The sequence below is a fragment of the Cupriavidus sp. UYPR2.512 genome, assembly GCF_000379565.1.
In the GTDB taxonomy this organism is placed as follows: Bacteria; Pseudomonadota; Gammaproteobacteria; order Burkholderiales; family Burkholderiaceae; genus Cupriavidus.
The window spans coordinates 1-87,268 of the sequence record NZ_KB902998.1 but is presented as its reverse complement, the minus strand read 5'-3'; the positions used below and the strand labels follow the sequence as shown (position 1 = coordinate 87,268).

Sequence of the window (87,268 nt, the reverse complement as noted above, 5' to 3'; positions counted from 1 at the left end):
GCTTGATCCTATAACCAGTGTGTTTTGCCTGGTGAGTGATTCGCCTGTGCCCTCGGTTGGCACAATACGCACAACCAAGACTACATCCCTATTCGTGACGCTGGCTTCAATCCCCAGCGTCACAACCCCTCATGCCTGGTGACCATAGCGAGCTGGAACCACCCCTTCCCATCCCGAACAGGTCCGTGAAACAGCTCCGCGCCGATGATAGTGCGGATTCCCGTGTGAAAGTAGGTCATCGCCAGGCTCTTATTCCCAAAACCCCTCGACAGCGTGTGCTGCGAGGGGTTTTGTCTTTGGCGGATCGAAAAAACACTTCCGCATCCGCTGTTCCCTCGTGCCGCCGGCACATGACACCGACGGCATACCGGGCTTCCTGCTTAGTCTGCTTCGATCTGCATCGACTTCAGCAGCGGTTGCCATTTGTCGCTTTCAGCCTTTAGCAGCGTGCGCAGGCCTTCCGGCGTCTGCTTGTCGACCGGCACGATTTCCGCGCCCAGGCCATCGAGCTTCTTGATCACCACGGGATCTTGCAGCCCCTTCTGCAGGGCCTTGGTTAGCCGTGCCACGGTAGCGGGCGGCGTGCCCTTGGGCGCGTAGATGCCGTGCCAGACCTTGACGTCAAAGCCCTTGAGGCCGCCTTCCTGCAGCGTTGGCGCACTGGGCAGCGCCTTGATCCGCGCCGGCGTGGTCACGCCGAACAGGCGCACGCGGTCGGCCTGGATATGCGGCAGCGTGGCCGTGGTCTGGTCGCACAGCAGATCGACCTGGCCGCCCAGCAGCGCGGTCAGCGCGGGGCCGGCGCCCTGGTAAGGGATCGCATTGAGCTTCACGTGGACCGATTGCTCGAACAGCACGCCACATAGCTGCGATACGGCGCCCAGTCCGGCATTGGCCAGCGACACCTTGTCCTTGTTCTGCATCACGTAGCGGATCAGTTCCGGCACGGTCTTGGCTGGCAGGTCCTTGCGGCCCATCAGGGTCATCGGCACATCCGCCACCTGGCCGACATACTCGAAATCCTTCAGCGGCGCGTAGGACAGCTTCTTGTACAGTGCCGGCGCGGTCGCCATGCCGTTATGGTGGATCAGCAGCGTATAGCCGTCCGCCTGTGCGCGGGCGACAACGGCGGCAGCCACGGTGCCGCCGGCGCCGGTGCGGTTTTCCACCACCACGCTCTGGCCGAGGTCCTGGGACATCGCTTGCGCCAGTGTGCGTGCCACGACATCGGTCGGTCCGCCGGCGGAGTAGGGGACGACCAGCGTGATCGGCTTGCCGGGGTAGGCGTCAGCCGCCGCCGCGCCGCTTGTGCCAGCCAGCGCCGAGGCCATCACCATCACGCCCGCCAGCCATCGTGGTCCGGCGTGCAAATACTTTGCATCCTTCATTGCTGTCTCCAGATTGGTGCCGCACCGTGAGTCCGGGGCGGCTTGTCGGGGTTGCGCGGCTAGCATGGGGGCATGCCGCGGCGACCACAATCTGGTTCTCGTGAAGGGTGCCTAATCCATCGTGAAAGCTCAGGCCACTTCGGCCACGCGAACCTCCACCAGCAGCTTCTTCAGCTCCGGCACGCACGAGCCGCAGTTGCCGCCGGCCTTGACGCAGGCGGTGATCTCCGCGGGCGTCTTCAGGTCGTGCTTGCGCACGGCGTCGCAGATGGTGTTGCGGCCAACGCCAAAGCACGAGCACACCGTCGGGCCGGTGTCGGCACCTTTCTCCATCGGCTGGCCGAGCAGCAGGCCGATGCGGTCGGGGTCTTCCAGCCGCTCGCGCCCAAACAGGCCGGAAAGCCACGGGCGCGACGGCAACTCGGGCCGCGTCGACATATAGACGCAGGCTTCGAGCCGGTCATTGACGACGTAGCCCGCGTGGTAAACGCCGGCGGTACGGTCCTCGTACTCCAGCCAGTCGGCATCCGGGTCGGTCACGCCGAGCAACTCGCGGGCCCAGCTGGCGCGGTCGGCGATCGCCTCGCGGCCGGCAAATTCATAGCGCTGGAACTGCCGTCCCTGCACCCGCGTCCAGTAGGTCAGGGCCTCGGCCGGCAGCTCGCTGCGGCTCAGCACGAAGCCATGCCAGCTGACACCGAACGGTTCCACCCGCACTGGTGTGTGCTTGAATTCAGGCTCGCCGGAGACCGGATCCACCACCGGATTGACCAGCGCGCCGACGCGCGCATCCGAGCTGAACTGGCCATTCCAGTGGATCGGCACGAACACGCTGCCGCGCGGGATGCCGCCGCCATGGTGCACGCGCGCCACCATCGCGCCCCAGCGCGTGCTGACGCGCGCCAGCTTGCCCTCGCTGACGCCGCACAGCAGCGCGTCCTGCGGATGCATGTCGACGAAGGGCTCGGGCAGGTGGTCGGCCAGCTTGGCCGACTTGCCGGTGCGCGTCATGGTGTGCCAGTGGTCGCGCACGCGGCCGGTGTTGAGGATCAGCGGGAAATCGTCGTCGGGCGCGTGGGCCGGCGCGCGCGGCGGCGTGGCGACGAAGCGGGCCAGGCCGTCGGCATGGGCGTAGCGCCCGTCGGCAAACAGGCGTTGCGTGCCGGCGCCGGCCGGTGCGCCTGCGGGCAGCGGCCATTGCACTGGCTCGAGCGCGTCATAGTGTGCCTGGTCTAGGCCGACCAGCCCGCCGATGTCGAACACGCGCGGTGCGGCATCGTTGCGCCAGGCGCTCAGGCGCGCGTGCTCGTCGAAAATTTCATGCACGCCCGCATAGTCGAAGCCGTCAAAGCCCATGCGGCGCGCAACGTCGCACAGGATCCGCCAGTCGGCGCGCGCCTCGCCGGGCGCGGGCAGGAAGGCGCGCTGACGGGAAATGCGCCGTTCCGAGTTGGTAACGGTGCCGTCTTTCTCGCCCCAGCCGAGCGCCGGCAGCAGCACGTGCGCGGCGGCATTGGTGTCGGTGCGCTCAATGATGTCGCTGGTGACCACCAGTTCGCACTTGGCCAGTGCGCGGCGCACCTGGTCGGCGTCGGGCAGGCTCACCACCGGGTTGGTGGCGATCACCCAGACCGCCTTGACGCGGCCGGCTTCGATGGCCTCGAACAGATCCACCGCCTTCAGGCCCGGGCGGTCGGCCACCACCGGCGATTGCCAGAAGCTTTGCACGACGTCGCGATGCAGCGGGTTGGCCAGCTCCATGTGCGCAGCCAGCATGTTGGCCAGGCCGCCGACCTCGCGCCCGCCCATTGCATTGGGCTGGCCGGTGAGCGAAAACGGGCCCATGCCCGGGGCGCCGATGCGGCCGGTCAGCAAGTGGCAGTTGATGATGCTGTTGACCTTGTCGGTGCCGGCCGACGACTGGTTGACGCCTTGCGAGAAGGCCGTCACGGTCTTTTCGGTCTCCGCGAACAGCTGGTAGAACGCCAACACGTCCTGCACGTTCAGCTTGCAGGCGCGGGCCACGGCAACGGGATCGGCGCAGGCCGCATCCGCGGCCTGCAGGGCTAGGTCCAGCCCCGCGGTGCTGGCGGCGACGAAGGCGGCGTTGGTACGGCCTTCGCGCGCCAGGTAGCTCAGCAGGCCGTTGAACAGCCACACGTCGGTGCCCGGGCGGAGCGCCAGGTGCAGGTCGGCCAGTTCGCAGGTGGCGGTGCGGCGCGGGTCGATCGCCACGATTTTCATGTCGGGGCGCGCTTCCTTGGCCTGGGACAGGCGCTGGAACAGGATCGGATGGCACCACGCCGTATTGGAGCCCACCAGTACCACCAGGTCGGCCAGTTCCAGGTCTTCGTAGTTGCCGGGCACCAGGTCTTCGCCGAAGGCGCGCTTGTGGCCGGCCACGGCCGACGACATGCACAGGCGCGAGTTGGTGTCGATATTGGCGCTGCCGATGAAGCCCTTCATCAGCTTGTTGGCGATGTAGTAGTCCTCGGTCAGCAGCTGGCCCGAGACATAGAGCGCGACCGAATCCGGGCCGTGGCGGCGGACGATGTCCGAGAAGCCTTGCGCGACGGTGTCCAGCGCATGGTCCCAGGAGACTTGCTGCAGGGAGCCATCGGTGCCGCGCACCTTGGGGTGGAGCAGGCGGCCTTCCAGGTCCACGGTTTCACCCAGCGCCGAGCCTTTCACGCACAGCCGGCCGTGATTGGACGGGTGCTGGGCGTCGCCCGCGATCTCGACCTGGCCGTCGGCACGCACGGTGGCGCGCACGCCGCAGCCGACGCCGCAGTACGGGCAGGTGGTGGCGGTGGTGGTGGTCAGGGTGGCCGAGACCACCGGGATATCGGACAGGTTCACGCGTTCTCCAAGGGGGCGTTGTCTGGTGTTGCCACCTAGGCGGCGAGCGCTTCGCACTGCGCCTTGCCGAACAGCAGGCGCTGGCGCAGCGCTGCCACCGGCGTGCGTTGCTGGATCATGTCGAAGTACCAGGGGCCGTCCTGCACGTCGCCGTACAGCACCGCGCCGACCAGGCAGCCGTCCTGCAGCACCAGCCGCTTGTAGACGCCGCGGCGCGCATCGCGCAGCACCAGGTCTTCGCTGCCTTCGGCGCCGATGAAGTCGCCGGCGGAGTAGAGGTCCACGCCGGTCACTTTCAGTTTAGTCGCGGTGGCCTGCTGCACGTAGCGGCGATGGCCGGCGCCGGCGAGGTGCGCGGCGCACACGCGCGCCTGATCCCAGATCGGCGCCACCAGGCCGAAGGTGGCCTGGCGGTGCTGCACGCATTCCCCCACGGCGTAGATGCGTGGATCATAGGTCTGCAGCGTGTCGTCGACGACGATGGCGCGCTCGCAGTGCAGGCCGGCGCCGGCGGCCAGTTCGATATTGGGGCGCACGCCGGCGGTCATCACCACCAGGTCGGCGGGGATCTCGCTGCCGTCCTTGAAGCGCACGCCGGTGACGCGGTCTGTGCCGAGGAGATCCGCGGTCTGCGCGCCCAGCAGGAAGCGCAGGCCCTTGCGTTCGAGCGCGCTCTGGAGCAGCGTGGCAGCAGGCTTGTCGAGCTGGCGCTCCATCAGGCTGTCGGGCAGATGCACCACGGTCACGTCCATGCCCTGGCGCAGCAGCCCGTTGGCGGCCTCCAGGCCGAGCAGGCCGCCGCCGATCACCACCGCGTGGCGGTGGTTGCGCGCGGCTTGCTGCATGGTCTCGACGTCCTGGATGTCGCGAAAGGCGATCACGCCGTCGAGCTGGTGCCCCGGCACCGGCAAGATGAAGGGTTTGGAGCCGGTGGCCAGCAGCAGGCGGTCGTAGCGCACTTCGCGCCCCGAAGCCGAGCGCACAATGCGGCGCGGGCGGTCGATGGCAACCACCGGATCGCCGGCGAGCAGCTCGATGCCATGCTCGGCGTACCACTCGCGCGTGTTCAGCATGATGTCCTCCACTGTCTTCTCGCCGGCCAGCACCGGCGACAGCAGGATGCGGTTGTAGTTGCCGTGCGGCTCGGCCCCGAACACCGTGATGTCGTACAGGTCCGGGGCGAGCCTGAGCAGCTCCTCGACGGTGCGCATGCCGGCCATGCCGTTGCCGACGACGACCAGGCGCTGGCGGGCTTGCGGGTTGGCTGAGAACGTCATGCCAGCATCTCCGTTGGGGTGGCTTTTGGACAGGGGGAGCATCAGGATCGTGCGGCGGGTGTCAGGCGGCGAGCTCTTCCTCGGCCGCGCGCATGACCACGCCGGCGGCGATCCAGACCTTGCCGTCATAGACGCGTGCGGCGTAGGCATTGACGGACTGCCCGGGCGCTTCCAGGCACTCGCCGGTGCGCAGGTCGAAGTGATGCTTGTAGATCGGCGAAGCCACCACCAGGCGCTCGCCCAGGTTGCCGACCAGCCCGCGCGAGAGCACCGCGGCCTGCGAGTTGGGATCGAAGTTATCGATGGCGTAGACATCTTCGCCGCGGCCGATGCGGAACACGGCGACCTGCTTGTCGTCCACCAGTGCGCACACACCAGTATTGGGCACGATATCGCGCACGGTGCAGACGGCGGTCCAGGTTTCAGGATGGTGGGGATGGCTCATCACGTTCTCCTTGATTGCGGGCTACATCAGGCTGCTTTTGCGGGCACGGCCACCACGGGAATGTGGCTCAGGCGGGAGTGACGCAATTTCCGTTCCTCCGGCGTGGCGGGGCGGATCTGCCCCCGCTCTTCGATGAAGGCGACGTTGTCGTCGCGGCGGTCGCTGTTGACGAAGTGGCGGAAGCGCTTGCGCGTCTCGGGATCGGTCACGGCCTTCTTCCACTCGTCTTCGTAGGTGTCGACCACGTGCTGCATCTCGGCTTCCAGTTCGGCGGCGAGGCCCAGCTTGTCGTCCAGCACCACGGCCTTCAGGTAGTCCAGGCCGCCCTCCAGGTTGTCGCGCCAGACGCTGGTGCGCTGCAGGCGGTCGGCGGTGCGCACGTAGAACATCAGGAAGCGGTCGATGTAGCGCACCAGGGTGTCGTGATCGAGGTCGCTGGCCAGCAGCTCCGCATGGCGCGGCTTCATGCCGCCATTGCCGCAAACGTACAGGTTCCAGCCCTTGTCGGTGGCGATCACGCCAACGTCCTTGCCCTGCGCCTCGGCGCATTCGCGGGTGCAGCCGGACACGCCGAACTTGATCTTGTGCGGCGCGCGCAGGCCCTTGTAGCGGTTCTCCAGTTCGATGGCGAGGCCGACCGAATCGCCCACGCCATAGCGGCACCAGGTCGAGCCCACGCACGACTTCACCGTGCGCAGCGCCTTGCCATAGGCATGGCCCGATTCAAAACCCGCCGCGATCAGTTCTTCCCAGATGAAGGGCAGTTCCTCGGCGCGTGCGCCAAACAGGTCCACACGCTGGCCGCCGGTGATCTTGGTGTAGAGGCCGTATTTCTTGGCCACCTGGCCGACGGCGATCAGGCCTTCTGGCGTCACTTCACCGCCCGGCATGCGCGGCACCACCGAGTAGGTGCCGTCCTTCTGGATGTTGGCCAGGTAGTAGTCGTTGGAGTCCTGCAGGCTGGCGTGCTCTTCCTTGAGCACGAACTCGTTCCAGCACGAGGCCAGGATGCTGCCCACCGCGGGCTTGCAGATGTCGCAGCCCATGCCCTTGCCATGCGCTTCCAGCAGCGCATCGAAGGACTTGAACTTGCCCACGCGCACCAGGTGATACAGCTCCTGGCGCGAGTACGGGAAGTGCTCGCAGAGATGGTTGTTGACCGCCATGCCCTGCTTCTTCATCTCGGCCTTCATGATCTGCGTGACCAGCGGCACGCAGCCGCCGCAGGCGGTGCCGGCCTTGGTGCAGGTCTTGAGCGCGCCGATGCTGGTGGCGCCGTCGCACACCGCCGCGCAGATCTCGCTCTTGGAGACGTTGTTGCACGAGCAGATCTGGGCGGTGTCGGGCAGGGCGTCGGCGCCCAGCGCGGGCCTGGCCTTGCCGCTGCTGTCGGGCAGGATCAGGAACTCGGGGGACTCAGGCAATTCGATCTTGTTCAGCATCATCTGCAGCAGCGTGCCGTACTCGCTGGCGTCGCCGATCAGCACGCCGCCCAGCAGGTATTTGCCGCAGTCGGACACCACCAGCTTCTTGTAGACCTCCTTGCGGTCGTCGCAGAACTGGTAGAAGCGCGCGCCCGGCACGGTCCCATGCGGGTCGCCGATGCTGGCCACGTCCACGCCCATCAGCTTGAGCTTGGTGCTCATGTCGGCGCCGGCGAACTCGGCGGCTTCGCCCTGCAGGTGGCGCGCGGCGACGCGGGCCATGTCATAGCCCGGCGCCACCAGGCCGTAGATCTTGCCTTGCCATAGCGCGCATTCGCCGATGGCGTAGATGTCGGGGTCCGAGGTGAGGCACTGGTTGTCCACTACGATGCCGCCGCGCTCGCCCACCGCCAGGCCGCTGGTGCGCGCCAGTTCGTCGCGCGGGCGGATGCCGGCCGAGAACACGATCATGTCGGTGTCGAGGTGGGTGCCGTCGGCAAACACCATGCGGTGGGTGCCGTCTTCGCCATCGATGATTTCAACGGTGTTCTTGCCGGTGTGCGCGGTAACGCCCAGGCCTGCGATTTTCTGGCGCAGCATGCGGCCGCCGCCTTCGTCGACCTGCACCGCCATCAGGCGCGGCGCAAACTCCACCACGTGCGTCTGCAGGTCCATGTCGCGCAGTGCCTTGGCGCATTCCAGGCCCAGCAGGCCGCCGCCGATCACCACACCGGTCTTCGAGCGCGCGCCGCATTCGCGCATCGCTTCCAGGTCTTCGATGGTGCGGTAGACGAAGCAGTCCTTGCGGTCCTTGCCCGGCACCGGCGGCACGAAGGGGTAGGAGCCGGTGGCCAGGATCAGCTTGTCATAGGCCAGGGTCTCGCCGGTCGAAACCTTCACCGTGCGCGCGGCGCGGTCGATCTCGACGGCGCGGGCATTCAGGCGCAGCAGCATGTTGTTGTGCTGCTCGAAGAAGCCGGCGGGCACCAGCGACAGATCCTCGGCTGACTTGCCGGCGAAGAATTCGGACAGGTGCACGCGATCGTAGGCGGGACGCGGTTCTTCGCACAGCACGGTCACTTCCACGTTCTGCGCGCCGGCTTCCGCCAGGCATTCCAGGAACTTGTGACCCACCATGCCGTGGCCGACGATGATCAGTTTCATGATGCTTTCCTTGTCCGGTAGTCAGTCTTTGCTGCTTGTTGTGCTGTGGGGCGATGCTTCAAAATCAGTTGGCCAGCGCGCTGTCGTACAGCGCCTGCTCCTGGGCCTTGTGCTCGGCGCTGAAGCGGATGGCGATGGCGCACAGTGCGGCGATGGTGGCAAGCACGCCCAGCACCGTCAGCGTGTGCTGCAGGTCGCCCAGGCCCTTGAGCAGGAAGCCCGCGGCGACGGCGCCAACGTTGCCGCCCGCGCCGATGATCCCGGCCACGCCGCCCAGCGCCTTGCGGTCGATAAAGGGCACCAGGGCGTAGGTCGCGCCGCAGGCCATGTGGGTGAACAGGCCGAACAGCAGCATCGCGGCCACGGCCAGCGTCACGCTGCCGGCCTGCGCGAACCACAGCAGGCCCAGGCCTTCGCCCAGGATCAGCACGAACAGCAGCGTGGCGCGTGCATCCAGGCCGCGGCGGCGCGCCGCCTTGTCCGACAGCCAGCCACCCAGGGCGCGGGCAAACAGCGCCAGCAGGCCGAAGCTCGCGGCGGCCATGCCGGCGGCCTTCAGGCTCAGGCCGAAGCGGTCGACGTAATACGAGGCGGCGATGTTGTGGATGAAGATCTCCACGCCAAAGCAGGCGCCGTAGGTGATGAACAGCAACCACACGCGATAGTTGGCGCTGGCGGCGCGGAAGCTGGCCCAGCCGCCGCCCTTGCCACCGTCCTTGCCGGTGATGGCAATGCCGCGGGCGCGCAGGTCCGAATAGTTGCCTTCCGGGCAGTCCTGGGTGAAGCGCCAGTAGACGACGGCCATGATCAGCATCAGCACGCCCGGCACCAGCAGGGCGAAGCGCCAGCCGAGCGCGTGGTCGGCGCCGAGCATCAGCACGGCGGCCAGCAGCAGCGGCATGATGGCCTGCGCGGCGCCGCCGCCGGCGTTGCCCCAGCCGGCCGCGGCTGCGTTGGCGGTGCCGACCACGTTGGGCGCGAACATCACGGAGGTGTGGTACTGCGTGATCACAAAGCTCGCGCCGACTGCGCCGATCAGCAGGCGGAAGGTCAGGAAGGTCTCGTAGTTCTGTGCCAGCGCCACGCCCAGCACCGGCAGCGCGCCCAGCGCCAGCAGGCCGGTATAGGTCTTGCGCGGGCCGAAGCGGTCGCACATCGGGCCGATCACCAGGCGCACCAGGATGGTCACCGCCACCGCTGCGATATTGATGTTGGCGATCTGGCCCGGGGTCAGGCCGAACTCGCCCTTGAGCACCGGCATCAGCGGCGCGCAGGCAAACCACGCAAAGAAGCAGACGAAGAACGCCATCCAGGTCAGGTGGAAGGCGCGCATCTGCGGGGTCTTAAAGCTCAGCAGCTCGATGCGGGTGGCTTTGGCGGTCATCGTCCTTGGCTCCAAAAACAAATGGCGTCCCGCAAACCAGGCCGTTCAGGCCAGTTCAGGGGACGCCGTTGTCCTGACAGCCACTACATGGGATAGGGGCTGCGTATGTGGGGTGGGCCGGTCGTCGTTGACGGGCCCGTACCCTGTTACGCAAGGGGTGTGCCAGGCCGCTATGTGACGGTGAGTGGGGTTTGTTGCGCTGAGGTGTGGCGGAGTGATGCCGGGATGCGCTGTGGTGGGGCGGCCGCCGGGGCTGGCGGCACACTCATGGTGCAGTGCGGTGGGCTGTGCTGGTGCGATGCAGCACCGCGGTCGGTGCTACTGGTCCGAAGCCGGGGACTGGGCGTTGACGGGGACGATCCGCATATCGCGCGGCGATACTTCCGCGCCGTCCTCGTCGACCAGTGCCGCGCGCACCAGCTTGCCACTGGCGCGCGAGCGGATCTGCACCGGGCCTTCGCCAGTGGGCGCCATGTGGCAGTCGCCCCATTGCATCAGGCCGACCAGCACCGGCAGAAGCTCCACGGCGGCGCGGGTGGGGCGGTATTCGAAGCGCTCGCGCTCACCGGGCTCGCGGTAGCCGACCTTGCGCAGCAGGCCGGCGTCGGTCAGCGTCTTGAGGCGCGCGGACAGCACCGCGGGCGAGCATTCCAGCCGGCGCAGGAAGTCATCGAAGCGCGTCACGCCGTGGAAGACGTCGCGCAGGATCAGGATCGTCCACTTTTCGCCAATCAGCGACAGCGTGGCGGCAATCGAGCAGTGGCGGAGGTCGGACGCATTGAGGGTCATGATGGCTCCAAGCATAGCATGCTGACTTCATTTGCAAAAGTCAGGTTATCTCCTATACTCTGACTACGAATTTTGAATCCAGATGGTGCCGGGATGGATGATCAGAGCGAGGCCCGCACGGGCAAGGAGGAAAGCTGGACGGTGGGACGGGGCCTGCAGGTCACGCTGCGCCATACGCGGCCACAGGATGGCGGGGCGCTGCGCGCGCTGGTGGACGGCCTCTCGCGTGAAAGCCGCTACTTCCGCTTCCTGAGCGGCGGGCGCGTGGTGGACGAGACTGTCGAGGGCCTGGCCGCGCCCGGGCCGGGCGGCGTGGCGCTGGTGGTGGAGGCGCCCGACGAAGAGGGTGTATCAGCCATTGTCGCCAGCGCGGAATACGTGGTGTCCGGGCAGGTCGGGGAATTTGCCGTGGTGGTTGCCGACGGCTGGCAAGGGCAGGGACTGGGGCGGCGGCTGATCGCCAGGCTGTGCGAACTGGCGCGCGCGGCCGGCCTGCGCTCCCTGCGCGGCGACGTGCTCAGCGAGAACCGCCGCATGCTGGCCATCCTGCGCGGTTTCGGCTTCGCCAGCCGCCGCAATCCGCAGGACAGCTACCTGCATGAAGTCACGCTGGCGCTTGGCCAGCCGGCGCGCAGCGAACTGCGGCTGCCGGCGGACTGGTTCAGCGCGCCCTGATCCCAACCGTCAACTGGCGTCGCGCTTGCCGCGCGAGGTCATGGTGCAACCGACCGAGGCCGTGATGATGCTGGCGATCGCCAGCCATTGCAGCGCGCTCAGCTGTTCGTGCAGGAACGCCAGCCCGGCCAGCGCGCCCATCGCCGGCTCCATGCTCAGCAGGATGCCGAAGGTGCGCCGGTGCAGGCGCTTGAGCGCCACCATCTCCAGCGAATAGGGAATCGCGCTCGACAGGATGCCCACCGCCAGTCCGAACAGCAGCAGCGTCGGGCTGAACATCGCGGTGCCAGCATGCGCCAGCCCGAACGGCAGCACCACCAGCGCCGCCATGGTCAGCCCCAGCGAGGTGGCCTGCCCGCCGTGGGCGTTGCCCGCCATCTGCCCGAACACGATATACAGCGCCCAGCCCACGCCCGCGGCCAGCGCATAGCCGATGCCGACCGGATCGAGCGTGCCGGCGGCATCGCCCACCGGCAGCAACAGCAGCAGCCCGGCCACGGCAAAGGCTATCCACAGGAAATCGATCGCGCGCCGCGACGACAGCACCGCGACCGCCAGCGGCCCGGTGAACTCGATCGCGATCGCCAGCCCCAGCGGGATGGTGCGCAGCGACATGTAGAACAGCAGGTTGGTCGCGCCCAGCGCCGCGCCGTACAGCGCGATCGCGCGCGCGTTGGTTCGCGTCAGCGGGATGCGCCACGGGCGCCAGACGCACAGCAGGATCAGCGCGGAGAAGCTCACCCGCAGCGCCGTGGTGCCCTGCGCCCCGAGCGCCGAGAACAGGCTCTTGGCAAAAGAGGTGCCGATGCACAGCGAGGCCATCGAGCCGGTCAGGGCCAGCACGGCGATCAGGGTCGAGCGACGGTGGGCGGCGGTTTGCGGCAATTTGGGGATCCTGTTTTTTGGCGTGGCCTGTGCAATGCTGCCGCATCATGCGGCAAGCACGGCGCGGGCGCCATATACAGGTGCGGATCAGTGGCTCAGTACAGTTGGCCGTGCCCCAAGTACGCCCGCTGTTCAGTGGTCCCGTACCGCCGCCTTGCGCCGCTTGCCGGGTTTGCTGGCGCAGTCCGGGCAACGCCCCAGTAGCGTCAGCTCGTGGTGCTCCACTTCGAAACCCGGTGGCGTGATCTCTTCCAGATGCCCGGGGCACCCTTCCAGCGGGAAGACGCGGTCGCACGACAGGCACTGGAAATAGTGCCGGTGGGTCGCGGCACCCGGCACTTCCGACAATTCATAGCGGTCCGGCTGGCCCGGCAGTTCGACGGCATGCACCTGCTCGCCTTCTACCAGGGCGCGGATGTTGCGATAGACCGTGGCCAGTCCCAGTGAGGGCACCTGGTGCTGGGCCGCGGCCAGGATCTCGGCCGGGCTCAGGGGCCGGCCGGCTTCACGCAGCGCGTCGATGACGGCGCCGCGTTGACGGGTCATGCGTTCCATGCCTAAAATCTTAATGAGAAATTATTATCATTAGTGAGTCGCTGCGGTTTGCCAGTCGGATGGCCGCCGCCGCGACTCGTTTTTATTGGGGTGTTCCGTATGCTGCTTGCGCAGCTCAGCCGTGCCCGGCGCCGCGCGCCGTTTTCGTTCCTGCCTGTTGTGCCAGACCCGCGCCCGGTCCAGGCGCGTTCATTGCGGCCGGTGGCCGCCCTGATGCTGGCGATGTCCGGCCTGGCCGAGGCGGCGGATACCGCCGAGGCCTCCGATATTACGCTGCCGGCGGTGTCGGTGGTCGGCACGGCCTCCGCATCATACAACCCGCCCGACGCCTCCGGCGCGACCCGCACCGACACGCCGCTGCGCGAAATTCCACAGTCGGTGCGCGTGGTGCCGCGCGCCATGCTGGACGATATCGCCGCGACCCGTTTCGACCAGACCTTCGACTATGTCAGCGGCATTGCGCGCCAGAACAATTTCGGCGGCCTGTGGGACAACTTTGCCATGCGCGGCTTCACCGGCCATGAGAACACCGGCGCGGGCTACCTGGTCAACGGCTTTGCCGGCAACCGCGGCTATACCGCGCCGATGGATGCGGCCACGATCGAACGCGTGGAAGTGCTCAAGGGCCCGACGTCATCGCTGTACGGCACCAGCGAGCCGGGCGGCACCTTCAACGTGGTCACGCGCCAGCCGCAGTTCCGGCCCGCGCAGCGCTATGGCCTCGAGCTTGGCACGCGCGACGGCTATCGTGCCACGGCCGATGTCACCGGCCCGCTCGGCGAGAACGTGGCCGGCCGGCTGATCGCCGTGGCCGACCACCAGGGCAGCACGCGCGACTACATCAACAGCCAGCGCTACCTGGTGGCGCCGTCGTTCACCTGGACGCTGGGCAACGACACCGTGCTGCAGTACGCGGCCGAATTCCAGCGCTACACCACGCCGATGGACCGCGGCGTGGTGGCCGTCAACGGCCAGTTGGGCCGCATCCCGCGCTCGCGCTTCCTGGGCGAGCCCGGCGACGGCGACATGCGGCTGGACAGCCAGTCGCACCAGTTCAGCGTCGAACATCAGTTCAATCAGAACTGGAAGGGCAGGCTCGGCCTGTCGTATCGCGGCGGCGCGCTGACGGGGCACAGCAGCGAGGCGACTTCACTGGCCGCCGACGGCCGCACGCTCTGGCGCCAGCGCCGCTACCGCGACTTCCAGTCGGACGATGTCTCGCTGCAGGCCAGCGTGACCGGCAACTTCAGCACCGGCCCGGTCGGGCATGAACTGCTGATGGGGGTGGATGCCTACCGCTTCGGCAATACCATGGCGATCCTGCGCAAGAACCCCAGCGCCGCGGCGCCGTACGCGATCGACATCTACGACCCGGCCTATGGCCAGCCGGCGCCGCCGATGCCGTGGAACATGGACACATACGAGCGCCAGCGCAATATCGGCGCCTACGCGCAGGACCGGCTGAGCCTGGGCGAGCGCTGGCGCGTGCTGGCCGGCGTGCGCTTCGACGCCTTCGACCAGTCGCTGGACAACCACCTGCGCGGCACGCGCACCACGCAGCACCAGAATGCGGTGTCGCCGCGCGTGGGCGTGAGCTACCTGGCCAGCCAGAACGTGTCGCTGTTTGCCAATGCCAGCCAGTCATTCCGTCCCAATGGCGGCGCCGACGCCGCGGGGCAGCCGTTCGACCCCGAGCGCGGCCGCGCGGTGGAGGCCGGCATCAAGTTCGACAGCGAGGACCGCCGCACCGGCGCCACGCTGGCCATCTTTGAGATCCGCAAGCGCAATGTGCTGGCCACCGACCCGTCCGATCCATCCTTCTATATCGCCGCCGGCGAAGCGCGCAGCCGCGGCCTGGAGCTGGACGTGGCCGGGCACCTTGGCACGCACTGGCGGGTATCGGGCAGCTTTGCGCTGACCGACGCCGAGATCACGCAGGACACGCGACTTGCCGCCGGCACGCCGCTGTCCGATGTGCCGCGCACCAGTGGCAGTGTGCTGGCGGTGTATGAGGATGCCGCGCCGGTGGGCCAGCGCTATGGCGTCGGGGCCGGCCTGCGCTACGTGGGGCGGCGTCCGGGCGATGTGCAGGACAGCTTCTCGCTGCCGGCCTATGTGCTGGTGGACCTGCATGGCTACTGGCAATACAGCCGCAACGTGCGCGTGTCGCTCAACGTGGGCAACCTGTTCGACAAGACCTATTACGCCAGTTCGTACAGCAGCCTGTGGATTGCGCCGGGCGCGGGCCGCAGCGTGCGGCTGGGCGTGCAACTGAGCTATTGACGATGCTGCCAGCCAAGGTGCGCACTGCCGCGCCCCTGTCTTCTCCGACAGTCTTCCCTTCTGCCGCGGTCGCGCGGCCGGCCGGCGGCCGGCTGCTGTCCATCGACGCTCTGCGCGGACTGGTGATCCTGATCATGCTGCTGGACCACGTGCGGGACATGTTCTTCCTGCACGCCCAGGTGGCCGATCCCATGGATGTCGCCACGACCTCTCCGGCACTTTTCTTCAGCCGGCTCGCCGCGCATCTGTGCGCACCGGTTTTCATCTGGCTGGCCGGCGTATCGGCGTGGCTCTACGGTGCTGCCGGCCACGACCGGCGCGCCGTCAGCGGCTTCCTGCTCAGGCGCGGCGTGTTCCTGGTGCTGCTGGAGGTGACGCTGGTCGGCTTTGCCTGGACCGGGACCTTGCCGCCGCAGGTGATCTACCTGCAGGTGATCTGGGCCATCGGCCTGAGCATGATGGCGCTGGCGGCACTGGTGTGGCTGCCGCGGGCGGTGCTGATTGCCGCGGGCATTGCGCTGGTTGCCGGCCACAACCTGCTGAGCCCGCTGCATTTCCCGGTGGACAGCGCCTGGCACGTGCCCTGGGCCATCCTGCACGACCGCACCTGGATCGAGGTGGCTGACGGTTTCAGGGTGCGCACCTCATACCCGGTGTTGCCGTGGATCGGCGTGATCGCGCTGGGCTATGCGGCGGGGCCGTGGTTTGCCGCCACGGTGCCTGCCGCGGTACGGCAGCGGCGGCTGGCTGGATGCGGGCTGGCGGCGCTGGCAGGCTTTGCGGTGCTGCGCGCGCTGAACGGCTACGGGCAGGAGCAGAAATGGCTGGCGGGCAGCGATGCCTTGCATACCGCGATGAGCTTCCTCAACGTCACCAAATACCCGCCGTCGCTGCTGTTCCTGCTGCTGACACTGGGCGTGGGCTGGTTGCTGCTGGCGTGGCTGGAGCGAGCGCAGGGCAGCTGGATCGCGCGGCGCCTGGCCCTGTTCGGCGCCGTGCCGATGTTCTTCTACCTGCTGCACCTCCACGTGCTGCAGGGACTGTACCGGGCCTGCGTGCACCGCTGGGGCCTGAACCAGGGCAAGGTGTTCGGCCTCGACCACGTCTGGCAGCTGTGGCTGGGGGCGGCCGTGCTGGCCCTGGCGCTGTGGCCGGCGGTGCGCTGGTTCGCGGCGCTGAAGGTTAGGCGGCGGGACTGGCGCTGGCTGAAGTACTTCTGACCAGCGCTTGGGTCCTGCACGCCCCGGCTCAGCGCTGCGTAGCCGCGACGGGTGCCGGCTGTGCTGCCGCCGCGGATTGCGCCGGAGCCTGCGGTTGCGCTGCGGCCTGGGGCTGGGCTGCTGCCTGAGCCGGTGCCACGGCTTGAGGCTGTGCGGCGGCTTGAGGCTGCGCCACCGCTTGGGGCCGCGCGACGGCTTGAGGCTGCGCCACGGCCTGAGGTTGCGCCACGGCCGCCTGAGGTTGCGCCACGGCTTGAGGCCGTGCCGCCGCCTGGGGTTGTGCCGCGGCTTGTGGCCGCGCGGCGGGTGCCTGGCGTGCGCCGCCATTGGCCGCCGGGGCAGCCTCGGTCACCTCGCGCCAGCCGCCGCCCAGCGACTTGTACAGCGATACGCGGCTGGTCAGGCCGGCCAGCTTGTACGTGACCAGCGCCTGCTGCGCGGTATAGAGCTGGCGCTGCGCGTCGAACACGCCGAAGTAGTCGTCCACGCCGTTCTTGAAGCGCATTTCCGACAGCCGCCGGGTCTCGCTGCCTTCGCGCACCAGGGCTTCCTGTGCCTGCACCTGGCGCTCATAGGTGGCGCGTGCCGCCATGCTGTCGGCGACCTCGCGGAACGCGGTCTGGATTGTCTTCTCGTAGTTGGCGACGTTGATGTCCTTGCGCACGTTGGCCGCATCCAGCCCGGCGCGATTGCGCCCCGCGTCGAAGATCGGCACGGTCAGCTGCGGCGCGAACACCCACGCCATGCCGCCGGAGAACAGCCCAGCCAGGCTGCTGCTGGCCACACCCAGCGCGCCGGTCAGCGAGATGCGCGGGAAGAACGCCGCGCGCGCCGCGCCGATATTGGCGTTGGCCGCCTTGAGGCGGTGCTCGGCGTTGAGGATGTCGGGGCGGCGCACCAGCACGCTGGACGGCAGCCCTTCCGGGAACTCGCTCACCAGGGTGCGCGCGTCCAGCGGATCCTGCGCGGCCGCATTGGCGTTGGCAGTTGCCGCGCCGGCATCGGTCACGGATTTCGGCAACGGGCCGCCGATCAGCAAGGACAACGCGTTCTCATCCTGCGCCACCTGCCGCGTGTATTGCTCAACGCCCACCTGCGAGGTCTGCACCTGGGTTTGCGCGCGATGCTGGTCCAGCTGCGCCATCGCACCGACCTGGCGCCCGCGCCGCACCATCTCCGCCGCGTCCTGCTGCGTCTTCAGCGTGTCCTGCGACAGTTTCAGCAGCGCGCGGTCGGCCAGCAGCGTCAGGTAGGCGTTGGCCACCTCGGACACCAGGCTGATTTGGGCGCTGCGGCGCGCTTCTTCCGTGGCCATGTATTCCTCGAGCGCGGCATGCTTGAGGCTGCGCACCCGGCCGAAGAAATCAAGCTCGAACGCGGTGAAGCCGATGCCCGCGTTGTAGGTAGTGATCTGTGGCGACTGGCCCGCCGCGCGCAGCCGTTGCGGCAGCCGCTGCGAGACCATGCCGGCATTGCCGTCCACCGTGGGGAATTGCGCCGCGCGCTCGATCTGGTACAGCGCGCGCGCTTCGTCGATGGCAAGCGTGGCCATGCGCAGGTCGCGGTTGTTGGCCAGCGCCAGTTCGATCAGCTGCCGCAGTTGCGGGTCGACAAAAACATCGCGCCATCCCAGGTCCGCGGCCGAAGGGCCGGCGGGTTGGGCCGGCTGGCCCGGCTGTGCCGCACTGGCCTGCGGGGTGCGGTAGGCAGCGCCCTCCGGCCACGCCGACGGGACTGGCGCGTCTGGGCGCTGGTACTGCGGCTCGAGCGTGCAGGCCGCAAGGGCCAGCACGAGTGCGCCGGGGAGCAGCAGGCGCGGCGGGGACAAGGTACGGCGGCGTGGCAGGCTTCGCATGGATGGTTCCGGAGAGAGGTGATTGGTATCTGGCATGGTTCAGCCCAGCAGCGCGCGCCGCACAAAGCGCGACAGCGCCAGCTTGGGTTGCCCCTGCCGGGCGATGTTGTGTGCGGGATCGGTGAACAGCAGCCGGATCAGCGCGTGGCGTGCCGCCATGCCGGCGTTCAGGGCAATGCCCAGCAACTGGCCGTCGCGGCGCACCACGCGGCACGGGATCCAGCCGGTCTGCGCCAGCCATAGCGTGCCCTCGGTGCCGGCAGCGAAGGCCGGCGCCAGCGGCGTGGTGACGGCAACACCGTTGCAGGAAAGATCCCTGGTGGTCACGCGGTATTCCTTGTCATTCACGCGCAGCAGCGCTGCCGCGCGGTGCGGGAAGCGCTCTTCCTTGCGCGGGCGCGGCAGTTCCACGCAGACCAGCAGCGAGGCCAGGTACAGCATCAGCGCCACCCCGGTCCAGATCGTGTTGAAGGCGAGCCCTTGCGCATCGGGGTCCACCACCAGTGCGCGCCCCAGTCCCAGCGCGGAGAAGCCCAGCAACCCCGCGTACAGCGCAACGAACTTGCCGTGGATCACCAGCCTGGAGCGGTCCAGCCCCTTGTTCGTTACCTTGAACGGCCGCCCGAACGGCTTGAACATCGCGCTCACCAGCGATGCGGTGACGGCCAGAGCCGCCACGATCTGCGTGACTTCGGTGAAGATCGGCAGCGCGCGCTGGCCGGTGATCCAGATGCTGTACGCCCAGTACGCCACCAGCGCCGGCAGGCCGTAGGCGAGGAACTGCAGCGGCTCGCCGTACAGCGTGGAGACGCCGAAGTACCAGTACAGCAACGGCCCTGCCAGCAGCATCAGCGTGAACGGCCGCGACAGCCAGTGCAACAGGCCGTGCACGTAGTGCAGCCGCTGCATCCCGGTATAGCCGCGCCCGCGCAGCGGCCCGTCCGCGGTCAGCGCCACCTGGATCGTGCCCAACCCCCAGCGGCTGCGCTGGCTGATGTACTCGGGCAGGCCTTCGGCGGACAGCCCCACGCTCAGGCGCTCATTGAGCCAGCGCGTGACATAGCCGTGCGGCAGCAGCCGGTAGGTCAGGTGGATGTCCTCGGTCACCGTGCCGGTGGGGAAGCCGCCGATCAGGTCGATCAGGTCGCGCCGCACCACGAACGAGGTGCCGATGCAGAACGCCGCGCCCCAGGCGTCCTTGGCCGGCTGCATCACGTCGAAAAAGGCGCGTTGCTCATCGACCCAGCATTCGGTGGCGCGCAGGTTGTACTGGATCGGATCCGCGTTGTAATAGAACTGGGGCGTCTGCACTACGCCCACGCGCGCATCGCTGAACAGGCCCACAGTGCGCAGCAGGATATTGCGATGCGGCGCGAAGTCGGCGTCCAGCACCAGGATATAGGGCGCGCCGCCGGCCGCGGCGCTGTGGCGCAGGCCATTGTTGAGATTGCCGGCCTTGGCGTGGGCATTGTCCGGGCGCGTCACGTAGTGCGCGCCGACGCGCTCGCAGAACTCGCGCAGCCAGTCGCGGCGGGTATCGTCCAGCACCCAGACGCGGAAGTCGGGATAGTCGATCGCCAGCGCCGAGACAATGGTCTTCTCCAGGATGTCCAGGCCTTCGTTGTAGGTGGCGATGAAGATGTCCACCGGCGGCACCTGCTTCGCGCGGCGCAGCGCGGCCTCGCCCGCATCGGCGTCAGGCGTGTGGTTGCTGGTGCGCGCCAGCACCACGATCGACAGCAGCGTATAGGCCAGCGTCATGCATTCGAAGGCAAAGAACACATGAGCCCACACGCTGGTGAAGGTCATCTGCCAGTCCGGCAGCGTTTCGCGGATGCGCCACGTCAGGTACACCGCCAGCAGCAAGGCGGTGACGCCGCCGAACAGCACACGGTCCGCCGGCCGGTCATGCCGGCACAGCATCGAGAGCAGCACCATCGCCAGCAGCACGCCGCCGTTGATGACCAGCAGCGTCTGGTTTTCCAGAAACAGGGCGAACATCGTCACTCCTTGGCGGTGGTGTTGGCAGGGGCGGTTGCAGGTGCCGCGGCCGCAATGGCTGGCGGCGGACAGGACGTCTCCAGGCATCCGCCCGGACGGAAGGGGTTCCAGCGCGCCGCGGCCAGCACGGCCCATGCGGTGGCGCCCAGGTGGGGCAGGTGGAAGTAGTGGAAATCTTCCGTGGTCGAGGTGGGCCCGATCGACAGCCCGGTGCTGACGCGCGCCTCGGGTGTGGCGTAGAGCATCCCGGACGGCGCCCGCTGCGACAGCAGCAGCTGCCACAGTGGCTGCGCCTGTTGGGCCTGCCCGGCGGCCTGCAGCACCAGCGCGGCCTGCCCGGTGCCTTCGGTCCAGATGCCGTCGGGGCCGCCCTTGAAACCGTAGCCTGCGCCGGCGCGGTGCCTGGCCTCCACCCACGCCAGGTTGCGGCGCCAGTCCTGCGGCGGGTCCGGGATCGCGATCAGCGGCCACAGCACCGCATCCAGCGCGGACGGGCCGGCGTTTGGCGCGCGGCCATCGTCGCGCGTGCCGATGATGAAGCGGCCCTCGCGCGCCTGCCACATGGCGCCGACAAAGCCGCGCGAGCGGGCCGCGCCATCGCGCCAGCGCGGATCGTTGCGCTGGCTGGCGAGCCAGCTGAAGGCGGCATAGGTATCGACGTTATGCTCGGTGGATTTCCAGCCCTGGCGGGTCTGCTTCGGCTCGTGGCCGAAGAAGCCGCCGATATAGCCGGCGGGCGCGCCCGTGTCGGGCACGGTGGCATGCACCCAGCCCATCAGCGCGGCGGCGCCATCGAGGTAGCGCGCATCGCGCGTGGCGTCATGCACCGCCAGCAGCAGCAGCGCGGCCCAGGCCACGTTCCCGGTGGCGGTGCCGGCCTGGTAGGCATCTTCAAACCAGCGCTTGCTGGGCTCGTCCCACCAGCCTGGCAGCGGCACCGGGCCGGCCGGCAGCGGGCCGGCCCGGTAGGCGTTGCGCAGGCGCGCATCGCGGAAGTGGCGGTCCTGGCGGGTCGCCTGCAGCACGGCGTCGGCAATGCGGCGCGCTTCGGCGGGACGCTTGCAGGCAACCAGCGCGATGCCGGCCAGCGCATTGTCGTAGACGAAGGCGGCGTTGCGCAGCGCCGGGGCCAGCGGCTCGCCGCCCGGCGCGGGTTCATAGCTGGCGAGGAAGACGGGGCCGCTGCCGCTTTCACGGCTGACGCGCTCGGCCAGCGTCTTGCAGCCGTCGGCCAGCAGCGTCTGCTGGGCTGGCTCGGCAGCGCGCCCCGCGCATGGCGCCAGCGCGAGCACGGCGGGAAGCAGCGCGCCGGCAACCAGGCGGGGCAGGCGTGCAGTCGGGATCGGCAGTCGCATCCGGGTCTCCTTTGCCTGCGTCGGCGGTTATATCAGCGATGCCCGCAGCTGGCCCAGCCAGCTCTGGTTCAGCGTCACGCGCGCCCAGCGGCCCATGCCGCAATGGCCGGACTGGCTTGGCCCTGCAGCGGCACGTGTTGCTGTCCCTGAGGCAGCAGCCTTGCCCGGCACGTTGTCCAGCGGGCGGTCGAGCTTGGCGATCACATAGATCTCGTTCTTCTCGATCGGCGGGAATGGCACGAAGTAACGCGCCTGGTCGCCGTCCGGCGCGCGCGGCAGCACCTCCGCCACCGATGCCGGCAACGCCGTGGGCACGCCGTCGACATGCACGTTCAGCCGTGCACCGGGCAGCAGGTTGTCGCTGAGGCTGCGCGGGAACACCGCCACCACGCGCGTCTGCGCGCAGTTGCTGGCGCGCGCCAGGGTGGCGCCGGCGGCCACGCGCATGCCGGGCTGCGCGATCAGGTCTTCGATGGTGCCGGGTTCGGTCGAGCGGGTCTCCAGGTTGGAGAGCCGGTCGAGGCGTTCCTGTTCCGTGGCGATCATCGCGTCGACCGACTTGCCATAGGCCTCGAGTTGTTCCAGCTCTGCCGTCAGCTGTGCCGATTCCGCGCTAAGTACCTGGCGCCGCTGGGCCAGCGTGGCGCTGGGGCCGTCGGTGGACGAGGCATAGACCTTGTTGCGCGCGGCCTCGCTCACGCCGACGGCGTTATCCAGCTCGGCCTTGGCCGCCGCCTTGGCATTGGAAAGCATCGACAGCTGGTAGCGCGAGGCATTGGTGTAGGCCTCGCTGACCGCCCCGGCCCACTGCATGCTCTGGTTGCGGTTGACCACTTCCTGCTGCTGGTCTTCCTGTGCCTTGGCCGATGCCAGGCGCGCCTCCAGCGCGCGTACGCGCGCCCCGTGCTCGCGTTGCGCAGCGCTGTTGTAGCGCTGCAGGTCCTGCTCGGTGGCGGCCATAAGCCGGCGGTTGCTTTCCAGCCGGGCCTTGGCGGAGTCATAGCGCTGCTGGTTGTCGAGCTTCTTGCCGGTCAGGTCGACCAGCAGCGAACGGTCGATGTTCGGGTTCTGCACGATCATCAGCGCCTGGTTGGCCGAGAACGGCTGGTCCGCGGCCACCATCTGCTTCATCACGATGCCTTCCACGGGAGACGTCACCAGGCTGACCGGGCTGTTCACCACGGCCCGCTCCGACGAGCGCGTAAACACATTTGGAAACATGATTGTCAGCACGGCCCAGATGATGAACAGCACCACCCCGTAGCCCGCCATGCGCGGCACGATATGCCACAGCGGCACGGGAACGGGTTGCGGGCGTTGCACCAGGCCGTCGCCATGGGGCAGGCGCAGCGGAGCCGGTGTCAGCGGGTGTTGTCTGGGTGGCGGATTGTTGCGCTGGTCGCCCATGGTGGTGTTCTCCGGCAAGCAAAGTCAAAAAGCGTCCCCGCCGGCATGCACAGGTGCAGGCCGGGCGAGCGAAATTCCAGGCAAGCGGGCAGCGTCGCGCAAGGGCTGTCGCGCGGTGCCCGGCTTGCATGTCCCCAATTCAGTTTGTTGTCTGCAGCACGCGCGATGTGGCCAGGCCGTATCGGCGCACCTTGCAATCGGGCCGACAAGCGGCCCGTGGATCAGCCCGGCTTCATCCGGGCAGAGTTGAACAATGGCCAGTTAATGACCAAGAAGTGGCAGCCCGCTGACGCAAAGATTCATGCACTCAGGCCGCCGCGTGTGAGTTATAGGCTAGTCAGTTGCCCCGTCCCTTGCTGTAAAAATGTGTAAGGGGAGGCTGTAGCACTGCTTAATACGGCAGTAACATGGCATGCCGTGCACGACGAATGCGGCACACAATGATGAGGTTTTGATAGCGCTGGCGAGGGTGTTGAATCTGGCAGCGATGGCAGCTGACGCGCGCTGCGGTCACGCGGCTAATCGTCGGCAGCGAGCGGCGGCGCGATGTGCTCCAGCGGCCGGCGTTCGGCGTCGATGCCGAAGCGCAATGCCAGCAGCCCGGCGACGATCACCAGCACCGCGCCGAAGCCGTAGCCTGCCGCCACGGCTTCGCGGCTGCCGCTTTCAATCAGCGCGCCCAGCAGCACCGGCGCGATAAAGCCGCCGGTGCCAGTGCCCACGGCATAGAACACCGAGATCGCCAGCGCGCGCATTTCCAGCGGGAATACTTCGCTGGCGGTCAGGTAGGCGGAGCTGGCCGCGGCCGAGGCCAGGAAGAACACCGCCGACCAGCACAGCGCCTGGGCGCGCGCATCGAGCCAGCCTTCAACGAAGGCCCAGCCGGTCAGTGCCAGGCCGATGCCGGACAGCACGTAGGTGGCGGCAATCATGCGCCGGCGCCCGATGTGGTCGAACAGCGGGCCAAGCAGCAGCGGCCCCAGGGCGTTGCCCAGTGCAAAGGGAAAGATATACAGCGCCACGCGCGCTTCCGGCACGGCATAGAAGCGCGTCAGCACCAGCGCATAGGTGAAGAAGATCGCGTTGTAGAAGAAGGCCTGCGCCACCATCAGCGCCAGCGTGATCACGCTGCGGCGGCGAAAGCGCCGCAACAGCAGGTGCATGACTTCGCCCACGCCCGGCGCGGCGCGCCGGCGCATGGCCATCGCGACGCAATCGGGTGCCACCGGCGGCAGCGGGCCGTGGCGGGCGCGCACCTCGGCCTCGATCGCGGCGATCACGCGCTCGGCCTCTTCCAGGCGGCCGTGGGTGGCAAGCCAGCGCGGGCTCTCCGGCACATGCCTGCGCACCAGAACGATTGCCACGGCCAGCACCGCACCCAGCGCGAAGCAGACCCGCCAGCCCCAGACGGGGCCGAACACGCGCGCATCGAGCAGCACCAGGCTCAGCCCGGCGCCCAGCGCCGCGCCCAGCCAGAAGCTGCCGTTGATGGCCAGGTTGACACGCCCGCGCACGCGCGCCGGGATCAGTTCGTCGATGGCGGAATTGATGGCGGCATATTCGCCGCCGATGCCAAGGCCGGTGAAGAAGCGGCAGGCCGCAAAGAAGGCAAAGCCGGGTGAGAACGCAGTTGCCAGCGTCGCCACCATGTAGACCGCGAGCGTGGCCAGGAACAGCCGCTTGCGCCCGAGGCGGTCGGCCATGCGCCCGAACACCAGCGCCCCCAGCACCGCGCCGGCGATATACAGCGACCCCGACCAGCCCACCTGCGTCGCGGTCAGACCCAGCGTATCGGGGCGCTCCAGCACGGCGCCGACCGAGCCCACCAGCGTGACTTCCAGGCCATCGAGCACCCAGGCAATGCCCAGCGCAATCGCCACGCGCCAGTGCCAGCGCGACCAAGGCAGGCGGTCCAGCCGCCCGGGAATGTCGGTGCGGAATGCGGTGTCGACGGGCAGGCTGGCGAGGGCGGTATCAGTTGGCATCGCCAACCAGTATAGGCAACGGGGGCAAACGGGTGCCGGCGCGCTCAGCGGTACAGCACCGTGGGCAGCCAGAGGCCGATGCCGGGGAAGACGTAGAGCAGCACCAGCGCGATCAGCTGGATGCCCATGAACGGCAGCATGCCCAGGAAGATCTGGTTCAGCGTGACATGCGGCGGCGCCACGCCCTTCAGGTAGAACGCGGCCATTGCCACCGGCGGCGACAGGAAGGCGGTCTGCAGGTTCAGCGCCACCAGCAGCCCGAAGAACAGCGGGTCAATGCCGAAGTTGTCCAGCAACGGGATAAAGATCGGCATGAAGATGATGATGATCTCGGTCCATTCCAGCGGCCAGCCCAGCAGGAAGATGATGACCTGCGCCAGGATCATGAACTGCACCGCCGACAGGTTCAGCGACAGCACCCATTGCTCGACCAGCGCCTGCCCGCCCAGCAGCGCGAACGCTGCCGAGAAGATCGACGAGCCCACAAACAGCCAGCACACCATGGCGCTGGTCTTGGCCGTCAGCAGCACTGATTCCTTGACCACGCGGAAGTTCAGCTGCCGGTATGCGGCGGCCAGCAGCGCGCCGCCGAGCGAGCCGACTGCTGCGGCCTCGGTGGGCGTGGCCAGCCCGAACACGATCGAGCCCAGCACCGCCACGATCAGCAGCGCCAGCGGGAAGAACGACGCCAGCAGCATCTTGAAGATTTCCAGCCGCGCGAAGCTGAAGCGCCAGTAGAAGTACACCAGCACCGCCGCCACCGCCGCCAGCGCGATCCAGAACCAGCGGGGTGCAGATATCGCAGCCGCCGGCGGCGCTGGCTGCGCCCCGGCTTGCGCTGCGGTGGTGGGTGCAGGGGTGGCAGCGGCGGGGGCGGCGGGGGCGGCCGGTGCGGCGGGCGCAGCGGATTCTTCCACCGGCGGCGCCTGCAGGTCGTCGAGTGCTGCGCTGCTTTCCTCGGCGCCACCCAGGGACAGCGGTGCTTCCACAGCGACGCCGGCAGCGGGCGCGGTGACCGCGCCGTACAGCGTGCCCATCACCACCACCACGGCGAGCGCCGGCAGCAGGACGATGGCCAGCTGGCGCACGAATTCGCCGCTCGGCAGGTCGGCATTGCGCGGTCCCTTGAGCGCGCGCACCATGCCGGCGCCCAGCGCAGGCAAGGCATGGGTGGCGCCGCCCGCGTGCAGCTTGCTGGCCAGCGGCGGCAGCTGCACCACCCGCTCGGCTTCCGGCAGCGGCGGCGCGAGCGCAGGCTTGAGCTTGGCCAGGATCAGGATGTAGAGGATATAGAGCCCGGTCAGCATCAGGCCCGGGAAGAACGCGCCCGCATAGAGCTGCACCACCGACACGCCCGCGGTGGCGCCGTAGACGATCAGCAGCACCGACGGCGGGATCAGGATGCCCAGGCATCCGCCCGCGGTGACCGCGCCGGCCGACAGTGACGTGCTGTAGCCCGCGCGCAGCATGGCGGGGAAGGCCAGCAGCCCCATCAGCGTGACCACGGCGCCGACGATGCCGGTGGCGGTCGCGAAGATCGCGCAGGTCACCAGCGTGGCGACCGCGAGCGAGCCGGGAATCCACGCCAGTGCAAGGTGCAGGCTGCGGAAGAGCTTCTCGATCAGGTTGGAGCGCTCGACCAGGTAGCCCATGAACACGAACAGCGGGATCGAGATCAGCACGTCGTTGGTCATGACGGCATAGGCCCGCTGCACCATCAGGTCCAGTGTCTGCTGCACCGCGATCGACGGATCGGCGTGGCGGTAGGCCAGCCATGAGAACAGCACGCCCATGCCCATCAGCGTGAACGCGGTGGGGAAGCCCAGCATGATCGCCACCACGATCAGCGCCAGCATCAGCAGGCCGAGGTGCCCGTTGGTCCAGTCCGCCGGCGCGGGCATGAGCCAGACCACGGCGCCGACAATCAGCACCATCAGGGAAATGCCGAACCACAGCTCCTTCCTCATCGGCCGGCTCCAGGCTGGTCGTCGCGCGGCGGCGGTGACTCGGCCAGCTCAACGGTAGGGGTGCCTTGCACCATCTCCTTGAGCTGCTCGACATCGACTTCCTCGACATCGCCTGCGCGCGGCGGCCAGCTGCCGTTCGCCAGGCACAAGATGCAGCGGATGGTCTCGGCCACGCCCTGCAGCAAAAGCAGCGCGCCGGCCACGGGAATCACGGCCTTGAACGGATAGATCGGCGGGCCGTCTGCGGCGATGGAAGAGTGTTCGTCCTGTGCCAGCGAGACCTCGAAGAAATCGATGCCCGCCCAGGCCAGCGCGATCACCCCGGGGAAGAAGAAGGCCAGGTAGAGCACCAGGTCAATGGACGCCTGCATCCGCGGCGACAGGAAGCCGTAGAGGATGTCGCCGCGCACATGGCCGCGCTTGGCCAGGGTATAGGCGCCGGCCAGCATGAACAGCGTGCCGTACAGCATATTGCTGGCATCGAACACCCAGGAGTGCGGCGTGCCCAGCGCATAGCGCGAGAACACCTCGTAGCTGATCATCAGCGTAAGCCCGATGATCAGCCACGAGGCGGCCTGGCCAATGAAGGTGCTGAGCCAGTCGATGCCCAGCAGCAGGCGTTGCACGGCGTGCGTCCCGGCGCGGCTTAGCTGCGCTTGGAGAAGTAGTGGCTGGATGCGAGCCGGTAGTCGACGTTGGTGTCGTTCTGCCAGCGGGTGGTGCGCTCAGCGAAGGCCTTCATCGAATCATTGACCTTCTTGAACATCGGGTTTTCTTTTTCCTTGCGCGCCACGATCTCATCCCATACCTTCAGCTGCGCCTGCAGCACCGAGTTGGGGGTGGCGTAGAACTTCACGCCTTGCTTCTGCAGCGCCTGGTAGTCCTTGGAATAGCGGTCGATCGCCTTGATCGACATATCCGCGGATGCAGCCTCCACCGCGTTGGCGATCAGCGCCTTGAGCCTGGCCGGCAGCGCGTCATAGCGCTTCCTGTTGAACAGGATCTCGAACTGCTCCGAGGGCTGGTGGAAGCTGCGCAGCATGCAGATCTTGGACACGTCCTGGAAGCCCAGCGCGCGGTCCGAGCTGGCGTTGTTGAACTCGGCCGCATCGAGCAGCCCGCGGTCCAGCGCCGGCACGATCTCCGCGCCCGGCAGCGCATTCACCGCGGCACCCAGGCCGGTGAAGATGTCGATCGACAGGCCAACCGTGCGGAACTTCAGGCCCTTGAAGTCTTCCGGCTTGGTGATGGGCTTCTTGAACCATCCCAGCGGCTGGGTCGGCATCGGGCCATACAGGAACGACACCACGTCCAGGTTCAGGCTGCGGTAGATCTCCTGCTGCAACTCCTTGCCGCCGCCGTACTTGTGCCAGGCCAGCACCATGTTCGGGTCCATGCCCCAGGCCGGGCCCGAGCCCCACAGCGCCAGCGCCGAGTTCTTGCCGTACCAGTACGCGATCACGCCATGGCCGCCGTCCAGCGTGCCCTTGCTGACCGCGTCGATCAGGTCGAAGGCCTTGACCACAGCGCCCGCGGGCAGCAACTCGATCTTCAGGTCGCCACCCGACATATCGTTCACCTTGGCGACGAAGTCGCCGGCGAACTCATGGAAGATGTCCTTGGTGGGCCAGGTGCTCTGCCAGCGCATCGTGACCGGGCCTTGCGCCTTGACGATGGCCGGGAAGCCCATTGCCGCGGCACCCGCGGCCGCGCCGGCGGCCCCGCCAAGGAAGCCGCGCCGGGAAACGCCTGGCTTGATTTGCGCTTCAGGTTTGACCGCGCCTGCTTTCCTTGTCCTGGATGCCATGACTGCCTCCATTTGCTGTGTGTGTGACTACCCACGAGCGCCGGCCACGGGGGCCGAGACAACTCGCCACGGACGCGAACATCGGAAAAGTCGGGAAATCTGGAGCATGCCGGGCCACTGGCCGCGCGGCAGGGCGGGCGTGCAGGTGGCCCGTGATTCCCTTCATGGTAGGAAAGGGACGGGGAACCACAATCTAGGGATTACCCGCGCGGTGTGGGCCTGCGCACTTTGTGGCGAATTCGGCTGATGCCGCGGGGGACTGGGCGGCTCAGGTGCGGGCGATGCCGACCGTGAACTCGGCCTCCAGCAGCCCCGTTGCATCGGCGGCCTGGCGCACGCGCATCTGGTTCGGGTGGGAACCTGCGATCGGATCCTGCGCGGTGGCGCGCGACGGCACGCCGCGCGCGCGGTAGGCCGGGTGGCTGCCCAGCACCTCGCGGTTCAGGGTATCGCTGAAGTACAACTGGCTGGTCAGGGCTTCCGACCGCCCGAGCAGCACCTTGAAGTGGATATGGATGGCGCGCGGCGCGTACCAGCCGGGATAGATCGACATGAACGTGGCCACGCCGTCCCGGCTGGTGGGCTGGACGCCGCGCAGGAAGCGCGCCTGGCGGTTGCCGCGGCCCTCGCCGCTGTAGCTGCCGTCGGCATCGCAATGCCAGATGCTGACCAGGGCACCCGGCACCGGCGCGCAGCCGCGCCCGGCATCCACCACCCGGATGCGCAGCCGCAAGGGTTGGCCGGGCCGGTCATCGCGGATGTCGTCGCGTACCAGGGCGTCGTCAAGGTAGAAGGGGCCTTCGGTGGCGGCGGGCGTCAGCAGGCAGGCGGCGGGAGTGGCTGCTGCCGTTGCCGCGCCAGGCGCGATGCCGGCTGCGGCAAGCAGGCCGCCCAGCTCATGCAGGAAGCGGCGGCGCGCAGCGTCGGGGTCCGCCGCGCTGTCGGCGCCAATTGCCGGGCGCACTGTCATCGTGGGCTCCGTCGTGTTCCGGGTGCGCTTAGGGGCGCGTGGTGCTGCCGGGCTGGCCTCGGGGCGTCAGCGCCTCATCGCCTTGAGCATCGAGTAGCCGTGGCTGGTGATGCGGGGCTCCTGCCGGCTGCCATGCAGGATCTCAAGTTGTACGAGTTGCTTTTCGACCAGCGCCTTCAGGTCGATGGGATCGATCTGGCGGGAATCGCTGGAATCGAGGGAATCCGGACCATCGCTCAACAATAGCAGCGTGGCAAGTTCATGCGGGCTCAGCACGTTCGTCTCCTTGGCTAGAGGGGGGCGTTTGCTGGGAGTCTGCGCGGCGCAGCAGCGCCGGCGCGGGAAGAAGTAAAAAAGTCCTGGAGACGATGCGGCACATGCCACGTGCAGGTGTGGCGCCGCGGTGAAATGCTGCGGCGCGGTATCCTGTCTCCGGCGACTAATTCGTTTGACGAGGCCGGCAACACACGGTTCCGTGCAACGGCTCGCCGTTACATGTGACCGGGCGTCGCCCCGCCGTCATGGTGATGCATTATCAGCCTGTCACGATGACAATGTGATGGCCGGCCATGCCGGTGCCGTGCAATCGGGGCGGCAGCCTCCCGCCCCTTGCACCGGCTGCACCGCATGGCGGCGTTTATTGGCGCTGCTGCTCGCGCCACGCCTCGTACAGGTCGATGCCCTCGTCGCGCGCCCGCACGTAGGCCAGCGTCATCTCCCGTTGCGCCAACGGCCGGGCCAGCTCGATGTAGCCGCGCTCCGCGGACAGATCGTAGGGTTCGCCGTCTTCATTGGAGTAGGCGTAGTAGACCGCCTTCACGCCGGCCAGGTACATCGCCGACAGGCACATCGAACAGGGGTAGCCGCTGGCGTACACCGTGCAGCCGCTCAGGTCCGGCTTGCCCAGCGCCCGGCTGGCGGCGCGCACCGCCTGCATTTCGGCGTGCGCGCTCGGGTCGCAGTTGGCCTCCACCTCGTTGACCGCGCGGGCCAGCACTTTGCCGTCCCTGACGACCACGGCGCCAAAGGGCCAGGTATTGCGTTCGCGCACGTTCTCCATGGCGAGGCGGATGGAATCAAGCAGATAGGCTTCTGTCGAGGACACGCGTTGTCTCCGTTGAGGCCTGGCCCGTGCAGGCGGACGATGGTTCGGGCCTCGGGAATATAGGCCAGCGTGCGGCGCCATGGTGGCATGGGTTGTTATAGGGCGTATTTGGGCCGTGCGCGCGCAGCGCCGGTTATTGGCGATGGCACTGGCGCGCATTCGAATCCTTAACTTCGCGCGGCGTGGCCCGCATGACAGAATGCGCCGGACCGCATCGATACCGCGATACCCCTTACACCTGACGCATCCGCACGGAGGAAAGAACATGCTGGCGGCGCGCCTGTCCATCTGCCTTGCCCTGGCCATTGCCATGTTGACACCCACCACAGCCGCCGCCAGCGGCCCGCCCGAACAACAGCTGCGCGAGGCCGCGGCCAGCGGCAACGCTGCGCAGGTCACCGCACTGCTTGGCCAGGGCGCCAGCATCGATGGCCGCGATGCGCAGGGACGCACGGCGCTGCTGCTGGCCACGCACCACAACCGCGTGCAGGCGGCCAGGGTCCTGATCGATGCCGGCGCCGACGTGAATGCGCAAGATGCCATCCATGACAGCTCCTACCTGTACGCCGGCGCGCGCGGCTACAACGAGATCCTGCGCCTGACTCTGGCGCATGGCGCCGACCTGCGCAGCACCAACCGCTACGGCGGCACCGCGCTGATTCCCGCCGCCGAGCGCGGCCATGTCGAGACCGTGCGCACGCTGATCGCGGCCGGCGTGGCGGTGAATCACGTCAACAAGCTCAAGTGGACGGCCTTGCTCGAAGCCATCATCCTCGGCAACGGCGGGCAGGCCCATACCGAGATCGTGCGCCTGCTGGTCAAGGCAGGTGCCGACGTGAACCTGGCCGACGGCGACGGCGTCTCGCCACTGCAGCATGCGCGCCAGCGCGGCTATGCGCGGATCGAACAGATCCTCGTTGCCGCTGGTGCACGCTGAGCGGCAACGGGCGGCACGCAGCCGCCTGCCTTTGCGCGTCAGCCCGGATGCACTACAACCAGTAGTGCGGTGGCAGTGGTCTTGCCGCCATTGGAGATCGCATGTGCGACATCGGCCGCATAGCGCGCGGTCTCGCCGTGCCTCAGCTTCTTCTCATCGGCGCCCGCGCGCACCGTCATCGATCCGCTCAGCACCGACAGGTGTTCCTGGGTGCCGGCCTCGTGCGGCTCGGAGGCCAGCACGCCGCCGGCCTGGATGGTCAGCTCATACCACTCGAAGCGCCCGGCCAGGTCGATCGGGCCCAGGATGCGCAGGTCGCAGCGGGTATCGGGGCTTTTCAGCGACGGCGTCGCATGTGGCTGGATCACGGTGATGCCGCCGCCGGGCCGCTCTGCCGCGCCGCCGGCCAGGAAATCCGTCAGGCTGACGCCCAGCGCATTGGCCAGGCGCCACAGCACCGCCACAGTGGGATTGGCCAGGTTGCGTTCGATTTGCGACAGCATCGACTTGGACACGCCGGCGCGGCGCGACAGTTCATCGAGCGACAGGCGCTGCTGCTGGCGCAGCGCCTGCAGCGCCATGCCGACGGCGGGCGGCCCGTCGGCCTGCGGCATCTGGGCAAGGGCTTGCGTCATGGGAGGATGTTCGTTATATTGCGCATAACGTTCGATATACAGAACGTGTTCGATTTATCGATCAATGCTAGCACGCCCGCCTAGCACACCGCCACCACCGGGAGCCAAGCCATGTCGAATGCCGAGGCATTCTATGCATCCATCCGCACTGAACTCGAAAGCATCCGCGAGGCGGGGCTGTTCAAGCATGAGCGCGTGATTGCCACGCCGCAAGGCGCGCGGGTGCGCACCACCGACGGCCGCGAGGTCATCAACCTGTGCGCCAACAACTACCTGGGCCTGTCGTCGCACCCGCGGGTGATCGAGGCCGCGCACGAGGCCTTGCGCACGCATGGCTACGGGCTCAGCTCGGTGCGCTTCATCTGCGGCACGCAGGACCTGCACAAGACGCTGGAGGGGCGGCTGTCGAACTTCCTCGGCACCGAGGACACCATCCTCTACGGTTCGGCCTTCGATGCCAATGGCGGTTTGTTCGAAACGCTGCTGGGCGCGGAAGACGCGGTCATCAGCGATGCGCTCAACCATGCCTCGATCATCGACGGCATCCGCCTGTCCAAGGCGCGCCGCTACCGCTACCAGCACAACGACATGGGCGACCTGCGCGTGCAGCTGGAGCAGGCGCGGGCCGACGGCGCGCGCTACACGCTGGTGTTTTCCGACGGCGTGTTCTCAATGGACGGCACCGTGGCGCGGCTCGACGAGATGCGCGCGATCTGCGACGAGTATGGCGCGCTGCTGGGCATCGACGAATGCCATGCCACCGGCTTCATGGGACAGCGCGGGCGCGGCACGCATGAGGCGCGCGGCGTGTTCGGCAAGATCGACATCATCACCGGCACGCTGGGCAAGGCGCTGGGCGGCGCCTCCGGCGGCTTCACCAGTGCGCGCCAGGAAGTCGTGGCGCTGCTGCGCCAGCGCTCGCGGCCCTACCTGTTCTCCAATACGGTGGCGCCGGCCATCGTGGGCGCGTCGATCGCGGTGCTCGATATCCTGGAAGCCAGCACCGAACTGCGTGACCGGCTGGAGGGCAATACCAGGTTCTTCCGCGCGGGACTGGACCAGCTGGGCTTCGACGTCAAGGCGGGCGACCACCCCATCATCCCGATCATGGTCTATGACGCCGACAAGGCGCAGCAGCTCGCGCAGCGCCTGCTGGAGCTGGGCGTGTACGTGGTCGGCTTCTTCTACCCGGTGGTGCCCAAGGGCCAGGCGCGCATCCGCGTGCAGATGAGCGCGCTGCATGACGAAGCCGCGCTGCAGGCGGCGCTGGACGCCTTTGGCCAGGCTGGCCGCGAACTGGGGCTGATCTGATGGAAGATGGCAAACCGAAGATCCTGATCGTCGGCGCCAACGGCCAGATCGGGTCTGAACTGGCACTGGCGCTGGCCGAGCGCTATGGGCGCACCAACGTGATCACCTCCGACGTGGTGCCCACCGGCCGACACGTGCACCTGACGCACGAGATGCTCAACGCCACCGACCGGGGCGAGCTGGCCACCGTGGTCGAGCGCCATGGCATCACCCAGGTCTACCTGCTGGCCGCCGCGCTGTCCGCCACCGGCGAAAAGGCGCCGCAGTGGGCCTGGAACCTCAATATGACCAGCCTGCTCAATGTGCTGGAACTGGCGCGGCAGACCGGGCTGGAGCGGGTGTTCTGGCCAAGCTCGATTGCAGCCTTCGGCCCGACCACGCCTGCCGAACAGACGCCGCAGAAGACCGTGATGGAACCCACTACCGTCTACGGCATCTCCAAGCAGGCGGGCGAGGGCTGGTGCCGCTGGTATCACGCCAACCACGGCGTGGATGTGCGCAGCGTGCGCTATCCGGGCCTGATCTCGCACAAGACCCCGCCCGGCGGCGGCACCACCGACTATGCGGTCGACATTTTCCATGCGGCGGTGAAGGGCGAACCCTATACCTGCTTCCTGAAGGAAGACGAGGCCCTGCCGATGATGTATATGCCCGATGCCATCCGCGCCACCATCGAACTGATGGAAGCGCCGGCGGACCAGCTCGGCGAGCGCGGCAGCTACAACATCGCCGGCATGAGCTTCACGCCCGCGCAGATCGCCGCGGCCATCCGCGAGCAGGTGCCAGGCTTCCAGATCCGCTATGAACCCGACTATCGCCAGGCGATTGCACAGGGTTGGCCGGATTCGATCGACGATTCGGTTGCGCGCGCGGACTGGGGCTGGAAGGCGGAGTACGGCCTGAAGGAGATGGTGGCGGACATGCTGGCCAACCTGAGGGCGACGCTGCCCGCCTGAGCCACTACGGCGCAATCGTGCCGTCGATGGCGACGTCGGGGGGGCGCCGGTTGCCGCTCACGGAATCAGCCCGCGTGCGCGGCCCAATGCAACGGCTTCAGTGTGGCTTTGCGCGCCCAGCTTGGCATTGGATGCGGGGCAGATGCGACTTCACGGTCAGCTCGGACAGGAAGAGCCTCCGGGCGATCACCCGATTGCGATATCCGGCCGACAGCATGGGCAGCTCTTCCAGTTCGCGCCCGGTTAGCGGATCCGGGTGGCGAGGCAGCGCTGCAGCCGGCGCAGTCGTGCCGGATCCCGTCAGCCGCGCGATCAGGCCGGCGACAATGGGCTCGGCCACGCCTAGTGCCGTGGCCAGTGGCAGGTTGGGGCCTGCCCAGTCATGCAACAGCGCGGCCACGCGTTCGCCTTCTTCCAGGAATGTGCGAAAGAAGCCTGGCAGGCAAGGCCTGCCTGCCGCGTCCGTCGTTTGCGTTTACTGATAGGTCACTACCACCACATACGCATCCGGCGTGCTGCGTTGTCGGGTATGGGCTGGCTCGACGTCCAGCTTTGCCACGCCAATGCGGACTGGCCCGGGCATCCGGGCGGGCGGCATCGCGAGCGGGGCCGAGACAATCCGTCCCGACGGCTGCTGGCAGCTCGCCTGCAGCCGTCCGGCGAACGGGCTGAAGCCGCATGACGGGTACGAGATTCCCCCAAGGAAAGTAATGGTGCCGGTATGCGCGGCAGCGGGGCCGGCCCCCGCTGCTGCCAGGAGACCTGCTGCGACCAGCCGGCCGGCAACGCCGGCGGGCTTCCTGCTGAGTTCGACCGTTTTCATGACTACCCTCTCTTATTGTCAGTGTGGCGCCGAGGCAGGCCGCCACTGAGAACCCGCACAGTGCAGGCCCACGGTCCGCGCGTGGGCCACATTCATCATAGCGACGGGCTCAGAACATTCTTAAGGGTTGTGACACTCTTATGACAATTGACCTTGGGGAGGCCGCTGTCCTACCGCAGGATCAGCCTCGACCGGGCAAAGCCTGCATGGGTGCGCAGCGCCTGCATCAACTGGTCTGACGGCACGCGGTCGAGGTCGGTGACCACATAGCCGGTGTGGCCGCGCGTCTGCAGGTGCTGGCCGGTGATATTCACGCCCTCCTGCGCCAGCAATGTGTTCAGTGCCGCCAGGGCGCCCGGCGCGTTGCCGTGCACGTTGAGCAGCCGCGCGGGCGCGTGCAGCGGGCCGGGATCCACTTCGGGGAAGTTGACGGCGCCGATGGTGCCGCCGGTGGCCAGGAAGTGCGCCAGCTTGGCCGCCACTTCGGTGCCGATATTCTCCTGCGCCTCTTCGGTGCTGCCGCCCACGTGCGGGGTCAGCAGTACGTTGGGCAGGTTCTGCAGTTCGCTGACGAAGGGGTCGTTGTTGGTCTTCGGCTCCTCCGGGAACACGTCGATGGCGGCACCGCCCAGGCGCTTCTCGCGCAGCGCCGTGGCCAGTGCGGCGATGTCCACCACGCTGCCGCGCGAGGCATTGATCAGGATCGCGCCCGGCTTGCAGGCGGCCAGAATGCGCGCATCGATCATATGGCGCGTGCGCGGCGTGGCTGGCACATGCAGGGTCACCACTTCGGCCTGCGACACCGCTTCTTCCAGCGAGCCCATGGCGCGCGCGGAGCCGTGCGAGAGCCGTGCCAGCACGTCGTAGTAGACCACGCGCATGCCCATCGATTCGGCCAGCACGCCCACCTGCGAGCCGATATTGCCGTAGCCGACGATGGCAATGGTCTTGCCGCGCGCCTCGAATGCGCCGGCTGCGCCCTTGGCCCATTTACCGGCGTGTGCCAGGGTGTTCTTCTCCGGAATCCGGCGCAGCAGCATCACCGCTTCGGACACCACCAGCTCGGCCACCGAGCGGGTGTTGGAGAAGGGCGCGTTGAACACCGGAATGCCGGCGGTGGTGGCGGCATCCAGGTCCACCTGCGAGGTGCCGATGCAGAAGCAGCCAACCGAGATCAGCCCGGGCGCGCTGCGGATGTCGTCGGCGCGCAGGTGGGTGGCAGAGCGGATGCCGACCACGTCGTGGCTGGCCAGCACCTGGCGCAGTTCGGCACCGGCCAGGGCGCCCGTGCGGCGCTCGACCTGCAGGCCGGCTTCAGCCAGCCGGGCGTTGGCGCTCTGGTGGATGTTCTCGAGCAGGATCGCAGTGGTCACGATTCGTTTTCCGCATGGAGGGTGGGCGGCGGTTGCCGCATCGCCACCATTCTGCGCGCAAAAAGGCCCGTGGGCCGGGGAGCCCCTGCTGCCGGCAATGGCACCGGCGGCCTCACTGGCCTCGCTTCAGCGCGAGTGGCGCGAGTCGCCGCCGAGCGGGTCGACGATGATCATGGTCTGGCGCAGCACGCCGGCGTCATCGAAGTAACAGCTGAAATGCGCGGTCTGCAAGCCATCCTTGTACATGCGCCAGGACCAGGCTTCACGTTTCATCAGGGCGTAGTACTGGATGGGCTCGCGCGGCTGGCCAAAGCGCTCCTGCACGTCCTTCTTGGTCCAGGTCCCGACCTGGGCGCGGTAGATCTCCGTCTCGGTCAGCATCTGGCGATAGTCCGTGAGCTTGCCGCCGGCATCGAAATCAGCGGCATAGACCTCATGGCCGAGGGGCTGGCGCGACCAGATCCAGCGGGTGGTGCCGTCGGCGAGGCGGTAGGTCTCGGTGGGAGAACCGAATGTACTGCGTACGGCACTTTCCGGGCTGCCGATCATTTTCTTGCCGGTCTGTTCCGGCTGCAATGTCGCACAGGCCCCGAGCGAGGCGAGCACGACGGCGGCAACGCACAGTTTGCCGATATACCGGGATGGCGTGCGGGATTGCATGGCGCTCTCCTGCGGACAAGATGCCCGCATTCCGCCATTCTCCGTCCGTCAGGCCGGCCCGTGCAACACCGGCTGGCGCCAGGTGGCGCCAGCGGGGGCCGGCCGGTCAGTGCGGGGCCGGCGCTGGCTCAGCAGCGGCCTTTCTTGGCCTGGCCCGGCGGGCAGAAGGACTCGTTGCCGTATGGGTCGACGCGGCAGTTGCCTTTCTTTGCCTGCCCCGGCGGGCAGCCCTGGGGGCCGCTGCCGTAGTCGTCATAAGGGGCTACCACGCAGCCTCCCAGCAGTGCGCTGCAGGCGACCAGAAGGGCCAGAGCGGATTTCATCGCATTCTCCTTGTTGTGGGGGATTCCGTTTGCGACAGGAGAATAGATGGTGGCAGCGCCTTTGTCTGTAAGGAATAGTGAAAGCTGCCCGCTCAGCGTGAATGCCGGCTACTTGCCCGCGGCGTCGGCGGGGCGCTTGCCGGCTGGCCTGGGCCGGCGTACCGCGCGGATCTTGCCGCTGTTGCCGCCGCCGCAGAAGAACTGGTCGCCGCCGTCGGACTCCAGCCCCGACACGCCCGCGCCGGCCGGCATGGTGACCGATTCCAGCACCGCGCCCGATTGCGGGTCGATATGCCGCAGCTCGCTCTGGTCGCCTTCCCAGGTGCCGTGCCAGAGCTCGGCATCGACCCAGGTGACGCCAGTGACAAAGCGGTCGGACGTGATGGTGCGCAGGATCGCCCCCGTCTGCGGATCGACCTGGTGGATCTTCCGCTCCCGGTACTGGCCCACCCACAGCGTGCCTTCGGCCCAGGCAAGCCCCGAGTCGCCGCCGCCGCCCGGCGCGGGGATCGTGGCCAGCACGCGGCCGCTTTGCGGATCGATCTTCTGGATGCGGTCCTCGGCAATCTGGTACAGGTGCTGGCCGTCAAAAGCCGTTCCGGCATGGGCGGCGACATCGAGCGAGCGCAGTGTCCTGCCGGTGACCGGGTCCAGGGCGTTGAGCTTGTCTCCGCTGGCAAACCAGACCCGCTGGCCGTCATAGCTGACACCGTGGACGTTCTCGATCCCCGGGAAGGGACCATACTCGCGAAGCACTTCGGCTTGTGATCGTTTCATGCTGTCATCCTGGTGGCTTGGGGATGGCTACATGCTAGTCAATCGGCAGCGGCGAGGGGAGTAACAAGGTCGTCGTGAATCCCGGCCCCGGCGGCGTCATCCAGCGGCGCGCGCGCCCGTGGCCAAGGGACTGGATCTTGCCCGCGGCGGCCAGCGTTTCAAGTGCCCGTTGCACCGAGCGCTGGCTGGCAGCCAGCGCCAGCGCGAGGGCAGAGCTGGACCATGCCTCGCCATCGGCCAGCAAGGCGAGCACCGCCGCGTGCTTCTCTTCCACCGGCCGCGCCAGCACCACCACCTCGCGCGCGCTGTGCGGCACCAGCGCGAAGCCGCGCGCGGTTGCCGTGACGCCGGCAAATGCGCCAAGCACCGCGCGCAGCCGCCCGATCTCGACACGCAGCCGCGCGCGGTGCGAAGCATCGGCGTGCCTGGTGCGGAAGGCGTGCGCGATCAGCGTGTCCCGGGGCACGTCGGCGGGCCAGGCCTCGGCCAGCGCGCGCGCCAGCGTGAACAACACCGGTCGCCTGGCGAGCGGGACCGCGGTGCCCGCGCAGCGCACGGCATAGCGGCACGCATCCACGACCAACGCTTTCGATGCCAGCAGCGCTTCGACTTCCTCGAGCAGCAGGGGCCGCTCCTCGCCGCGCGCGATGCGGCGCGCCGCCGGGCTGTGCAGCGCCAGGGCTGCGCTTTCAACCTCGGCGCTCAAGGATGGGATGCCGGCGCGTTGCGCCGCGCGCGCGGCCTGTGCCAGCGCGGTGCGCGCCCGCCTGGTCTGCACGCGCCTTATCGCGATGCCCGCCACGATCAGGGCATGGGCTGTGCGCAACGCGGGCGGGAAGGGCGTGGGGTCGAGCCCGGCAAGCGCCTGCTCGGCGTCGTCGATGCGGCCGATCAGCAGCAGCCGCCGGATCGCGAGATACCGCGCATGGGCGGCGTTGACCCAGTCGCCGTGCGCTTCAAGGGTGGCGCGCGCGCTGTCCAGCGTCTTTGCCGGCCAGCCCAGCTCGCGCGAGACCAAGGCGATCTCCGTTTCGGCCACCACGCACCTGGCGCGCGCTACGGCTTCGCGCGGACCGAAGGCGCGCGCCGCGCTGCGCAACAGTGCCCGGGCCCGGATGAAGTCGCCAAGCTGCGCCATGGCGATGCCGCGCAACGCCAGCGCCGGCGGATCGTCGCGCAGGGCAACTCGGTTCAGCGCGCCAAGCGGATCACCCGCGGCGAGCGCGAGCGCCGCGGCGGCAATGCGTGAGTCCATCCGAATCCCGCCAGAAATCCCGCCACACTTGTCACTCCCACCGTTGGAAGCCGGCGCCTAATCTAGCACACGAACACCAACCAACGGAGGGATGCACGATGACCACACACAGCACCGGAACCCGTGAAGCTTGGCTGGCCGCGCGGCGTGAACTGCTCGAGGCCGAGAAGGATCTCACCCGACGCAGCGATGAACTGGCACGGCAGCGCCAGGCGTTGCCGTGGGTCCGAGTCGACAAGCCCTACCGGTTCGAGACCGCGGCGGGCAGCGCCTCGCTGGCAGACCTGTTCCAGGGGCGTTCGCAACTGCTGGTCTACCACTTCATGTTCGGCCCGGACTACCAGGCAGGTTGCCCGTCCTGCTCCGCGATTGCGGACGGGTTTGACGGCTTCGCTGTTCACCTGGCGCATCACGACGTCACGCTGGCCGCGGTGTCGCGGGCACCGTTGGCGAAATTGCAGGCATACCAGCGGCGCATGGGCTGGACGTTCCCGTGGGCGTCGTCGCAGGGCAGCGACTTCAACACGGACTTCAACGTCTGGTTCAGCGAAGCACAACAACGCCAGGGCGATATCGACTACAACTACCGGCGCGAGGCGGCATTCGCCTGGCGCCCGGAGCTGGAGGCGGGCGGGGCAGCGGCCGAGGCCAGGTTTGCCGCCATGTGCGGCACCGATGCCGCGACATACCAGCGCGACCGGCCCGGCATGAGCGCCTTCGCACTGGAAGATGGCGTTGTGTACCACACCTATTCCACCTATGCGCGCGGGCTGGATGGCCTGTGGGGCATGTACCAGTGGCTGGACCGAGCACCGCGCGGACGCAACGAGGCCGGGGTCTGGTGGCGCCGGCACGATGAGTACGAGCAGGGCTGAGGCAGGCCGTGTCCCACGTACCAGCCGCGCACAGGCCGGCGCGCTCACGCAGCGCCGGCCCGCGCCTTGCCTGCTTTGGCATCCTGGCCGTGCTCTGCATCGCCGGCGTGGCGGCGACACTCGCCTGGCATGCGTCCATGCCCGCAATGGGCGCGATGCCGATGCCCGGCGGGTGGACCATGTCGATGGCGTGGATGCGGATGTGCGGCCAGACCTGGGCCCGCACGGCAATGGCCTTCCTCGGCATGTGGATCGCCATGACGGTGCCGATGATGCTGCCCTCGCTGGCACCGATGCTGTGGCGCTACCGCCAGGCGCTGGTGGCGGCAGGACAGGTCCGCCCGGGCATGTCGACGGTATTGGCGGGCGCCGGCTACTTCTTCGTGTGGGGCATGGTGGGCCTCGCGGTTTTCCCGGTTGGCGCTGCGCTGGCAGCCATCGCCATGCAGGCGCAGGGCCTGGCGCGCGCGGCTCCGCTCGCTGCTGCGGTGGTCTTGGTGATGGCAGGCGTGCTGCAGTTCACCGCGTGGAAAGCACGGCAGCTTGCCTGCTGCACCAACGCAGCGGGCCGCACACGCGCACTGCCGGCGGATGCCGGCTCGGCGTGGCGCCATGGCCTGCGGCTGGGCCTGCACTGCATCCGGTGCTGTGCGGGCCTGACCGCGGCATGGCTGGCCATGGGCGTGATGGACCTGCGCGTGATGGCAGCGGTGACGTTGGCGATGACGCTCGAACGATGGATGCCGGCGGGTGCGCGCGTGACCAGGCTTGCGGTACGGATTACCGGGGCCGTCCTGGTCGGCGTGGGCGTGGCTACGCTGGTGCAGGCAGGTTGGGGCGGATGACGGGCTGGTGCTCGTCTGGCGCGACCGCGAACAGCGCCGCAATCAGCCTGCCTGCTGGCCGGCATCTTGTATGAGGCCGGACTGCCGCCGCGCGCCGGAGTTGTCGGCGGCCAGGAACGGCGTATCTGGTTGCACCTGACCCATAGCGCGGTCAGCCGTGAAGGGCGTCTTCCTCTATACGGAAACCCGGCCAGGCAGTTGGGAATCATGGCTGCAGCAGGCGGGACATGCCTCGTTGCTGCCCGTGCGGACGCTGCGCTTCGACCATTTCTTTGTCACGCTGCAGGCGGTGGCGGACAGCCTTGGCTTTGCCATCGGCACCTTCCCGACACTGGAAACGGACCGCGCGGGCGGGCGCATTGCGACGCCGTTTGCTGCCATCCGCGCACCGGGCAATACCTATCATGCGCTGGTGCCGCGCGATGCCGACAAGCCGCTGCATCTGCGCGCGTTCCTGGAGTGGCTGCAGCAGCAGGGGGAGGCGGCCGTGGAGACCTGAAGCGGCGCGCGCCTGGGAAGCGAGGTGAGTGTGGCGCGGCCCGCGCGATGCGGGCCTGCGCCTGAGGGCGCTCAGGCCCCGTCGAGGAACGCGCTGCGCTGGCCCAGGCGCGAGCCGAGCGCATCGGGGGCCAGGCTCATGCTGGCGGGGTCCACTGCCGAGGCGGGGCTGCTTGCCATGGTCGGGTCGGCGGCTGCCGGCGCCATGCCCGGCTGGGCCGCCTGTACGGGCGCCTGGGCATAGCTGCCGCCCGCCGCGGGTGCCACCTGGGCCGACGGCGCTGCCGACGGCATGGCTTGCACGGGCTGGGCGGATTGCACCGGCTGAGTGGATTGCATCGGCTGCATCGGCTGCGTCATTGGCATGGGCTGGCTCGGCTGCAGGGGCTGAGCCTGCTGGGCAAACAGCGGATAGGACGCGATCATCGCGCCAGCCACGACCAGGGATTTCGCCAGATGTTGCTTCATTCGTGTACCTCCTAGAACGCCTACAGGCAAGGGAATAGTCACTGTAGCGCCGAGGCACCTGACATTCTGTTCGATTTTGCAACGGTCGTTAACCAGCCTTGCCATCGGCGCCATGGCAGGTTAATTGCGCGCGCGGCCTGCAAACCTTGCGCGGCCGTCAACGCCGGGCCAATCGCTTGAGCGCCGCGGGGTCCAGCAGTTCGATCTGCCGGTACTCGCGGCGGATCAGGCCCGCGTCCTCCCACGCCTGCAGGTACTTGGCCACGGTCTGGCGCGAGCGGTTGACCATGTCGCCAAGGTCCTCCGCGCTGATGCGCACGACATGGTCGGTGCGGTCGGCCAGTTCCAGCAGGCGTGCCGCCATGCGCGCATCAATAGGTGCCTGCGCCGCGCTTTGCGCGTGGTCGAACGCCACGCGCAGGCGTGCGCAGATCTGCTGCACGATCAGCTGCATGCCCTCCGGATGCGCGGCCAGGATGCGGTGGAAGTCGCGCTGGCTCAGCACCATCAGTTCCGTGTTGCCGACGGCGAAGGCATCGTGCGTGCGCGGCTTGCCGTCCAGCAGCGAGATCTCGCCGAACCAGCGGCCACGCCCGATCACCGAGTACACCGACTCGCGCCCGCTCGTGCTGACGCGGCTCATGCGCACCCGCCCCGACAGCACCATGCAGAAGTAGGTGGGCGGATCGCCGCGCGCGAAGATCATCTCGCCGTCGCCAAAACGCAGGCGGCGTGCGGCGTTCGCCACGGCATCGAGCACGCCCGGCGGCGCATTGCGCAGCCAGCCGCTGGCCAGCACGCTGCGCGGCAGCGTGCGCACCGGTTCCACCGCTCTCGATCCGCTCTTCACTTCACCCTTCACATCGCTCTCCTGCTGGAGCCGAGATTGTCCAATACTTAACAGACTTTGACGCGGTACGCCCGGACAATGCACCGATTCAATGACTCACATGCCCCCGGGAGGTACGCATATGGCGCAAATCCAGCTCGTCGACTCAGTAAGGGACCGCGTTTCCGACGCCGAATGGCAAATGCGCGTGGACCTGGCGGCCGCGTACCGCCTGGTCGCCCACTTCGGCTGGGACGACCTGATCTTCACCCATATCTCGGCACGCGTGCCCGATGCGCCGGACCAGTTCCTGATCAACCCTTACGGGATGATGTTCGACGAGATCACGGCATCCAGCCTGGTCAAGGTCGACCACGAAGGGCAGCCCGTGCTGGAAACGCCGTATGACGTCAACCCGGCCGGCTTCATCATCCACAGCGCCGTGCATGAGGCGCGCCCCGAAGTCGGCTGCGTGATGCACACGCATACCTCGCACGGCGTCGCCGTCTCGGCGCAGCAGGCGGGCCTGCTGCCGATCTCGCAGCAATCGATGTTTGCCCTGACCGGGCTGGCGTATCACGACTATGAAGGCGTGGCGCTGCGCGAGGACGAGAAGGCGCGGCTGGTGGCTGACCTGGGCCGCTGCAAGCAGATGATCCTGCGCAACCATGGCCTGCTGACGTGCGGGCGCACGGTATCCGATGCTTTCCTGACCATGTACACGCTGGAGTCCGCCTGCCGCATCCAGATCCTGGCGCAAAGCGGCGGCACGCCGCTGACCATGGTGCCCGAAGCCGCCAGCGCCAACATGGGCCAGCAGGCGCGCCAGGCCACCAAGGGCAAGGGCTCCGGCCTGGCCTGGCCGGGCCTGCTGCGCCGCCTCGACCGCATCAACCCTGACTACCGCAACTGACCATGGCCATTCTTGTCCACCTGCCGTCGTTCATGGCGGTCCCCATTACCGCCGCACTGCGCGAAGCCGCGCCGGATATCACCGTGTGGAACGGCCGCGAGGCCGCCGTCGCGGAAGAGGTCGAGGCCATCATCGCCTGGGGCCTGAAGCCCGGCGTGCTGCAGGCCTACCCGCAGCTGCACCTGGTCTGCGCCGCCACCGCGGGCGTCGACAAGCTGCTCGCCGCGCCGGACCTGCCCGACAGCATGCCGGTCACGCGCATCGTCGATCCCGGCCAGCAGGCTGGCATCGCCCACTACGTGCTGGCGATGGCGCTGCGCCATACCCGCGCGCTCGGCCTGTACGCCGAGCAGCAGCGCCGCGGCGAATGGAAGCGCCACCCGGGGCGCAACCTCTCGCGCTGCCGCGTGGGCGTGCTGGGGCTGGGCGAGATCGGCAGCGAGGTGGCGCGCATGTTTGCCGCCATCGGCTACCCGGTCAGCGGCTGGAGCCGCGGCGCCAAGCACCTGCCCGGCGTGACCGACTTCACCGGCGACGACGGGCTGGACGCGATGCTGGCGCAAAGCGACATCCTGGTCTGCACGCTGCCGCTGACGCCGCGCACCGAGGGCATGCTCAACCGGCAGACGCTGTCGCGGCTGCCCAAGGGCGCGTTCTTCATCAACGTCGGGCGTGGCGAGCATGTGGTCGAGCCCGACCTGATCGCACTGATCGACGCAGGCCACCTCGCCGGCGCGGCGCTGGATGTCTTTGCCAAGGAGCCGCCCGCGGCGGACGATCCGGTCTGGAACCATCCCCGCATCGAGGCCACGCCGCATATCGCGGCGGATCCCTCGTACCAGCTGGTCGCGCAGCAGTGCATCGAGAACCTGCGGCGCGCGCGCGACGGACGGCCGTTGCTGAACCTGGTGAACCGGCAGGCCGGGTACTGATCCTCCGGCACGCCGGCTACGTCACGGTCACATCCGCCGTGCCTGCCGTTACCTCCAGCAGCCGCGTACTCGCCGTGGCCGGCTGGTCTGGCGCCGTGGTGCCCGCAAGCAGCTTGAGCGTATGGAAGGTGCAGCTCAGCTTCTGCGGCGTCAGCGTGACCAGCGCATAGCCCTCTGTGTTGGTGTCGGTGTGGCGCAGCCACGGATTGAAGGCGCGCAAGGTGGCATCGAAGGTGTTCACCACCGCGCCGCCCACGTTGCTGTAGACCAGTTCGCGCAGCGCGGCGAAGGCCTGGTCGTTGTCGACGATGGCGCGGAATGAGCTGAGCAGGGAGTTGCTCGACAGGCCGGCTGTGACCAGGTCCACCATCACCGGTGCGGGCGTTGCGGCATCGTAGTCATCCATCACCTGCCCGCCGAAGAAGGCATGGATATCGCCGCTCAGCGCCACCACGTTGCGGATGCCGTTGGTCTTCAGGAACGCCATCAGGTTCTTGCGCTCGGCGTTGTACCCGTCCCACTGGTCGGCATTGAGGATAAAGCGGTCGAGCAGCGCAATGGCCGGCAGCCGGCTTTCGATCAGGGGCCTGATGTTGGCGTCGAACGCGGCGCTGTCGATGCCGACCTGCGCCAGTACATTGCGCAGCGCCGTATAGGCCAGGTTGGCATAGGTGCCGGCGGTCTTGGCCGCGCGCAGGTCGTCGGCCAGCGCGTTGGCAATGGCAGTCTCCAGCGAGGACAGGGCATTGTTGGCCAGGACCAGCGCCCTGGCGATCAGCCGCGCCACCGCCTGGATCACATCCACCTGCATGCGCAGCAGCGACACCTGGTTGCCCCACAGCTTCCACGTGGTGGCGTCGGCGCCGACGCGGTCCTGCCACCACGCGCGCTGCGCATCGCCCAGCATCGAGACGGGCGTCAGCGCGTTGCCGGCGGCGGCAATCTTCTGCGCCTCGGCCGCGGCCAGCGTCGCGGCCGGGACGAAGTACAGGGCGCCGACCGCGCGGCCGGTGGATTGCTCGGAGATGATGTGGTCGGCGCGGTACAGGCGCTCGTCGGTCATCAGCAGGGTGGCGAGATTGCCGAAGGTAAACGAGCGATAGGTCTGGATGTTCTGGAACGACGGGTTGTTGACGTCCAGGCTGACATCGGCCGGCATGAACTCGAACCACGCCTGGTTGGCGGCGCGCCGGCGCGCGGTGTGCGGCGTCAGGTCGTCGTCGGAGTCATAGGTCTGCCGGTCCTGCCAGCAGTTGTCCGAGAACTCATGGTCGTCCCAGATCGCAATCATCGGGAACGCGGCATGCAGTGCCTGCAGGCGCGCATCGGTGCGATAGCTGCGGTACAGGTAGCGGTAGTCGTCGAGCGTGGTGGCGTAGACGCTGCCATCCGGCAGCGCGGTGCCATTGGGCAGCTGCAGGACGCCGTGGCGGTCCTCCACATTGCCGGCGCGCGAGCCGCCCGGCACGGCTTCGTAGATGTAGTCGCCGACATGGACGATGAAATCCAGGTCCTGCTGCACCAGCTCTTCCATGCCAGCCCAGTGGTTGGCGTTCCAGTCCTGGCAGCTGACAAAGGCGAAACGCAGCTGCGACAAGGGGGTGCCGGGCGCGGCAGCGGTGCGCGTGCGCCCGGCGGTGCTGGGCCGGTTGCCCAGCAGGAAGCGGTAGTAGTAACGGGTGCCGGCCGTGAGGCCAGTGACCTTGTTGCGGATGGTGTAGTCCCAGTCCGGCAGGGCCATCAGCGGCTGGTTGACCAGCAGGGTCGGCGGCGGGAAATCGGGATCGGTCGACACCTGCAGCCGCACCACCACCGGGCGTTTGCCGTTGCTGCCTTCCACGCGGGTCCACACCACCACGCTGTCGGGCTTGGGGTCGCCCGAGGCGACGCCATGGACGAAATTGAAGTTTTCCGGATTGCCGGTGTCGGGTTCCGGCTCGGCATCGCCGCCGCCGCAGGCGCTCAGCCCGCCGGTGGCAACGGTGACGGTCAGGAAACTTCCCCACTTGAGAAACTGGCGGCGGTCCATGACGCTCCTCCTGTTCTTGCGATCCCGGTCCATGCAGCGCGCAGCCGCGGCCAGGATGCCGCTTGCGGCACCAGGATTCGTGGGGGCGTGCTGGTTGCTGAATGCATACTAGTAGCTGGTCCGCACGCTCGCTGTCGGTGAGGTTCCGACATCGATATAGGAGGAGGTCGACTGGTTGGGGTCTGGCACGCGCCCGGCCAGCAGGCCGATCAGCGGACACTGGCTGGCGGTGGCAAGGCGTGCCGCAATCTGCAAGCGCTGCATGATCAGGCCAGCCTCGCGCGCCTCGCGCAGCGCCAGTGTCACCGGATCGCGCTCGGGCTCAGCGCAGGCGGCGCAGCGGACTGTCGGCCATGTTGGACAGATAGTGGACTTCGCGCCGCAGCAGGGTGGCGAACTGCGCGGCCACCGGCGTCATCGGCGAGTCCGCGCGGTAGATCAGGCTGACCGTGTGGCTGGGCAGCTTGTCTTCGATGGGCAGCGGCACCAGGCCGCTGGCGGCCAGGCGGCCGGCCATCATCTGGCGTGGCAGCACGCATAGCAGGTGGCGGTCCTGCAGCAGCGACTGGACGAGCGGCGCCTATCGGTGCTGGTGCGCGACAGCACCGGCGGCAGCGTGAGCAACAACAGCATCCGTGATCGATCCGGGCAGCGGGGATGATGCGAAATCAGTGAGCGTGGGCTTGCGGCGTCGGTTCCAGGCTATCGCCTTCGCTTGTAAGGCTCGGGGGGCTGCTAAGGCCCGCCGACGTCCGCACGCCCTCATACGGCGCCGGGACGCAAGCGTATGGAGCCGACAACCGCATCCCATAACTCCAGCGCTTCTTCGTCGCTGGCAAAAGACTCCTTGTTGGTCGGGTAGGCGCTTTCGCCAACGTGCAGCGAGACGTTCAGATTGGGCTCGGCCAGGGAATCTGCCTTGCCCGGTGCCTCCCACTTGAAGCCGTAGGTCCGTTTGCCATCCTGTGTGCCCGCGACAAGAATCTCGTCCGCCTGAATCGGGCCGACCGGCCGTTGGCGGTTACGTAGCTGGGCGACGCCGGCTACCGTGCCAAGCAATGCTGCGAGAACCCCGCCGGCTCGATCGCGCAAGCCTGGTTCTACCTTGTGTTGCGTGTAGGAGGTAATGGTGAACGACACGTCGGGCATGCCGGGCAACTGAATGACCATGCGCCAGCTTTCGAGGTTCAGATCGCTATCTCCCAGGATTGCGTCATTTACCACATAGCCAACGCCATTGGGCGTTTCTCCCGGCATAATCTCTCGCCATTCACTGGCTAATTCTCCTCTACCCGCCAATGCTGATGCTTTCAGACTCGGCGATACATCCCCTGAGTATTTTAAGATTTTTTTTCCCGCACAAAAATAGGTCTCGAATCTATAGAATATTTCTGATGTCGGCCTTTTCCATGAGACGAGTGTTATCGATCCGTTGGCGTGGGCTGCACGTTCCACGAACATGCTGCCCCGTCGGCTATGGCTTGCTCCACGCAGCCTTCTTTCTTCTTGAGCGACTAAACCGTTAAGATCCGCTTGCGCGTTCAAGTTAGGAATTGGTTCAATAATATCTTCGTCGAATATATAGCTTTCGATTGTTTTCGCTTCTGCCGGCAGGTCAACCAGATGTCTTCCGATGGCACGAGTTCTCCAGCCCAACGTCATGCTTCCCCCTTCTTGTGCCATTTTGCGTGCTGAGCGATCTTTATGATCGCGAACATTGTCGCGTAAAGCGAGCGTTGACATTCGTCGCCGTAGCTTCCTTGATGGTCATAGCCAAATTCCGAGTTACGCAAACCTGGATTCCCTTGTCCATGTGCAAAATTCATCGAGATTCCTTTCCTTCCTGGCGCGGCGCCAGAGTAGCTCGGTACCGTGCCGTCGCCCGGGCAGTCGGGACCGCCAATAGTCAACCTGAGTCCGCTTGAGGTGCTTAGAGTTCCGTTGCCATCATCGTGAGTGATGCCAATATCGCTCATTTTGAGCATGCCAAGACCAGCCGCTTCCCATGCCACCTCGCCCCAGGCGAAACGATTCTTGCTTGCCAATAGCCCAGTGCCGAGCAAGCCGCCCTTCTCATTGGCAGCATTGCGCTCCCCTTGCGCGCCGTAGTGTGCATAGGTCGGCTCCTTGTATCGTCCTTCGATCGCTTCGTGAAACTCGCGAACTGTCTCAATGGTTTCGATGAAGCTTTCTCGTGGCGAGCGCTTAGGTCTCTTTTCATTTGGTGAACTATTCTTCGAATTCAGATGCTGAATTTTCCCAGCTGGAGTCAAGAGATCGATATTGCTATCAGGAAGCAATCCATACCACTCCGGCGAGAGATAGATTTCTGCGTAGGGATTCCTCTGCTGAGGCAACTCGGCCGTGATCTTCTTTTTATTGCTCTTGTCGCGAACCTTAAGCCACGGTTTGCCATCGTTGTAATCCGCAGTAGGCAACAACTCAAGCCCTCCCGGCGCCTGCGAAAGAATGGCGACCACGTCAGCCGCATTGCGCCCGAGAAAAACCTGCTCCACGCTCTCGAACCCTGAGCGCATGCGCTTGTACGTGGCCGGTGCCCCGGTGGCGGGTTGCACACCATGGGAAACGCCGAGGACTTTGTCGCATTGGTGGATCTCGGTCAGCGCCCGGCTGACCATGCCGCCCATCGAGTGCGTGACGACGATGACTTTCTCCGCCATCGCGCGGTTCGGCTTGCTACGCCGAATGCTGCACTGATTGCTGCCTTGGCCGTCCGGAGTGTCCTTGGCAACAACAATCTTGCCTTCGTTGTAGTACGGCAGGATGGTGTTCTCGATCAGGTCTTGAATTGCCGCGCCGGAGTCGCGATTGCTTTGCAGCCAGTTATATCCACCCGCCCAGATGTCAAACTGGTAGTTGGCGGCATGGAGGATCTCATCACGGGTCAGGGCCTCACCATTCTCTGCTCCCCAGTCGGTCGGGGCATCCTGCCCGAATTCCGCTGCCCAGTTCTTCAGGTTGGCCTGGCCCCGCTCGAAGTCATATTCAGCCAGCGAGTTCAGCAAGTGCTGCAATTTCCCCAGAAACGGATGGTAAGACGAGCGCATTAACGCTCCCCAACCACGAGCTACCAATACGTTCTTTGGCAGCCCGCTCTGGCCAATGTCAATCGGCCCGCTGGGATCGACTTCGACGGTCTCCGTCGCCAGGTCACTGGCTCGGTCCTTCGTATTCTTGAACAGATAACTGAAGAGTTGGGCGATCAGGTCCGCTGCGCCGCGCAGGTCGGCGTTGGGTGGGCGCCAGACAATGCTCTTTCCGTCTTTCTTCCTGAGGTTGGTTCCCATGATGCCGGGCAGGAAGACGACAGGAATGACGTAGGGCTTGGCAAGGACGATCTTCTCGCGCTGATCCTCAGCCGGGGTCAAGGTCGCGGAGCAATATTGATCGCCGTTGTTGTCAACGATGCTATGAAGGAGAACGTGACTTGCTTCGGCCATGGCGTTGCTCGCGGGTGAAATCGGCTGGGCACGCTGCCACGGATCCAGATATCGCCCGCGGCAACGCTCTTTGCCGCGCACGGTAACCGCTATCGGTTGAGGATGGAAGCTGGTTTATTCAGATATCGCAGTTTTTTGCAATTGACTGGAAATATAAATAAAGATTAAGGGATCGCCTATATCAAAACCCTGATGAATTGAGTTATGCACGATGATCTATTAAGAATTGTTTTTAGCACAAGGAAAATGGCGCCGGCACGGTACCCCGTGCCGGCGCCATTTCATTCCGGCAACCTTACTTCAACTGCTGCGCAAACTCGTCCAGCTGGCTAATGCAGATATCCCAGCCTTCATAGAACCCAAGCTCCTCATGCTGCTTGCGCGTGGCCTCGTCCGGATGCATCACGCGCGCAATGTAGCCGGTGCCGTCACCCTCGTCAGCCATGGTAATGACCGCGGTCATGGACAGCCACGGCTTGTTGGGCCGATAGCCGGCCACCAGGGCCGAGGTTGAGACGATCTTCTCCATCGGCACGATTTCAAGGAAGCAGCCCGGGTTGTCGCTGGTGCCGCCGTCCGGGCCTTTCATTAAGGTGTGGAAGGCACCGCCGGGGCGCATGTCGAAGGCCAGGACCTCGGTGGTCCAGGGCTTGGGGCACCACCATTCCTTGAGCAGCTTCGGATCGCTCCAGGCACGCCAGACCTTGGCACGCGGGGCCTTGAGCAGGCGCGAGATGACCAGGTCCTGGCTTTCAGGGCTGGCGGCGTTTTCATTCGGCATCTGACTGTTCCTCCTGATGAAGGGCTTCGACAAAGGCGGCCAGGCGGTCGGTACGGGCCTCCCACATGGCGCGCTGGTCGGCCAGCCATTGCTGCGCGTCTGACAGCGGTTGCGGTACCAGTTCGCAAGTGCGCACGCGCCCCGTCTTGCGCGAGCGGATCAGGCCGCTGCGCTCCAGCACCTGCAGGTGCTTCATGAACGAGGGCAGTGCCATCGTGAATGGTGCCGCCAACGCCGAGACCGTTTCCGGCCCGCGGCCGAGCACGCTGACAATGGCGCGGCGGGTCGGGTCCGCCAGCGCGTAGAACACGTCGGAAAGCGGGGACATATCGACAGCCTGGGACACGTCAGCAAACTCGGCACAATGGTTAGCCATGTGGCTAAGTATAAGGAGAGAACTGGAAACTGCAAGAGCAAAAATGCAAGGCGCCCCGGGATCAGCCGGGGCGCCTTGCCATCGGGGAAGCGGGGCGGAGGCTATTGCTGCCGCACGTATTCCGCCAACGCCTTGACTTCATCCGCCTTCAACCCCGCAAACGGCGGCATCGGCACCGATCCCCATTTGCCGCTGCTGCCGCCGCGAATGCTGGCTTCCAGCTTGGCCTGTGCCTGCGCATCGCCCTGATAGCGGGCGGCGACTTCGTGATAAGCCGGGCCGACCACCTTCTGCGTCACGCTGTGGCAGCTCAGGCAGGCGTTTCTGGCCAGCAGGCCCTGCACGTCCGCCGCGGCGGCAGGCGCGGAGGCGGCTGCGGGTGCGGCTGGCGCGGGCTTGCCTGCCTTCTGCGCGATCGCCACGATCTCCGGGTCTTTGATTTTCGCGGAACCGTAGGCCACCGCCAGATAGGCGCCGAGCTGTTCGACCTCGCCATCGTCAATCGGCGCACCGTAGGCGCGCTGCATTTTCTTCATCTCGGCGGTCCACTGCGTCAGGCTCAGGCCGGGCGGCTGGTAGGCGACGTAGTCGGCCGAATGGCAGATCGCGCATTTCTGCATGGCGATGCCGTAGCCGGGCAGCTTCGCGGGTTTGAGCTTGACGTTCTCCGCCGGCAGCTTGATGTCCTGGGGGGCCGCGGACGCGCTACCCGTGCCCAGCAGGGCAAGCGCGAGCAGCATGGAGGGAATGGATCGATGCATGGCGCGTTCCTCAGGCAATGGTGACCGGCGTGGATTCAATGACGTTGCGGCGATAGCCGGCCGGGTTCCAGTTGGCTGTGGCGGGTTGCACCTCGCCCTGGTTGCTGGTGGCGCGAACCATCAGCACGGCCGGGCCCTTGCGCGCGAACTTCACCGGCAGCTGCCAGGCGCGGAACGAGAAGCGGCCCAGGTCCTGCCCCAGCGTGGCGGCCTGCCAGTTGTGCCCGCCGTCCACCGAAACCTCGACGCCGCGGATGCCGGAGCCGCCATCGAAGGCAATGCCTTTCAGCTCCATCGTGCGCCCGGCGGGCAGCACGCCGCCCGTGCCCACGCTGGTGATGAAGCTGCGTACCGCCAGCGTCGAGATCGGCCGCGTCTTGGCCGCAGGCGTGCCGGGTGCCACGCACTGGCAGTCGTTGTCCGGCACGCGGTAGCCGCTGGTCATGAAGAACGCGTCATGGCCTTCGAAGGGGTGGTCCAGCACCTCGATCTCAAAAACATGCTTGACCCAGTAGGTGCCGAAGTAGCCCGGCACCACCAGCTTGAGCGGATAGCCGTTGAGCAGCGGCAGGTCTGCCCCGTTCATGCCCCAGGCCAGCATCGGCTCGCCGTTCATCGCATGCGCGATATCGAGCGACTTGCGGTAGTCCGGCGTGCTCGGCAGCACCGGTGTATCGAGGCCGTTGAACGTGACCACCTTGGCGCCGGCCTTGACGCCCGCATGCTCCAGCACCTTGCGCAGCGGCACGCCGGTCCAGCGCGCATTGCCCATTGCGCCGTTGGCGAGCTGCGCGCCGAACACGCGCGGCGCGGAAAAGCCGCGGCTGTTGCCTGAGCACTGGTTCACGGCCACCACCTCGACCGGATCGGCCAGCCGCTTCAGTTCATCGAGCGACAGCTTCAGCGGCTTGTCGACATGCCCGCCGACCGACAGGCGGAACGTGGCGAGATCCACCGACAGCGGAATATTGGCCAGGTGGTAGCGCACGAAGAAGGCGTCGTTGGCGGTGATCGGCCCCTCGTTGAACGCCGAGAAGGGCGTTTCCAGGTGCGGCGGGCGGGTGCTCACGCGCACCAGCGGGCGCTTGCCCGGATAGCGCACCAGCGGGCGGGGACCATCGGCCAGCGTGACGCCGTCGCTGACACGCGCGGCCTGGGCCGCCAACGCGCCGAGCGGGGAGGCGCCGAGCGCCAGCAGGCCGGCACCCTGGACGAAGCGGCGCCTGGCCGCCAGCGGCCGGGCATGGCCGTCGGGTCGGTCGGCAGCGGGGTCGGCAATTGCCGCCGGACTGTTCTTGTCTTGCATGGGGCGTCTCCTTCGGGGCGTGTTGTGTCGCGCAAGGCGCTGTGGCGGGTACTTTGACGCCACTGCGTCAACTTGTGAAACGTGTTTTCCTGCTAGCGCTTATCGATTCAATCAATATAGGGGAAGACCGCGGGGGCTTGGCCGCGAAATCCGCTTGCATCGAAGAATCCGTTTCCCTACACTTACAAAAACGTTTTTGTTAGCGGAAATCGAGAACATATGAGGCGAATTGCGCACAGACGCAGCAAGTGGCTTGCGGGCCGCCGGCACAACGCCCACACACAAACGAGGAGCAAAGCATGTCCCACCCCGCCCCCGCGCCGGTGGATGAACGGCTGCCATGGCGGCGCCTGTTTGTCTTCGGGCTTCAACACGTACTGGTCATGGCCGCGTCGCCGATCGCGTCCGTCTTCCTGATGAGCAAGGCGCTGAACTTCCCGCCAGCGCTGGCAGTGCAGCTGCTGAGCGCCACTTTTGTGATCTGCGGCCTCGGCACGCTGTTGCAGTCGCTGGGCCAGCGGGGCATCGGTGCCCGGCTGCCGTTTGTGATGCTGCCCGGCGGCGCGCCGATCGTGCTCTTCATCCTGATCGCGCAGCAGACCGACGTGCAGACCGCTGCCGGCGCGGTGATCCTGACCGGCGTCTTCTACTTCTGCGTGCTGCCGGTATTCCGGCGCTGCCTGCGCTATTTCCCGCCGGTGGTGGTGGGGACGATGCTGTTGCTGGTGGCGATCAACCTGGCGCAGGTATCCGGCAAGCTGGTTGCCGGCCACCCGGCCGCGGGCAGCACGGTGGACCCGCTCAACCTGCTGCTGGCGTTCGCCACCATTGCCTGCACCGTGGCGGCATCGCGCCTGCTGTCGGGCATGCTGGCGCAGCTGGCGATCCTGCTCGGGCTGCTGGGCGGTGCGCTGGTGGCCGGGCTGGCCGGCGCGTTCCAGCCTGGCCATGTGTCGATGTCGCCGGTGTTCGCCTTGCCCACGCCGTTCCCGTTCGGGTGGCCGCATTTCGATGTGGTGGCCGCGATCCCGCTGATGGTATTCGCCGTGATCTCGATGGTGGAGGCCACCGGCCAGACGCTGGCGATCAGCGATGCCGTGGGCCGGCCGGTCGACCAGCAGCGCGACGTGCCGCGCACCATCCGCGCCGATGCGCTGACGTCGTTGCTGGGCGGGATGTTCGGCACCTCGCTGATCATCACCAGCGGCGAGAACATCGGCATCGTGCGTGCCACCGGCGTGCGCTCGCGCTTTGTCACGGCGATGTCGGGCGCGATCCTGGTGGCGTTCGGGCTGCTGGTGCCGGTGTCGTCGCTGATCAGCGCGATCCCCGAGGCCGTGGTCGGCGGCACCGGGCTGGTGGTGTTCTGCATCGTCGGCACCATGGGCATCGACATGCTGCGCAAGGTGGACCTGCGCGACCACGCCAATATGTACGTGGTGGCCGTGGCGCTGGCCGTGGGCCTGCTGCCGATCCTGGTGCCCGGCATCTATGGCGGCCTGCCAGCCAACGTACGCATCCTGGTGGGCAACGGCGTGGCCATGGGTGCCATTACCGCGGCGCTGCTCAATTTCCTGTTTTTTCATACGGGCCTGCGGGCCGCGGCAGCGGGCCCCCTCGCCCGCGACGATGCCGCCGCCACGCATTGACCCTGCTTCCTGAATTGCAATGACTGATCGATTTGACTCGACGCCGGCCTGGCCCGGTGATACCAACCCGGCCCTGGTGCCTGACAGTTTCAAGCGGCCGCGCATCCTGCTGCCGGAATGGACCCTGCTGCGCCAGGGCGCGGTACGCGGCCACGCGGTGGTGGTGGAGGGTGGCCGCTTCACGGCAGTGGGCACGGCCGAGGAAGTCGCTGCACGCTTCCCCGCGCTGGAAACCCTGCCGTTGCCGCGCATGCTGCTGATGCCCGGCATGATCGACACGCACCACCACCTGACGCAGTCGTTCGGCAAGTCGCTGGTGTTCGGCGAGCCGTCGGAGATCTTTCGCCGCGTGTGGGTGCCGCTGGAGGGCAGCCTGAAGGCGGAGCACCTGTACCTGTCGTCCAAGCTGGCGGCGCTGGAAGCGCTGCGCGGCGGCTTCACCACCGTGGTCGATGCCGGCACGCGCAGCGACGCCGGGCTGGACGCGGTTGCGCGCGCGGTCACCGATGCCGGCGTGCGCTGCGTGCTGGGCCTGATCTGCAACGACCAGCCCGGCACGCAAACGCTCGACGCCGCGCCGATCCTGCGCCGCGCCGCCGCCCACCTGGACCAGTATGCCAGCGATCCGCTGGTGGCCCCGTCGCTGGCGATCTCGATTCCCGAAGTGGCCTCTGATGCGATGCTGCACCACGTCTACCAGTTGTGCGCCGAGTCCGGCCGCATCTTCCAGACGCATGCCAACGAGCACCTGGTGGCGGTGGAGCGCTCGCTCAACGCCTGCGGGCGCCGTCCGATCGAACATCTCGCGGCAGTCGGCGCACTGGGGCCGGCGGCGCTGCTGGCGCATGCCACGCTGGTGACGCCGCATGAGATCCGGCTGCTGGCCGACACCGGCGCCGCGGTGGCCTACAACCCCGTGGCCAGCGCCTGGAAGGGCAACGCCGTGGCGCCGGCTGAGACCATGGCTACCTTCGGTGTGCGCCTGGGCCTGGGCACCGACGGCACCCGCAGCGACGGCTTCCGCCTGCTGGACTATGCCGAGGCCGCCCAGCGCTTCGCCTTCGGCATCGGCGTGGGCGATTCCTCCTGCGGCGCGGGCTGGCGCTGGGTCGACATGGCCACGCACGACGCGGCCGATGTGGCGGGCCTGGGAGCGCTCACTGGAGAGATTGCCGCCGGCAAGCGCGCCGACTTCCTGCTGGTCGACCTGGATGTACCGGAGCTGACACCGTCCTGGGACCTGACCTGGGAACTGGTGCGCCTGGCCAACCGCGACCAGATCCGCGCGGTCTTTGTCGATGGCAGCCTGCGCCTGTGGCAGGGCTGGCCCACGGACTGGGATGCCCGCGCGCTGATGCGGGCGATCCACGCCATGGCCGGGGACACCGTCGCCAACGCCCCGATCCGCAAGCTGCATGACGCCGCGGACGTGCACCGCGCGCGCCAGGCCGGCACGGAGGCACTCTGACCATGGATATGACGTTGTTCAGCGTCGGCGTGGCGGTCTTTACCGGCGCGCTGATCCAGGGTGCGACCGGCATGGGCTTCGCGCTGATCGTGGTGCCGGTGCTGGCGCTGGCCGCGCCAGCGATGCTGCCCGGCGCGCTGCTGCTGGCGATGCTGCCGCTCAACGCCTACGTGGCCTGGCGCGAGCGCCATGCCATCGACCTGCGCGGGGCCGGGTGGATCAGTGCCGGGCGCCTGGCCGGCACTTTTGGCGGGCTGTGGGTGCTGGTGGCGATGCCGATGGCATGGCTCAACGCACTGGTCGGCGGCAGCACCATTGCCGCAGCGGTGGTGTCATTGCTGGCGCCGGCCTTTACGCCGGGGCGGCTGACCTTTGCCTCGACCGGCCTGATCACCGGCGTGACCGAGACCGCAACCGGTGTCGGCGGCCCGCCGCTGGCGCTGGCCTATCAGCATGCGCCGGTCGCGACGTTGCGCGCCACCGTGGCGCTGTGCTTTCTGGTCGGTGAATCGATCTCGCTGGTGGTGCTGGCGTTGAGCGACCGGCTCGGCATGGAGCAGGTGCTCTATGCCATCGGGCTGCTGCCGGTGCTGATTGTCGGCATGGTGGCCAGCCACCTGGTGCACAAGCGCATCAACCAGCGCATGCTGCGCATCGGCGTGCTGGTGTTCGCGCTGGTCTCCGGTGCGGTGGTCCTGCTGCGTGGCTAACCGCCAGGCGTGGAGGATGCCCGCACCACCAGTTCAGGTGCGGGCCCGGTGATCACGCTGCGGCTGCGGTCGCCGGACAGGTGCGCGAACAGCAGCTCCACCGCCAGCGATGCCACCCGCTCCAGGTGCAGGTTGACCGCCGTGATCGGCGGCTGCGCGCTGCGGGCGCGAATGCCGTCGTAGCGCGTGGCCACCAGCACATCGTCTGGCACGCGCTTGCCCAACCCTTGCAAGTGGGTCATGGCGCCCACCGCAAACGCATCCACCGGCGCGCACAGCGCATCGAGCGCTGGCATCTGCGCCAGCAACTGCGCGCAGGCTTCGGCGCCTGCGGCTTCACCATGTTCCTCGGCCGCCTTGACGATATGGCAGGGCAGGCCCTTCGCCTGCGTGAATTCGCGGTAAGCACGTTCGGTTTCCACATACGACTGCCGCGGTGCCGCGCCGATCATCAGGCCAATATGCCGGCGCCCGTGCCCATGCAGGTGTTCCAGCAGCAACTGCGCGGTCAGGGCCGATTGCAGGTCCACGCAAGGCACCGGCGCATCAGTCAGCGGCTCGCGCCCGATCGACACGATGCTGACGCCACGCTCGCGCAGCCGGGCAATGTGCGGGTCCCCCGCGATCGGCTCGATCACGACCGCGCCGTCGATGTCCAGCGTATCGAGCAGGCCCCCGGCGCCTTCCAGCGGCGGCACCAGCACTACGCCCAGGCCGCGTCCCATTGCTGCTTCGGCTGCAATCGCCGCCACTTCCATCATGAACCCCAGCCGCGAAGTGCCACCCGCCACGGCGAATGGCATCGACGACAGCAGCGCGATGCAATTGGCCCGGCCAGACTGCAGCCGCTGCGCGCGCACGCTGGGCCGGTAGCCCAGTTCGGCGGCAACGCGCTTGACGCGCGCACGCGTGGCCGGATCCAGCACGCCGCGGTCGTTCAGCGCGTGCGACACCGTGGTCAGCGACACGCCGGCGGCGCGGGCTACGTCATGGATGGTGATGCGGCGAGGGCGGTCTGGCGTCGATTCAGTCATGCGGGACACGGGCGATGGTTCAGGGCGGAGCATACAACAGCTCGGCCAGCTGCCATGCCGGGGTCCGGCAGTGCCGTCACGGAGCGTGGGCCCGCAGGGCAATGCTGCAACGGGCCCGCACGTCGCGGCCGGCTTACTGGGTGCTTCCGGGGAGCACGGTCAGCACCCTGACCACAAAGGCGTGGAACTCCGTGATGTAGTGGCGCAGGAATTCTTCCGTCGACGCATCCGTGACTTCGCCGGCTTCAGTGATCAGGCCGGGTGCCCCAGTAGAAGTGGTTGAGCCGCTTCTTTTCGATGGGATCGCTGCCTTGCCGCAGCCGCATGGCGATGCGGTATTGCCAGCGCCCGAACCTGACAGGTTCAGCGGCGCGCGTTGGCAGCGCCAGCCTCGGACGACAACTCTTTCCAATGCTCGCGCGTGAAGCCGTAGAGCACCTCCAGCGCCGGCGACAGCGAGCGCGCCGCCATGCGGGCGATGCCATAGCGCCCGCAACGCCGCGGATCGGGCGGCATCGGCACTTCAGCCATCAGCCCGGCGGCGCGCTCCTGCCGCGTGATCGACAGCACGCCGAACAGCAGCGTATCGCTGGCCAGCGTCACGCTGCGCAGCATGTCAAGGTTGTCGCAGTGCAGGGTGAAGAGCTTGTCCGGCGCCGCGTCCGGGCCCCAGAGTTCGGCCAGCTGCCGGCTGACGATGGTGCTCAGCGTGGTAGTTGCCACCGGGTAGGCGCGGATGGTCTCGATATCGATGCGGCGCTTGCGCAGAATCGGATGCCCGGCGCGGCACACCAGGCCCGCGGGCAGTTCGCCCAGCGGCTCCACCTCGATGTCGTCGGCCGCGCGCAGCACATAAGCGTCGCCGACGATGGCGTCGATGGTCTCGTTGCGCAGCGCGTCCAGCAGCGCGCTGGTGGCGCCAGTCTCGGTGCGCACCTTGATGCGCGGATGGGCCTGCGCCATGTGGATCAGGAACGGCGTCAGCAGCAGCGCCGCCGGCGCGGGCGCCACGCCGATGGTCAGCGATCCTTCCTCGGCGCCGCGCAGCAGGTCCAGGTCGTGCCGTAGCTGGCGCTCTTCCAGGCGCATGCGGCGGGCGCGGTCCGCCACCAGTTCGCCGAACACCGTCAGGCGCGCGCGCCGCGCGCCGCGGTCGAATAGCGGTGCCTTCAGCTCGTCCTCCAGCGCGCGGATGCTGCGGCTCAGCGCCGGCTGCGTCAGATGTACGGCACGGGCCGCTTCGGAGAACGTACCGTGCTCGACCACGGCGAGCAGATGCAGAAGTTTCTGTGTGTCCATGCGGAAAACCATGCGCTTTGGTTATGGGAGAGGTTCAACATTTGCATTTGAATCATACATCCGCGATCCCTATGATGAGCGCAACACAAGAGTGGAACCCCAACGAGGGATACCGCCAACCGTTCATCGGAAACTGGAGACAAGACATGCTCAAGCTGTTTATCGGCCTAGGCCTGCCGTACGTCGGCGTGATCGGGATGCTGCCCTGGGTGGCATCGGTCGATCGCTTCGTGCTCGGCGTGCCCTTTATCTACGCCTGGATCTTCACGTGGTTTGTGCTGACTTCCGCCTGCATGCTGGCGTGCTGGCTGCTGTTCGACCGCCACGCCGCCGATGCGGCGCACGAAGCCTGAGGGGGCCAGCCATGACCACAGCGGTATTCCTGGGCTTTATCGTCTTCTCGCTCTACCTCGCCCTCCGCTCCAAGAAGGGCCACGGCGCGCAGAGCATGCATGACTTCTTCGTGGCGTCGCGGCAGTTCGGCGCCTTCCTGGTGTTCTTCCTGGCGGCGGGGGAGATCTACAGCATCGGCACGATGGTGGGATTCCCCGGTGGCATCTATGCCAAGGGGCCGACCTACGGGGTCTGGTTCCTTGGCTATATCCTGCTGGCCTATCCGCTCGGGTATTTCCTTGGGCCCAAGATCTGGCAGGCCGGTGCGCGCTACAACGCCATCACGCTGCCGGACCTGTTCAAGGGCCACTACGGCAGCCGCGCGCTGGAACTGATCGTGGCGGGCTCGGCGATCCTGTTCCTGCTGCCCTGGGGCCAGCTGCAGTTCACCGGGCTGGTGGCGGCGCTGAAGGGGCTGGGCTGGGAGTTCGATCCGGTGTATCTGGTGATGATCTCGGCGGCGCTGGCCTTTACCTACATCGCCATCTCCGGCGTGCGCGCATCGGCCTATATCGCCATCCTCAAGGACATCCTGATGGTGGTGGCGATCGTCGCCACCGGCGTGGCGGTGGGCTGGAAGGCGGGCGTGGGCGATGTATTCCATGCCGCCAGCTTGCAGGTCAGCAACCAGATGAACGACACCCAGCTGCGCTTCTCGATGAGCACCATGCTGTTCCAGGCGCTGGGCTTCTACGTGATGCCGTTCGCGGTGCAGAACTTCTTCACCGCCAGGAGCGCCAACACCATCCGGCGCACGCAGGTGGCGATGCCGCTGTACATGCTGATGTATCCGTTCCTGGTGCTGGCGTCCTACTACGCGATCAGCCAGAACCTGCAGCTCGCCTCGCCCAACGAGGCCTTCTTCGCGGCGGCGGTGCGGCTGCTGCCAGGCTGGCTGCTGGGCCTGGTGGCTGCCGGCGCGGCGTTGTCGGGCCTGCTGGTGCTGGCCGGCATCTGCCTGTCGATCGGACCCATCGTCACGCGCAACCTGCTGCCGGGCATGCCCGAGGCGCGCCAGAAGCAGGGCGCCAAGGTGGTGATCGTGATCTACCTGGCGCTGTCCATTGCCATGACGCTGGCCACGCCCAACCTGATGCTGACGCTGATCAACACCACTTACTACGGCATGACGCAGTTCTTCCCTGGCGTGCTGGTGATCCTGTTCTCGCTGAAGGTGCGGCCGCTGGCGATTGCGCTCGGCATCATCACCGGCCAGGCACTGGCGATCGCGCTGTATGTGCAGCAGGTCGATTTCGGTGGCATCAACCTCGGGCTGGTCAGCCTGGGCGTCAACCTGCTGGTGACCGCGCTGGTGAACTACGCGCCCCGCCTGGCCCGCGTGCAGGCGGCGTGAATGACCGCACTCACGCAATCCATGACACAAGACGACACGGCGCGCACGCAGGTATTCGTGGCGCGCAAGATCCTCACGATGGAAGCCGCGCAGCCCGAGGCGAGCCATGTCGCCGTGCGCGACGGCAAGATCCTGGCCGTGGGCGGCCCCGCCGAGATGGCCGCCTGGCCGGACGCAGTGCAGGTCGACACCTTCCGCGACAAGGTGCTGATGCCCGGGCTGGTGGAAGGCCACTGCCACCTGATGGAAGGCGCGATGTGGGATGCGGTCTATGTGGGCTATTTCGATCGCCGCGATCCGGACGGCAAGCTGTGGCGCGGCCTGCGCACGCTGGATCAGGTGATCGACCGCCTCGCGGGCGCGGCCGGCCAGGTGCAGGACCTGGACAGGCCGCTGCTGGCCTGGGGTTTCGACCCGATCTATTTCGGCACCAGCCGGCTCTCGGTGCGCGAGCTGGACCGCGTCTCGGCCACGCGGCCCATCGTGGTGATGCATGCGAGCGTGCATCTGATGAACGTCAACTCAGCGATGCTGGCGCAGGCCGGCATCGACGAGGACACCGACATCGACGGCGTGCACAAGGACGATCAGGGCAAGCCCACCGGCGAGCTGCAGGAGTTCGCGGCGATGTTCCCGGTGCAGCGCGTGCTGGGCAGCGGGCTGTCGCTGGCGGCGGCCGAGAGCGCCGAGGCGGTGCGCCGTTTCGGCCGTGTGGCGCAACTGGCGGGCGTGACCACGGCCACCGACCTGGTCAATGACCTCTCGCCCAAGGGGCTGGACACGTTGCAGTCGGTCACGGGCGAGGCCAGCTTCCCGCTGCGCATCGTCCCGGCGTTCTCGCCGCAGCGCAATGCGCAGGGTGGTCCGGCCCGCGTGCAGGCAGCGGCGGCGGCTGGCACCGACAAGCTGCACTTCGGCCCGGTCAAGTTCATCGTCGACGGCTCGATCCAGGGCTTTACCGCGCGCCTGCGCGCACCGGGCTATGCCGGCGGCCAGGCCAACGGCCTGTGGCTGATTCCGCCGGAGCAATTGCTGGACGCTTTCACGCCGTTCCACCTGGCCGGCCTGCCGCTGCATATCCACACCAATGGCGACGAGGCGACTGAAGTCGTGCTGGATGTGCTGGAAGCCATGCTGTTGCGCCATCCGCGCGCGGACCATCGCCATACGCTGCAGCATTGCCAGCTCGCCGACCAGGCTCAGCTGGCGCGCGCCGCGCGGCTCGGCCTGTGCATCAACTTCTTCTCGAACCACCTGTACTACTGGGGCGATGCGCATGCCGAGCAGACCGTGGGGCCGGCGCGGGCCGCGCGCATGAATCCAGCGGGCACCGCGCGGCGGCTGGGCATCCCGTTCGCGATTCATTCCGATGCGCCGATCACGCCGCTGAACCCGCTCTTTACCGCGTGGTGCGCGGTGCGGCGCGAGACCGCTTCCGGCCGCGTGCTGGGTGAAGCGGAACGCTTGCGGGTTGCCGACGCGCTGTATGCCATCACCATGGGCGCGGCTTATACCCTGAGGCTCGAACACCGCATCGGCAGCATCGCACCGGGCAAGCTGGCGGACTTTGCCGTGCTGGAAGATGACCCCACCACGGTGGCCCCCGCATGCCTGAAGGACATCCGCGTCTGGGGCACGGTGCTGGGCGGGCGCGTGTTCGCGGCGCCGGCGCGATGACCGCGCGGCCCCGGATCCCGCTGGTGGTCGTCGGTGGCTACCTTGGTGCCGGCAAGACCACGCTGCTCAACCGGCTGCTGGCCACTGCGCAGGGGCGGCGCATCGCCGTGCTGGTCAACGATTTCGGCGAGATCAATATCGATGCCGCGCTGATCCGCGCGCGCAGCGACGATGTGATCCACCTGGAGAATGGCTGCATCTGCTGCTCGATCGGCGGCCGGCTGGCCGATGCGCTGGTGGCCATTGCGGCGCGGGAGCAGCGGCCGGACTTGCTGGTGATCGAGGCGAGTGGTGTTTCCGATCCGCAGCGCATCGCGCAGGTTGGCTTGCTGGATCGGGCCTTCGCGCTCAATGCCGTGGTGGTTGCGGTTGACGTGGCCGGCGTCGCGCACAGCCTGCGTGATCCGCTGGTGGGCGACATGGTGCGGCGGCAGATTGCAGGGGCCTCGGTGGTGGTGATGACCAAGGCCGACCTTGCTGATGCGGGCGCGCTGGCGACAGCCGAAGCCACGGTCGACAGCATCGCACCGCGCGCCGCGGTATTCACCGCGCGCGAGGGGAACGTGCCCCTGTCGGTTTTTGTCGATGCCGCCCTGGAGACGCCGTCTGGCGATGCGGTGCTGCAGGCGGGTGGGCGCTGGCGGCGAACGGGCGAGACGATGCATGCCGGCATCCGCAGTGTCTCGTACCAGACCCGCCGGGACTTCGACAAGGCGCGGCTGCGGCAAGCGTTGGCGACGCTGCCGGTGCGGCTGCTGCGTGCCAAGGGCATGGTCAGGCTGGCGGCAGACCCGCGCTTGCACGAAGTGCATGTGGTCGCGGGCCGCATGCGGTTAAGTCCGATGGTGCAAGCCGATGGGGGCGGATCTGCATTGGTCTTCATCGGCGCATTCGGCGCGGAAGATGAGAAGAACATCCGCGCCTGCCTTGATCTCGCGCTGGCCTGAGCAATGCCACGAGCCGCGGCGCTCAGGTATGGAATTCCTCCGGTTCCGCGCGCGCCGGCTTGCTTTCCCACCCGCCGCGCTCGAACTCCGCGATCACCTGTGCCCCCAGCAACAGCAAGGTCGCCGCGATCTCCAGGCTCAGCAGCACCACGATCGCCGTGGTCAGCGAGCCGTAGACCCGGCTGACCTGCGACAGCGTGGTGAAGTACCACACCAGCACATGGCGCGAGATCTCCCACAGCATGGCCGCAATCACCGCGCCGCATACCGCATGCCGCAGCGATAGCCGCCCCACCGGCATGACCAGGTAGATCGAGGTCAGCAACAGGATCTCGCCGGCAAAGCCAAGCAGGTAGAGCAGGGTGGTGGACAACCGGTCGAGCGACCAGTCATGGCCGAGCACCGCCACATGCCGCTCGCCGATGGCCAGCAGGGCGCCGGAGACCACTGTGACCAGCAGCAGGCCCAGGCTCAGCACCGCGATGTAGCAGTAGGGCAGCATTGCGGACACCAGAAAATGCCGCCGGCGGATTGCCACACGGTGCTCGAAGATCACCGACATGGCGTTCTCCAGCACGGTGAAAGCCAGCGAACTGAAAAACAGCATGGTGGCCAGCAGCACCCAGCCAACGGTGCCCCGGTTGCGCAGGAAACTGCCCAGCTCACCGACCAGTGCCGGCGACTGCCCCGGCACCACCCACTCCAGGTAGCGCGCCAGCGTGGACAGCAGCAGGTCCGGAGCAACCACGTGGGACAGCGCAATCACCATCAGGATCAACAGCGGCACGATCGACAGCAGCGCGTAGTACGCCACCGCGCCGGCCAGCAGCAGGCCCTGGTTGGCGCGGAACTGCCTGAGCGTTTGCCAGGCGAAGCGCCCCGGATGGCGGAGCAGGTCGCGGACGCGGGCGTCTGGGGGCTGCATGGCGGACATCGGAGAGGAGGGGTTCCGCCATTATGCGGCTATCGGCGCTGGTATGGCGGGGTCGGGGCGGCTAGGCAGGGAATTCGGTCGGCACGGCCGGTGCCTGTTCCGCCCCGGCCGCCCGGCGCAAACACTCCAGCATTGCCATCACCGCCGCGCGCGACAGCCCGTCCTCGCGCCAGTACATCGACACCGAGCCGAACCCCGCCAGCCGCAGCGGCACGATGCGCAGCGCGCCCAGTTCTTCGAGCCGCCGTGCGGTGCGGTGCGAGGCCAGGCCGACCATGTCGCTGTTGTTGAACAACGTGAGATTCAGCACGGTGGAATTGCTCTCCACGCAATCGGCCGGCAGGGCACGCTCGGCGCTGGCCAGCGCGCCTTCCAGCGCATTGCGGATGGGCGTGCCGCGCGGCCACACTACCCAGCGGTAGCGGTACAGGTCGTCCCAGCCGATGCGCCCGCCCTGCAGCAGTGGATGGCGCGGCCGGGCGACGAAGTGGATCGGCTCCATGTAGAGCGATTCGGTGCGCATCTGCGCGTCCTGCAGCTCGGGGGCCGAGCGGCCCACCACGATATCCAGCTCGCTGTGTGCCAGCTGGCTCATCAGCCGGTCCATGGTCGTTTCCACCAGCCGTACGCTGGCGCGGGGCATCTGCTGCAGCAATTGCAGCGCTGCCAGCGGCACGGTATCTGCCGCCGACGCGCCCGACGTCCCCACCACCACAATCCCGCTGCCGCCGTCGCGCATGGCCTGCAGGTCGTCGCGCGCGGTATCCAGCTGGGCCTCGATCCGGCGTGCATGCTCTATCAGCGACTCGCCATAGGGCGTGGGCCGCAGCCCGCGCGCCTGGCGCTCGAACAGTGGCAGCCCGATATCGTCCTCCAGGTCCTTCAGCCATTTGGAAAGACCCGGCTGGGTCGTGTTCAGCATGGCCGCGGACTGGCTCATATTGCCGGTCTCGGCCAGGCTCAGCAGCATCTGCAGGTTGCGCAGCCGCAATCTCTGGGTCCAGTCCATGGGGCTACCTATATAAAAAATCGTATCGATAAGATGAAAAGTTCATTTCAAATCTTATAGGGCCGGGCGTATAACGACAACAAGACGGTGCGCATCGACACAGGCACCCGCGAGGAGCGCTCCCCAAAGCACCCGCAAAAGTAACGGAGACAGTATGTCCGAGCACACCCCAGACCCGGCCCGCGTGGCCTATTACGAAGAAATCGGCCGCAGCCACATGACCCCGTTGTGGGAGTCGCTGCACGCGCTGGTGCCGCCGCAACCGCGGCCGCAGATCGTTCCCGCCATCTGGAAGTACGCCCAGATCCGCCCGCTGGTGATGCAGGCCGGCAGCGTCATCAGCGCCGAGGAAGCGGTGCGCCGCGTGCTGGTGCTGGAGAACCCGGGTATTCCCGGCAAGTCCAGCATCACCTCCACGCTGTACGCCGGCCTGCAGCTGATCCTGCCGGGCGAGGTCGCGCCCAGCCACCGCCATACCCAGTCCGCGCTGCGCTTTATCGTCGAAGGCAAGGGCGCCTGGACCGCGGTCAACGGCGAGCGCACCACCATGCATCCCGGCGACTTCATCATCACGCCGTCGTGGACCTGGCATGACCATGGCAACCCTGCCGTCGAAGACGGCGGCGAGCCGGTGGTGTGGCTGGACGGGCTGGATATCCCGCTTGTGCAGCAGTTCGATGCCGGGTTTGCCGAGAACTACCCGGAAGCCCAGCAACCCGTGACCCGGGCCGAGGGCGACAGCCTTGCCCGCTTCGGGCACAACATGGTGCCGGTGCGGCACCGCGTGACCGATCCCACTTCGCCGGTCTTCAGCTACCCGTATGAGCGCTCGCGCGAGGCGCTGGACCAGCTCTACCGCAACGGCGAGCTCGATGCCTGGGACGGCGTCAAGCTGCGCTATATCAACCCGGCCACCGGCGGCTGGCCGATGCCGACCATCGCCACCTTCATGCAGTACCTGCCGGCGGGCTTCCAGGGCAAGACCTACCGCAGCACCGACGCCACCATCTACAGCGTGGTGGAAGGGCGCGGCACGGTGCGCATCGGCGACGACCAGTTCCAGTTCGAGCCGCGCGATATTTTCGTGGCCCCGTCGTGGGCGCCGGTGCAGTTGGGAGCGCTGGAAGACGCGGTGCTGTTCAGCTATTCCGACCGGCCCGTGCTGTCCGCGATGAACCTGCTGCGCGAAGCGCGCACCTGAGCATCCCGCAACCCTGATCCGATCCGCCCCGGGCGGTGCCTGCGCGCACGGCCTGCGGCTCCCGCTTACCTGACGATTTCCGGAAACCTCGAACCATGTCCTACGTCTTCACGCCTCCCGCCACCGTTGCCATCCCCGTTGCCGGCAGCGACGACCAGTTTGCCGTGCGCCGCGTCTACTGCGTGGGCCGCAACTACGCCGCCCATGCCCGCGAGATGGGCTTCGATCCTGACCGCGAGCCGCCGTTCTTCTTCTGCAAGCCGGCGGATGCCATCGTGCCGGTACCGGCCGGCACCACGCTGGAGCTGCCTTACCCCGCGCAGACGCAGAACTACCACTATGAAGCCGAGCTGGTGGCCGTGATCGGCAAGGCCGGTGCGGATATTCCCGTCGAACAGGCGCTCGACCACGTGTGGGGCTATGCCGCCGGACTCGACATGACGCGCCGCGACCTGCAGATGAAGATGCGCGAGATGGGCCGCCCGTGGGAAATCGGCAAGGCCTTCGACGCCTCGGCCCCGGTGGCGCCGATCCACCGCGCCACTGACATCGGGCATCCACAGCAGGCCGGCATCTGGCTGACGGTCAACGGTGAAACGAAGCAGCGCAGCGATGTGTCGCACCTGATCTGGTCGGTGGCCGAGACCGTGGCCTGCCTGTCGCAGTTCTTCCGGCTGGAGCCGGGTGACGTGATCTTCACCGGCACGCCGGAGGGCGTGGGCGCGGTCAAGGCGGGCGACACCATGGTCACCGGCGTCGACGGTCTGGGCGAACTGACCGTGCGCGTGGTCTGAGCGCGCGCAGCGCAGCACACAGGCAACCGATCATGCAGCTCTATAGCTTCTTCAACAGCTCCACGTCGTACCGGGTGCGCATCGCGCTGGCCCTGAAAGGCCTGCCGTACGACTACGTGCCCGTCAATATCCGCACCGGCCAGCATCGCGAGGCGGAGTACGTCGACGGCATCAACCCGTCCGCCTCCGTGCCAGCGCTGGTGGATGAAAATTTCACGCTGGGCCAGTCGTTCGCGATCATCGACTACCTGGACGCGCGCCACCCCGAGCCGCGCCTGATCCCGCAAGACCCGGCGCAGCGCGCGCGGGTACTGGAACTGGCCACGCTGATCGGCTGCGACATCCACCCGGTCAACAACCTGCGCGTGTTGCGCTACCTGCAGGGCGTGCTGAAGGTGACGCCCGAACAGAAGGACGCGTGGTACCGCCACTGGATCGACGAAGGCATGGCCGGCGTGGAACGCCTGCTGGCGCTGCACGGACATGGCCGGTGGTGCTTCGGCAATGCGCCGACGCTGGCCGACATCACGCTGGTGCCGCAGGTGGCCAATGCGCTGCGCATGGGCTGCGACCTGGGCCGGTACGAGCGTGCGATGGCTGTGTACGCCCATGCCAGCGCCCATCCGGCCTTTGCGCAAGCCGCGCCAGCGCGCCAGCCCGACTACACCGCCTGACGCCACACGCGCAGGCCAGGAGACAAGCATGAGCAGCACTCATAACGCGACCGGCAAGGTCCTGATCATCGGCGGCGGCATCGGCGGCCTGGCCGCGGCGCTGGCGCTGGCGCGCCAGGGCATCCGCATCGAACTGCTGGAGCAGGCCGAGCAGATCGGTGAAATCGGCGCGGGCATCCAGCTGGCCGCCAACGCCTTTGCCGCACTGGATGCGCTGGGCGTAGGCGAAGCTGCGCGCAGCCGCGCCGTCTTTACCGACTACCTCAGCCTGCGCGATGCGATCGACGCCAGCGTGATCGCTGAAGTCGACGTGGGCCAGGCGTACCGCGCGCGCTTCGGCAACCCGTATGCGGTGATCCATCGCGCCGATATCCACCTGTCGATCTTCGAGGCGGTGCAGAACCACCCCCTGATCACGTTCCGCACCAGCACGCGTGTCGAGCAGTTGCTGCAGGATGAACATGGCGTGACCGTGATCGACCAGCATGGCGAGCACCATCGCGGCGACGCGGTGATCGGCTGCGACGGCGTCAAGTCCGCGATCCGCCAGGCCTTGATTGGCGATGAGCCGCGCGTCACCGGCCATGTCGTGTATCGCGCCGTGGTCGACGTCGTCAACATGCCGCAGGACCTGCAGGTCAATGCGCCGGTGGTGTGGGCCGGCCCGCATTGCCACCTGGTGCACTACCCGCTGCGCGGCGGCCAGCAATACAACCTGGTGGTGACCTTCCACAGCCGCGAAGCGGAAACCTGGGGCGTGCGCGATGGCAGCAAGGCAGAAGTGCTGTCGTACTTCGAAGGCATCCATCCGCTGCCGCACCAGATGCTGGACCGGCCCACTTCCTGGAAACGCTGGGCCACCGCCGACCGCGACCCGGTCGAGCGCTGGAGCTTCGGCCGCGCCACCATCCTGGGCGATGCCGCGCATCCGATGACGCAGTACGTGGCGCAGGGCGCCTGCCAGGCGCTGGAAGATGCCGTCACGCTGGGCGCCGCGGTGCAGGCTGCGGGCGGCGATTTCGAGGCGGCGTTCAAACTGTACGAGCAGGCGCGCATCCCCCGCACCGCCCGCGTGCTGTACGCCGCGCGCGACATGGGCCGGGTCTACCACGCCAGGGGCGTGGACCGGCTGGTGCGCAACAGCCTGTGGACTGGCCGCACGCAGGCGCAGTTCTACGACGCGCTGCAATGGCTGCATGGCTGGCGTGCCGACAAGTGCCTGAGCACCACGCCGTGGCTGTAAGCCGCTGACGCAGCCATTCTTCGCAGTCGATCCGAAACGATCTGGCGGCCGCCCATAAGGCCGCCGGGCGTGATTCGCCCCTAATCCTGGCATCAAGGAGGAGACAACCATGCCTGCCAGCCAACCCCTGAACGTCACCGCGTTCATTGACCGCCAGCCGCTGTCAGCGTTCCAGGTGAGCATCGTCGTGCTGTGCTTCCTGATCGTTGCGGTCGATGGCTTCGATACCGCGGCGATCGGCTTCATCGCACCAGCCATCCGCGCGGAATGGCAGTTGACGCCGGCCCAGCTGGCGCCGCTGTTCGGCGCCGGGCTCGGCGGCCTGATGGTCGGCGCCTTCCTCTTCGGCCCGCTGGCCGACCGCTTCGGCCGCAAGGGCGTGCTGGTGCTGTCGGTGCTGTTCTTCGGTGCCGCCAGCCTGGCCTCGGCCTGGTCGCCTGACCTGTGGACGCTGGTGCTGCTGCGCTTCCTGACCGGCCTGGGCCTGGGCGGGGCCATGCCCAACGCCATCACGCTGACCTCGGAGTTCTGTCCGGACAAGCGGCGCTCGTTCCTGGTCACGACCATGTTTTGCGGCTTCACGCTTGGCTCGGCTGTCGGCGGCCTGGCTTCCGCCGGGCTGATCGACGCCTTTGGCTGGCGGTCGGTGCTGGTGGCCGGCGGGGTGATGCCGCTGGGGCTGGCGGCGCTGCTGCTGTGGCTGCTGCCGGAATCGGTGCGCTACCTTGTGCTGGCCGGCAAGCAGCGCGAACGCATCGTCGCCACGCTGCAGAAGATCGCGCCGCAAGCCGACCTGCGCGACGCCACCTTCGTGGTCGGCGAACAGCGCAGCACCAGCTCGCCCGTGCGGCACCTGTTCCGGCCCGAGCTGCTGCGGGGCACGCTGCTGTTCTGGCTGACGTTCTTCATGAGCCTGCTGGTGATCTACCTGTTGTCCAGCTGGCTGCCGACGCTGCTGCGCACTACCGGCCATTCGCTGCGCACGGCCGCGCTGGTGACAACCATGTTCCAGGTCGGCGGGACGGTGGGGGCGATTGCGCTGGGTTGGCTGATGGACCGGATCAATCCGCACTATGTGCTGGCGTCCAGCTATGCGCTGGCGGCGCTTGGCATTGCGGCGGTGGGCAGCTTTGCTTCCGAGCCGGTGGCTGCGGGGATGGCGGTGTTCCTTGCGGGTTTCTGCATCTCAGGGTCGCAGGTGGGTGCGAATGCGCTGTCTGCCAGCTTCTATCCGACGGACTGCCGTGCCACAGGCGTGAGCTGGGCCAACGGCGTGGGCCGGATGGGGTCGGTGGTGGGGTCGGTCGGCGGGGCGACCATGTTGTCGATGGGCCTGGGCATGCCGGCGTTGTTTGCGTTGATTGGCGTGCCGGCGCTGATCGCAGGGTTGTCGATGTTCTCGTTGGGGATGGTCAGGCGCGAGAGGGCGGTGGAGCGGCTGGCAGTCTGAAGGCGGGGCGGTGGCAGGAGCCATTGCTGAGGGGGAGGTGCAAGGCCCGACGCTCTCCCCCTCGGCGCCACGGCTGTTCCCGTCGCTGTGTCGTCACAGTCGGGATGAAGCCCGCCCAGCTGCGCGGCACCGGGCCATCAGCCGAACACCGCCTCCCAGTCGACATCGCCCTTGTCGCGCGGCCCGAGGTTCAGTTCGCGTTCCACGTGGTCCAGGTGCGCGAGCATCCGGGCGCAGGCGGTAGCGGCATCGCCGGCCTCGATCGCATCGACGATGCCGGAGTGTTCGTCATCGGGGCAGGCCGGCGCATTTGGCGCGTTGTAGAGCGCGATGATCAGGCAGGTGAGCGGGCAAAGCTCCCCCATCAGCTTGATGAAAAAACTGTTGCCGCCCAGTTCTGCCAGCAGCATGTGGAATTCGCCCGTGAGCTTGATCAGGGTGCGATGGTCGTTAGCCGCGCGGGCGCGGGCCTCCTTGGCCAGGTGTTGGCGCAGTCGGCGCAGCTCGGCCTTGCCGGCGCGCGCGACCACATTGCAGACAATGTCACGTTCGACTACGCGGCGCGCCGCGAACAAGTCTTGTGCTTCCTGTACCGAAGGACTGGTGACATAGGCGCCGCGGTTCGGATGCAGCTGCACCAGTCCTTCCTTGGCCAGGACCGTCAAGGCTTGCCGAATCTTCGTCCGGCTGACACGAAAAGCCAGTGCGAGCCGTTCCTCGGCCAGCTTCATGCCAGGTGCAACGCGGTGCTCCATGATGGCCTGGCTGATGCGTTCCGCAATGGACGGCGCCTCTGCTTTTGCGGCCATGCTGTGCTGGGTCGTCAACGTTATCCGCTCGATAGGTGGGGGCTCTGGGATGCTGGTGAAAGCAATCCAGATGCCAGGCAACGGCTGCCAATATTGTATACAGGTTAAAACGGCCAGCCCACAAGAGCCAGTGCAAGAAAACAAGGGATTTCCCTCTTCGTGTGTCGGCCGTTGGGCGAGATATTCTTAATGGCTTCCATCATGGTTGTACACAATCTTGTGCACTAAAGTCGGGCGAGGGGCGGGGGCGGAGTCAGTGCATGTGGCCCGGCGGCGGTGCGTGCGGGCCAGATGCCCATGTCCAGCGCGGGCCAGGCCCGTGACCGGGCAATGGCCCGGAACTTGCGTCCGCGTGCGGCAACGCAAGCAAGGGGACTCACATGGCAGGCACCACGACCAGGACAAGGGAGGCCAGGAAGGAAGCCGCGGCGCGCGCGGTGGCGCCGGCTGCCAGTGCCGACCCTCCGTCAAGGGAAGGGCGGGAGTGCCGGGACGGCGACAGCACGGTCCAGTCCCTGACGCGCGCGCTCCAGCTGATCGAACTGTTGTCCGATGACGACGAGGGCTACCGGCTGGTAGATCTGGCGGCACGCAGCGGCCTGTCTACGTCGACCGTCCATCGCCTGCTGACCACGCTGGAGCAGCGCCAGTTTGTCCAGTTCGATCGCGAGCGCAGCCTGTGGTACGTGGGCGTGCGCTGTTTCTCGGTGGGTGCCGCTTTCGCCCGCCGGCGCCGTATCAGCGAACTTGCCCTGCCGGTGATGCACCGCTTGAGCACGCTGTCCGGGGAGACCGTCAATCTGGGCGTGGCCAGCGACGGGCAGATTGTTTTCGCCTGCCAGGCAGAGGGCCCCCACGGCAGCCGCGCGCTGGCCAGGCCGGGCCAGCGCGCGCCGCTGCATGGCACAGCCATGGGCCAGGCGGTGCTGGCCGCCAGGAGCGAGCCCGACGTGCTGCAATACCTGCGCACCTTTGGCCTGCCGCGCCTGACCAACAACACCATTGCGCGCCCCTCGCGTCTGCATGAGACCCTGGCCGAAGTGCGCCGGCGCGGCTATGCGGTGGACGACGAGCAGAATGCGGTCGGCCTGTGCTGCATTGCTGCTGCCATTAGTGACGAGCACGGCCGGCCCTTCGCCGCGGTCTCGCTGGCCGGTTCCAGCCAGCGCATCGTGCGTGCCCGCTTCGATGAGCTTGGCGCGTGGGTGCGTTGGGCTGCCACAGAGATCAGCGCTGCCTACGGCGGGCGCTGCACCCGGGTGCCCTGCCCGCTGCCAATGCCCGCAGCGTCTTTGCCTTTCCACGCGGGTGCGCCGGAAAGCTGTTGATTCCTAAGGGTTTATTCAAGACGTTCCGGCGTGCGGGAAAGCTGCCGCGTGGGTCTGGCCATGCGCTTCAATGGAAGCAATGTCACCACCGGCCCCCGCACCATGAAGACCCTGCTTGCCGATACCCCCTGGAGCCGACGGCTTGCCGCCGGCATTGACCGTATCGCCATCCTGTGCGGATGGTGGCTGATGGTGCTGTCGGTGGCGACCTGCATCGAAATGCTGGGGCGCAAGCTGGGTGGCTTCAGCTTGCAGGGCATCGATGAAATCGGCGGCTATACCTACGCCATCCTTGGCACGTGCGGCTTTGCCTACACGCTGGTCGGGCGCGGCCATACCCGGGTTGACTTCCTGCTGGCGCGCTTTCCCGTCAAGGTGCGGGCTGTGCTCAACCTGCTGGCGATGCTGAGCCTGGGTGCCGTGGCCGGACTCTGCCTCTGGCGCGCGGGCCATGTGCTGGTGGACACCATCGACCTGCACAGCACCGCGTCCACGCCGCTTGCCACGCCCCTGTGGATGCCCCAGGCCTTGTGGCTGGCAGGCTATGCCCTGTTTGCACTGGTGGCGGCCTGCGCTGCCTGGCACGCGATGCAGTTGCTGGTGCGGGGCGACTGGGCCCGCCTGAACAGCCAGTTCGGGCCGCAGACCCTGGCCGAGGAGATCGAGGCGGAGGCAGACATCCGCGTTGCCACCGCGCCCCCTGACGGCAATGCCGCGGGCCAGGGCAAGGCTGAAGGCAAGAGCGAAGGAGCGGCAGCATGATCGGTCCCATTGAAATCCTGCTCGGGCTGTGCCTGATGATGGGGCTGATGTTCCTCGGCTTTCATGTGGCCACGAGCATGCTGGTGGCGGGCGTGGCCGGGGCGCTGGTCTATTTCGGCATGCCCGCGATCGACGCATTGGGCGAACAGTTGTGGGCGGCCGGCGAGGACTACCTGCTGCTGTCGATCCCGCTCTATATCCTGCTGGGCGAGATCCTGATGCGCGGTGGCGCGACCGACAAGATGTACCAGTCGCTCGGCGACTGGCTGAACCGCCTGCCGGGCGGTCTGCTGCATACCAATATCGGTGCCTCGGCATTGTTCTCGGCGGTTTCCGGATCATCGGTGGCCACCGCGGCGACGATTTCCACGGTCGCGCTGCCGTCCTTCCGCAATCGCGGCTACGACCAGCGCATGGTGCTGGGCTCGATCGCGGCCGGCGCCAGCCTGGGCAACCTGATCCCGCCCGGCGTGGCCTTCATCATCTACGGCTCGATGACCAATACCTCGGCGGCGCGGCTGTATGTGGCGGGCGTGCTGCCCGGGGCCATCATGACCGTGCTCTTCCTGGCCACGATCCTGCTGATCTGCCTGTGGAAGCCCGCGGCGGGCGGCCCGCGCGAGGCCCGTGTGCCGTGGCTTGCCAGGGTGCGCAACTCGCGCCACCTGGCGGGCCCGCTGCTGGTGTTCACCGTGGTGATGGGCAGCATCTACACCGGCTGGGCGACGGTCACCGAAAGCGCCGCGCTCGGCGTGCTGGTGTGCCTGCCGGTGGCGGCCGCCTACGGCAAGCTCAGCATCGCCATGCTGCACGATTGCTTCCGCTCCACGTTGCGCCTGACCGCGATGACCGCGCTGATCCTGGTGGCCGCGCTCTACCTGAACTTCGTGCTCTCCATGCTGGGTGTGCCGCAGGCGCTGGCCGGCCTGATGAAGCAGGTGGACGTGTCACCGGTGGTGTTGCTGTGGCTGCTGGCAGCCCTGTACCTGGTGCTGGGCATCGCGCTGGAGACCATGCCGATGCTGGTCGGCACGGTCCCGGTCGTCTTCCCGATCGTGCAGGCGGCCGGCATCGATCCCGTGTTCTTCGGGGTGTTCATCGTACTGATGTGCGAGATCTCGCTGATCAGCCCGCCGATCGGCATGACGCTCTACGTGATACAGGGCGTGCGCGGCGAAGGATCGATCAATGACGTCTTCCAGGGCACGCTGCCGTTCTTTGCCGCCATGGTGGTGATGACCGCCGTGCTGATTCATTTCCCGGCGATTGCCACGTACCTGCCAAACCTGATGTTCGGCCATTGACCTGCAAGGAAATTCCATGAATGCCAAACGAATCGCCGGCGCGCTGATCGCGGCCGCCCATGTCGCCTGCGTTGCCGCCGTGCTGCTGCCGGGCACTGCCCAGGCACAGCCGGCCCAACCCGCTCAGCAAACGAAGCTGCGGGTGGCCGGCAACCTCGTCGCGACCGGCCTGATCCAGCAGAACAGGGAGCAGCCCTTTTTCGAGAATTTCGCCAGGAACACCGGCCTGCCGATCGATGCCGACTACAAGCCGATGGATGTGCTCGGCATCAAGGATTCTGACGGCTTGCGCGTGCTCCGCTCCGGCCTGTTCGACATCGTCAGCCTGCGCCTGGCCCAGGTCTCGCGCGATGAGCCGTTCTTCCTCGGCCCGGACATCGTTGGCCTGAGCACCGATTACGGCTCGGCCAGCAAGGCCGTGGATGCCTACCGCAATGCCTTTGACAAGCGCCTGCAGGAACGCTACGGCGCCAAGTTGCTCGGGATCTGGCCGTTCGGGCCGCAGGTGGTCTTCTGCAAGTCGCCGATTGGCGGCCTGGCCGACCTGAGGGGCAAGAAGGTGCGCGTCTACGATCAGTCCCTGGCCAAGTTCATCGAAAAGCTCGGCGGCATTCCGGTGACGATCCCCTTCGGCGAGACCCAGCAGGCGCTTGAGCGCGGCGTCACCGATTGCGCGATCACCGGCCCGAGCTCGGCGAACACGGCAGGATGGCCCGAGGTTACCTCGTACTTCATGCCAGTCGGCTTCCAGATCGCGCTCAATGCCTACGCCATCAAGCTCAGCCGGTGGAACGCGCTGCCGCCCGAGCAGCAGGCGCGCCTGGCCGAGGCCTTCCAGCGTTTCGAGCGCGATACCTGGTCCTATTCGCGCGAGTTGTTCGAGGATGCCTCGCGCTGCAACGTCGGCAAAGAGCCGTGCAAGACCGGCAAGAAATTCGCTATGAAGGAGGTGCCCGTGCGCGCGGCCGACCTGCAGCTGGTGCGCGACGCGCTGACCACGGTCTCGCTGCCGACCTGGACCGAGGTCTGCGACAAGTCCTACCCGCAATGCTCGGCCATCTGGAAGCAGACCATCGGGCCGCTGGTCGGGCTCAGGTGAACACTGAGGACGGCGGAGACGACGATGGAAGATCTTTGGAAACTGCCGGCACATGCGCTCACTGACGGCTACGCCGCCGGCCGCTTCACGCCGCAACAGGCGCTGGCGTCCTGCCTGGCGCGCACGGCGCACTGCAATCCGGCGCTCAACGCCGTGATCGCACTTGATCCTGAAGGCGCCATGGCGGCGGCGCAGGAGAGCACCACGCGCTGGCGCTGCGGCGCGCCGCTTGGCGCGCTCGACGGTGTGCCGGTCACCGTCAAGGACAACCTGCACGTGCGCGGCCTGCCCACGCATTGGGGCAGCCGCGCGCTGGCGGGCTTCGTCCCCGACCGCGACGAACTGCCGGTGGCGCGCCTGCGCGAGGCCGGGGCGCTGATCTTCGGCAAGACCAATGTGCCGGAGTTCGCCATGCAGGGTTATACCGACAACCTCGTCTTCGGCACAACCGGCAATCCCTGGCAGCCGGCGCTGACGCCGGGCGGGTCTTCCGGCGGTGCCGTGGCGGCGGTGGCATCGGGCTGCTGCCCGCTTGCACTGGGCACCGACGGCGGCGGCTCGATCCGGCGCCCGGCCTCGCATACCGGGCTGGTGGGCTTCAAGCCGTCGCCCGGCCGGCTGCCGCGCGGCGGCGGGCTGCCCGAGATCTTCATGCGCTATGAAGTGGTCGGCCCGCTGGCCCGCTGCATGGCCGATGCGATGGCCATGGCCGAGGTGCTGGGCCAGCCCGACCCGCGCGATCCCGATTCCCGGCGCTTTGCCCGCGTGCCGCTGGATATGCCGCCGCGGCCATGCCGGGTCTTGCACGTGCCGCGCTTCGGCGATCATCCGGTGGATGCGCGCATCGCTGCCTTGACCGGGCAGGCAGCGCAAGGCCTGCGTGAACTTGGCCACACGGTGGAAACCGCGCAGGCGTTCGAGCTGGCTGACGCGGCCAATGCCAAGTGGTCGCTGTTGTCGCAGGCCGGCCTGGCCTGGCTGGTGGAGCAGGGCGGTGCGCAACTGCCGTTCTGTCCGCCGCTCGATGCGGGCACGTTCGGTGCGGCCACGCAGGCCAATGCCTCGGCTGGCGCAGGCCTGCGTGCCGTGCAGCTGTTTGATTTGCTGATGGCCGTGGAGCGTCTGCGCAGCGAGCTTTCCATGCTGTTCGCACGCTACGACCTGCTGCTGACGCCCGCCGCGGCGGCATTGCCATGGCCGGCCGCGCAGTCGCACCCGCCTGTGATTGAAGGCCGCGAGGTCGGTCCCCGTGGCCATGCGATATTCACCGCATTTGCCAATGCTGCCGGGCTGCCCGCGATCTCGTTGCCATGCGGTGAGGCAGAGGGCCTGCCGGTTGGCATCCAGCTGGTGGCTGCGCCGGCCGAGGATGCGCTGCTGCTGGCAATCGCGCGCCAGTTCGAACAGGCCTTCCCGAGGCCGCCTGGATTCCCGCGCGACGGGCAGGGCCGATGAAGACCCTGGTTGTGCCAGGTACGCCCGCGGCGCTCGCGCAGCGGCTCTGCGTCGCGCGCGAGCGTGGCGAGCGGGTCGATCCGGCACTGTTGCTACCGCTTGCGCGTGGCGGCAGCTACGCCGTGCAGGATGCCACGCTTGCCATGATCGGCCCCATTGGCGGCTGGAAGGTCGGTGCGAGGGGGCCGGGCCAGGAACCCGCCTGTGCGCCGCTGCCGGCGGCCGGCCTGCTGCCGGACGGCGTGGCCCTGCGGGGGCCGGCCTGGCGCCTGCGCGGCATCGAGGTAGAAGTTGCCTTTGTGCTTGGCGCCAGCCTGCCGCCGCGCGGCCAGCCTTATGGGCGCCCGGATATCGAGGCCGCGCTGGCGCTGGTGGTGCCGGCCATTGAAATCGTGGAAAGCCGCCTGGAGGACTGGCTGGGGGCCGGCAGCGACGCGCAGCTGGCCGACCTGCTCAGCCATGGCGCACTGGTGACAGGGCGTCCCGCGCCGTTCGCGCGCGAATGGCTGCACCTGGGCGCGCTGGAGGCCACGCTGCGGTTTGGCCGGCGCACCGTGGCGCATACCGTCGGCGGGCACCAGAGCCCTGATATCGGCGCGCTGCTGGTCTGGCTGGCGAACCACTGCGCCGCGCGCGGGGCAGGGCTGAAAGCCGGGCAAGTGGTGACCACCGGCACCTGCACCGGGCTGCTCTTTGCCTCGGCCGGAACCCGCGTCAGCGCCGGGATCGAAGGGCTGGGGACGCTTGCGGCCTGGTTCTGAGCGCAGCGGCTTACGGAACCCAGCCAGGCAGCTCCGATGCCTGCCGGATCCAGCTTGTTACACGCTAGCCACCTGACAGGCAGGCCAAGTCGACCCGAGCAGACATGGCCGCTGACGGCAGTGCCTGAAGCACAACAAGCGGGCTATGCTAACCTGCTGAAACGGATCGGGCAATGAACCAGGGATCGCCTGAAATGCTCTCTGTCATTGTCGAACGGACCATTCGAGGAACAAGGATCCAATGAATCCATCGGAACGTATCGACGAGCTGATCGCAGGACTCACTGACTGGCGTGGCAAGACGTTGGCCTGCCTCCGCAAGACCATCCTCGAGGCCGATGGCGAGATCATCGAGGAATGGAAATGGATGGGGAGCCCGGTGTGGTCGCGCGACGGCATGATCGCGGTCGCCAACGCGCACAAGGAGAAGGTGAAGATCACCTTCACCAACGGGGCGAGCCTGCCGGATCCTGACAAGCTCTTCAACGCCGGCCTCGGCGGCAACAAGTGGCGCGCGATCGATCTCTTCGAAGGCGACAAGATTGACGTGCGTGCCGTGAAGAATCTGATCCGTGCCGCGATTGCGTTCAATCAGAGCAAGTTGAAGAAGAAGGCGCCGCCCGCGGCTACCCGGGCGAAAGTACAAGCGCGTAAAGAGTAACGGGGCGCGAAGCGTCCTGAAGCGCGGGCGCGTGCCTGAGCTTCGTAACGAACGTCCAGGCCGGCATGCTACACGCATATGGAATGCCGGTTTTCTTCGTTGGCTTTCGCGTGCTGCACGCGTACGTTCGTGGGTTTTCATCTCCCCGCGAATGCCATGACCGCATCCCGACGACAGTTCCTGCGCCAGGGCGCCGCCGCCACGGCCGCGCTCGCCTCCGGCCCCATCCTTTCCTTCACCACCTTCGCCACCGGCAATGCGCATGCGCAGGGGCGCCCGGTCCTGAAAGCCGGCGACCAGAAGGGCGGCCTGCGCGCGCTGCTCGAGTCCGCCAGCGCGCTCGAGGGCCTGGGCTACGACATTCAATGGACCGAGTTCCCTGCCGCGGCACCCCTTGCCGAGGCGCTGAACGCGGGCGCGGTCGACAGCGGCCCGATCGGCGATGCCCCGGCGATCTTCGCGCTGGCGGCCGGCACGCGGATCAAGCTGATCGGCGCAAACCGCTCTGACCCCTACGGCACGGCAATCCTGGTGCGGCCCGACTCGCCGCTGCGGCAGGCAGCCGACCTGAAAGGCAAGAGCATTGGCACGAACCGTGGCTCGATCGGGCACCTGGTGACGCTCAAGGCGCTGGCATCCGCGGGGCTGAAGCCGGAGGACGCCAATCTCAGCTTCCTGCCGCCGGCGGATGCCAAGCTCGCGTTGAGCAGCGGCTCGGTGGATGCGTGGGCGACCTGGGAACCCTATACCGCGATGGCGGAAACCAGCGGCCACGCGCGCGTGCTGGTCAGCGGACGCGGGCTGTGGTCCGGCCTCAGCTATCTGGCGGCCACCGATGCCGCGCTGGCGACCAAGCGTGTGGTGCTGCAAGATTTCCTGCGCCGGGTGGTGCGTGCGCAGCAGTGGTCCTACCAGCACGTGCCGGAATTCTCGGCGACGCTCGCACGCATCATCGGGATCCCCCCGCAGGCGGCACGGCTGCAGTTCGAGCGGCGGCACACGCAATGGCGGAGCATTGATGCCGAACTGGTGGCCGAGCAGCAGCGCACGGCGGACTTCTACCAGAAAGCGGGATTGCTCAAGCAACGGCTCGATGTGCGGCAGACCTTCGACTTGGGGTTCTCCCTTACCGCCTGACTGCCGCGGGCGGCGTCAGGCCGTGCCCTGAGACCTTCCACGGCCTCGGGAAGCGCCTCCGGCACGACCATGGCCGCGTCGGCGGCCGCTAAGGATTTCCATGATTGACGCCGCCCCGCGCCAGCGCATTTCACGGCCTGGCGCGGCCTGCGCCCACGCGGCCCGTTCTGGTCCCAGCGAATCCGGGCAACTGGTCCTATAGGCCCGGAATGGCGCTCACCTATAAAGCCGTGACCCCCAAACATATTTCCCTTCCGAGGAGCACAACCATGCGGTGGATCAAGCAGATAGCGACGTATTTCGCCCTGGTGGCCGCGCTGGCGCCAGCCGCGCACGCCCAGAGCAAGAATGTAGTGATTGCTTACCAGGACATGGTGGTGCCCTGGCGCTACGCGCAGGACATGAAGGAACTGGAAAAGCAGACCGGCTACACGGTTTCGTTCCGCCAGTTCGGCGGTGGCGGGGATGTGATCCGCGCCATGGCTTCGGGCCAGATCGCCATTGGCGAGGCCGGCACTTCGCCGATTGCGTCGGCGCTGTCGCAAGGGCTGGATGTTGAACTGTTCTGGATCCTGGACGACATCAACGCGGCCGAGGCGATGGTGGCGCGCAATGGCAGCAAGATCGCCAGCGTCGCCGACCTGAAGGGCAAGCGCGTCGGCGTGCCCTTCGTGTCGACCACGCACTACCACACGCTGGTCGCACTGGAGCGCGCCAAGATCAATCCGAAGGACGTCCGCATCGTCAACATGCGGCCGCCCGAGGTAGCCGCCGCCTGGGAGCGCGGCGATATCGACGCCACCTTTATCTGGGACCCGGTGCTGGCCAAGCTCAAGCAGTCAGGTACCGTGCTGATGACCTCCGGCCAGATTGCCGCCGACACCGGCAAGGCCACCTTCGACGGCATGATCGCCAACAAGAAGTTTGCCCGTGAAAACCCGGAGTTCATGGTCAAGCTGGTGCGCGTGCTGGCCGCAGCCGATGACAACTACCGCAAGAACAAGGCGTCATGGACCCCCGATTCGCCCATGGTGAAGGCGGTGGCCAAGATGTCTGGCGCCAAGGCCGAGACGGTACCCGCGAGCATGGCGCTGTACGCCTTCCCCACGCTGCAGGAGCAGGTGTCGGAGCGCTGGCTGGGCGGCGGCGCGGCGCGCGCGCTGCAGTCCGCGGCGCAGTTCCTCAAGGAGCAGGGCACCATCCAGACGGTCTTGCCGGACTATGGCCCGGGCGTCAACGCGGAATGGGCAAAGCGGGCGTTGCGCTGACGCCGCGCCCATAGCGCTGAAGATGGCCGCCGCGCGCAAGCCAGTCCGGCGCGGCCGCCCCGAAGGTCCTTTGCGGAAGCCCATCATGTACAAGCTTGAAATCGATAATCTCAGTGTCAACTATGGCGTCGCGGGCGGCGCCAAAACGCTGGCCCTGTCGCAAGTCAACCTCACCATGGAGCGCGGCGATTTTGTCGTGGCGCTCGGTGCCTCGGGCTGCGGCAAGACCACCTTGCTGTCGTGCATCGCCGGCTTCATGGAACCGTCGGAAGGCGAGATCCGGCTGTCCGGCAAGGTGGTGCGCGGGCCGGGGGCCGAACGCGGCGTGGTGTTCCAGAAGCACGCCCTGATGCCGTGGCTCAGCGTGGCAGACAACGTCGCGCTGGGATTGCGCCTGCGTGGCGTGCCACGCGCCGAGCGGCTGCGGGTCGCGCAAGAGAAGCTGGCCGCGGTCGGGCTGGAAGACGTCGCCAGCAAGCCGGTCTATCAGCTCTCGGGCGGCATGCAGCAGCGCGTCGGAATTGCCCGCGCGCTCGCCTGTGATCCGGCGGTGATGCTGATGGACGAGCCGCTTGGCGCGCTCGACGCGCTGACGCGCGAATCGATCCAGGCGCTGATTCTCAAGCTCTGGGCCAAGGAACAGAAGATTGTTTTCTTTATCACGCACAGCGTGGAAGAGGCGCTGTTCCTGGCCACGCGGCTGATTGTCATGACGCCGTCGCCTGGCCGCATCGCGCACACCTATGAATTGCCGTTCGCGCGGCGCTTCATCGAATGCGGGGACGCCCGTGCAGTCAAGGCCGACCCGGAGTTCATCCGCTATCGCGAAGAGATCATTGACCTGATCCATGCCACCGCCTGAGGAACACGAGATGCCCGCTTCCGTCCAACGCATCGAACCCACGCCGCGCGCCGCAAAGGGCGCCGCGGCCGGGGCCAGCCAGCAAATGAAGACCGTCTCGGGCTACCGCCTGCCCGGCGAGGGGTCAAGTTCACGCATCTCCACCATCACCGTGGTCCTGCTGCTCGCGCTGTGGTGGCTGGCCAGCCACCTGCGCTGGCTGCCGCCGCTGTTCCTGCCCACGCCTGAGTCCATCGTCACCGCCTTTATCGATGCCTGGCAGGGCAACCTGCAAGGCGGCCAGCCGCTGACTGAGCATTTCGCGGCCAGCATGGTGCGCGTGTTCGGTGCCTTCGGGCTGGCAGTGGTCACGGCGGTGCCGATCGGCGTGATGATGGGAGTGTCGCGCATCGCGCGCGGCGTCTTCGATCCGCCGATCGAGTTCTACCGTCCCCTGCCGCCGCTGGCGTACCTGCCGCTGATCGTGATCTGGTTCGGCATCGATGAGACCTCGAAGGTGCTGCTGATCTTCCTGGCCTGCTTCGCGCCGCTGGCAATGTCGGCCCAGGCCGGCGTGCGCTCAGTTACCATCGAGCAGATCAACGCGGCATACTCGATGGGTGCCACGCCGTGGCAGGTGGTCCGCCATGTGGTGATACCCGCCGCACTGCCCGATATCCTGACCGGGATGCGCATCGCCATCGGCTTCGGGTGGACCACCCTGGTCGCCGCTGAAATGGTGGCCGCGACCGCCGGCCTTGGCCAGATGGTGCTCAATGCCTCCAATTTCCTGCGCACTGACGTGGTGATCATGGGCATCGTGCTGATCGGGCTGATCGCCTACGTGTTCGACCTGCTGATGCGCAAGCTGGCGAAGGTCCTGGTGCCCTGGAAGGGCCGGATGTAAGGTCAGGGCGTAGCTCCCGGATCATCATCTTGGGGCACCCTCCCCAATGACCACGATGACCCGTTCAGACCTGGCCGGAGAAGGCAGTGGAAGATAGCGCGGGCGGTATCTTCCGCTGCGGACTCCAAGGTGCGTCGCCACCCGTTGAAGCGGGGGCGACGCATCTCGATCCTGTTACAGCGCGGCCACCTGGATACCGTTGCCGAAGTTCTGCATGGTGGGCATTTTCAGGCTGAGGTGCGTGCTCGCGTCGATCGTGTTCACGGTCGGCCCGACCTGCAAGCCGATGGTCGGGCTGGCAAAGCCGCCGCCGCCGACGACGTTCTGATAGTTGCCGCCGACAACAGAGTAGGCGCTGCCGCCGCGCACAGCGGACATGGTCTTGCCGTCCAGTTCCTGGTCGAACGGCAGATCCTTGATCATGAGGGTCGATTGCATGGTAAGTCTCCTTGGGGGTTCGGTTGAAGGGGAGTGCCGCCTTGGCGGGACTCCCGCATGCAGCGTTACAGCGTGGCCACCTGGGTGCCGTTGCCGAAGTTCTGCATGGTGGGGATCTTCAGGCTGAGGTGCGTGCTCGCGTCGATCGTGTTCACGGTCGGCCCGACCTGCAAGCCGATGGTCGGGCTGGCAAAGCCACCGCCGCCGACGACGTTCTGGGCGTTGCCGCCGACAACAGAGTAGGCGCTGCCGCCGCGCACGGCGGACATGGTCTTGCCGTCCAGTTCCTGGTCGAGCGGCAGATCCTTGATCATGAGGGTCGATTGCATGGTAAGTCTCCTTGGGGTTCGGTTGGGGGAGCACGTTGTTGCGCTCGAAGGGTATAGAGCATGGGGCGTGCCAGACCCGACAATAAAATCCATAACATATTGAAAAACAAAGGTTTTTCATGGACTGCTGGCACTTTCCGATCCCCGTCAGGCAGACCTTGTGTTGGGCGCGGGCAAACTCATTTCATGGCACTGTTGGCCAGACAAACACATATCAGGCGCCGGCCGCGACGCGATTCCGCCGGAGAGGCCAAAAGGCAAGGATGGCTAGCCTCTTATGCCGCCAGATGCTCATCCCGCGCCGCGGAAAGCGGAGGAAGAAGGGCCATGGCCTCTTCCAGCCTCTGGACCAACGCGGAACTTGCCGGCTGCAACGGCAGGCGGGTTTCCGGGGAAATCACGCCGGATAGCGCCAGGGCAGCTTTCACCGGTGCCGGATTCGGCTCGGCGAACATGAGCGAGATCAACGGCGCGAGCTTTGCGAACAACGCGCGGGCCGCGCGCCAGCGGCCGGTCTGGGCCAGATGCAGCAGGCGCACGAACAGGTCCGGACGAATATGCGAGGACGCGGCGATCACGCCGGCGCCACCTGCAAGCAGGTGATCCAACAGGGCCGCATCTTCGCCGCACAGCACGGTGACATGCGGATCGTTGCCAAGGGCCCGGAGACTGCCGGCGTCACACTCCTTGACCGCCGAGATCCGCGGTTGCGCAAGCAGCGATCGGATGAGCGCTGGCGACATCGCACAGCCAGTTCGCTTCGGCACGTTGTACAGCATCAGGGGGCGCTCGGTTGCGCGCGCCAGCTCATTGAAATGCCACACGATGCCGTCATCGGAGGGCCGCAGGTAGTAGGGCGGCGGCACCAGGTAGCCGGCAAGATCAAAGGCGTCCAGTTCGGCAACTTGCGCGCACACGGCGCGTGTATCGACCGCTCCGACGCCAGCCATCACCGGCAGCTCGCCATGGACGGCCTCTAGCACTGCCGCCGTGAAGGCTTGCCGCTCGTACGTGGAGAGCAGGCTTCCCTCGCCGGTCGTGCCCAATATGATCAGGCCGTTCACGCCTGCCTCGAGGTAATGCTCAGCCAGCCTGGCGGCCCCGGGCAGGTCCGGCGAGCCGCCGCGCATCGGCGTGACCATGGGCACCCAGATGCCCCATGGCGACTGGCGGGAAATCGCTGCGATACCGGTGCAGGCATGCACGGCGGCACCGGAGAAGCTCTCTTCCTCAGTGCGCCACATAGTCGTCTCCCAGGGCTGTCGTGACGCCGAACTCCGCGGCCGGGAATGCCGTCATGATGGCATGCATGGCCGCGTCGCGGTCCGTGCGTGCGATCGCCACGTGCAGCGTGGTTTCGCCGTGCCGGTAGTCCACATTCACCACATAGACGCGGGCCAGGTCACCGAGCGCCCTGTGCATGGTCTGCCGCAGGGCGAACACCTCGATGGATGCCACCGCAAGACGCATGCGGATCCAGGCCGGTGCCGGCTGGGAAACCGCGCGCAGTGCGGGCATGGTGGCTTTGCTGCTGCGCAGGGCGGTACGTCGGGGAACGGTATCAACGGCCAGGCTTGACTGTCGCATGATGGGTTGGACCCGCGCGGTAGCGGGTCGCGTGTTGGACATGGCTTTATGCTAGCCAGCGCGGTCTAAAATTGATGCAAGGATATTGGGCTTTGGCGTTAAATCCGCGTCAAAATCGGCGACGCTGGCAAAGCGCTCGCGCTCAGAACGTCTTCGTCAGCGAAGCCCAGGCCGCAGCCTTGCCGAGGTAGCGGCCCCGGTTGGCACTGGTGTAGGCCGATTCCTTGGCGTTGGTGTCCACGTAGGCCACCGCCAGCGCAAAGCCCTTGCCCAGGTCCTTGGTCAGGCCGATCTTCCAGTCGGTGTACGAGGCATTGCTGTTGTGCTTGACGTCCTGGTAGCCGACGTGCGCGTTCAGGGTCAGGTCCCAGAAGTTCAGCGGCACGTTGGCGCTCAGGTCGATGTAGCCGCTATTCTTGCTGTCGGCCCAGCCAAACAGGTTGGTGACCGCGTGCGAGTACTTGAGCATGACCGGGCCCCAGCCGATGCCGGCGTACAGTTCCGTGGTGTAAGGGCGCGGGTTGTTGTAGCCGCCCGGGTAGTAGTACTGGAGCACGCCCAGGTCATAGTTGAATTCGGTGCCGGCGACCTTGAAGGTGTTCTTGAAGCCGCCGTAGAAATCCATCTCGACCGGGGCCGANACCGCCGGGTTGGCATCCTCGAGCCAGCTGATGCTGGAGTTCCAGTTGCCCACGTAGAAGCCGCTTTCGTGGGCGTAGTCAAAGCCACCCTGGATAGCCGGGCGCAGGTTGGTCTGGCTGATGCCGCGATAGCGGTAGTCCGAGACCAGCGACACATTGGCCGTGAACGTATGCGGCGATG

General features: G+C 67.2%; 82 protein-coding genes, 1 rRNA gene and 1 pseudogene. 35 read left to right on the top strand and 49 right to left on the bottom strand.

The window, feature by feature from the left end; all coding sequences use genetic code 11:
- Positions 1-134: 134 nt before the first annotated feature.
- Positions 135-247 (top strand): 5S ribosomal RNA (gene rrf, locus A3A5_RS0117200).
- Positions 248-380: 133 nt separating this feature from the next.
- Here the strand turns inward: rrf and A3A5_RS0117195 are convergent.
- The 7 genes from A3A5_RS0117195 to A3A5_RS0117165 all read right to left on the bottom strand — a co-directional run bounded on the left by A3A5_RS0117195 (position 381) and on the right by A3A5_RS0117165 (position 10,745).
- A complete protein-coding gene (locus tag A3A5_RS0117195; protein ID WP_018311785.1) occupies positions 381-1,388 on the bottom strand; it encodes a tripartite tricarboxylate transporter substrate-binding protein in 1,008 nt (335 codons plus the stop codon).
- 129 nt (positions 1,389-1,517) lie between these two features.
- Positions 1,518-4,247, bottom strand: a complete 2,730-nt coding sequence (locus tag A3A5_RS0117190; RefSeq protein ID WP_018311784.1) for a nitrate reductase — start codon at positions 4,245-4,247, stop codon at positions 1,518-1,520.
- A gap of 35 nt (positions 4,248-4,282) precedes the next feature.
- Positions 4,283-5,524, bottom strand: a complete 1,242-nt coding sequence (locus tag A3A5_RS38770) for an NAD(P)/FAD-dependent oxidoreductase (protein ID WP_018311783.1) — start codon at positions 5,522-5,524, stop codon at positions 4,283-4,285.
- A gap of 61 nt (positions 5,525-5,585) precedes the next feature.
- Positions 5,586-5,969, bottom strand: a complete 384-nt coding sequence (gene nirD, locus A3A5_RS0117180) for a nitrite reductase small subunit NirD (RefSeq protein ID WP_018311782.1) — start codon at positions 5,967-5,969, stop codon at positions 5,586-5,588.
- A gap of 26 nt (positions 5,970-5,995) precedes the next feature.
- The gene (gene nirB, locus A3A5_RS0117175) at positions 5,996-8,557 is read right to left on the bottom strand and encodes a nitrite reductase large subunit NirB (protein ID WP_018311781.1); all 2,562 of its coding nucleotides are present in this window, start codon (positions 8,555-8,557) and stop codon (positions 5,996-5,998) included.
- Between the two features lie 64 nt (positions 8,558-8,621).
- Positions 8,622-9,941 carry an MFS transporter gene (locus tag A3A5_RS0117170; RefSeq protein WP_018311780.1) on the bottom strand — a complete coding sequence of 440 codons (1,320 nt, stop codon included), beginning with the start codon at positions 9,939-9,941 and terminating at the stop codon, positions 8,622-8,624.
- A 318-nt stretch (positions 9,942-10,259) separates the two neighbouring features.
- Entirely contained in the window at positions 10,260-10,745 is a 486-nt protein-coding gene (locus A3A5_RS0117165; RefSeq protein WP_018311779.1) for a helix-turn-helix domain-containing protein, read from the bottom strand.
- A 78-nt stretch (positions 10,746-10,823) separates the two neighbouring features.
- On the opposite strand from A3A5_RS0117165, the gene A3A5_RS0117160 reads away from it, so the two are divergent.
- A complete protein-coding gene (locus tag A3A5_RS0117160; RefSeq protein WP_018311778.1) occupies positions 10,824-11,405 on the top strand; it encodes a GNAT family N-acetyltransferase in 582 nt (193 codons plus the stop codon).
- 9 nt (positions 11,406-11,414) lie between these two features.
- Here A3A5_RS0117160 and A3A5_RS0117155 read toward each other — a convergent pair whose 3' ends face one another.
- Together A3A5_RS0117155 and A3A5_RS0117150 are read right to left on the bottom strand one after the other, a co-directional pair.
- On the bottom strand, positions 11,415-12,290 hold the full coding sequence (locus A3A5_RS0117155; protein ID WP_018311777.1) for a DMT family transporter: 876 nt from the start codon (positions 12,288-12,290) through the stop codon (positions 11,415-11,417).
- A 132-nt stretch (positions 12,291-12,422) separates the two neighbouring features.
- Positions 12,423-12,845 carry a Fur family transcriptional regulator gene (locus tag A3A5_RS0117150; protein WP_018311776.1) on the bottom strand — a complete coding sequence of 141 codons (423 nt, stop codon included), beginning with the start codon at positions 12,843-12,845 and terminating at the stop codon, positions 12,423-12,425.
- 99 nt (positions 12,846-12,944) lie between these two features.
- Between A3A5_RS0117150 and A3A5_RS0117145 the strand changes: the two genes are divergently transcribed.
- Entirely contained in the window at positions 12,945-15,128 is a 2,184-nt protein-coding gene (locus tag A3A5_RS0117145; protein WP_018311775.1) for a TonB-dependent siderophore receptor, read from the top strand.
- 2 nt (positions 15,129-15,130) lie between these two features.
- Entirely contained in the window at positions 15,131-16,348 is a 1,218-nt protein-coding gene (locus tag A3A5_RS0117140; RefSeq protein WP_018311774.1) for a DUF1624 domain-containing protein, read from the top strand.
- 28 nt (positions 16,349-16,376) lie between these two features.
- Here A3A5_RS0117140 and A3A5_RS38765 read toward each other — a convergent pair whose 3' ends face one another.
- From A3A5_RS38765 to A3A5_RS0117085, 11 genes are all read right to left on the bottom strand, one after another.
- The gene (locus A3A5_RS38765; protein ID WP_018311773.1) at positions 16,377-18,203 is read right to left on the bottom strand and encodes an efflux transporter outer membrane subunit; all 1,827 of its coding nucleotides are present in this window, start codon (positions 18,201-18,203) and stop codon (positions 16,377-16,379) included.
- A gap of 39 nt (positions 18,204-18,242) precedes the next feature.
- On the bottom strand, positions 18,243-20,204 hold the full coding sequence (locus A3A5_RS0117130; RefSeq protein WP_018311772.1) for a glycosyltransferase: 1,962 nt from the start codon (positions 20,202-20,204) through the stop codon (positions 18,243-18,245).
- Positions 20,205-20,206: 2 nt separating this feature from the next.
- Positions 20,207-21,559: a hypothetical protein gene (locus tag A3A5_RS0117125; RefSeq protein ID WP_018311771.1), complete on the bottom strand. Its 1,353-nt coding sequence runs from the start codon at positions 21,557-21,559 to the stop codon at positions 20,207-20,209.
- 27 nt (positions 21,560-21,586) lie between these two features.
- The gene (locus tag A3A5_RS38760; protein WP_018311770.1) at positions 21,587-22,966 is read right to left on the bottom strand and encodes an HlyD family secretion protein; all 1,380 of its coding nucleotides are present in this window, start codon (positions 22,964-22,966) and stop codon (positions 21,587-21,589) included.
- 518 nt (positions 22,967-23,484) lie between these two features.
- On the bottom strand, positions 23,485-24,951 hold the full coding sequence (locus A3A5_RS0117115) for an MFS transporter (protein WP_018311769.1): 1,467 nt from the start codon (positions 24,949-24,951) through the stop codon (positions 23,485-23,487).
- 44 nt (positions 24,952-24,995) lie between these two features.
- Positions 24,996-26,918: a TRAP transporter large permease subunit gene (locus tag A3A5_RS0117110; protein ID WP_018311768.1), complete on the bottom strand. Its 1,923-nt coding sequence runs from the start codon at positions 26,916-26,918 to the stop codon at positions 24,996-24,998.
- Positions 26,915-27,544 (bottom strand): TRAP transporter small permease subunit, encoded by a 630-nt coding sequence (locus tag A3A5_RS0117105; RefSeq protein ID WP_018311767.1) that lies wholly within the window; start codon positions 27,542-27,544, stop codon positions 26,915-26,917. The genes A3A5_RS0117110 and A3A5_RS0117105 overlap by 4 nt, the downstream gene beginning before the upstream one ends.
- A gap of 20 nt (positions 27,545-27,564) precedes the next feature.
- On the bottom strand, positions 27,565-28,608 hold the full coding sequence (locus A3A5_RS0117100) for a TRAP transporter substrate-binding protein (protein ID WP_018311766.1): 1,044 nt from the start codon (positions 28,606-28,608) through the stop codon (positions 27,565-27,567).
- Positions 28,609-28,993: 385 nt separating this feature from the next.
- On the bottom strand, positions 28,994-29,695 hold the full coding sequence (locus A3A5_RS0117095; protein WP_018311765.1) for an intradiol ring-cleavage dioxygenase: 702 nt from the start codon (positions 29,693-29,695) through the stop codon (positions 28,994-28,996).
- Positions 29,696-29,761: 66 nt separating this feature from the next.
- A complete protein-coding gene (locus A3A5_RS0117090) occupies positions 29,762-29,971 on the bottom strand; it encodes a hypothetical protein (protein WP_018311764.1) in 210 nt (69 codons plus the stop codon).
- 361 nt (positions 29,972-30,332) lie between these two features.
- Entirely contained in the window at positions 30,333-30,800 is a 468-nt protein-coding gene (locus A3A5_RS0117085) for a nucleoside deaminase (RefSeq protein WP_018311763.1), read from the bottom strand.
- A 265-nt stretch (positions 30,801-31,065) separates the two neighbouring features.
- Between A3A5_RS0117085 and A3A5_RS0117080 the strand changes: the two genes are divergently transcribed.
- On the top strand, positions 31,066-31,737 hold the full coding sequence (locus tag A3A5_RS0117080) for an ankyrin repeat domain-containing protein (protein ID WP_018311762.1): 672 nt from the start codon (positions 31,066-31,068) through the stop codon (positions 31,735-31,737).
- Positions 31,738-31,775: 38 nt separating this feature from the next.
- Here the strand turns inward: A3A5_RS0117080 and A3A5_RS0117075 are convergent, their stop codons facing one another.
- A complete protein-coding gene (locus A3A5_RS0117075) occupies positions 31,776-32,372 on the bottom strand; it encodes a helix-turn-helix domain-containing protein (protein WP_018311761.1) in 597 nt (198 codons plus the stop codon).
- Positions 32,373-32,483: 111 nt separating this feature from the next.
- Here A3A5_RS0117075 and kbl point away from each other — a divergent pair, with 111 nt between their 5' ends.
- Together kbl and A3A5_RS0117065 are read left to right on the top strand one after the other, a co-directional pair.
- Complete coding sequence (gene kbl / locus A3A5_RS0117070; protein ID WP_018311760.1) at positions 32,484-33,683, top strand: glycine C-acetyltransferase; 1,200 nt, start codon at positions 32,484-32,486, stop codon at positions 33,681-33,683.
- A complete protein-coding gene (locus tag A3A5_RS0117065; protein ID WP_018311759.1) occupies positions 33,683-34,639 on the top strand; it encodes an L-threonine 3-dehydrogenase in 957 nt (318 codons plus the stop codon). The genes kbl and A3A5_RS0117065 overlap by 1 nt, the downstream gene beginning before the upstream one ends.
- 97 nt (positions 34,640-34,736) lie before the next feature.
- On the opposite strand, the gene A3A5_RS38755 is transcribed toward A3A5_RS0117065, so the two are convergent.
- The 7 genes from A3A5_RS38755 to A3A5_RS0117030 form a co-directional block, all read right to left on the bottom strand.
- On the bottom strand, positions 34,737-35,039 hold the full coding sequence (locus A3A5_RS38755; RefSeq protein WP_026200856.1) for a helix-turn-helix transcriptional regulator: 303 nt from the start codon (positions 35,037-35,039) through the stop codon (positions 34,737-34,739).
- A gap of 75 nt (positions 35,040-35,114) precedes the next feature.
- Positions 35,115-35,462, bottom strand: coding sequence for a hypothetical protein (locus tag A3A5_RS0117055; protein WP_018311758.1), 348 nt, complete (start codon positions 35,460-35,462; stop codon positions 35,115-35,117).
- A 170-nt stretch (positions 35,463-35,632) separates the two neighbouring features.
- Positions 35,633-36,835, bottom strand: a complete 1,203-nt coding sequence (gene serA, locus A3A5_RS0117050) for a phosphoglycerate dehydrogenase (protein ID WP_018311757.1) — start codon at positions 36,833-36,835, stop codon at positions 35,633-35,635.
- A gap of 126 nt (positions 36,836-36,961) precedes the next feature.
- Positions 36,962-37,495 (bottom strand): hypothetical protein, encoded by a 534-nt coding sequence (locus A3A5_RS0117045; protein WP_018311756.1) that lies wholly within the window; start codon positions 37,493-37,495, stop codon positions 36,962-36,964.
- 128 nt (positions 37,496-37,623) lie between these two features.
- Positions 37,624-37,818, bottom strand: a complete 195-nt coding sequence (locus A3A5_RS0117040) for a hypothetical protein (RefSeq protein WP_018311755.1) — start codon at positions 37,816-37,818, stop codon at positions 37,624-37,626.
- Between the two features lie 108 nt (positions 37,819-37,926).
- Positions 37,927-38,595, bottom strand: a complete 669-nt coding sequence (locus tag A3A5_RS0117035; RefSeq protein ID WP_026200855.1) for a hypothetical protein — start codon at positions 38,593-38,595, stop codon at positions 37,927-37,929.
- Positions 38,596-38,629: 34 nt separating this feature from the next.
- Positions 38,630-39,850, bottom strand: a complete 1,221-nt coding sequence (locus A3A5_RS0117030) for a hypothetical protein (protein WP_018311753.1) — start codon at positions 39,848-39,850, stop codon at positions 38,630-38,632.
- Positions 39,851-39,948: 98 nt separating this feature from the next.
- On the opposite strand from A3A5_RS0117030, the gene A3A5_RS0117025 reads away from it, so the two are divergent.
- The 3 genes from A3A5_RS0117025 to A3A5_RS0117015 all read left to right on the top strand — a co-directional run bounded on the left by A3A5_RS0117025 (position 39,949) and on the right by A3A5_RS0117015 (position 42,069).
- On the top strand, positions 39,949-40,725 hold the full coding sequence (locus A3A5_RS0117025) for a DUF899 domain-containing protein (RefSeq protein ID WP_018311752.1): 777 nt from the start codon (positions 39,949-39,951) through the stop codon (positions 40,723-40,725).
- An 8-nt stretch (positions 40,726-40,733) separates the two neighbouring features.
- Positions 40,734-41,570 carry a DUF2182 domain-containing protein gene (locus A3A5_RS0117020; RefSeq protein WP_018311751.1) on the top strand — a complete coding sequence of 279 codons (837 nt, stop codon included), beginning with the start codon at positions 40,734-40,736 and terminating at the stop codon, positions 41,568-41,570.
- Between the two features lie 157 nt (positions 41,571-41,727).
- On the top strand, positions 41,728-42,069 hold the full coding sequence (locus A3A5_RS0117015; RefSeq protein WP_018311750.1) for a LysR substrate-binding domain-containing protein: 342 nt from the start codon (positions 41,728-41,730) through the stop codon (positions 42,067-42,069).
- 71 nt (positions 42,070-42,140) lie between these two features.
- Here A3A5_RS0117015 and A3A5_RS0117010 read toward each other — a convergent pair whose 3' ends face one another.
- Entirely contained in the window at positions 42,141-42,536 is a 396-nt protein-coding gene (locus A3A5_RS0117010; protein ID WP_018311749.1) for a hypothetical protein, read from the bottom strand.
- A gap of 157 nt (positions 42,537-42,693) precedes the next feature.
- On the bottom strand, positions 42,694-43,398 hold the full coding sequence (locus tag A3A5_RS0117005) for a Crp/Fnr family transcriptional regulator (RefSeq protein WP_018311748.1): 705 nt from the start codon (positions 43,396-43,398) through the stop codon (positions 42,694-42,696).
- 109 nt (positions 43,399-43,507) lie between these two features.
- Here A3A5_RS0117005 and A3A5_RS0117000 point away from each other — a divergent pair, with 109 nt between their 5' ends.
- Positions 43,508-44,278 (top strand): class II aldolase/adducin family protein, encoded by a 771-nt coding sequence (locus A3A5_RS0117000; RefSeq protein WP_026200854.1) that lies wholly within the window; start codon positions 43,508-43,510, stop codon positions 44,276-44,278.
- Between the two features lie 2 nt (positions 44,279-44,280).
- Entirely contained in the window at positions 44,281-45,210 is a 930-nt protein-coding gene (locus A3A5_RS0116995) for a glyoxylate/hydroxypyruvate reductase A (protein ID WP_018311746.1), read from the top strand.
- 16 nt (positions 45,211-45,226) lie between these two features.
- Here A3A5_RS0116995 and A3A5_RS0116990 read toward each other — a convergent pair whose 3' ends face one another.
- The 9 genes and pseudogenes from A3A5_RS0116990 to A3A5_RS0116945 form a co-directional block, all read right to left on the bottom strand.
- Positions 45,227-47,239, bottom strand: a complete 2,013-nt coding sequence (locus tag A3A5_RS0116990) for an alkaline phosphatase (protein ID WP_018311745.1) — start codon at positions 47,237-47,239, stop codon at positions 45,227-45,229.
- Between the two features lie 108 nt (positions 47,240-47,347).
- Positions 47,348-47,545: a hypothetical protein gene (locus A3A5_RS44865; RefSeq protein ID WP_018311743.1), complete on the bottom strand. Its 198-nt coding sequence runs from the start codon at positions 47,543-47,545 to the stop codon at positions 47,348-47,350.
- Positions 47,546-47,561: 16 nt separating this feature from the next.
- A pseudogene (locus A3A5_RS0116975) lies at positions 47,562-47,813 on the bottom strand (LysR substrate-binding domain-containing protein); the annotation flags it as partial.
- A gap of 188 nt (positions 47,814-48,001) precedes the next feature.
- Complete coding sequence (locus tag A3A5_RS44085) at positions 48,002-48,982, bottom strand: T6SS immunity protein Tli4 family protein (protein WP_232431373.1); 981 nt, start codon at positions 48,980-48,982, stop codon at positions 48,002-48,004.
- Entirely contained in the window at positions 48,898-50,700 is a 1,803-nt protein-coding gene (locus A3A5_RS0116965) for a hypothetical protein (RefSeq protein ID WP_018311740.1), read from the bottom strand. Before A3A5_RS0116965 ends, A3A5_RS44085 begins: the two co-directional genes overlap by 85 nt.
- Positions 50,701-50,995: 295 nt before the next feature.
- Positions 50,996-51,481 (bottom strand): SRPBCC family protein, encoded by a 486-nt coding sequence (locus A3A5_RS0116960; RefSeq protein ID WP_018311739.1) that lies wholly within the window; start codon positions 51,479-51,481, stop codon positions 50,996-50,998.
- Positions 51,471-51,857 (bottom strand): helix-turn-helix transcriptional regulator, encoded by a 387-nt coding sequence (locus tag A3A5_RS0116955; RefSeq protein WP_051108533.1) that lies wholly within the window; start codon positions 51,855-51,857, stop codon positions 51,471-51,473. The genes A3A5_RS0116960 and A3A5_RS0116955 overlap by 11 nt, the downstream gene beginning before the upstream one ends.
- A gap of 101 nt (positions 51,858-51,958) precedes the next feature.
- Positions 51,959-52,597: a c-type cytochrome gene (locus A3A5_RS0116950; RefSeq protein WP_018311737.1), complete on the bottom strand. Its 639-nt coding sequence runs from the start codon at positions 52,595-52,597 to the stop codon at positions 51,959-51,961.
- Between the two features lie 31 nt (positions 52,598-52,628).
- On the bottom strand, positions 52,629-53,924 hold the full coding sequence (locus A3A5_RS0116945; RefSeq protein ID WP_018311736.1) for a molybdopterin-dependent oxidoreductase: 1,296 nt from the start codon (positions 53,922-53,924) through the stop codon (positions 52,629-52,631).
- A gap of 299 nt (positions 53,925-54,223) precedes the next feature.
- Between A3A5_RS0116945 and A3A5_RS0116940 the strand changes: the two genes are divergently transcribed.
- Genes A3A5_RS0116940 through A3A5_RS0116930 form a run of 3 tightly spaced genes read left to right on the top strand, consistent with a single transcriptional unit; the run spans position 54,224 to position 57,751 of the window.
- Positions 54,224-55,573 (top strand): uracil-xanthine permease family protein, encoded by a 1,350-nt coding sequence (locus A3A5_RS0116940; RefSeq protein WP_018311735.1) that lies wholly within the window; start codon positions 54,224-54,226, stop codon positions 55,571-55,573.
- Between the two features lie 19 nt (positions 55,574-55,592).
- Positions 55,593-57,041, top strand: coding sequence for an amidohydrolase family protein (locus tag A3A5_RS0116935; protein ID WP_018311734.1), 1,449 nt, complete (start codon positions 55,593-55,595; stop codon positions 57,039-57,041).
- 2 nt (positions 57,042-57,043) lie between these two features.
- On the top strand, positions 57,044-57,751 hold the full coding sequence (locus A3A5_RS0116930; protein WP_018311733.1) for a sulfite exporter TauE/SafE family protein: 708 nt from the start codon (positions 57,044-57,046) through the stop codon (positions 57,749-57,751).
- On the opposite strand, the gene A3A5_RS0116925 is transcribed toward A3A5_RS0116930, so the two are convergent.
- Both A3A5_RS0116925 and A3A5_RS0116920 read right to left on the bottom strand, forming a co-directional pair.
- The gene (locus A3A5_RS0116925) at positions 57,748-58,785 is read right to left on the bottom strand and encodes a LacI family DNA-binding transcriptional regulator (RefSeq protein ID WP_018311732.1); all 1,038 of its coding nucleotides are present in this window, start codon (positions 58,783-58,785) and stop codon (positions 57,748-57,750) included. The two genes, A3A5_RS0116930 and A3A5_RS0116925, sit on opposite strands and share 4 nt — an antisense overlap.
- Positions 58,786-59,148: 363 nt before the next feature.
- Complete coding sequence (locus tag A3A5_RS0116920; RefSeq protein ID WP_026200850.1) at positions 59,149-60,084, bottom strand: LysR family transcriptional regulator; 936 nt, start codon at positions 60,082-60,084, stop codon at positions 59,149-59,151.
- Positions 60,085-60,230: 146 nt separating this feature from the next.
- Here A3A5_RS0116920 and A3A5_RS0116915 point away from each other — a divergent pair, with 146 nt between their 5' ends.
- From A3A5_RS0116915 to A3A5_RS0116900, 4 genes are read left to right on the top strand one after another with little or no spacing between them, the layout of a single operon-like run.
- Positions 60,231-60,437 carry a DUF3311 domain-containing protein gene (locus A3A5_RS0116915; RefSeq protein ID WP_018311730.1) on the top strand — a complete coding sequence of 69 codons (207 nt, stop codon included), beginning with the start codon at positions 60,231-60,233 and terminating at the stop codon, positions 60,435-60,437.
- Positions 60,438-60,448: 11 nt separating this feature from the next.
- Entirely contained in the window at positions 60,449-61,831 is a 1,383-nt protein-coding gene (locus A3A5_RS0116910) for a sodium:solute symporter (protein ID WP_018311729.1), read from the top strand.
- The gene (locus A3A5_RS0116905; RefSeq protein ID WP_018311728.1) at positions 61,832-63,508 is read left to right on the top strand and encodes an amidohydrolase family protein; all 1,677 of its coding nucleotides are present in this window, start codon (positions 61,832-61,834) and stop codon (positions 63,506-63,508) included.
- Positions 63,505-64,455 carry a GTP-binding protein gene (locus tag A3A5_RS0116900; protein WP_018311727.1) on the top strand — a complete coding sequence of 317 codons (951 nt, stop codon included), beginning with the start codon at positions 63,505-63,507 and terminating at the stop codon, positions 64,453-64,455. The genes A3A5_RS0116905 and A3A5_RS0116900 overlap by 4 nt, the downstream gene beginning before the upstream one ends.
- 22 nt (positions 64,456-64,477) lie before the next feature.
- On the opposite strand, the gene A3A5_RS0116895 is transcribed toward A3A5_RS0116900, so the two are convergent.
- Positions 64,478-65,389 (bottom strand): YihY/virulence factor BrkB family protein, encoded by a 912-nt coding sequence (locus A3A5_RS0116895; RefSeq protein ID WP_018311726.1) that lies wholly within the window; start codon positions 65,387-65,389, stop codon positions 64,478-64,480.
- Between the two features lie 61 nt (positions 65,390-65,450).
- Positions 65,451-66,398: a LysR family transcriptional regulator gene (locus tag A3A5_RS0116890; RefSeq protein WP_026200848.1), complete on the bottom strand. Its 948-nt coding sequence runs from the start codon at positions 66,396-66,398 to the stop codon at positions 65,451-65,453.
- Positions 66,399-66,552: 154 nt separating this feature from the next.
- Between A3A5_RS0116890 and gtdA the strand changes: the two genes are divergently transcribed.
- From gtdA to A3A5_RS0116865, 5 genes are all read left to right on the top strand, one after another.
- Entirely contained in the window at positions 66,553-67,599 is a 1,047-nt protein-coding gene (gene gtdA / locus A3A5_RS0116885; protein WP_018311724.1) for a gentisate 1,2-dioxygenase, read from the top strand.
- A 95-nt stretch (positions 67,600-67,694) separates the two neighbouring features.
- Positions 67,695-68,393, top strand: coding sequence for a fumarylacetoacetate hydrolase family protein (locus A3A5_RS0116880; RefSeq protein ID WP_018311723.1), 699 nt, complete (start codon positions 67,695-67,697; stop codon positions 68,391-68,393).
- Between the two features lie 32 nt (positions 68,394-68,425).
- Positions 68,426-69,067, top strand: coding sequence for a maleylacetoacetate isomerase (gene maiA / locus A3A5_RS0116875; RefSeq protein ID WP_018311722.1), 642 nt, complete (start codon positions 68,426-68,428; stop codon positions 69,065-69,067).
- A gap of 28 nt (positions 69,068-69,095) precedes the next feature.
- Positions 69,096-70,310, top strand: a complete 1,215-nt coding sequence (locus tag A3A5_RS0116870; RefSeq protein WP_018311721.1) for a 3-hydroxybenzoate 6-monooxygenase — start codon at positions 69,096-69,098, stop codon at positions 70,308-70,310.
- A gap of 109 nt (positions 70,311-70,419) precedes the next feature.
- Entirely contained in the window at positions 70,420-71,760 is a 1,341-nt protein-coding gene (locus tag A3A5_RS0116865; protein ID WP_018311720.1) for an aromatic acid/H+ symport family MFS transporter, read from the top strand.
- A gap of 137 nt (positions 71,761-71,897) precedes the next feature.
- Here A3A5_RS0116865 and A3A5_RS0116860 read toward each other — a convergent pair whose 3' ends face one another.
- On the bottom strand, positions 71,898-72,569 hold the full coding sequence (locus A3A5_RS0116860; protein WP_018311719.1) for a GntR family transcriptional regulator: 672 nt from the start codon (positions 72,567-72,569) through the stop codon (positions 71,898-71,900).
- 380 nt (positions 72,570-72,949) lie between these two features.
- Here A3A5_RS0116860 and A3A5_RS0116855 point away from each other — a divergent pair, with 380 nt between their 5' ends.
- The 11 genes from A3A5_RS0116855 (at position 72,950) to A3A5_RS0116805 (ending at position 84,092) form a co-directional block, all read left to right on the top strand.
- Entirely contained in the window at positions 72,950-73,897 is a 948-nt protein-coding gene (locus A3A5_RS0116855) for an IclR family transcriptional regulator (protein WP_018311718.1), read from the top strand.
- A 48-nt stretch (positions 73,898-73,945) separates the two neighbouring features.
- Positions 73,946-74,659 (top strand): TRAP transporter small permease subunit, encoded by a 714-nt coding sequence (locus A3A5_RS0116850; protein ID WP_232431371.1) that lies wholly within the window; start codon positions 73,946-73,948, stop codon positions 74,657-74,659.
- On the top strand, positions 74,656-75,963 hold the full coding sequence (locus A3A5_RS0116845; protein WP_018311716.1) for a TRAP transporter large permease: 1,308 nt from the start codon (positions 74,656-74,658) through the stop codon (positions 75,961-75,963). The genes A3A5_RS0116850 and A3A5_RS0116845 overlap by 4 nt, the downstream gene beginning before the upstream one ends.
- A 16-nt stretch (positions 75,964-75,979) precedes the next feature.
- A complete protein-coding gene (locus A3A5_RS0116840; RefSeq protein WP_018311715.1) occupies positions 75,980-77,062 on the top strand; it encodes a TRAP transporter substrate-binding protein in 1,083 nt (360 codons plus the stop codon).
- A 24-nt stretch (positions 77,063-77,086) separates the two neighbouring features.
- On the top strand, positions 77,087-78,517 hold the full coding sequence (locus A3A5_RS0116835) for an amidase (protein ID WP_018311714.1): 1,431 nt from the start codon (positions 77,087-77,089) through the stop codon (positions 78,515-78,517).
- A complete protein-coding gene (locus A3A5_RS0116830) occupies positions 78,514-79,278 on the top strand; it encodes a 2-keto-4-pentenoate hydratase (protein WP_018311713.1) in 765 nt (254 codons plus the stop codon). The genes A3A5_RS0116835 and A3A5_RS0116830 overlap by 4 nt, the downstream gene beginning before the upstream one ends.
- A 241-nt stretch (positions 79,279-79,519) precedes the next feature.
- Positions 79,520-79,939, top strand: coding sequence for a DUF1801 domain-containing protein (locus tag A3A5_RS0116825; protein WP_018311712.1), 420 nt, complete (start codon positions 79,520-79,522; stop codon positions 79,937-79,939).
- A gap of 156 nt (positions 79,940-80,095) precedes the next feature.
- A complete protein-coding gene (locus A3A5_RS0116820; protein WP_018311711.1) occupies positions 80,096-81,076 on the top strand; it encodes an ABC transporter substrate-binding protein in 981 nt (326 codons plus the stop codon).
- 269 nt (positions 81,077-81,345) lie between these two features.
- Positions 81,346-82,344 (top strand): taurine ABC transporter substrate-binding protein, encoded by a 999-nt coding sequence (tauA, locus tag A3A5_RS0116815; protein WP_018311710.1) that lies wholly within the window; start codon positions 81,346-81,348, stop codon positions 82,342-82,344.
- Positions 82,345-82,429: 85 nt separating this feature from the next.
- Positions 82,430-83,206 (top strand): taurine ABC transporter ATP-binding protein, encoded by a 777-nt coding sequence (locus A3A5_RS0116810; protein WP_018311709.1) that lies wholly within the window; start codon positions 82,430-82,432, stop codon positions 83,204-83,206.
- 10 nt (positions 83,207-83,216) lie between these two features.
- On the top strand, positions 83,217-84,092 hold the full coding sequence (locus tag A3A5_RS0116805; protein ID WP_018311708.1) for an ABC transporter permease subunit: 876 nt from the start codon (positions 83,217-83,219) through the stop codon (positions 84,090-84,092).
- Between the two features lie 174 nt (positions 84,093-84,266).
- Here A3A5_RS0116805 and A3A5_RS0116800 read toward each other — a convergent pair whose 3' ends face one another.
- The 5 genes from A3A5_RS0116800 to A3A5_RS0116780 all read right to left on the bottom strand — a co-directional run.
- Complete coding sequence (locus A3A5_RS0116800) at positions 84,267-84,530, bottom strand: hypothetical protein (RefSeq protein ID WP_018311707.1); 264 nt, start codon at positions 84,528-84,530, stop codon at positions 84,267-84,269.
- Between the two features lie 65 nt (positions 84,531-84,595).
- A complete protein-coding gene (locus tag A3A5_RS0116795) occupies positions 84,596-84,859 on the bottom strand; it encodes a hypothetical protein (protein ID WP_018311706.1) in 264 nt (87 codons plus the stop codon).
- A gap of 275 nt (positions 84,860-85,134) precedes the next feature.
- Positions 85,135-86,103 carry a 4-hydroxy-tetrahydrodipicolinate synthase gene (dapA, locus tag A3A5_RS0116790; RefSeq protein WP_018311705.1) on the bottom strand — a complete coding sequence of 323 codons (969 nt, stop codon included), beginning with the start codon at positions 86,101-86,103 and terminating at the stop codon, positions 85,135-85,137.
- Positions 86,090-86,446, bottom strand: coding sequence for a hypothetical protein (locus tag A3A5_RS0116785; protein ID WP_026200847.1), 357 nt, complete (start codon positions 86,444-86,446; stop codon positions 86,090-86,092). The genes dapA and A3A5_RS0116785 overlap by 14 nt, the downstream gene beginning before the upstream one ends.
- Positions 86,447-86,588: 142 nt before the next feature.
- Positions 86,589-87,268: TorF family putative porin (locus tag A3A5_RS0116780; protein ID WP_018311703.1), on the bottom strand; the 680-nt coding region annotated here is incomplete at its 5' end.

Bases quoted from the DNA above. Each gene is read 5' to 3' on its own strand.
- A3A5_RS0116910 (WP_018311729.1), top strand. From the start codon at position 60,449: ATGACCACAGCGGTATTCCTGGGCTTTATCGTCTTCTCGCTCTACCTC.
- dapA (WP_018311705.1), bottom strand. From the start codon at position 86,103: ATGTGGCGCACTGAGGAAGAGAGCTTCTCCGGTGCCGCCGTGCATGCC.
- A3A5_RS0116930 (WP_018311733.1), top strand. From the start codon at position 57,044: ATGGATATGACGTTGTTCAGCGTCGGCGTGGCGGTCTTTACCGGCGCG.
- A3A5_RS0116785 (WP_026200847.1), bottom strand. From the start codon at position 86,446: ATGCGACAGTCAAGCCTGGCCGTTGATACCGTTCCCCGACGTACCGCC.
- nirD (WP_018311782.1), bottom strand. From the start codon at position 5,969: ATGAGCCATCCCCACCATCCTGAAACCTGGACCGCCGTCTGCACCGTG.
- A3A5_RS0117130 (WP_018311772.1), bottom strand. From the start codon at position 20,204: ATGTTCGCCCTGTTTCTGGAAAACCAGACGCTGCTGGTCATCAACGGC.
- A3A5_RS0116965 (WP_018311740.1), bottom strand. From the start codon at position 50,700: ATGGCCGAAGCAAGTCACGTTCTCCTTCATAGCATCGTTGACAACAAC.
- A3A5_RS0117165 (WP_018311779.1), bottom strand. From the start codon at position 10,745: ATGCTTGGAGCCATCATGACCCTCAATGCGTCCGACCTCCGCCACTGC.
- A3A5_RS0116800 (WP_018311707.1), bottom strand. From the start codon at position 84,530: ATGCAATCGACCCTCATGATCAAGGATCTGCCGTTCGACCAGGAACTG.
- A3A5_RS0117125 (WP_018311771.1), bottom strand. From the start codon at position 21,559: ATGCGACTGCCGATCCCGACTGCACGCCTGCCCCGCCTGGTTGCCGGC.
- A3A5_RS0117150 (WP_018311776.1), bottom strand. From the start codon at position 12,845: ATGGAACGCATGACCCGTCAACGCGGCGCCGTCATCGACGCGCTGCGT.
- A3A5_RS0117035 (WP_026200855.1), bottom strand. From the start codon at position 38,595: ATGAAACGATCACAAGCCGAAGTGCTTCGCGAGTATGGTCCCTTCCCG.
- A3A5_RS0116840 (WP_018311715.1), top strand. From the start codon at position 75,980: ATGAATGCCAAACGAATCGCCGGCGCGCTGATCGCGGCCGCCCATGTC.
- A3A5_RS0116805 (WP_018311708.1), top strand. From the start codon at position 83,217: ATGCCCGCTTCCGTCCAACGCATCGAACCCACGCCGCGCGCCGCAAAG.
- A3A5_RS0116990 (WP_018311745.1), bottom strand. From the start codon at position 47,239: ATGGACCGCCGCCAGTTTCTCAAGTGGGGAAGTTTCCTGACCGTCACC.
- A3A5_RS38760 (WP_018311770.1), bottom strand. From the start codon at position 22,966: ATGGGCGACCAGCGCAACAATCCGCCACCCAGACAACACCCGCTGACA.
- A3A5_RS0117095 (WP_018311765.1), bottom strand. From the start codon at position 29,695: ATGACAGTGCGCCCGGCAATTGGCGCCGACAGCGCGGCGGACCCCGAC.
- A3A5_RS0116945 (WP_018311736.1), bottom strand. From the start codon at position 53,924: ATGCAAGACAAGAACAGTCCGGCGGCAATTGCCGACCCCGCTGCCGAC.
- A3A5_RS0117195 (WP_018311785.1), bottom strand. From the start codon at position 1,388: ATGAAGGATGCAAAGTATTTGCACGCCGGACCACGATGGCTGGCGGGC.
- A3A5_RS0117170 (WP_018311780.1), bottom strand. From the start codon at position 9,941: ATGACCGCCAAAGCCACCCGCATCGAGCTGCTGAGCTTTAAGACCCCG.
- tauA (WP_018311710.1), top strand. From the start codon at position 81,346: ATGCGGTGGATCAAGCAGATAGCGACGTATTTCGCCCTGGTGGCCGCG.
- A3A5_RS0116870 (WP_018311721.1), top strand. From the start codon at position 69,096: ATGAGCAGCACTCATAACGCGACCGGCAAGGTCCTGATCATCGGCGGC.
- A3A5_RS0116925 (WP_018311732.1), bottom strand. From the start codon at position 58,785: ATGACTGAATCGACGCCAGACCGCCCTCGCCGCATCACCATCCATGAC.
- A3A5_RS0117100 (WP_018311766.1), bottom strand. From the start codon at position 28,608: ATGGGCTTCCCGGCCATCGTCAAGGCGCAAGGCCCGGTCACGATGCGC.
- A3A5_RS0117075 (WP_018311761.1), bottom strand. From the start codon at position 32,372: ATGACGCAAGCCCTTGCCCAGATGCCGCAGGCCGACGGGCCGCCCGCC.
- A3A5_RS0116880 (WP_018311723.1), top strand. From the start codon at position 67,695: ATGTCCTACGTCTTCACGCCTCCCGCCACCGTTGCCATCCCCGTTGCC.
- nirB (WP_018311781.1), bottom strand. From the start codon at position 8,557: ATGAAACTGATCATCGTCGGCCACGGCATGGTGGGTCACAAGTTCCTG.
- A3A5_RS0116890 (WP_026200848.1), bottom strand. From the start codon at position 66,398: ATGGACTGGACCCAGAGATTGCGGCTGCGCAACCTGCAGATGCTGCTG.
- A3A5_RS0116835 (WP_018311714.1), top strand. From the start codon at position 77,087: ATGGAAGATCTTTGGAAACTGCCGGCACATGCGCTCACTGACGGCTAC.
- A3A5_RS0116795 (WP_018311706.1), bottom strand. From the start codon at position 84,859: ATGCAATCGACCCTCATGATCAAGGATCTGCCGCTCGACCAGGAACTG.
- A3A5_RS0116845 (WP_018311716.1), top strand. From the start codon at position 74,656: ATGATCGGTCCCATTGAAATCCTGCTCGGGCTGTGCCTGATGATGGGG.
- A3A5_RS0117065 (WP_018311759.1), top strand. From the start codon at position 33,683: ATGGAAGATGGCAAACCGAAGATCCTGATCGTCGGCGCCAACGGCCAG.
- A3A5_RS0117110 (WP_018311768.1), bottom strand. From the start codon at position 26,918: ATGAGGAAGGAGCTGTGGTTCGGCATTTCCCTGATGGTGCTGATTGTC.
- maiA (WP_018311722.1), top strand. From the start codon at position 68,426: ATGCAGCTCTATAGCTTCTTCAACAGCTCCACGTCGTACCGGGTGCGC.
- A3A5_RS0117000 (WP_026200854.1), top strand. From the start codon at position 43,508: ATGGCGCAAATCCAGCTCGTCGACTCAGTAAGGGACCGCGTTTCCGAC.
- A3A5_RS0116865 (WP_018311720.1), top strand. From the start codon at position 70,420: ATGCCTGCCAGCCAACCCCTGAACGTCACCGCGTTCATTGACCGCCAG.
- A3A5_RS0117045 (WP_018311756.1), bottom strand. From the start codon at position 37,495: ATGCAATCCCGCACGCCATCCCGGTATATCGGCAAACTGTGCGTTGCC.
- A3A5_RS0117055 (WP_018311758.1), bottom strand. From the start codon at position 35,462: ATGAAAACGGTCGAACTCAGCAGGAAGCCCGCCGGCGTTGCCGGCCGG.
- A3A5_RS0116995 (WP_018311746.1), top strand. From the start codon at position 44,281: ATGGCCATTCTTGTCCACCTGCCGTCGTTCATGGCGGTCCCCATTACC.
- A3A5_RS0117145 (WP_018311775.1), top strand. From the start codon at position 12,945: ATGCTGCTTGCGCAGCTCAGCCGTGCCCGGCGCCGCGCGCCGTTTTCG.
- A3A5_RS0116830 (WP_018311713.1), top strand. From the start codon at position 78,514: ATGAAGACCCTGGTTGTGCCAGGTACGCCCGCGGCGCTCGCGCAGCGG.
- A3A5_RS38770 (WP_018311783.1), bottom strand. From the start codon at position 5,524: ATGACGTTCTCAGCCAACCCGCAAGCCCGCCAGCGCCTGGTCGTCGTC.
- A3A5_RS0116960 (WP_018311739.1), bottom strand. From the start codon at position 51,481: ATGCCGAATGAAAACGCCGCCAGCCCTGAAAGCCAGGACCTGGTCATC.
- A3A5_RS0117010 (WP_018311749.1), bottom strand. From the start codon at position 42,536: ATGAAGCAACATCTGGCGAAATCCCTGGTCGTGGCTGGCGCGATGATC.
- A3A5_RS0117030 (WP_018311753.1), bottom strand. From the start codon at position 39,850: ATGGACTCACGCATTGCCGCCGCGGCGCTCGCGCTCGCCGCGGGTGAT.
- kbl (WP_018311760.1), top strand. From the start codon at position 32,484: ATGTCGAATGCCGAGGCATTCTATGCATCCATCCGCACTGAACTCGAA.
- A3A5_RS0117080 (WP_018311762.1), top strand. From the start codon at position 31,066: ATGCTGGCGGCGCGCCTGTCCATCTGCCTTGCCCTGGCCATTGCCATG.
- A3A5_RS0116900 (WP_018311727.1), top strand. From the start codon at position 63,505: ATGACCGCGCGGCCCCGGATCCCGCTGGTGGTCGTCGGTGGCTACCTT.
- A3A5_RS0116955 (WP_051108533.1), bottom strand. From the start codon at position 51,857: ATGGCTAACCATTGTGCCGAGTTTGCTGACGTGTCCCAGGCTGTCGAT.
- A3A5_RS0116905 (WP_018311728.1), top strand. From the start codon at position 61,832: ATGACCGCACTCACGCAATCCATGACACAAGACGACACGGCGCGCACG.
- A3A5_RS0116825 (WP_018311712.1), top strand. From the start codon at position 79,520: ATGAATCCATCGGAACGTATCGACGAGCTGATCGCAGGACTCACTGAC.
- A3A5_RS38765 (WP_018311773.1), bottom strand. From the start codon at position 18,203: ATGCGAAGCCTGCCACGCCGCCGTACCTTGTCCCCGCCGCGCCTGCTG.
- A3A5_RS0116855 (WP_018311718.1), top strand. From the start codon at position 72,950: ATGGCAGGCACCACGACCAGGACAAGGGAGGCCAGGAAGGAAGCCGCG.
- A3A5_RS0116935 (WP_018311734.1), top strand. From the start codon at position 55,593: ATGACTGATCGATTTGACTCGACGCCGGCCTGGCCCGGTGATACCAAC.
- A3A5_RS0116950 (WP_018311737.1), bottom strand. From the start codon at position 52,597: ATGCTGCTCGCGCTTGCCCTGCTGGGCACGGGTAGCGCGTCCGCGGCC.
- A3A5_RS44085 (WP_232431373.1), bottom strand. From the start codon at position 48,982: ATGTCAACGCTCGCTTTACGCGACAATGTTCGCGATCATAAAGATCGC.
- A3A5_RS0116820 (WP_018311711.1), top strand. From the start codon at position 80,096: ATGACCGCATCCCGACGACAGTTCCTGCGCCAGGGCGCCGCCGCCACG.
- A3A5_RS0116810 (WP_018311709.1), top strand. From the start codon at position 82,430: ATGTACAAGCTTGAAATCGATAATCTCAGTGTCAACTATGGCGTCGCG.
- A3A5_RS0117025 (WP_018311752.1), top strand. From the start codon at position 39,949: ATGACCACACACAGCACCGGAACCCGTGAAGCTTGGCTGGCCGCGCGG.
- A3A5_RS0116860 (WP_018311719.1), bottom strand. From the start codon at position 72,569: ATGGCCGCAAAAGCAGAGGCGCCGTCCATTGCGGAACGCATCAGCCAG.
- A3A5_RS0117140 (WP_018311774.1), top strand. From the start codon at position 15,131: ATGCTGCCAGCCAAGGTGCGCACTGCCGCGCCCCTGTCTTCTCCGACA.
- A3A5_RS0116915 (WP_018311730.1), top strand. From the start codon at position 60,231: ATGCTCAAGCTGTTTATCGGCCTAGGCCTGCCGTACGTCGGCGTGATC.
- gtdA (WP_018311724.1), top strand. From the start codon at position 66,553: ATGTCCGAGCACACCCCAGACCCGGCCCGCGTGGCCTATTACGAAGAA.
- A3A5_RS0117115 (WP_018311769.1), bottom strand. From the start codon at position 24,951: ATGCCAACTGATACCGCCCTCGCCAGCCTGCCCGTCGACACCGCATTC.
- A3A5_RS0116895 (WP_018311726.1), bottom strand. From the start codon at position 65,389: ATGTCCGCCATGCAGCCCCCAGACGCCCGCGTCCGCGACCTGCTCCGC.
- A3A5_RS0117040 (WP_018311755.1), bottom strand. From the start codon at position 37,818: ATGAAATCCGCTCTGGCCCTTCTGGTCGCCTGCAGCGCACTGCTGGGA.
- A3A5_RS0116940 (WP_018311735.1), top strand. From the start codon at position 54,224: ATGTCCCACCCCGCCCCCGCGCCGGTGGATGAACGGCTGCCATGGCGG.
- A3A5_RS0117160 (WP_018311778.1), top strand. From the start codon at position 10,824: ATGGATGATCAGAGCGAGGCCCGCACGGGCAAGGAGGAAAGCTGGACG.
- A3A5_RS0116920 (WP_026200850.1), bottom strand. From the start codon at position 60,084: ATGGACACACAGAAACTTCTGCATCTGCTCGCCGTGGTCGAGCACGGT.